At 40.1% G+C, this 115343-nt stretch carries 106 protein-coding genes (2 of these 106 cut by a window edge); 47 read left to right on the top strand and 59 right to left on the bottom strand.

Annotated elements, in window-relative coordinates; all coding sequences use genetic code 11:
- The 3 genes from JN11_RS06305 to JN11_RS06315 form a co-directional block, all read left to right on the top strand.
- Window positions 1-1108, top strand: partial view of a glycosyltransferase family 4 protein gene (locus JN11_RS06305; RefSeq protein WP_144910806.1) — the 3' portion only. The gene continues 92 nt to the left of window position 1, outside the view; only the last 1108 of its 1200 coding nucleotides appear in the window; its start codon lies off the left edge, out of view; it ends in the stop codon at window positions 1106-1108.
- 153 nt (window positions 1109-1261) lie between these two features.
- Window positions 1262-2341 (top strand): glycine cleavage system aminomethyltransferase GcvT, encoded by a 1080-nt coding sequence (gene gcvT / locus JN11_RS06310; protein WP_144910809.1) that lies wholly within the window; start codon window positions 1262-1264, stop codon window positions 2339-2341.
- An 89-nt stretch (window positions 2342-2430) separates the two neighbouring features.
- Window positions 2431-3147, top strand: a complete 717-nt coding sequence (locus JN11_RS06315; RefSeq protein WP_144910812.1) for a 2-phosphosulfolactate phosphatase — start codon at window positions 2431-2433, stop codon at window positions 3145-3147.
- Between the two features lie 93 nt (window positions 3148-3240).
- Here the strand turns inward: JN11_RS06315 and JN11_RS06320 are convergent, their stop codons facing one another.
- Window positions 3241-3567: a nucleotide pyrophosphohydrolase gene (locus JN11_RS06320; protein ID WP_144910815.1), complete on the bottom strand. Its 327-nt coding sequence runs from the start codon at window positions 3565-3567 to the stop codon at window positions 3241-3243.
- A gap of 6 nt (window positions 3568-3573) precedes the next feature.
- The gene (gene dtd, locus JN11_RS06325; RefSeq protein ID WP_144910817.1) at window positions 3574-4032 is read right to left on the bottom strand and encodes a D-aminoacyl-tRNA deacylase; all 459 of its coding nucleotides are present in this window, start codon (window positions 4030-4032) and stop codon (window positions 3574-3576) included.
- Window positions 4033-4219: 187 nt separating this feature from the next.
- Here dtd and JN11_RS06330 point away from each other — a divergent pair, with 187 nt between their 5' ends.
- Entirely contained in the window at window positions 4220-5455 is a 1236-nt protein-coding gene (locus JN11_RS06330; RefSeq protein WP_144910819.1) for a cystathionine gamma-synthase family protein, read from the top strand.
- Between the two features lie 99 nt (window positions 5456-5554).
- Here the strand turns inward: JN11_RS06330 and rsgA are convergent, their stop codons facing one another.
- Both rsgA and JN11_RS06340 read right to left on the bottom strand, forming a co-directional pair.
- Entirely contained in the window at window positions 5555-6475 is a 921-nt protein-coding gene (gene rsgA / locus JN11_RS06335; RefSeq protein ID WP_144910821.1) for a ribosome small subunit-dependent GTPase A, read from the bottom strand.
- Window positions 6476-6514: 39 nt separating this feature from the next.
- Window positions 6515-7102 (bottom strand): DUF4468 domain-containing protein, encoded by a 588-nt coding sequence (locus JN11_RS06340; protein WP_144910823.1) that lies wholly within the window; start codon window positions 7100-7102, stop codon window positions 6515-6517.
- Window positions 7103-7355: 253 nt separating this feature from the next.
- Here JN11_RS06340 and thrA point away from each other — a divergent pair, with 253 nt between their 5' ends.
- The 4 genes from thrA (at window position 7356) to JN11_RS06360 (ending at window position 12879) form a co-directional block, all read left to right on the top strand.
- Window positions 7356-9803 carry a bifunctional aspartate kinase/homoserine dehydrogenase I gene (gene thrA / locus JN11_RS06345; RefSeq protein WP_144910825.1) on the top strand — a complete coding sequence of 816 codons (2448 nt, stop codon included), beginning with the start codon at window positions 7356-7358 and terminating at the stop codon, window positions 9801-9803.
- A 43-nt stretch (window positions 9804-9846) separates the two neighbouring features.
- On the top strand, window positions 9847-10836 hold the full coding sequence (locus tag JN11_RS06350) for a homoserine kinase (protein WP_144910827.1): 990 nt from the start codon (window positions 9847-9849) through the stop codon (window positions 10834-10836).
- A 65-nt stretch (window positions 10837-10901) separates the two neighbouring features.
- A complete protein-coding gene (gene thrC / locus JN11_RS06355) occupies window positions 10902-12212 on the top strand; it encodes a threonine synthase (protein ID WP_144910829.1) in 1311 nt (436 codons plus the stop codon).
- Between the two features lie 61 nt (window positions 12213-12273).
- Window positions 12274-12879, top strand: a complete 606-nt coding sequence (locus tag JN11_RS06360; protein ID WP_144910831.1) for an HAD family hydrolase — start codon at window positions 12274-12276, stop codon at window positions 12877-12879.
- Window positions 12880-12886: 7 nt separating this feature from the next.
- Here the strand turns inward: JN11_RS06360 and JN11_RS06365 are convergent, their stop codons facing one another.
- Window positions 12887-13882 (bottom strand): fumarylacetoacetate hydrolase family protein, encoded by a 996-nt coding sequence (locus JN11_RS06365; protein WP_144910833.1) that lies wholly within the window; start codon window positions 13880-13882, stop codon window positions 12887-12889.
- A 428-nt stretch (window positions 13883-14310) separates the two neighbouring features.
- Between JN11_RS06365 and JN11_RS06370 the strand changes: the two genes are divergently transcribed.
- The 3 genes from JN11_RS06370 (at window position 14311) to JN11_RS06380 (ending at window position 18739) form a co-directional block, all read left to right on the top strand.
- Window positions 14311-15465 (top strand): homogentisate 1,2-dioxygenase, encoded by a 1155-nt coding sequence (locus JN11_RS06370; protein WP_144910835.1) that lies wholly within the window; start codon window positions 14311-14313, stop codon window positions 15463-15465.
- A gap of 48 nt (window positions 15466-15513) precedes the next feature.
- On the top strand, window positions 15514-16638 hold the full coding sequence (gene hppD, locus JN11_RS06375; protein WP_144910837.1) for a 4-hydroxyphenylpyruvate dioxygenase: 1125 nt from the start codon (window positions 15514-15516) through the stop codon (window positions 16636-16638).
- A gap of 619 nt (window positions 16639-17257) precedes the next feature.
- Window positions 17258-18739 (top strand): PAS domain-containing sensor histidine kinase, encoded by a 1482-nt coding sequence (locus tag JN11_RS06380; RefSeq protein ID WP_144910839.1) that lies wholly within the window; start codon window positions 17258-17260, stop codon window positions 18737-18739.
- A gap of 66 nt (window positions 18740-18805) precedes the next feature.
- Here JN11_RS06380 and JN11_RS06385 read toward each other — a convergent pair whose 3' ends face one another.
- On the bottom strand, window positions 18806-19786 hold the full coding sequence (locus JN11_RS06385; RefSeq protein ID WP_144910841.1) for a type I phosphomannose isomerase catalytic subunit: 981 nt from the start codon (window positions 19784-19786) through the stop codon (window positions 18806-18808).
- Between the two features lie 141 nt (window positions 19787-19927).
- Here JN11_RS06385 and JN11_RS06390 point away from each other — a divergent pair, with 141 nt between their 5' ends.
- Together JN11_RS06390 and JN11_RS06395 are read left to right on the top strand one after the other, a co-directional pair.
- Complete coding sequence (locus JN11_RS06390) at window positions 19928-20971, top strand: tetratricopeptide repeat protein (RefSeq protein WP_144910843.1); 1044 nt, start codon at window positions 19928-19930, stop codon at window positions 20969-20971.
- A 15-nt stretch (window positions 20972-20986) separates the two neighbouring features.
- Window positions 20987-21520 carry a DUF3267 domain-containing protein gene (locus JN11_RS06395; RefSeq protein ID WP_144910845.1) on the top strand — a complete coding sequence of 178 codons (534 nt, stop codon included), beginning with the start codon at window positions 20987-20989 and terminating at the stop codon, window positions 21518-21520.
- Between the two features lie 75 nt (window positions 21521-21595).
- Here the strand turns inward: JN11_RS06395 and JN11_RS06400 are convergent, their stop codons facing one another.
- Window positions 21596-22825 (bottom strand): NADP-dependent isocitrate dehydrogenase, encoded by a 1230-nt coding sequence (locus tag JN11_RS06400; protein WP_144910847.1) that lies wholly within the window; start codon window positions 22823-22825, stop codon window positions 21596-21598.
- 243 nt (window positions 22826-23068) lie between these two features.
- On the opposite strand from JN11_RS06400, the gene JN11_RS06405 reads away from it, so the two are divergent.
- From JN11_RS06405 to pruA, 3 genes are all read left to right on the top strand, one after another.
- A complete protein-coding gene (locus JN11_RS06405) occupies window positions 23069-23782 on the top strand; it encodes a hypothetical protein (protein WP_144910849.1) in 714 nt (237 codons plus the stop codon).
- Between the two features lie 82 nt (window positions 23783-23864).
- Window positions 23865-24287: a hypothetical protein gene (locus JN11_RS06410; protein WP_144910851.1), complete on the top strand. Its 423-nt coding sequence runs from the start codon at window positions 23865-23867 to the stop codon at window positions 24285-24287.
- Between the two features lie 156 nt (window positions 24288-24443).
- Entirely contained in the window at window positions 24444-26078 is a 1635-nt protein-coding gene (gene pruA / locus JN11_RS06415) for an L-glutamate gamma-semialdehyde dehydrogenase (RefSeq protein WP_144910853.1), read from the top strand.
- Between the two features lie 76 nt (window positions 26079-26154).
- Here pruA and JN11_RS06420 read toward each other — a convergent pair whose 3' ends face one another.
- From JN11_RS06420 to JN11_RS06490, 15 genes are all read right to left on the bottom strand, one after another.
- Window positions 26155-26817 (bottom strand): carbonic anhydrase, encoded by a 663-nt coding sequence (locus tag JN11_RS06420; RefSeq protein ID WP_144910854.1) that lies wholly within the window; start codon window positions 26815-26817, stop codon window positions 26155-26157.
- Window positions 26818-26921: 104 nt separating this feature from the next.
- Window positions 26922-28031: a glycoside hydrolase family 26 protein gene (locus tag JN11_RS06425; protein WP_144910856.1), complete on the bottom strand. Its 1110-nt coding sequence runs from the start codon at window positions 28029-28031 to the stop codon at window positions 26922-26924.
- 20 nt (window positions 28032-28051) lie between these two features.
- The gene (locus JN11_RS06430) at window positions 28052-29272 is read right to left on the bottom strand and encodes a glycoside hydrolase family 27 protein (RefSeq protein ID WP_144910858.1); all 1221 of its coding nucleotides are present in this window, start codon (window positions 29270-29272) and stop codon (window positions 28052-28054) included.
- Window positions 29273-29281: 9 nt separating this feature from the next.
- Complete coding sequence (locus tag JN11_RS06435) at window positions 29282-30805, bottom strand: rhamnogalacturonidase (RefSeq protein ID WP_144910860.1); 1524 nt, start codon at window positions 30803-30805, stop codon at window positions 29282-29284.
- A 25-nt stretch (window positions 30806-30830) separates the two neighbouring features.
- Complete coding sequence (locus JN11_RS06440; protein ID WP_144910862.1) at window positions 30831-31352, bottom strand: hypothetical protein; 522 nt, start codon at window positions 31350-31352, stop codon at window positions 30831-30833.
- Between the two features lie 46 nt (window positions 31353-31398).
- Window positions 31399-33144, bottom strand: a complete 1746-nt coding sequence (locus JN11_RS06445; protein ID WP_144910864.1) for an alpha-L-arabinofuranosidase — start codon at window positions 33142-33144, stop codon at window positions 31399-31401.
- Window positions 33141-34349, bottom strand: a complete 1209-nt coding sequence (locus JN11_RS06450; RefSeq protein WP_246138953.1) for an AGE family epimerase/isomerase — start codon at window positions 34347-34349, stop codon at window positions 33141-33143. The genes JN11_RS06445 and JN11_RS06450 overlap by 4 nt, the downstream gene beginning before the upstream one ends.
- 105 nt (window positions 34350-34454) lie before the next feature.
- Window positions 34455-35633 carry a glycoside hydrolase family 130 protein gene (locus JN11_RS06455; protein ID WP_144910866.1) on the bottom strand — a complete coding sequence of 393 codons (1179 nt, stop codon included), beginning with the start codon at window positions 35631-35633 and terminating at the stop codon, window positions 34455-34457.
- Between the two features lie 90 nt (window positions 35634-35723).
- Window positions 35724-37556: a sodium:solute symporter family protein gene (locus JN11_RS06460; RefSeq protein ID WP_144910868.1), complete on the bottom strand. Its 1833-nt coding sequence runs from the start codon at window positions 37554-37556 to the stop codon at window positions 35724-35726.
- A 174-nt stretch (window positions 37557-37730) separates the two neighbouring features.
- Entirely contained in the window at window positions 37731-38606 is an 876-nt protein-coding gene (locus JN11_RS06465; protein WP_144910870.1) for an AraC family transcriptional regulator, read from the bottom strand.
- Window positions 38607-38682: 76 nt separating this feature from the next.
- Window positions 38683-39207, bottom strand: a complete 525-nt coding sequence (locus JN11_RS06470; protein ID WP_144910872.1) for a carbohydrate binding domain-containing protein — start codon at window positions 39205-39207, stop codon at window positions 38683-38685.
- A 131-nt stretch (window positions 39208-39338) separates the two neighbouring features.
- On the bottom strand, window positions 39339-40619 hold the full coding sequence (locus JN11_RS06475; RefSeq protein WP_144910874.1) for a hypothetical protein: 1281 nt from the start codon (window positions 40617-40619) through the stop codon (window positions 39339-39341).
- An 11-nt stretch (window positions 40620-40630) separates the two neighbouring features.
- Window positions 40631-42262, bottom strand: coding sequence for a RagB/SusD family nutrient uptake outer membrane protein (locus JN11_RS06480; RefSeq protein ID WP_144910876.1), 1632 nt, complete (start codon window positions 42260-42262; stop codon window positions 40631-40633).
- Window positions 42263-42280: 18 nt separating this feature from the next.
- The gene (locus JN11_RS06485; RefSeq protein WP_144910878.1) at window positions 42281-45472 is read right to left on the bottom strand and encodes a SusC/RagA family TonB-linked outer membrane protein; all 3192 of its coding nucleotides are present in this window, start codon (window positions 45470-45472) and stop codon (window positions 42281-42283) included.
- Between the two features lie 659 nt (window positions 45473-46131).
- On the bottom strand, window positions 46132-50298 hold the full coding sequence (locus tag JN11_RS06490) for a hybrid sensor histidine kinase/response regulator (RefSeq protein WP_246138954.1): 4167 nt from the start codon (window positions 50296-50298) through the stop codon (window positions 46132-46134).
- 488 nt (window positions 50299-50786) lie between these two features.
- Here JN11_RS06490 and JN11_RS06495 point away from each other — a divergent pair, with 488 nt between their 5' ends.
- From JN11_RS06495 to JN11_RS06505, 3 genes are read left to right on the top strand one after another with little or no spacing between them, the layout of a single operon-like run.
- The gene (locus JN11_RS06495) at window positions 50787-51596 is read left to right on the top strand and encodes an MlaE family ABC transporter permease (RefSeq protein ID WP_144910880.1); all 810 of its coding nucleotides are present in this window, start codon (window positions 50787-50789) and stop codon (window positions 51594-51596) included.
- Between the two features lie 16 nt (window positions 51597-51612).
- The gene (locus tag JN11_RS06500; protein ID WP_144910882.1) at window positions 51613-52386 is read left to right on the top strand and encodes an ABC transporter ATP-binding protein; all 774 of its coding nucleotides are present in this window, start codon (window positions 51613-51615) and stop codon (window positions 52384-52386) included.
- An 18-nt stretch (window positions 52387-52404) separates the two neighbouring features.
- Window positions 52405-53400 (top strand): MlaD family protein, encoded by a 996-nt coding sequence (locus tag JN11_RS06505; protein ID WP_144910884.1) that lies wholly within the window; start codon window positions 52405-52407, stop codon window positions 53398-53400.
- Window positions 53401-53472: 72 nt separating this feature from the next.
- On the opposite strand, the gene JN11_RS06510 is transcribed toward JN11_RS06505, so the two are convergent.
- The 3 genes from JN11_RS06510 to JN11_RS06520 all read right to left on the bottom strand — a co-directional run bounded on the left by JN11_RS06510 (window position 53473) and on the right by JN11_RS06520 (window position 56843).
- A complete protein-coding gene (locus JN11_RS06510) occupies window positions 53473-54222 on the bottom strand; it encodes a hypothetical protein (protein WP_144910886.1) in 750 nt (249 codons plus the stop codon).
- Between the two features lie 149 nt (window positions 54223-54371).
- On the bottom strand, window positions 54372-56285 hold the full coding sequence (locus JN11_RS06515) for an SPFH domain-containing protein (RefSeq protein WP_144910888.1): 1914 nt from the start codon (window positions 56283-56285) through the stop codon (window positions 54372-54374).
- 204 nt (window positions 56286-56489) lie between these two features.
- On the bottom strand, window positions 56490-56843 hold the full coding sequence (locus JN11_RS06520) for a response regulator (protein WP_144910890.1): 354 nt from the start codon (window positions 56841-56843) through the stop codon (window positions 56490-56492).
- A gap of 258 nt (window positions 56844-57101) precedes the next feature.
- On the opposite strand from JN11_RS06520, the gene JN11_RS24380 reads away from it, so the two are divergent.
- Window positions 57102-57269, top strand: a complete 168-nt coding sequence (locus tag JN11_RS24380; protein WP_170227699.1) for a hypothetical protein — start codon at window positions 57102-57104, stop codon at window positions 57267-57269.
- On the opposite strand, the gene JN11_RS06525 is transcribed toward JN11_RS24380, so the two are convergent.
- Window positions 57270-57497: a hypothetical protein gene (locus tag JN11_RS06525; protein WP_144910892.1), complete on the bottom strand. Its 228-nt coding sequence runs from the start codon at window positions 57495-57497 to the stop codon at window positions 57270-57272.
- Window positions 57498-57537: 40 nt separating this feature from the next.
- On the bottom strand, window positions 57538-58164 hold the full coding sequence (locus tag JN11_RS06530; RefSeq protein WP_144910894.1) for a chloramphenicol acetyltransferase: 627 nt from the start codon (window positions 58162-58164) through the stop codon (window positions 57538-57540).
- 123 nt (window positions 58165-58287) lie between these two features.
- On the opposite strand from JN11_RS06530, the gene JN11_RS06535 reads away from it, so the two are divergent.
- On the top strand, window positions 58288-58686 hold the full coding sequence (locus JN11_RS06535) for a hypothetical protein (protein WP_144910896.1): 399 nt from the start codon (window positions 58288-58290) through the stop codon (window positions 58684-58686).
- A gap of 1 nt (window position 58687) precedes the next feature.
- On the opposite strand, the gene JN11_RS06540 is transcribed toward JN11_RS06535, so the two are convergent.
- Window positions 58688-59914: a multidrug effflux MFS transporter gene (locus JN11_RS06540; protein WP_144911339.1), complete on the bottom strand. Its 1227-nt coding sequence runs from the start codon at window positions 59912-59914 to the stop codon at window positions 58688-58690.
- A 235-nt stretch (window positions 59915-60149) separates the two neighbouring features.
- On the opposite strand from JN11_RS06540, the gene JN11_RS06550 reads away from it, so the two are divergent.
- Window positions 60150-61466 carry a gluconate:H+ symporter gene (locus JN11_RS06550; RefSeq protein WP_144910898.1) on the top strand — a complete coding sequence of 439 codons (1317 nt, stop codon included), beginning with the start codon at window positions 60150-60152 and terminating at the stop codon, window positions 61464-61466.
- Here JN11_RS06550 and JN11_RS06555 read toward each other — a convergent pair.
- On the bottom strand, window positions 61463-62011 hold the full coding sequence (locus JN11_RS06555; RefSeq protein ID WP_144910900.1) for a hypothetical protein: 549 nt from the start codon (window positions 62009-62011) through the stop codon (window positions 61463-61465). The genes JN11_RS06550 and JN11_RS06555 overlap by 4 nt on opposite strands.
- Window positions 62012-62166: 155 nt before the next feature.
- Entirely contained in the window at window positions 62167-62565 is a 399-nt protein-coding gene (locus JN11_RS06560) for a GNAT family N-acetyltransferase (RefSeq protein WP_144910902.1), read from the bottom strand.
- An 84-nt stretch (window positions 62566-62649) separates the two neighbouring features.
- Here JN11_RS06560 and JN11_RS06565 point away from each other — a divergent pair, with 84 nt between their 5' ends.
- Window positions 62650-64125 carry an aminotransferase-like domain-containing protein gene (locus JN11_RS06565; RefSeq protein WP_144910903.1) on the top strand — a complete coding sequence of 492 codons (1476 nt, stop codon included), beginning with the start codon at window positions 62650-62652 and terminating at the stop codon, window positions 64123-64125.
- 62 nt (window positions 64126-64187) lie between these two features.
- Here the strand turns inward: JN11_RS06565 and JN11_RS06570 are convergent, their stop codons facing one another.
- Window positions 64188-64694 carry a DinB family protein gene (locus tag JN11_RS06570; RefSeq protein ID WP_144910905.1) on the bottom strand — a complete coding sequence of 169 codons (507 nt, stop codon included), beginning with the start codon at window positions 64692-64694 and terminating at the stop codon, window positions 64188-64190.
- Window positions 64695-65014: 320 nt separating this feature from the next.
- Between JN11_RS06570 and JN11_RS06575 the strand changes: the two genes are divergently transcribed.
- The 4 genes from JN11_RS06575 (at window position 65015) to JN11_RS24630 (ending at window position 69471) form a co-directional block, all read left to right on the top strand.
- On the top strand, window positions 65015-66652 hold the full coding sequence (locus JN11_RS06575; RefSeq protein ID WP_246138955.1) for a glycoside hydrolase family 31 protein: 1638 nt from the start codon (window positions 65015-65017) through the stop codon (window positions 66650-66652).
- Window positions 66653-66730: 78 nt separating this feature from the next.
- Entirely contained in the window at window positions 66731-67777 is a 1047-nt protein-coding gene (locus tag JN11_RS06580) for a LacI family DNA-binding transcriptional regulator (protein WP_144910907.1), read from the top strand.
- 140 nt (window positions 67778-67917) lie between these two features.
- The gene (locus JN11_RS06585; protein WP_211360682.1) at window positions 67918-69231 is read left to right on the top strand and encodes a right-handed parallel beta-helix repeat-containing protein; all 1314 of its coding nucleotides are present in this window, start codon (window positions 67918-67920) and stop codon (window positions 69229-69231) included.
- A gap of 6 nt (window positions 69232-69237) precedes the next feature.
- Window positions 69238-69471: a hypothetical protein gene (locus tag JN11_RS24630; RefSeq protein WP_211360684.1), complete on the top strand. Its 234-nt coding sequence runs from the start codon at window positions 69238-69240 to the stop codon at window positions 69469-69471.
- A gap of 67 nt (window positions 69472-69538) precedes the next feature.
- Here the strand turns inward: JN11_RS24630 and JN11_RS06590 are convergent, their stop codons facing one another.
- The 3 genes from JN11_RS06590 to JN11_RS06600 form a co-directional block, all read right to left on the bottom strand.
- The gene (locus JN11_RS06590; protein ID WP_144910909.1) at window positions 69539-70456 is read right to left on the bottom strand and encodes an NADP-dependent oxidoreductase; all 918 of its coding nucleotides are present in this window, start codon (window positions 70454-70456) and stop codon (window positions 69539-69541) included.
- A 303-nt stretch (window positions 70457-70759) separates the two neighbouring features.
- On the bottom strand, window positions 70760-71095 hold the full coding sequence (locus JN11_RS06595; protein WP_144910911.1) for a HepT-like ribonuclease domain-containing protein: 336 nt from the start codon (window positions 71093-71095) through the stop codon (window positions 70760-70762).
- Window positions 71088-71378 carry a nucleotidyltransferase family protein gene (locus tag JN11_RS06600; RefSeq protein ID WP_144910913.1) on the bottom strand — a complete coding sequence of 97 codons (291 nt, stop codon included), beginning with the start codon at window positions 71376-71378 and terminating at the stop codon, window positions 71088-71090. Before JN11_RS06600 ends, JN11_RS06595 begins: the two co-directional genes overlap by 8 nt.
- 258 nt (window positions 71379-71636) lie before the next feature.
- On the opposite strand from JN11_RS06600, the gene JN11_RS06605 reads away from it, so the two are divergent.
- Entirely contained in the window at window positions 71637-73283 is a 1647-nt protein-coding gene (locus JN11_RS06605) for a site-specific DNA-methyltransferase (RefSeq protein WP_144910915.1), read from the top strand.
- Window positions 73284-73289: 6 nt separating this feature from the next.
- Window positions 73290-75908, top strand: coding sequence for a DEAD/DEAH box helicase (locus tag JN11_RS06610; RefSeq protein WP_144910917.1), 2619 nt, complete (start codon window positions 73290-73292; stop codon window positions 75906-75908).
- Between the two features lie 103 nt (window positions 75909-76011).
- Here JN11_RS06610 and JN11_RS06615 read toward each other — a convergent pair whose 3' ends face one another.
- A complete protein-coding gene (locus tag JN11_RS06615) occupies window positions 76012-76287 on the bottom strand; it encodes a hypothetical protein (protein ID WP_144910919.1) in 276 nt (91 codons plus the stop codon).
- Between the two features lie 319 nt (window positions 76288-76606).
- Here JN11_RS06615 and JN11_RS24385 point away from each other — a divergent pair, with 319 nt between their 5' ends.
- From JN11_RS24385 to JN11_RS06640, 4 genes are all read left to right on the top strand, one after another.
- The gene (locus JN11_RS24385; protein ID WP_170227700.1) at window positions 76607-76882 is read left to right on the top strand and encodes a hypothetical protein; all 276 of its coding nucleotides are present in this window, start codon (window positions 76607-76609) and stop codon (window positions 76880-76882) included.
- Window positions 76883-77161: 279 nt separating this feature from the next.
- Window positions 77162-77548, top strand: a complete 387-nt coding sequence (locus JN11_RS06630) for a hypothetical protein (RefSeq protein ID WP_144910925.1) — start codon at window positions 77162-77164, stop codon at window positions 77546-77548.
- Window positions 77549-77763: 215 nt separating this feature from the next.
- Window positions 77764-79050, top strand: coding sequence for a retropepsin-like aspartic protease (locus JN11_RS06635; protein ID WP_144910927.1), 1287 nt, complete (start codon window positions 77764-77766; stop codon window positions 79048-79050).
- 244 nt (window positions 79051-79294) lie between these two features.
- Window positions 79295-79804 (top strand): hypothetical protein, encoded by a 510-nt coding sequence (locus tag JN11_RS06640; RefSeq protein WP_144910929.1) that lies wholly within the window; start codon window positions 79295-79297, stop codon window positions 79802-79804.
- Between the two features lie 64 nt (window positions 79805-79868).
- Here the strand turns inward: JN11_RS06640 and JN11_RS06645 are convergent, their stop codons facing one another.
- Window positions 79869-80432, bottom strand: coding sequence for a dihydrofolate reductase family protein (locus JN11_RS06645; RefSeq protein ID WP_144910931.1), 564 nt, complete (start codon window positions 80430-80432; stop codon window positions 79869-79871).
- Window positions 80433-80629: 197 nt separating this feature from the next.
- Between JN11_RS06645 and JN11_RS06650 the strand changes: the two genes are divergently transcribed.
- A complete protein-coding gene (locus JN11_RS06650) occupies window positions 80630-81244 on the top strand; it encodes a protein rhiA (protein WP_144910932.1) in 615 nt (204 codons plus the stop codon).
- Window positions 81245-81452: 208 nt separating this feature from the next.
- On the opposite strand, the gene JN11_RS06655 is transcribed toward JN11_RS06650, so the two are convergent.
- On the bottom strand, window positions 81453-81863 hold the full coding sequence (locus JN11_RS06655) for a DUF1348 family protein (protein WP_144910934.1): 411 nt from the start codon (window positions 81861-81863) through the stop codon (window positions 81453-81455).
- A gap of 309 nt (window positions 81864-82172) precedes the next feature.
- Here JN11_RS06655 and JN11_RS06660 point away from each other — a divergent pair, with 309 nt between their 5' ends.
- The gene (locus tag JN11_RS06660; protein WP_144910936.1) at window positions 82173-83048 is read left to right on the top strand and encodes a helix-turn-helix domain-containing protein; all 876 of its coding nucleotides are present in this window, start codon (window positions 82173-82175) and stop codon (window positions 83046-83048) included.
- Window positions 83049-83186: 138 nt separating this feature from the next.
- Here JN11_RS06660 and JN11_RS06665 read toward each other — a convergent pair whose 3' ends face one another.
- A complete protein-coding gene (locus tag JN11_RS06665; RefSeq protein ID WP_144910938.1) occupies window positions 83187-84089 on the bottom strand; it encodes an ester cyclase in 903 nt (300 codons plus the stop codon).
- Between the two features lie 59 nt (window positions 84090-84148).
- Window positions 84149-84922: a helix-turn-helix transcriptional regulator gene (locus tag JN11_RS06670; RefSeq protein WP_144910940.1), complete on the bottom strand. Its 774-nt coding sequence runs from the start codon at window positions 84920-84922 to the stop codon at window positions 84149-84151.
- Window positions 84923-85183: 261 nt separating this feature from the next.
- Between JN11_RS06670 and JN11_RS06675 the strand changes: the two genes are divergently transcribed.
- Entirely contained in the window at window positions 85184-85429 is a 246-nt protein-coding gene (locus tag JN11_RS06675) for a hypothetical protein (protein ID WP_144910942.1), read from the top strand.
- 67 nt (window positions 85430-85496) lie between these two features.
- On the opposite strand, the gene JN11_RS06680 is transcribed toward JN11_RS06675, so the two are convergent.
- Both JN11_RS06680 and JN11_RS06685 read right to left on the bottom strand, forming a co-directional pair.
- Window positions 85497-85952, bottom strand: coding sequence for an organic hydroperoxide resistance protein (locus tag JN11_RS06680; RefSeq protein WP_144910943.1), 456 nt, complete (start codon window positions 85950-85952; stop codon window positions 85497-85499).
- Between the two features lie 17 nt (window positions 85953-85969).
- Window positions 85970-86404, bottom strand: coding sequence for a MarR family winged helix-turn-helix transcriptional regulator (locus JN11_RS06685; RefSeq protein WP_144910945.1), 435 nt, complete (start codon window positions 86402-86404; stop codon window positions 85970-85972).
- A 264-nt stretch (window positions 86405-86668) separates the two neighbouring features.
- On the opposite strand from JN11_RS06685, the gene JN11_RS06690 reads away from it, so the two are divergent.
- Window positions 86669-87964 (top strand): sensor histidine kinase, encoded by a 1296-nt coding sequence (locus JN11_RS06690; RefSeq protein ID WP_144910947.1) that lies wholly within the window; start codon window positions 86669-86671, stop codon window positions 87962-87964.
- A 149-nt stretch (window positions 87965-88113) separates the two neighbouring features.
- Here JN11_RS06690 and JN11_RS06695 read toward each other — a convergent pair whose 3' ends face one another.
- Both JN11_RS06695 and JN11_RS06700 read right to left on the bottom strand, forming a co-directional pair.
- Window positions 88114-88587, bottom strand: a complete 474-nt coding sequence (locus JN11_RS06695; RefSeq protein ID WP_144910949.1) for a group II truncated hemoglobin — start codon at window positions 88585-88587, stop codon at window positions 88114-88116.
- A 10-nt stretch (window positions 88588-88597) separates the two neighbouring features.
- Window positions 88598-89002 carry an antibiotic biosynthesis monooxygenase family protein gene (locus tag JN11_RS06700; protein ID WP_211360686.1) on the bottom strand — a complete coding sequence of 135 codons (405 nt, stop codon included), beginning with the start codon at window positions 89000-89002 and terminating at the stop codon, window positions 88598-88600.
- Window positions 89003-89106: 104 nt separating this feature from the next.
- Between JN11_RS06700 and JN11_RS06705 the strand changes: the two genes are divergently transcribed.
- Window positions 89107-89472 carry a winged helix-turn-helix transcriptional regulator gene (locus JN11_RS06705; protein ID WP_144910950.1) on the top strand — a complete coding sequence of 122 codons (366 nt, stop codon included), beginning with the start codon at window positions 89107-89109 and terminating at the stop codon, window positions 89470-89472.
- A gap of 309 nt (window positions 89473-89781) precedes the next feature.
- On the opposite strand, the gene JN11_RS06710 is transcribed toward JN11_RS06705, so the two are convergent.
- The 3 genes from JN11_RS06710 to JN11_RS06720 all read right to left on the bottom strand — a co-directional run bounded on the left by JN11_RS06710 (window position 89782) and on the right by JN11_RS06720 (window position 91555).
- Window positions 89782-90363 (bottom strand): YdeI/OmpD-associated family protein, encoded by a 582-nt coding sequence (locus JN11_RS06710; protein WP_144910952.1) that lies wholly within the window; start codon window positions 90361-90363, stop codon window positions 89782-89784.
- A gap of 8 nt (window positions 90364-90371) precedes the next feature.
- Window positions 90372-90788 (bottom strand): DUF1761 domain-containing protein, encoded by a 417-nt coding sequence (locus JN11_RS06715; protein WP_144910954.1) that lies wholly within the window; start codon window positions 90786-90788, stop codon window positions 90372-90374.
- Window positions 90789-90859: 71 nt separating this feature from the next.
- Entirely contained in the window at window positions 90860-91555 is a 696-nt protein-coding gene (locus JN11_RS06720; RefSeq protein WP_246138956.1) for a helix-turn-helix transcriptional regulator, read from the bottom strand.
- 447 nt (window positions 91556-92002) lie between these two features.
- On the opposite strand from JN11_RS06720, the gene JN11_RS06725 reads away from it, so the two are divergent.
- Window positions 92003-93523 (top strand): S41 family peptidase, encoded by a 1521-nt coding sequence (locus tag JN11_RS06725; RefSeq protein ID WP_170227701.1) that lies wholly within the window; start codon window positions 92003-92005, stop codon window positions 93521-93523.
- A 132-nt stretch (window positions 93524-93655) separates the two neighbouring features.
- On the opposite strand, the gene JN11_RS06730 is transcribed toward JN11_RS06725, so the two are convergent.
- Window positions 93656-95266, bottom strand: a complete 1611-nt coding sequence (locus JN11_RS06730) for an oleate hydratase (RefSeq protein WP_317131267.1) — start codon at window positions 95264-95266, stop codon at window positions 93656-93658.
- A 370-nt stretch (window positions 95267-95636) separates the two neighbouring features.
- Window positions 95637-97040 carry an NAD-dependent succinate-semialdehyde dehydrogenase gene (locus JN11_RS06735; protein ID WP_144910959.1) on the bottom strand — a complete coding sequence of 468 codons (1404 nt, stop codon included), beginning with the start codon at window positions 97038-97040 and terminating at the stop codon, window positions 95637-95639.
- A gap of 171 nt (window positions 97041-97211) precedes the next feature.
- Between JN11_RS06735 and JN11_RS06740 the strand changes: the two genes are divergently transcribed.
- On the top strand, window positions 97212-98705 hold the full coding sequence (locus tag JN11_RS06740) for an aminotransferase-like domain-containing protein (protein ID WP_144910961.1): 1494 nt from the start codon (window positions 97212-97214) through the stop codon (window positions 98703-98705).
- Between the two features lies 1 nt (window position 98706).
- Here JN11_RS06740 and JN11_RS24390 read toward each other — a convergent pair whose 3' ends face one another.
- Entirely contained in the window at window positions 98707-98874 is a 168-nt protein-coding gene (locus JN11_RS24390; protein WP_170227702.1) for a hypothetical protein, read from the bottom strand.
- Between the two features lie 303 nt (window positions 98875-99177).
- Between JN11_RS24390 and JN11_RS24395 the strand changes: the two genes are divergently transcribed.
- Both JN11_RS24395 and JN11_RS06750 read left to right on the top strand, forming a co-directional pair.
- A complete protein-coding gene (locus JN11_RS24395) occupies window positions 99178-100044 on the top strand; it encodes a Rid family detoxifying hydrolase (RefSeq protein WP_170227703.1) in 867 nt (288 codons plus the stop codon).
- Window positions 100045-100249: 205 nt separating this feature from the next.
- On the top strand, window positions 100250-101371 hold the full coding sequence (locus tag JN11_RS06750; RefSeq protein ID WP_170227704.1) for a serine hydrolase domain-containing protein: 1122 nt from the start codon (window positions 100250-100252) through the stop codon (window positions 101369-101371).
- A gap of 185 nt (window positions 101372-101556) precedes the next feature.
- On the opposite strand, the gene JN11_RS06755 is transcribed toward JN11_RS06750, so the two are convergent.
- The 10 genes from JN11_RS06755 to porK all read right to left on the bottom strand — a co-directional run bounded on the left by JN11_RS06755 (window position 101557) and on the right by porK (window position 111205).
- The gene (locus JN11_RS06755; RefSeq protein ID WP_144910965.1) at window positions 101557-102864 is read right to left on the bottom strand and encodes a DUF3570 domain-containing protein; all 1308 of its coding nucleotides are present in this window, start codon (window positions 102862-102864) and stop codon (window positions 101557-101559) included.
- A gap of 22 nt (window positions 102865-102886) precedes the next feature.
- Window positions 102887-103108 carry a DUF4266 domain-containing protein gene (locus JN11_RS06760; protein WP_144910966.1) on the bottom strand — a complete coding sequence of 74 codons (222 nt, stop codon included), beginning with the start codon at window positions 103106-103108 and terminating at the stop codon, window positions 102887-102889.
- A 182-nt stretch (window positions 103109-103290) separates the two neighbouring features.
- Window positions 103291-104007, bottom strand: a complete 717-nt coding sequence (locus tag JN11_RS06765) for a pirin family protein (RefSeq protein WP_144910968.1) — start codon at window positions 104005-104007, stop codon at window positions 103291-103293.
- A complete protein-coding gene (locus JN11_RS06770) occupies window positions 103991-104521 on the bottom strand; it encodes a hypothetical protein (protein WP_144910970.1) in 531 nt (176 codons plus the stop codon). Before JN11_RS06770 ends, JN11_RS06765 begins: the two co-directional genes overlap by 17 nt.
- 10 nt (window positions 104522-104531) lie before the next feature.
- Entirely contained in the window at window positions 104532-105272 is a 741-nt protein-coding gene (locus JN11_RS06775; RefSeq protein ID WP_144910972.1) for a dioxygenase family protein, read from the bottom strand.
- Window positions 105273-105963: 691 nt separating this feature from the next.
- The gene (gene porM / locus JN11_RS06780; protein WP_144910975.1) at window positions 105964-107499 is read right to left on the bottom strand and encodes a type IX secretion system motor protein PorM/GldM; all 1536 of its coding nucleotides are present in this window, start codon (window positions 107497-107499) and stop codon (window positions 105964-105966) included.
- A gap of 47 nt (window positions 107500-107546) precedes the next feature.
- Window positions 107547-108350 (bottom strand): type IX secretion system motor protein PorL/GldL, encoded by an 804-nt coding sequence (porL, locus tag JN11_RS06785; protein ID WP_144910977.1) that lies wholly within the window; start codon window positions 108348-108350, stop codon window positions 107547-107549.
- A 26-nt stretch (window positions 108351-108376) separates the two neighbouring features.
- A complete protein-coding gene (locus JN11_RS06790; RefSeq protein WP_144910979.1) occupies window positions 108377-108994 on the bottom strand; it encodes a hypothetical protein in 618 nt (205 codons plus the stop codon).
- 8 nt (window positions 108995-109002) lie between these two features.
- Complete coding sequence (gene porN / locus JN11_RS06795; protein ID WP_144910981.1) at window positions 109003-109914, bottom strand: type IX secretion system ring subunit PorN/GldN; 912 nt, start codon at window positions 109912-109914, stop codon at window positions 109003-109005.
- A gap of 7 nt (window positions 109915-109921) precedes the next feature.
- The gene (porK, locus tag JN11_RS06800) at window positions 109922-111205 is read right to left on the bottom strand and encodes a T9SS ring complex lipoprotein PorK/GldK (protein WP_144910983.1); all 1284 of its coding nucleotides are present in this window, start codon (window positions 111203-111205) and stop codon (window positions 109922-109924) included.
- 484 nt (window positions 111206-111689) lie between these two features.
- On the opposite strand from porK, the gene JN11_RS06805 reads away from it, so the two are divergent.
- From JN11_RS06805 to JN11_RS06825, 5 genes are all read left to right on the top strand, one after another.
- Window positions 111690-112844 (top strand): sensor histidine kinase, encoded by a 1155-nt coding sequence (locus tag JN11_RS06805; protein ID WP_144910985.1) that lies wholly within the window; start codon window positions 111690-111692, stop codon window positions 112842-112844.
- Between the two features lie 16 nt (window positions 112845-112860).
- Window positions 112861-113559 (top strand): LytR/AlgR family response regulator transcription factor, encoded by a 699-nt coding sequence (locus JN11_RS06810; RefSeq protein ID WP_144910987.1) that lies wholly within the window; start codon window positions 112861-112863, stop codon window positions 113557-113559.
- Window positions 113560-113667: 108 nt separating this feature from the next.
- Window positions 113668-114045: a response regulator gene (locus JN11_RS06815; RefSeq protein WP_144910989.1), complete on the top strand. Its 378-nt coding sequence runs from the start codon at window positions 113668-113670 to the stop codon at window positions 114043-114045.
- Between the two features lie 49 nt (window positions 114046-114094).
- Entirely contained in the window at window positions 114095-114355 is a 261-nt protein-coding gene (locus JN11_RS06820; protein WP_144910991.1) for a PqqD family protein, read from the top strand.
- On the top strand, window positions 114342-115343 hold the 5' portion of the coding sequence (locus JN11_RS06825; protein WP_144910993.1) for an ATP-grasp domain-containing protein. The gene runs 54 nt beyond the window's last position; the window shows 1002 of its 1056 coding nt (coding positions 1-1002); its start codon is at window positions 114342-114344; the stop codon falls past the right edge of the window. Before JN11_RS06820 ends, JN11_RS06825 begins: the two co-directional genes overlap by 14 nt.

Consider the following 115343-nt stretch of genomic DNA (forward strand, 5'->3'; position numbering starts at 1 on the left):
TTTGGGACACGAAGTTTCGTTGGTGGCATTAAACGCAAAGAAATATCATCATGAAAATAATGATGATGATAACGACCTGTTGTCCAAAATAAACTACCGGGCCTACGATATCAATATCAATGTATCAGTTTTTGAAGTGGCGGCCAACCTGTTCAGCAAAACATCATTCAATATTGATAAATATTACGATGCTGATTTTGAACGCCTGCTGGTGAGGGAGCTCAAAATTACCCAATATGATATTATTCAGTTCGAAGGGCTTTTTGTATCACTTTATCTTTCTGCTATCCGCAAAAACTCAAAAGCAAAACTCATTTACAGGCTCCATAATATTGAGAGCCAGATATGGCACCGGCTGTCACAGCAAAAATCTGATCCGTTTAAAAAATCATATCTTAAAATGCATGCTAAGCGGATAAAAAACTATGAGCTGCAACAGTTAAATAATTTTGATGCTATTGCCGTGTTTACCGAGCAGGATAAAAGTACCCTAATGGAGTATGGCACCAAAATTCCGATTGAGATATTGCCGGTTGGCATAAACCTGGATCATTATCAGCCTGATTTTGAGAAAACAGAGTTCCCCAGTCTTTTCTTTTTAGGATCATTAGATTGGTTGCCTAATCGTGAAGGTATTGAATGGTTTCTGGAAAACTTTAAGCAGGATTTAATCGATGGTGAACTTCGTGTACGCTTTTATGTAGCCGGGAACGATATTCCAGAACGCTTTGATGATTACGATGTGATGGGCAAGATATTTATACAAGGCGAGGTGGACGATGCGCTTGAGTTTGTGAACAGCAAAGCCATAATGATTGTTCCGCTGCTATCAAGCGGTGGTATGCGGGTTAAAATTGTGGAAGGTATGGCTATGCAGAAGTGCATTATTTCAACCTCGTTAGGTGCCGAGGGTATTAATTATAAAAACAGTGAAAACATATTGATAGCCAACAATGTGGATGAGTTTTACGAAGCCATAAAACTTTGCATTGCTGATGAAGATTATTGCAAAAGAGTTGGTCTCAATGCCCGGAAACTAATTGAGGAGCAGCACGATGTGAATAAGGTTACAGAAAAACTGGTTGCATTTTATCAAACGCTTGTTTGATTTACGATTTCAGATTTACGAATTACGATTGGTTATTGAAAATATATTGACTTACGATTAATTGAATTGAGGTTTTCCATACATCGTAAATCTAAAATCGTAATTCGTAAATCAGCAAATGATTTTATTACTTTTGCGGCCTAATAATTTGTAATGAAGAATACTGCTTTAACCGAAGTTCATATTAAAGAAGGTGCCAAAATGGTTCCTTTTGCTGGTTATAATATGCCTGTTCAATATGCAGGGATCAATGCCGAACACGAAACCGTGCGCAATGGTGTGGGTGTGTTTGATGTGAGCCACATGGGCGAATTTATTTTAAAAGGCGAAAAAGCCCTTGATTTGATTCAGCAGGTTACCAGTAACGATGCATCCAAATTATACGACGGTAAAGTACAATACTCATGCCTGCCTAATAAAGATGGTGGTATAGTTGACGATTTGTTGGTTTATCGTATAGACGAAAAAACTTATATGCTGGTGGTTAATGCCTCCAACATTGAAAAAGACTGGAACTGGATTTCTGGCTTTAATACTTTCGGTGTTGATATGAAAGATATTTCAGATCGCACTTCTTTATTGGCTATTCAAGGTCCGAAAGCGGCTGAAGCATTGCAAAGCCTTACCGAAATTGACCTGGCATCAATGGAATATTACTCCTTTAAAAAAGGAAAGTTTGCCGGGGTGGATAACGTTGTGGTATCTGCTACAGGATATACAGGTGCAGGTGGCTTTGAGATTTACTTTGAAAACCAATATGCCGAACAAATATGGGAAGCTATTTTTAAAGCTGGTGCTCCTTTCGGTATAAAACCAATAGGCTTAGGTGCCCGTGATACCTTGCGTTTGGAAATGGGCTTTTGTTTGTACGGAAATGATATTGACGATACCACTTCACCACTGGAAGCAGGTTTGGGCTGGGTAACTAAGTTCAGCAAAGAATTTACCAACTCTGCTGCCCTGCAACAACAAAAACAGGATGGTGTAAAACGCAAGCTGGTAGGTTTTGAAATGATTGACAGAGGTATCCCCCGCCACGATTATCCAATTGTTGATGCCGATGGCAATGTAATAGGTAAGGTAACTTCGGGCACCCAATCACCATCATTGCAAAAAGCAATTGGCATGGGTTATGTAAAAACCGAATTCGCCAAAGAGAGCACTGAAATATTCATCAGCATCCGCGATAATAAAATTAAAGCAAAAGTGGTAAAACCACCGTTTAATAAATAGTTTATTGGTTCACCGGTTCATTAGTTTATTGGTATCTGCAATTTGATTAATGACCATGCGCACCAATTAACTAATGAACAACTGAACTAATGAACCAACTCAACGTTTGTCTATCACCATCGTTAATTCCGCTTTATAATGTGGAGGATTATGTAGTGGTAATTATAGATATTTTCAGGGCCACTTCATCCATTTGCTACGGTATTGAAAACGGTGCCGAAGCCATAATTCCGGTATCGGAAGTGGAAGAATGTGCCGCTTACCGCGAAAAGGGACTTGACTATTTACTTGCTGCCGAACGCGATGGCAAGGTGGTTGACGGGTTTGACTTTGGTAATTCGCCGTTTTCCTATACTAAAGAAAAGGTGGCCGGTAAAACGGTTGTATTAACTACAACTAATGGCACCCATGCTCTACACTTATCACGCAGTGCAAAAAAGATTGTTATCGGTTCATTTTTAAACCTTACTGCGCTGTGCAACTGGTTAAAAACGCAAAACGACAATATCTTACTGGTTTGCGCTGGCTGGAAAAATAATTTTAATTTAGAGGACACTTTATTTGCCGGCGCCGTAGTTGACCAGCTTAAAGATTTTGAATTTAAGCTGGATGATGCCGCCATTGCCGCAAATGACCTTTTCCAAATAGGGAAACACGATATTGATCAATATCTCAAAAAAACATCGCACGGCGAACGCCTTAAAAAACTGGGCATTGAAAAAGACATTGAATTTTGTTTGCAGGTTGATTTAACAACTGCTATCCCGGTATTAACGGGCGAAAAATTAGTGAAGCTTATTTCATAAAAGCTACTGTACCAGGTGTGCCACGTGTACCTGGTGGCACAGACACACCTGATAAAAGATAACCGTTCACGCGTTAATTTTTGAACACCTGTATTACTTCAGCTTTTCATTATTTTTATGCCTGTCAGCATCGCGGATACTTTTCTTTTGCATGTTCTTTTCCAGTGCATCAGTCAAATCAATACCCGTTTGGTTGGCTAAACATATCAGCACAAAAAGCACATCGGCCATTTCATCCGCCAGGTTCACTTCCGTATCTGATTTTTTGAACGATTGCTCGCCATACTGCCGCGCCATTATGCGGGCCACCTCCCCTACTTCTTCCATTAAAATGGCAGTGTTGGTCAGTTCATTAAAATATCTTATACCAGTCGTGGTAATCCATTTATCAACCAGTTGCTGAGCTTCCTTAATTTTCATAAAGTTTTAATGATTATCCCTGTCTTTTGTATCCATTATAATTGTCACCGGTCCGTCGTTCGTCAAGGCAATCTTCATATCGGCACCAAAAATACCGGTTTCAGTCTTTTTACCGGTTAAACTTTCCAAAGCACCTATCATTTGCTCGTATAGCGGGATCGCCTTATCCGGCTTAGCCGCCCGAAGAAATGATGGCCTGTTTCCTTTTTTGGTTTGGGCAAACAGGGTGAATTGTGAGATCAGCAAAATGCCCCCATCAATATCAGCAAGCGCTTTATTCATTAGCCCATTTTCATCACCAAACACGCGCATTCCAGTTATTTTTTGCGCCAGCCATTGCACATCCTCTGTAGTATCGGCATCTTCAATACCCAAAAGAACCAAGAAGCCAGATTCTATTGCTCCAGTTATTTTACCTTCAACCGTACAGTTTGCTGCCAAAACACGTTGTATTACTGCCCTCATACGTGTATATTATATTAAAAATTCAGGGAACAATATACATTCAGATTTAGAAGTTTCCACCACTTTGAAAATCTTTTTGAACAACAAAAGTCATATTACCTACAGATTTGATATACTAAATTAAATCTGGTTTAAAATTCCGCTCAAAAACAATTAGTTTCGCAAACTATTTGTTTTAAATATCAACATGACTACTAAAAGAGGCTTCACAACTACCCTGCTACATTCTGACCGCTTAGGTAAACCAGAGCACGGCGCATTACATCAACCAATCCATACAGCGGTTACTTGGGGTTATGATGATGTACAGGACCTGGTTGATATTTTCCAGAACAAGAAAAAAGGCTACGCTTATTCCCGCCAGGGAAATCCAACCGTTTCGGCTTTGGAAAGTAAGGTAACGCAAATGGAAAATGGAATATCGACCATTGCCTTTTCTACCGGGATGGCAGCAATTTCGGCCACCATATTGGCATTAATTAAGCATGGCGATCATATATTGGCCAGTTCATACCTGTTTGGCAATACCCGCAGTGTATTCCAATCTTTTATGGATATGGGGCTGGATATTACTTTTGTAGATGCTACCTCAATAGATAATGTAAAAAACGAAATAAAACCCAGCACCAAACTAATTTTTGTTGAAACGATTGCCAACCCTGCTACACAAATAGTAGAGCTGGAAAAAATAGGCGACCTGTGCCAGGAAAAAGGCATCATTTACATGGTAGACAACACCATGACTTCGCCATATTTATTTAACCCGGTAAATGTAAAGGCAACTTTGGTAATTAACTCGCTTACTAAATACATAGGCGGTCATGGTAATGCTTTAGGCGGCAGTGTTACTGATACCGGCTTATTCAACTGGACGAACTTCCCTAATATTTTTGAAGGATTTAAAACACAGGTAAAACCCGAAGTTTTGGGCATGACACAGATACGCAAAAAAGGGTTACGCGATGCAGGTGGTACTTTATCTCCTGAGGCTGCTCATTCTTTATCAGTAGGATCAGAAACCCTGGCACTACGTATGGAAAGAGCTTGTAATAATGCTTTTGCACTGGCTACTTTCTTTAATAGCCACCCAATGATTAAAAAAGTATATTACCCTGGATTAGAATCGCATCCGCAACATGCAATGGCTGGTAAACTCTTCCTGAAATATGGTGGATTGATGAGTATTGAGCTGGATGAAAGCATTGATCTTTTTGCCTTTTTAAATAAACTAAAACTGGTAGTAAAATCGAGCAACCTGGGCGATACCCGCACACTTGCTATCCCTGTAGCACATACCATCTTCAATGAACTCGGTGCCGAGAAAAGAGCGGAAATGGGTATTTCTGATTCGATGATCCGTTTATCAATTGGCATTGAGGATATTGACGATTTGCTGCAGGATTTTAAAGTAGCGCTAGGATAGTGAGTAGTAGTGATTGGAGAGTGGTGATTAGAGATTAGTACTTGTAGTCACTAAAAAATTAACACCTAATCTCCAATCACTAACCTTCTAATTAACTAATTACGCCCTCGTATCATTCCCATTATAAATGCTCAGATAGCTTTCATAGCGGGATAGTTCTATTTCGCCATCTTCCAGCGCAGCTAAAACAGCACAGCCCGGTTCGTTAATGTGACGGCAGTTATGGAAACGGCAATCGTGCATGCGTTCGCGCATTTCGGGGAAGAAATGACTTAGCTCCTGTTTTTCTATGTCAATTACGCCCAATTCGCGGATGCCGGGAGTATCAATAATAAATCCACCGTGTGGCAATTCAAACATTTCGGCAAAGGTAGTGGTGTGCATCCCCTTATCGCTCCAGTCAGATACCTGGTGAGTACGCAGATCCAGATCGGGCAATAAAACATTAATCAAGCTCGACTTGCCCACCCCCGAATGGCCCGAAAATAGGGTCACTTTATCTTTTATCAGTTCCTGCACCTGTTCAATATTGGTACCCTCAAGCGCCGAAACTTCATAACAGGGATAACCAACCTTTTCATAAATGGCTTTATAGTCGGCCAAAACTTCCAGGCCTTCGTCACTGAACAAATCGAGCTTATTAAAAATTAACCTGGCAGGAATATCGTAAGCTTCGGCAGTTACCAAAAAACGGTCAATAAATCCTAAGGACGTACGCGGCGATGCTAATGTAACCACCAGTATAGCTTGATCAAGGTTGGCCGCTATAATTTGCCCTTGTTTTGATAGGTTGATGGATTTACGGATGATGTAGTTTCTGCGTTGATGCAGATTGGTAATCACACCTGTTTCCTGATCAGGCTCCATCTCAAAATCAACCACATCGCCCACAGCTAAAGGATTGGTAGTGGTAATTCCTTTGATACGGAACTTCCCTTTTATACGGCAATCGGTTTTCTGCCCATCGGGAGATTGTACCTGGTACCAGCTGCCTGTTGATTTAATGATTAGTCCCTGCATATTAAACAAGCATCAAAAGTAATCAAATTACACAGCTTATTAATTTGTCATTGCCGTATTTAGCGATGCGATACATGCCTGTATGGCATCATCAGTACATTTTAAATACTCCCTTACCTTTTTTCTACCATAGTTAATTGAAGGTCCAAAGCCCATGTGCTTTTGTTTGTACAAACCAATTAAGTAATCGGGACTGTTTTGATAAACAATCACTCTTCTAAAAAACTGATTTTTCGGCATAAAGTAGGTGTCGAATATTTTGTAAGTGTAGTTCCCATCATTACAGTTAATTTTAAGGGTAATGATTAAATAAAAATCATATTTAACTAAAGCTAACGAAGTTGTAGCAATACGAAACTCAAGAACTCCCTGACTTAAAACACTGCTCGACACATCCTTATCTTTTGACAATGTATCAACCTGATGATATTTAAAATAACCTGCGAACCATTTTTTTGCTGTACTATCCAATGTTGCTTTATTTCTACCTTTTACACTAATACTATCAGAATAAGTTAGTTTACCGTTAACTACAGGCAAACTGTTCACTAAAGAATCCTTATCCTTTTGTGCCGATGCAGCAATCGACACTAACAAAAACATTAAACAGAGAAGCCATTTATTCATATGGGATGAAAGTATATAAAAACCGCTGAATATTTTATTTTTATACAAAATCAAAATATCTCTTGCTTATTAAAAAATATTCTACTTACTTTACAGACATAATATATGACAATTAACCAAACATCAACAACAACTATTACCACCACCGGGATAAAACACGGAGGAAGATAGTCGTATGGTGTAAAACATAACAAAACCAAACAAACGCCTTCCTCCACAAAGAGGAAGGCGTTTTTGTTTTATTTAAACAATAATGAAAATTTTAAAATTTGGCGGTACATCCGTAGGATCAGTTCAAAGCATCCAAACCTTACTTAACATCCTGAAAGAAGAAGTTAAAAACGGCGAAAAGCCAATCGTAGTGCTTTCTGCTATGAGCGGCGTAACCAATCTTTTAATTTCTATGGCCGAAGGTGCTGCCGATGGCAGGGATTTTACGGAGAACCTTGCCGAATTGGAAAAACGCCATTTTGATGTGGTAAAAAGTCTGTTATCGGTTCAAAATCAAAATCCGGCCTTTACCCGCTTGAAAATATATTTCAACCAACTGGAAGAATTGCTGCAAGGCATACTTACCCTGCGCGAACTCACTCCAAAAACCCGCGACCAGGTACTAAGTTTTGGCGAGCGTTGCTCTACTTTAATGATCAGCAAGATAGCAGCTCAATACTTCCCGGAAGCATTGAATGTAGATGCTGCTGATTTGATTAAAACCGACAGCTCATTTGGGCAGGCAAAGGTAGACATGAACCTTACCGACCTGCTGATTGGTGCTTTTTACAGGGAAAATAAAGATAAAGTACTTTTTGTAACCGGCTTTATTGCAGCGAATGAAGCAGGACAAGTTACTACCCTGGGCCGCGGTGGTAGTGATTATACCGCCGCCATATTAGGTGCAGCATTAAACGCGCAAGAAATACAGATCTGGACTGATGTTAACGGTATGATGACTGCCGATCCTCGGATGGTAAAAAAGGCATTTTCACTACCTGAGCTTACTTATACCGAAGCCATGGAGCTTTCGTATTTCGGCGCTAAGGTAATCTATCCGCCAACCATGATCCCGGCATTTTTAAAGAAGATTCCTATCGTTATAAAAAACACTTTTGAACCGGAATTTGAAGGCACCGTAATCAGACATGACTGCCAACCATCCAATTTACCTATAAAAGGTATTTCATCTATCAACAACATCAGCATCCTAAATTTGGAAGGTAGCGGCATGGTAGGTAAATCAGGTTTTAGCGGCAGACTATTTTCCTTACTGGCACGCGAGCAGATCAACATCATCCTCATCACCCAGTCATCATCGGAGCACAGCATCACTTTTGCCGTTCAGCCCTATGATGCCGACAAAGCCAAACAACTTATTGAACAGGAGTTTGAGCTGGAACTGCTAGCCAATAAGCTAGAGCCACTGGTGATTGAACAAAACCTGGCCATTATAGCTATAGTTGGCGAAAACATGAAACAAACGCCTGGTGTATCCGGTAAATTGTTTCACGCGCTGGGCCGCAATGGTGTAAATGTGAGGGCAATTGCGCAGGGTTCGTCAGAATACAATATCTCAGTAATTATATCAGGTAATGATCTCGCTAAAGCACTAAATGCAGTGCACGACGGATTTTTTGTTGAGCTTACCAAAACACTCCATGCCTTTTGTTTAGGTACCGGCAATATTGGTCAAACGCTTTTTAAACAACTTAATGCCCACAGTGCCTATTTGCAGGAGCATAACGGCATACAGGTGAAAATTGCAGGCATCAGCAATACCCGCAAAATGACTTTTAATGCCGATGGTATTTCATTAGATAGCTGGAAGGATGACCTGGAAGCTTCCAATGAAGCTGCAGACCTAAAAGCTTTTGTAGCTAAAATGAAAAGCATGAACCTGCCTAACTGTGTATTTATTGACAACACTGCCAGTCCCAAACCGGTTGAAGTTTATGAAGAGGTTTTTAAATCGAATATATCGGTTATTACCTGCAATAAAATCGGCAACTCGGCATCGTATGAGCAGTACAAAACATTTCATGATACTGCACACCGTCATGGCGTTGATTTCTTTTACGAAACCAATGTTGGTGCCGGTCTTCCCATCATCCGTACTTTAAAAGATTTGATGAACAGCGGCGACAGGATTGCTAAAATTGAAGCAATATTATCGGGCACTATATCTTTTATCTTTAATAATTTTAAGGGTGATGCCAATTTCCATGATGTGGTTAAAGAAGCTCAGGAAAAGGGTTATACCGAACCTGATCCGCGCGATGATTTAAGCGGAAAAGATTTTATGCGCAAAATATTGATATTGGCCCGCGATGCCGGTTACGCCATGGAAGCCGAAGATGTATTTATTGAAAGCATGTTGCCAAAAGCTTGCCTGGAGGCACAAACAGTTGAGGACTTTTATGCAGCCCTAAAAACGGAAGATGCACACTTTGGCAACCTGAAAGCCAAAGCGGCCGCCGAAAATAAAGTATTGCGTTACATCGGCAAGTTAGAGGATGGTAAAGCGGCTATCACCCTGCAAATGGTGGATGAAAGCCATCCGTTTTTTACCCTCTCGGGAAGTGATAATATTATATCATTTACTACCGACAGGTATAAAGAACGTCCGCTGGTTGTAAAAGGCCCGGGTGCGGGTGCCGAGGTTACCGCCGCCGGTGTATTTGCTGATTTAATAAATGTGGGAGCTTAACCCCCCTAACCCCCTGAAGGGGGAACAAAAAGTTTAATATCAAATGGAAAATAAAATAGAAAATTTAACAGACTCCGTTTTAGCGCCCCCTTCAGGGGGTGTGGGGGGTAGCATCCATGTTTTTGCCCCCGCAACTGTTGCGAACGTTGTTTGTGGTTTTGACGTGTTGGGCTTCGCCGTAAATGAACCAGGCGACGAAGTAATTATGCGTGTAACCGGTAAACCGGGTATCACCATCAGCAAAATTACTGGCGACAATGGTCGCCTGCCGCTTGATGCAGCTAAAAATACGGTTAGCGTAAGTGTTCAGCATTATTTAAAAAGTATTAACCGTACTGACATCGGTTTGGATATCGAACTGCATAAAAAAATGCCTATTGGCAGTGGCCTGGGTTCAAGCTCAGCCAGTACGGTAGCCGGTTTATTTGCCATAAAAACTTTATTGGGTGATGATACCGACCCGGCTACCCTATTGCCCTTTGCCATGAAAGGCGAAGAAATGGCTTGCGGACATGGGCATGCTGACAACGTGGCTCCTGCACTAATGGGTGGTTTCGTACTGATCCGCAGTTATGAACCGCTGGATGTAATCCGCCTGCCACACCCAAAAGACTTGTATTGTGCCATTGTTTTTCCTGATGTGGATGTACCTACCCGCGAAGCCAGGCAGATCATCCGTAAAAACATACAGATGAAGGACGCCGTTACCCAGTGGGGTAATATCGCCGGACTGGTTAGTGGTTTGTTTATGAATGATATTAACCTGATTGGCCGCAGCATGAAAGATATTTTGGTTGAGCCGGTACGCTCTATGCTGATCCCTGATTTTTACCAGATGCGTGAAATGGCTATGGAGTTGGGTGCAGTAAGTTTTGGTATCTCCGGGTCGGGGCCATCTGTTTTTGCTTTTACCAGGGACGAAGAAACCGCCAAACGTATCACCCACAAGCTGCAACAGCATTTAACCGGCATCAGCATAGGGTCAAATGCATATGTATCAACTATTAATGATAAAGGGCCGAGGGTTTTATAATGCGGAAATGTGCAGACGTGCAAATCAAATAAATCGTAATTCGTAAATCTAAAATCGTAAATCAATTGCAACTATACAGTACTAAAAACCCATCGACTAGGGTATCATTCAAAGAAGCTGTTTTTAACAGCATGCCGCAGGATAAAGGTTTATACATGCCGGTTGTTATTCCCCGGTTAGATGATAAATTTTTGAACCATCTGGATGAATATACTTTGCCTGAAATTGCATTTAATGTAGCCAAGGCACTCATTGGGGAAGATATTCCTGATAATGACCTGAAAGCTATTATTAAGGATGCCATTAACTTTTTGGCACCTGTTGTAAAGCTGGAAGAAAACGTATTTGTACTGGAGCTTTGGCATGGCCCCTCGCTTGCCTTTAAAGACTTTGGCGCCCGCTTTATGAGTCGGGTTATGAGCTATTTCCTCGAAAAAGGCGAAAAACAGCTAGACGTTTTGGTAGCCACCAGCGGCGACACCGGTGGTGCGGTAGCGCTTGGCTTTTTAGGTGTGCCCAACACCCGCGTAACTATTTTATATCCGAAAGACAAAGTTAGCGATGTACAGGAATTGCAGCTAACTACCAACGGCCATAACATTCGCGCGGTTGAAATAGATGGCACCTTTGACGATTGCCAGGCACTGGTTAAACAAGCCTTTACAGATGCAGAACTGAATGAAAAATTCAGGCTTACATCCGCCAATTCGATCAATATTGCACGCTTAATACCGCAAACCTTTTATTACTTTAATGCTTATGCTCAGCTGTTAAAACAGGGGATAGACAAAGTAATTTTCAGCGTACCAAGTGGCAATTTTGGCAATATCGGTGCAGGTCTGTTGGCCTGGAAAATGGGACTTCCTGTGGAGCACTTTATTGCAGCTACCAATTTAAACGATACTGTGCCCGAATTCCTGGAAACGGGTGTCTATCAGCCCAAACCCTCCGTAGCTACCTTAAGCAACGCCATGGACGTGGGCGACCCAAGTAACTGGGTTCGTATTGCTGATTTGTTTAAGGACGATATAAACGATTTAAAAAACCTGGTAACCGGTTATAGTTATAATGATGAGCAAACGCTCGAAGCTATTAAATTCATTAATGATGATTATAACTATGTAGCCTGTCCACATACGGCCATAGCCTGGCAAGCTTTGAGGGACTGGCAACAGGATAATTATAAAGCTGATACCGCCGGTGTATTTTTATCAACTGCCCACCCCTGCAAGTTTCCGGATGTTTTCCCGGAAAGTATTGCAGCAAAAGTGGATGTGCCTGAACAAGTTGAAGATTTGTTTAAGAAAGAGAAAAAATCCACCGTTTTAGGTAAAGATTTTGAAGGGTTTAAGCAATATTTGCTGGAGAATAAATAATGCTTTTACTAGCCGTCATGCCGAACTTGTTTCGGCATGACACCTTTTATCTTTTTTAATTATGATCAACACCATCATCTTCGACCTCGGCGCAGTTTTAATCGACTGGAACCCGCATTACATGTACCGTACCATATTCAATGACGAAGAAGAAATGAAAAACTTTCTGGCAACTGTTACAACTTCTGACTGGAATGAGGAACAGGATGCGGGGCGCACTTTAGCAGAGGGTACAGAAATACTGGTTCAACAGTTTCCTGAACATGAAGCCAATATCCGTGCGTTTTATACCCGTTGGGATGAAATGCTGGGTGATGCCTTTTGGGATACCGTTGAGATATTAAAAGAACTAAAAGATAGCGGCAAATACAGATTGTATGCCCTCACCAATTGGTCGGCAGAGACTTTTCCGAAAGCACTGGCCAAATTTGAGTTTCTAAGCTGGTTTGAAGGAATCGTAGTATCAGGTGCCGAGAAAATGCGCAAGCCTACACCTGAATTTTACCAAATATTACTCGACAGACACGAAGTAAATGCCGAAGAATCGCTATTTATTGATGACAATTACCGCAACATTTTAGCCGCAGAAAAACTGGGGATCAAATCAATACATTTTACAAATGCCGAAGCTTTGAGGGCAGAATTAAAAGCAATAAAAATTCTCTGATAAAAGATTACTTTTTCAGTTTCAGAATCGAAAAATCGCTATCGGCTTTCTCAATAACATTTCCCAAAACACCCAATCCGGTTACTTCCATTTCGACCAAATCACCGGGCTGCAGCCACTGGGTTTTATAATTGGGATCGTTTAATAAGCCGGTGCCATTCAGTTCCAAAAAACATCCGGTTCCAACTGTACCCGAACCTATTACATCGCCGGGCAATACATCACAGCCGTAGGCACAACGTTCAATAATTTCAGCAAAGGTCCATTCCATATCAGCCATATTCCCTTTTGATACCTGCTTGCCATTTACAGCGCATATCATTTCCAAATTGTACGCGTTGCCGGTATGCCCCGCTTTAGGGCTTATCTTATAAGGTTCCAATTCATCAGGTGTCACCAACCAGGGGCCTATCACCGTACAAAAGTCCTTGCCTTTTGCCGGGCCAAGGTTCAGCAGCATTTCTTCCATTTGCAAAGTGCGGGCACTCATATCGTTCATAATCATAAAACCGGCAATCAAACTGTCCGCTTCGGCAGCTTTGATATTGCGCGCTTTTTTATTCAGTACAATGGCAATCTCCAGCTCAAAATCAAGTTTTTCAAAATGATCGGGCATACACTCAATATCTCCAATACCCTGTATGGCGTTATGATTGGTAAAATAAAATATTGGGTACTGATCAAACTCGGGTATCATGGCTGCTCCGCGATTTCGCCTCGCAGTTTCTACATGCTGCCTGAAAGCATATGCATCCCGGCACGAAGTTGGGTGCGGTACAGGCGCCATCATCTCAAAAAATAACTCTTCCTTAGCCTCTAATTTCCCCGAAGAAATATCCTTATTAACCCGCTGGGCGCGTTCCATCAACTCATCGCCACCCCATAAAAACTCATTCATATTATCGGGGATCAACTTGTCGCATGAATTGAGGTTATAAATGTGGCCATTTATAAAAACGCCCAAATGTTCTATATCTTCGGTTTTATAGGATACTAATTTCATTGGCTTATCGGTTGGTTATTCAAAGCTAATGAATTAGTTTATTAAGTTGATTGGGTGAGTGGTTGATTTAGTTTAAAGCACTAAACTTTTTTAGTTTGGTTAACTACTCACTTAATCAACCTAATCAACTATTCTCCAATTCAACTTAATCAACCTAATAAACCACTCACCCACCCCTTGCATCTTAACTATTAATGCTATAGCTTTGTAATACCAAATTATGAGCATACAAATGCATTTTCTTTTTTCCCTGGGTCTCACTTCAATGAGTGATGCTTCATCTTTCAGGGATGCTGTGCTCGCTAAAATCGTATTGGCGCAATACTAATTTAGTTTAGGCAGCGGTTGCATTCTTAAACATTGCAGCCAAACTTCTTTCAAACTATTACAACGCTTTAAACGTTTCTTAATTAACCAATTAACAAGCCATGCCTGTTTATCATACATTAGGAGCTATTCCGCCTAAGCGGCATACGCAGTTCCGTAAGCCCGATGGTACTTTATATGCCGAAGAGCTGGTATCAACCGAAGGTTTTTCGAGCCTTTATTCACTAGTATATCATGCTTATCCTCCAACCCTGGTAAAAGAATTGGGTGAGCCTTATTCGGTTGAGCCAAAGATTGCCCGTGAAAAGCATCTGAAGCATACCAGCCTTATAGGTTTTAAAATTGAACCGGAAGATGATTACCTGAAAAGCCGAAAACCGGTACTGGTTAACAGCGATCTGCATATTTCACTGGCTGCCCCGCGCAAATCCATGACCGACTATTTCTATAAAAATAGCCAGGCGGACGAGGTGGTGTTTATACATCAGGGAAGCGGGACACTTAAAACAGGCTATGGCAATATCAAATTTGTATATGGCGATTACCTGGTTATCCCGCGAGGCACTATTTATCAAATGGAATTTGATACCCCCGATAACCGTTTGTTTATTGTGGAGAGCTTTAGCCCTATCCGCATCCCTAAGCGTTATACCAATGCATACGGGCAGATCACGGAACAATCGCCCTATTGCGAACGGGATATTAAAAGGCCTACCGATTTGGAAACCCACGATGAAAAAGGCGATTTTAAGATTCTGATCAAAAAGCAGGGATTAATCTATCCATACATCTATGGTACCCATCCTTTTGATTTTATTGGCTGGGATGGCTTCCATTATCCCTGGGCATTTTCTATTCATGATTTTGAGCCGATAACCGGCCGCTTGCATCAGCCGCCGCCGGTGCATCAAACATTTGAGGGACATAATTTTGTGATCTGCTCATTTGTACCGCGCAAGTTTGATTATCATCCCTTGTCTATTCCCGCTCCTTATAATCATAGCAATGTAGATAGTGATGAACTACTGTATTATGTTGATGGCGACTTTATGAGCCGTAAAAGCGTTGTAAAAGGACAAATTACCCTGCATCCAGGCGGCATTCCGCATGGCCCGCATCCCGGCGCGGTTGAAAAATCAATCGGCAAAGAATCAACAGATGAACTGGCCGTAATGATTGATCCTTTCCGTCCGCTGATGCTTACAGAGGATGCCATTAAAATTGAAGACGAAAACTATTACAAAAGCTGGATGTAATAGCACATTCCAGTTTTTAACATCAAAACATCACAAGAAAAAACTAAAATGGAAACATTAACCATAGATAAACCAACCCAAACAGCAGATTTTTTACCGCTGAACGGCACTGATTATGTTGAGTTTTATGTAGGCAATGCCAAGCAGGCGGCCTATTATTATAAAACAGCCTTTGGCTTTCAGGATATGGCCTATGCGGGCCCGGAAACCGGCATACGCGACAAGGCATCATACGTATTACAACAGGGCAAAATACGACTGATGTTAACAACCCCATTAACATCTGGTCACCCAATTGCTGAGCATATTAAGAAACATGGCGATGGCGTAAAAATTCTGGCACTTTCTGTAAATGATGCTTATGATGCTTTTAAACAAACTACCCAGCGTGGTGCACAGCCTTATATGGAGCCACAAACATTAACTGACGGGCAAGGTGAAGTACGTATGAGCGGCATAAAACTGTATGGGGAAACGGTTCACCTTTTTGTGGAACGAAAAAACTATAGCGGATCGTTTTTACCTGGTTACAAACCGATGGAATCGCACTATCACCCAACAGATACCGGTCTGCAGTATATTGATCATTGTGTTGGCAATGTAGGGTGGCACAAAATGAACCAATGGGTAAACTTTTACGAGGATATTATGGGCTTCAGAAACATCCTCACTTTCGACGATAAAATGATCTCTACCGAATACTCTGCCCTGATGAGTAAAGTAATGAGTAACGGCAATGGTTTTGTTAAATTTCCTATAAATGAACCGGCGGAAGGGAAAAAGAAATCACAAATTGAAGAATATCTTGAATTTTACGAAGGCGAAGGTGTACAGCATTTGGCATTAGCTACCCATGATATTGTTAAAACAGTAACCGAACTGCAAAAGCGAGGCATTGAATTTTTAACAGTCCCAACAACCTATTATGATGATTTGATTGACCGCGTTGGCCATATTGATGAAGACCTCGGACCGCTGAAAAAGTTGGGTATATTGGTTGACCGTGATGATGAAGGCTACTTGCTGCAAATTTTCACCAAACCCGTTGAAGACAGGCCGACTTTGTTTTTTGAAATTATTCAACGTAAAGGTGCTAAATCTTTTGGCGCCGGTAATTTCAAGGCACTATTCGAAGCCATTGAAAGAGAACAGGAATCAAGAGGAAATTTGTAATATTTCTGACGTTTTTGTCAGCATTGATTTTACTTAATACTTAATTTAACCGGGCTAAGGCCCGGTTTTTTTATGTGCTTTTTCCGGGCACTTATTGTATCAAAACACTATTATATCAATCTAAAAAGGCTACAGTTCAACAATAAATACCCTTAAATTACCGGGTATTTCAATCCTCAAATTGTGGAGACATTAAAAATAACCCCATATATTAAAACTCCAAAAAGTCCCGTTATTACTAATTGTGTGATTTTTTATTTTTCGGCTCATGATAAACATGGGGTATTTAGCCCATTTTATAGGTATTTTTTTCAATAAATTTTACAGTAAACTGTTTGATTATATATTATTTGCAATTTAAAAAGCCATATTTGCACCATCTGGACCAAAGCATTTATGAAACTAAACAAACCGTGCTTTTTTTTATCGGATAAATTAAATTTTTTAATTTAATTTAATTATTGATGATGTTTTAAAAAAATTTCGATTCAATGGGAACTATTTTCAACATAATCCGTATTAAACCACCCCAAAGTGTTTCGATTTTATATTTTTGGCATAGATTTTTCTATACCACCGGGAAGCTTTTGGTTAAACTAACTATGAATCAATTCTTAACATGAGTATTGTCGGCGGGAATAACTTTTATTCTGATGACGCATCCCATCTTGCTCAAATAATTGATCATATAAATGCGGGTATTTGGGAGTTTAACATCAACACAAGAGATGTTAAATGGTCTGCTGGTTTTTATACCATACTGGGTTATATGCCCGGAGAAATAGAGTGTTCCTATAATTTCTTTTTAGACCACCTGCTTTACCACCACGATAAACCAGTATTTTTAGATTCTATACACGCACGCGGCGCCGAACAAACCAATATTGTTCAAATAAGGCTATTAACCAAATCACAAGGTTACCAATGGTTTGAAAGCACTACTCAAAAATGGGAAAATGGCGATGGGCCGAAATTTACAGGCTCGCTCATTAATGTAAACCAGGCCAAGCTACTGCGATTACATTCGGCACAAAACAATTTACTGTTTAATGAAACCGGTGCCATTGCCCGTATCAGCGGCTTTGAAATTGATGTGCCATTGATGACTTTGTGGCTATCAAAAGAAGCTTTTGATATTTACGAGCTCAATGATAAAGTAAAACTAAGCATAGAAGAAGCCATAAGCTTTTTTGAGCCTCAATATCGTGCACTACTTGCTGATGCTATTGATAAGGCAATTAAGTACTGCAAACCTTATGACCTTGAATTGCTGTTCAGATCGGCAAAAAACAATGTAATATGGGTTAAAGCAAAGGGAATCCCTATTATTGATGATTACGGTAAATGCATTAAGCTAAGAGGCATTTTACAGGATATTGATGGCATTAAAAGGAAAAGTTTGGCATTGCAGGCTTCTATTAACCTGCTAAACGAACAAAATAAACGTTTGCAAAATTTTGCCTACATCGTATCGCACAACCTGCGTTCGCATACCGGGAATTTGCAGTTTATGGTAAACCTCCATGAGGAAAGCGAATCTGTTGATGACCGTGCAGAAGTATTTTCGCACATTAAATCAATAAGTAACAGCTTAAGCACTACTATTGAACACCTTAACGAAATTGTTAAGATTCAGACCGATGTGGAGCAGGAAAGAAAGACAGTATCATTCGAAGAGGCATTTAAGAATGTAATGCTGGCGCTGCAAAGCAATATTGAAAATACCGACGCTAAAATTGAATACGATTTCAGCAAGTGCCCGGTTATAAATTACATACCGGCATACCTGGAAAGTATAATGCAAAACTTGCTGACCAACTCCTTAAAGTACCGTCATATGGACAGGCAAGTCATTATCACTTGCCGTACCATTAAAGATCATGATCATATTTATATGACCTTTGAAGATAACGGTATCGGGATTGATATGGCCAGGTATGGCGATAAAGTATTTGGCATGTATAAAACCTTCCATCAAAACTCTGATGCAAAAGGTATAGGTCTATTTATTACCCGTAACCAGATAGAAGCCCTTGGAGGCTTTATAAAAGTGGATAGTACTGTTAATATAGGTACTAAGTTTACAATCAGGTTAGTTTAGTTTGCAGTTTTCAGCTGGCTTTAGAAAAATAACAGAGCTGCGAACTAAAAACTGCAAACTGTTCAGCTACTCAATATAACTTTCTAAAATTTTAAATCCTTTAGTAGTTTCCAGTTCAACTTTGTTAATGCTTTTTGGTAACAGGATACAATCACCCATTTTTACCGGGTAAGCATCATTATTGTGTTTAACGGTAAACTCACCTTCCACACATACATAAATCACAAATGAATCCAGTGATGAATAGTCTTTTGTTGTGCCGTGAGTAAAATCAAGCAGGTTAGTGGTAAAGTACGGGCAGCTTACAAGGTGTACTGCTTTATCTTTTTCGGGCTGATATTGGGTTTTATATTCCGAGTAATGTTTATAGTCAATTGCAGCTAAAGCTTCTTCGGTGTGCAGCTCGCGTTTATTGCCTTTGTCATCAACCCTATCAAAATCGTAAATACGATAGGTAATATCTGAGGTTTGCTGAATTTCAGCTATTAATAAGCCCTTACCTATAGTGTGCACCCTTCCGGCAGGTAAAAAGAATACATCACCTGCCTTCACATCTTCCTTATTCAGTACATCAGTTAAATGACCGCTGTTGAATTTATTTAAATATTCCTGTTGCGTTAATTCTTTATTGAAACCGGCAATCAGCGTTGACCCTGGATCGGCCTCAATTACATACCACATTTCAGTTTTACCGAATGAATTATGGCGTTTTTTAGCCAGTTCATCATCAGGATGTACCTGTATAGAAAGATCTTCATTAGCATCAATAAACTTTATCAGCAATGGAAAAATATTACCAAAATGATCATATACTTTTTTGCCTACCAATTCATCCTGGTATTTCTCCAGCAAGTCAGCCAGCGATTCACCTGCAAGTGCACCATCAGCCACTACAGAAACATCTGATTTTACACCTGATATTTCCCATGTTTCGCCGCAGTTGGGTAATGAGCCAAAATCTTTATGCAGGTAGGTTTTAATTTTTTGTCCACCCCAAATTTTGTCTTTGTAAATGGTTTTGAATTTTAATGGATATAGTGATGACATGTTGCGAATATTTGAGCCGCTAAGTTATCAGTAAAAAAATTAATGATAAAACACAAAACCATAATTAGAAGAAAGTTTCATAAATAATTAAAAAACAAAGCAAAAATTAGTATTTTTCCGATACCTAATTAATATTTTACTGTGGATAATAACCTAATCACTGAAACAGAAAACACCTCTGAACAAATAGCCTGTATTAAATGCGGAAGCCCTCAAATATTAGCCGGATATCCAAATAAACTCTGTGCTGATTGTCGTCAACAACTTATAAAATTTCCAATCCCTTTATGGGTTAAACTATTTGGAGCTGGAATAGCCCTTGTAATGATCATTTCATTCATCTGGCTTCCCGGGAATTTAAGCGCAGCTATTGCACTATCTCGGGCAGAAAAAGCAGAAAAAAGCCACGATTATATTACTGCACAAAATGAGTTAAAAAAAGCGCAAAACAATGCTCCACATGCTATAGAAATCCTTTCGCATTTAACAATTGCTGCATTTCATAATGGAGATTTCAAGACTGTTTTAGAAGCATCTGATAAGCTTCAAGGCAAAGAAATTGAAGATACTGCCTTGTACAATGAGTTAAACAATGTAATAACCCAAACAAATGAATATTTCCCGTCAGATACTTTCAAAACATCATTCAAAAAATATAAAAACTTGGTAATCCCAGATTCTGCCTATCGCACCTATATAAAAAAGAATCCGATGGATATTTATACAATCGTAGCTCTTGCTTCTTCTTATTCGGACAATAATGACAAGTATCAAAATGCTGACACGCTTTTATCAAAAGCAATAGCCATTGATCGTAGTTACATACCTGCACTTTATTTAAAGACAATGATAAAGCGTGAGCTCAATCAACCCGACTCATCAATCTATTATTGTGACCAGGTCCTTTTAATTAATCATCAATCCACTTATGCCCTATCTTCAAAAGCACGCACCTTTTTAAAAGTTGGTAAAAATAAAGAGGGTTTGTTATTGGCAAAACAATGTTATCAACTTGATGCTGATATGCCATATAACCTGGCGACACTTGCATTAGCTTATCATTTTAACAAGGATTTTAAACAACGTGATGCTATATTAGATTCCGTTAAAAAAGATTCAACAAATGCACCTTACATAACTTATGTAAAGGACATTATTTCCAATAAAATTAAATTCCAAAACTAAATCTTATTATAAAATATGTTTTTCATCCCCGGAGTTTTAATGTCAATATTGACCTTTCCTGGCGTAATAGTTCATGAACTTGCTCATCAGCTTTTCTGCAGATGGTTTAATGTCCCGGTTTTTAAAGTTGTTTATTTAAAAACGGGCAATCCTGCCGGCTATGTTCTACATGAAACTGTATCAAACAAATGGCACGCCATGCTAATTAGCGTAGGCCCCTTTTTCGTAAATACTATAATTGGTGCATTTATTGCATTCCCGGCCTCGATACCGGTATTTCAATTTGACAATGCTACCCCAGTCGATTATTTGCTTATTTATTTGGGTGTATCAATTGCGATGCATGCTTTCCCAAGCGTTGGTGATGGCAAAGCCATATGGCAAACTATTAAAGAATCTGATACGCCGTTAATAGTAAAAATAATCGGATACCCAATTATAGGGCTCATTTATCTGGGTTCATTGGGTAGCTTTTTTTGGTTGGATCTTGCCTATGGAATCGCTGTAGCAGTTGGTGTACCCAAATTAGTTGTTGGCTTTGTAGCGTAATCTCATCCATTACAATAACGCAAAAAGTCCGCATAGAAACTATACGGACTTTTAATATTTTGAAGCGTTATTGGATTATTTACCCAATTTAGCTTTCAGATTTTCATCAATAGCAGCTAAAAATTCTTCGGTGTATAAGTAATCTTTGCCGTGCTCAACTTTTGGTTTAATAGTGATGGCCAAATCTTTGGTCATTTTACCACTTTCAACAGTTTCAATACAAACTTGCTCTAAAGTTTTGCAGAAGTCAATCAGTTCTTTGTTGTTATCTAACAAACCACGGAACTCCAAACCACGTGTCCATGCAAAAATAGATGCAATTGGGTTAGTTGATGTTGGTTTGCCAGCCTGATGCTCGCGGTAGTGACGGGTTACAGTACCGTGGGCAGCTTCAGCTTCCATAACGGTTCCGTCTGGTGTAACCAGAGTTGAGGTCATTAGACCTAATGAACCAAAGCCCTGCGCTACCGTATCTGATTGTACATCGCCATCATAATTTTTACAAGCCCATACAAAGTTACCATGCCATTTTAAAGCAGAAGCCACCATGTCGTCAATTAAACGGTGCTCATAAGTAATACCGGCAGCGTCAAATTTCTGTTTGTACTCGTTTCTATAAATCTCTTCAAAAATATCTTTAAAACGACCATCATATTTCTTAAGGATAGTGTTTTTGGTTGATAAGTATAAAGGCCAGCCTTTCATCAGTGCCTGGTTAAAGCATGAGTGTGCAAAACCTCTGATAGATTCATCAGTATTGTACATAGCTAAAGCTACACCATCACCTTTAAAGTTAAATACTTCAAATGATTGTTCGGCACCACCATCTTCCGGAGTGAAAGTAATAGTCAGTTTACCTTTTCCTTTGGTTACAAAATCAGTAGCACGGTATTGATCGCCAAAAGCATGACGGCCAATACAGATAGGCGCTGTCCAGTTAGGTACCAAACGCGGTACGTTAGCCATAACAATTGGTTCACGGAAAACAGTACCATCCAAAATATTACGGATTGTACCATTTGGCGATTTCCACATTTGTTTAAGGCCAAATTCTTTTACACGTTCTTCATCAGGAGTAATGGTAGCACATTTAATACCCACACCATATTGTTTAATGGCATTTGCAGCATCTATAGTTACCTGGTCATTTGTTTCATCACGATACTCTAAACCAAGATCATAATACTTAATATCAAGATCCAAATAAGGGATTATAAGCTTATCCTTGATAAATTTCCAGATAATACGGGTCATTTCATCGCCATCCAGTTCAACTACCGGATTTAATACTTTAATTTTTGACATCTTTTGATATTATTGGTTTTTTTTAATGGCACCAAATATATAAAATTGATTGATGAGTAATGAGTAAATGAATTGTCAGTTTTAAATGTTTTTTCAGGATGCCGCGTAACGCTAACAAAATCACTAGCAGAGCCTAACATAATATCTTCATCTTTACCTTTCTTTTATTTGTATTAAATGCTATTTTTATAAAAAAACAAACTCAGTATTTCTCCCCTGATACTGAGCACAGATTGATAAATTATGACTAAAAAACCTACCAAAGCCTTATTGCTTTCAGCGTTCATTCTTCTAATTACATTTTCGGCAAAAGCTCAAATCGGATACAATTATTCCCAATATGATATAGGTACATCAGTAAGTTTTAACACTCTTAAAGGCGATGCACAAACTACCAAAACTACTGAAGCCATTAATTTCAACATAGGTTATAACCCATCTCCATTTACAAATTTTGTTTTTGAGGTGCAGTTAGGCAAACTAACCGAAGGCGACTCATTAAAAACAACCACCGGCAGGTACTCCAATAATGATTTTTATGCTTTCGTTTTCAGGGGTCAGCTTCAGTTTGGAGAATTTTTGAATTACGACAGAAGTACTTTCAATAATGTTTTTAAAAATCTATACGTCTCCGCAGGGGTAGGTTATATCCACAATCACATTACAAAAATTAACAGGTATTCTTACCAGATACCCGATTTTTATACCGGTGGTTACAATTCCAGTAGTACCCCGTTTATTCCGTTAAGAATTGGATACGAGTTTAAGCTATATAACAGTTATGACGAGCCAAGCGTGAAGATTGACCTTGCTTATGAATACAATTACTCTTTTGGCGACCTTGATGGATTTACCACCTCACCGGCACACAATGATACTTATTCACAAATTTCACTGGGTGTTAAGTTTGCCATTGGCGGAGGGATAACTTCTCACAGTAAAAAAATCCCTTATTAAGCATCCCGATCACAAAAATTCGTGACGCGTATCTGTAATTTGGCAGGGTTTTTAGGTTATATTTGATATAAAAATAAATCCTATGAACAAAGATACATTTTACCCTGGTTTTGATGATGAAAACGAAGACAGGGACAGGACATTGAAAGATGAACTGGGCGAAACCATTGATAAAGAGGATCTGAATTATAATGCTGACGATGACAGCTTTGAGTATGATGTAAAAAGTGATGATCCGGATTATGTACATCCCGACCCTTACAATACTTCTGCAAAAAGCGGCGAAGACATGAATTCAACGTACGATGAAGCGAACCCGTACGATGCGCCGGATGAATATATTCCGAATGAATCATTAGAAACCGATGTAGACAAATTAGGAATGCATATTGACCACGGCGAAATAGTTGAACTGGATACTACAGACCGCGTACTAAGCCATACACCTGAAGATGACCGGGATGACCTGGACGAAGAAGGTTACCCAAAGAACGATAGAAAATAATTATACACTATAAAATGCCTCCTAAAAGGGGCATTTTTTGTTATTAAGCTATTGGTTTGGCCTAAATGGTCACTGCCGGGTAATCTGCGTATTTGCACATCAAAAATCTGCGCGTCAATTCCTATCTTTGCCCGGTAACTGAAACTTACAAACTATATGCTTAAAGGATTTTTTAATGTTCCTGTGCCGCAAAACGAGCCTGTTTTAAACTACGGCCCGCGCAGCGTGGAACGCGCAGCACTTAAAGCTGCTTTAGAGAGCGCACGCGCTCAACAAATTGACATACCCATGTACATTGGCGGCAAGGAAGTACGTACCGGCAAAAAGCTGGAAATACGCCCCCCGCACGATCATAAACATTTACTGGCAACCTACCACGATGGCGATAAGAGCCACGTAACCGCTGCTATTGATGCAGCCCTGGCTACCAAAGCCGATTGGGAAAGCCTGCCATGGGAACAACGTGCCGCCATATTTTTAAAAGCTGCCGAATTAGTAGCAGGTCCGTACCGTGCCGAAATTAATGCAGCTACCATGCTGGGTCAGTCAAAAAATGCTTACCAGGCCGAAATTGATGCAGCTTGTGAGTTTATTGACTTTTTGCGCTTCAATGTGCATTACATGACCGAGATCTACGCACAGCAGCCACAATCGAGCAAAGGCATATGGAACAGGGTTGAACATCGTCCGTTGGAGGGCTTTGTTTTTGCCATTACGCCATTCAACTTTACAGCTATTGCCGGTAACCTGCCTGCATCAGCAGCAATGATGGGTAACGTGGTAGTTTGGAAACCGGCTCCTACGCAAATTTATGCCGCCAACGTGGTAATGAAAATATTTATTGAGGCTGGCTTACCTGCCGGTGTAATCAATATGATTTATGGAGATGGCCCGCTTGCCGGCGAAATTATATTCAGTCACCCTGACTTTGCAGGCATCCACTTTACAGGATCAACCGCGGTGTTCCAAACCATCTGGAAAACTATCGGCACCAATATCCACAAATACAAAACCTACCCACGCATTGTTGGCGAAACAGGTGGTAAAGACTTTGTACTGGCACATTCAAGTGCCGATGCTGATGTAGTAGCTACGGCATTGGTCCGTGGTGCTTTTGAATACCAGGGCCAAAAATGCTCTGCAGCATCAAGGGCATATATCCCGGCTTCATTATGGCCATCCGTTAAAGAAAAAGTACAACGCGACCTTACCTCTATAAAAATGGGTCCGGTTGAAGACTTTGAGAACTTTGTGAACGCTGTAATTGACGAACGCTCGTTTGATAAGCTGGCTAAATATATCGATGCTGCCAAGGCTGATAAAACAGTGGAAATTATTGCCGGTGGCAGTTACGATAAATCACAAGGCTGGTTCATTGAGCCTACCGTGTTAAAAGTAACCGACCCGCATTATGTTACCATGTGCGATGAATTATTCGGCCCGGTGCTTTCGGTATATGTTTATGACGATAATAAGTTTGATGAGATTATGGAAATTATCGACACCACATCTATCTACGCATTAACCGGATCAATCATATCACAAGACAGGTATGCTATTGATAAAGCTACTTACCGTTTACGCAACGCAGCCGGAAACTTTTATGTTAATGATAAACCAACCGGAGCAGTAGTAGGTCAGCAGCCATTTGGCGGTGCCAGAGGATCAGGCACCAATGATAAAGCAGGTTCGATGATCAATTTATTACGCTGGGTATCTCCTCGTACCATTAAAGAAACATTCGATCCGCCAAAGGATTACCGTTATCCGTTTTTGAATAAAGAAGTATAGTTTTTGTTCATAGTTGATGGTTCATAGTTCATGGTTATTAAGTTTAAGCCATGATCTATGAACCATGATCTATCAACTATTTAAACTTAAATACATTATCCATCTGCCCGTTATCGTAGGTACTCACCTTCATATCGGTAATGATGCCTGTGCTAAGGCTATAAACCCAGCCATGAATTCCCAGGGGCTGCCCGTTGTGCCAGGCATTTTGTACAATGGAGGTTTTGCACAAATTGTATACGTTTTCAATCACGTTATATTCCACCAGACGGTCGCAACGCTCATCAAAATCAGCAACCTGATCAAGCTCTTTAGCGTGCAAGCGGTAAACATCTTTAATGTGGCGCAGCCAGTTATCAATTAAACCAAACTGGTTGTTACCTATTGCCGCAGCTATACCGCCGCAGCCATAATGCCCTGTTACAATTACATGTTTTACTTTTAAAACGTTTACGGCATAATCCAATACCGATAGCATGTTCATGTCCGAATGGATTACCATATTGGCAATGTTACGGTGAACAAAGATCTCGCCCGGGGCAGTATTTGTAATCTGGTTTGCCGGAACACGGCTATCAGCACAGCCTATCCACAACACGGGCGGAGATTGCCCTTTAGCCAGATTAGTAAAATACTCCGGGTCAATAGCTAAAGTGTTTTTTACAAACTGTTTGTTGCCTTCAAGCAGCTCTTTATATAATTCGGCATCTTGAATATTTTTGTCAATTTTAGCGCACATAGGGTTAGTATTAATCGTTCGGCAAAAATATAAAGATATGTTTTAAAGATGAAAGAACCCGTCGTTAAAAACTAACCTATTACAGTTTTGGCTAAGAATCCACCCTATTCTACCGGCCTACCATATATCCCCAGCGGAGTTAACCGATTTTGAAAAATGGTGTGGTAACTATTTGCAAAATCCTTAAAATCCTTCTCACTCATTTGGCCCGGGTAAGGTGCAAAATATTGCGAGGTATCGGCATTGCGCCAGGTAAGTACGTATGATGTTTTATTTTTGGCCAGCACGGGTAATAAAACTTTTGTCCACCAGTCGGCTTGCGGAATGAGATTATACCCCACTTCTGCCAGGCAGGATGGTTTATGGTGATTTGCTGCAATTACATTTAAAAGCGCCAGACGGCTATCAAGTTTGCTTTGAAAATAAGCTACATTATTACGGCAGTAGTTATCAAAACCCATAAAATCGACATAATTATCCCCAGGATACCGCTCCATAAACTGGGCCTCGGTATCAAAATCAGCTACGGAATAAACAATGAGCAGGTTATGCAGCTTTTTGGTATTACGCAGGTAATCAACCGTAAAGCGCCAAAGGGCTTTAAATTCCTCGGGTGAGCTGGTGTTTTTGCACCACCAGAACCAGGTACCGGTTAGTTCATGAAACGGACGAAAAAGAATGGGAATCGGTTCACCATCTTTTCCTTTCAGCTCTTTTAAATAATTCGCCGCACGATCCAGCCATTGCACGTAAACTTCATGCGCAGAGCCGCCGGGCAAAATTGCGGCGATGGTACGTTCTGTAGTATCCCAGGCGCTTTTACCATCAGCAGGATTATCCATGTGCCAGCAAAAAGTGTTGATGCCTCCACGGGCATAAGCTTCTTGTACCCGTTTTTTCTGCAATTCAAAAGGGATGCGGTTAATGTCTTGGGTACTGTCATGTTCAATTTTGGCCAGATCCCAGCCATAAACAGCCGGATATGAACCTGTAGTGCTTTTCACATCCGAGCTATCATCCGTAAACTTCCACTGCACGCCATAACCCGTATCATCATGGTGCCCAAACATTACCCCGGCATCAACAAGCCTCTGCATGGAATAATAAAGTGCTTTTGTTTCTTTAGTAGCCCTGCTATCACTCGGATTGGATAGTTGCGCATGAACGCTAAAACTTATAAAAAGTGCAATTATGGTGAGATATAATTTATTCATCTTTTAAGCCGATTCTCTATTTATTTCGTCAATCTTAATACCACCACATCATCTGATGGTATGGTTTGTTCAAAGTTTTTTGCAGTAGTGCCGATTTCCTTTTTCGTCCACAAATCGCGCAGCTTATAAGTATCTGCGTTAAAATTATAATTCACCTTATTTATTGGGTCGCTTATAACATGTCCCTTCCAGTTGTAATTTATGGTTTGAGGATGGTCTGAACGGTTTAAGAAACAAACAGCCACTTCGTTATTTGATAAGGGCTTTACCCAAATTTCAATCCCGTCAAAAGAATAATATCTGAAAGCTTCAATTCCAAGCGCATCCTGATCTACCGATATCAAATCTTTATTGGTTAATATCGATTTGGTTTGATCTGTCATTTTACGCAGATCATTACCAGCCATTAAAGGAGCAGCCAGCATACACCATAAAGAAAAATGAGCTTTATCTTCATTATACTTCATCCCGTTACCCACTTCCAGCATATCAGGGTCATTCCAATGGCCCGGGCCTGCATATTGGCGAATACTGTCCTGCTTATCTAAAATACTCAATACGCTTAAAGCCGTCCAACTACCCTTGCTCAGGTTCTTTTCAAAGCCGACATAAATATCACCGGTACTGCGCCAAAGCTGACCAACATCCTTTGCCCAGCGCCATGGCTGATGATTTCCCCATTCGCACAGGCTAAACACCATTGGCCTGCCAGCTGCACGAATGGCCATACTCATGGTAGTATAAGCTTCTTTAGCATTAATACCATCTGTATTGCACCAATCAAACTTTAAATAATCAACACCCCATGAGGCATATAAACGGGCATCCTGATATTCGTAACCGCGTGTGCCGGGATAACCTGCACACGTTTTTGTACCCGCGCAATTATAGATACCAAACTTCAGTCCCTTTGAATGTACATAATCGGCAAACTCCTTCATCCCGTTGGGGAATTTTTTAGGATCAGCCACCAGGTTACCATCCTTATCCCGATCCATACTCATCCAGCCATCGTCCAATACAAAATAGGTATACCCAGCGTCTTTCATGCCCGATGATACATAAGTATCCACCATGCCTTTTAGCAAAGGCTCGTCAATATTGGTTTGAAAAGTATTCCAGCTATTCCAGCCCATTGGTGGGGTTTGGGCCAGTTCTTCAAATTTCTGAGCATAAGATACATTGGCAGCGAAGCCAATTAACACAGCTAAAACAGCACTTTTTATAATTTTTTTTCTCATAATTCAGTTTTATTGCTTGTTACTCAATTTCCCATCCGGCAAATTCAATGATTGAAAAACAGTGATATTCTCCGTATTTTTCATGCTGATGGGCGGTATGCTGCCTGATGTTTGTGCTTTTACAAACCGTAAATTGGCATCCTTAACATCATCAAAAACGAAAGCCGGGCGCTGATCGTCGTTTAAAAAATTCAGTTCAATATTTTCCAATGTGAGGCTCTCAACATGCCGCACAAAAAATCCATAAGCCGGTAAGGTGCCAAAACTACTTGGTTCTGGGTAGCCTTTTTCTAATTCGGGTACATCGAGCTTAGCTTGTTGATCAGTCCCGGTTCCTTTAAAATAAAGTTTAATATCTTTTAGGGTGATGTCTTTTATAGGATGATTGGGTATGCCACTAATCAGCACGCCTTGCCACGGCTCAACGTTATAAGCAATAATATTGCTGATAATAACCCGACGCAGCTCGCCTACAGGCACCTCTGCAGGTCCACGCATTCTGGATCCAATTCTTAAAAATATGGGAGCATTTACAATGTCGCGCATGGTAATATTGGTGATGGTTACATCTTCTAATAAAGCACCATCCACTGTTTCGAGGGCAAGGCCCCGGCAATAATTAAATGTGCAATTTGATATGGTGATATTTTTAAATCCCCCGTTTGATTCTGTACCAAATTTTATGCGCCCAACCGGGCCATCCTTCCAGTGCAAACTAACGGTTCTTTTGTAGGTACCACCTAAAAAAGAACCCTCATCAAAACCACTTACGGCACAATTGGTAATAGTCACATTTTCGGTAGCGCGGGCAAAACCCAAACCAAAAGTACTTTTCAAACAAATGCCATCGTCATAAGGTGAGTTAACGCTGCAATTGGAAACATGCACATTACGGCAGCAATCAATATCCATACCATCGCGGTTGGTATCCAATATTACATTGTCGATAGTTAAATTATCAACACCAGTAACTAAAATGGCGAACCAACCACCATGCAACACAGAAATATCCCTTATGTTCACGTTACGGCACAGGTATAAGGCTATTGCTTTGTTGGCCGATTGCTTATCTTTCACATAGTCTTTATACAAGCCCTTACCCCAAATTTGCCCTTGTCCCAATATGGAAACATCGTGCAGGTTTTCGCCCCAGATGAGGCTGTTGTGCCAATGGCTATGCCCCGAATCCTGGTATATGGTATTTACGCTGGCTTCTTCCTCGTCATACCCGTTTGCGGCACTTACCGGAGCCGCAATAATGGTAGCGCCCTGATCAATAAACAAAGAAATATTACTTTTAAGGTGGATAGAACCTGATAAATAATTGCCCGCCGGAAGATAAACCGTACCACCACCTGCAGCCGAAGCAGCATCAATAGCTTTGTTTATAGCCTTACTATCCAGGTTTATACCATCGCCTGCGGCACCGTAATCTTTAACGTTGAAATTAGTGATTCGCGCAGCGTAGGAGATTCTAACCGACATCAGCAGAACCATGATTATTAACTGAATAGTGTGGCGTATGGGTTTCATTTTTTATGAGATTACTGTCCATAATTTATTTTCTTTCTCTTATAAGATCACCTTTAATTCCGATATCCGCAAGAACCGTTTCCAGATACATCTTCAATCTATATCTAAAAAATAGAACCCCAAGATAAGCAACACTCAGAACGAGGGACCACGATATTATTAAAAGACCATATTTATATACTCCATGCATCATCAATAACTGCAAAGCACTAAAGGGTATTAAAACGCCTATTGCAAGCCAAAGTCCAATCTTATAAGGTTTTATTTCAGCATTAACTTGCATTTTTTCATTGTTAATTTGATTAAAATGAACTATAATGAAACCGTTATCAGGATTCGGCATAAAACTCACCAAAGCAGGTTTTCTTTTAATTATTATTCTATAATCATCAATTCGCATGTTTTTATAATCAACATCCTCAAAAGAAAACCAGCTTTTATCTTTCTGTGCTTTGTCAATTCGTTCTTTTAAAGTATTTACAATGCTTTCTTTGGAATTAAGCGTTTCTAACGAATATTTACCATTTAGTTTATTTGTCCAGGCCATTTAATAAATATAGAAACTTTATCCCGCTCATTCAGAACCGTATTATCTACTGTTTATCGGCAACTAAAAACACCGCTCCATAAGCTGGTACAACCACATTTATACCTCCTGAAATGCTTGCACTTAAAGGTGCCATGGTAGCAAAACCCGCCGGACCGCCAGAGATACCATTTGCCGGACCACTACCATTTACCTGTACCTGGCGCGAAAAAGGGACAGCATCTGTTCCTCCATTTAACACATAGTAATAATAATTGCTGCCCGCCAAAAAGTTTTTAAAGGTTACGGCTACAGTATGATCGGTACTTCCCTGGTTAACCAGGATAACACCAGCTTCGCCCGATGTATAAGACGATCCGTAACTTACGATATCTGAATTTCCGCTTACTGATGATGCTACCACCCTATCCCCAACATATTTCTGAAAGAAATACATATAATAAAACGCGGGGCGTGCATTCCATTTTGCAACGCCTCCAGGCTCATCGCCGATATTAAACATCCCCTGATCGTCGCCACCACCCCATCCATTAGCCAAATCCCAACGGCTGGCCATGCTGATCTTATTTTTCAGGATCTCCCCTAAGTTCATTGTTGCATGTAAACCAGCAATGTTCGAAACATCCTGATTTGAACCTACTGCCTGTATATTCCACTCGTCCATGGCAACAGGTTTGGCACTCACTCCGGCAGTTTGCACAGAGGTATTTATCCAGCTCATCATAGCACTGGTAGTTTGCGGCGTTGCTAAAATTATGGCTGCTGTAGAGTTTTGTGCATAAGGTGTGTAGTAATTGTGTACTACATAAAAATCGGGTGTATTGCCTGCCGCCGCCAATACATTAGCGTTCCAATTGCTTACCCCGGCGTTATTGCTCACATCGCTGCTTGAGGTAAGCACAATGCCAATTTTAATATTAGTGTTGCCCACTTCTGCAGCGGCAGCGCGCATGGAATCGGCAAATACTTTAAAGTGCGTACCGTATAAAGTACCGGTGATGATGGCTGGTTGGCCATCCTGATTTTTAGTTACATCAATGCGGTACCCTGCTTCCCAGTTGCCATAACATTCATTACCAACTTCCCAATATTGTGTACGGCCCTTATCATAACGCACCCAGTTAGCAGCTAAATGCGCGGCTGTTTGGTCGGGGTGCGCACTGGTTCCGTAACGAGCATAACCGTAGTTTACTGTTATTAAACCGGTACTGCTGGTTTGCGCCAGTACTTTATAATAATTATCAACCGTAACGGTGAAGGTTTGGGTATTGTTGCCAAACCAATAATTGGCTGCAGACGCGGTGCCTGTATTATCCAGTAAGGTTGCGGGAGCATCAGCCGGAGCTGTTACGTTTACGCCATCAGCATTCCAGAAGTATACGTCAGATAAACTGCCGCCCGGTGCCCTTAATATATTGGGCGAAAGTGCCGTAATGTTGTTCATTAAAACAGGCTCGGTAACATACTGGCCCATATACGGATTGGTGTTGTTGCCATAAATCAGTTTGGATACTTTGGTAGTAATCTGGCTCAGATCAACTGTTACATTAACTGCGCCAATTGCCGATGGTTTACTTACGCCAATACTTGTAGCAGGATCTGTCCATGTTTTTGCTGTCCAGTTATCGAGGAAAAAGCCCTGGGTAGATGCTACCGCAGGATCTGTACCTTTTACAATGGGCCCTGTTGTGGTATTACCACTAGAATTGTTGCTGGCAGATGTCTTTTTACACGCCTGAAACATAGACACAGATGTCAAGATAATAGTTATTGCTATTTTAATGCTTTTCATATCATAATTCTTTTAATAATTTCAATACAAGCCCGGCTATTGTGATAAGGGCATTTCCATAAGCCCACCTTATCCTCACCCAGCATAATTTCTCCGTTTTCATTAACTCCCCAAAACCACTCGCCTTTGGGCTTATCCAATATTTTGCTTTTTACAAACTCCCAATTGCTAATGGCCAGATTTAAATATTTTTCATTGCCTGATATTTGCCAGGTGTTGAAAAAGCCAACCATCGCCTCTGCCTGTACCCACCAGTGTTTCTCTTTTACCAGATGGTCATTTGCAGGTTCATACTCGTACCATAAACCATTGTCGGTATCCAAACCTTCTATTGTTGCTTCTGCAATATCCATACTGATTTTCTTTATAGCTTCAACCATCGCCTTATCTTCAATCACTTCAGCAGCTTCCAACAGCAGCCAGGTAGCTTCAATATCATGTCCATACGAGACCAGGCCAGATTTGGAATGCCAATCCTCATCAAAAAATAAAGCCAGATGATGGGTTTGATGATTGATAAAATGATCGAAAAAATTGTTAAGCAGTATAGAAATATGCTCACGTAACGATTCATCCGGCCAGATACGGTATAGGTTGGTATAGCCTTCCAGAACGTGCAAATGCGTATTCATGGTTTTTTTCTCGTTCTCGTCCTTCTCGCTCAAGCGCAGATCATCAATAGGTGTCCAGTTCTTGGTAAAAGCCTCAAAGTAGCCCGTTTGTGCGGGATCATAAGCTTTATTAACCAGTAAATAAAAAAGATCGATGGCTTTTTGCTTTGCCTCTTCGCTACCGGATGCCATGTGAAATTCGCTCAGGGCATAAATGGTAAAAGCAATGGCATAAACCTGTTTTTTAGTATCCAAAGGGTTACCCTTATAATCAACCGACCAATAAATGCCACCATGTTCATCATCCATAAAATAGTCGGCAATATATTGATAAGCCCTTTCGGCCAGTGCCATAAACAATGGATCGGGTTTATGATTATAAGCAGCAGAAAAGGTCCACAAAATACGGGCGTTAAGTACCGAGCCTTTTGGTGCATCAGGTGTTACTCTATTGTCGTTATCTATCTGGCCATAAAAGCCACCATTATCTGTATCGGGAGCATAAGCTGCCCAATAGCTTAAAATCCGGCTCAATTCCTGGTTCAATTCGCACTTAAAGTTGCTTAGCTGTATATTAACATCCTGACTAGTCACTAGCTATACTATTTTTAATTTTATAATGTCACTTTAACAGTTTTTGTTTTTAATACGAATACATCACCGCTGAGCAATAACATAAACTATTTAAACCAAAACCGTTTATTTTAATTGGCTTTTGTTGCCATCAATTATCCTGTAAATTGATTTTACAGATAAAGCCGAGCGCAAACCGTCAGCTGGTGTATTCATTACATAATCAACCAGTTTGTTGACGGTGCTGGTGGCCACATGCATTCGGGTATCTGACGATGCGTAATAAATATAAACCGTACCATCATCATCTTTGATCCATCCGTTGCAAAAAACCACGTTTGATACATCCCCAACCCGTTCAGCACCTTCGGGGGCCAAAAAATATCCGGCAGGTTTGTATAAAACTTTAGTCAAATCGTGCAGATCGGTCATAAACAGGTATAATACGTAGCGTAAACCTGCGGCAGTATTGCGCACGCCATGAGCCAGGTGCAGCCAACCTTTGTCTGTTTTTATTGGTGTTGGACCCTGTCCGTTCTTAGCCTCATAAACAGTATGGTAATTTTTATTGTCGATAATGGTTTCCAGATCAACTACTGCTTTCTCCATTGATTCGGTAAAGCCAAAGCCTATGCCGCCACCTTTTCCTGCGCTTATAAAGCCATCCTGCGGACGGGTGTACAATGCATATAAACCATTTACAAATTCGGGATGCAGTACCACGTTTCTTTGCTGGGGCGATTTGGTAACCAGATCAGGCAGTCGCTCCCATTTAATCAAATCTTTTGTGCGGGCTATACCACAGGCAGCTACCGCCATGCTCTGGTCATATGCCGGAGCTTCCGGGTCACGCCTTTCGGTGCAGAATAATCCGTAGATCCAACCATCCTCATGGGCTGTTAACCGCATATCATAAACATTGGTATCAGGTTCGTCTGTTTCCGGCATGTCAATAGGGTATTCCCAAAAAGTGAAATTGCTAATGCCATCAGCGCTTTCGGCCACTGCAAAAAACGACTTACGATCGGTGCCTTCTACCCTAACTACCATTACATATTTATCATTAAACTTTATGGCACCTGCATTAAAAGCAGCATTGATGCCAAAACGTTCCATCAGATACGGGTTGGTAGAAGGATTAACATCGTACCGCCAAAAAAGTGGTGTATGCGCTGCGGTTAATACCGGATTTTTATAACGGTCGAAAACGCCGTTGCCTAAACCCGCTATTTCATTGGGTTTATTAATCAGCTGATAATATGCTTCTTCTAATTGCTTTAAACGTTTTTCAAATTCGTTCTTCATTATATAAGTAGTTTGTAGTTTATTCGGTTGGATTATTTGATTGAGTTTAAACCAATCAACCATTCTCTTTATAAACCTATTCACCTTTCATTAATAATCTTTTAATTTATTCCACCATGTTTTTTTAAGGATCACCATTAAAACCGCTAAAATGCCTACGGTGTACAACAGCGGCATTTTTTGCCGTAATACCAGGTACATGGGCAAAATGGTTAAGCAACATTGCGCCATGGTTCCTATTACCACATTAAACATGTTGATCTTAAAGTTTTTATTAGGTTGAAAGGATGGGTCATCGGCCAAAACAGCCTCCTTAACCGGCCCCCAAAAACCCCAGGGACGAACATTGGCGTAAAATGATTTCAATACCTCCATATCGGTTTGCGGCGATGCATAAGAACCTATAACCGAACCTGCAAGCGATAAGGCAAACAGCACCGGGATCCAGTTTAACAATTCGCCAGGCGGGATTAGCCACGAGAATATCATTGAGGTAACTATTCCGCTGAGCATTCCCCAGAAAAAGCCATTCGCGTTAAAGCGCCACCAATGCCATTTTAATACGTTAGATATTACATAACCGCCATACAATGCGGATACGATCCACTGTAGTGCCAGGTTTATATCTTTAATAGAGAAACCAACCACTACGCCTGCGGCAACAACAACAATCCCGACAAGGTAATTCATGAGGATAATTTTTCTGTTGGCCGCCTTCGGATTTATGTATTTTAAATAGATATCATTTACGATATATGCTTGCGCGGCATTCATGGTACCACTAAAAGTGCTCATAAAGGCACCCAACAAACCAGCAAGCAGCAGGCCCACTAAGCCAACAGGTAAAAAGTTATTGATAACCGCCGGTAGTATCCGCTCAAAATCAATGGCCCCCGTATCATCTTTTAAATTCATCTGGTGGAAATACAATAAGCCCAGTATAGTAAGACTGATAATAAGTGTATAGCGAATGGGCAGCAGGATAATATTTACAAAGCCGCTCATTTTACTTGCTTCCTCGGGCGACCGTGTTGAAAGAATTTTCTGCATGTCATAATTCGGCGCGGGGCCAGCCAGGGCTGCAAAAAAACCTTTGAAGGTCATCATCATAAAAAACAAGCCAAACAGCGAATAACCGTCACTTTTGATCTTGGCATTTACTTCGGTAATAATATTTGACCAATTGAGGTTAAGCCGTGTACCGAAAAACGGGCTGAACCATCCGTTAGGTACATTTAATGGATGACCCTTCATATGGTTTACCGCAATAGTGCCTATCCAGATGCAGGCCACCGTCATGATGCCATATTTAATCATATCACCTGTTACAATGCTGTGCATTCCACCCAAAATGGAGTAAAACATAGCAAAGAGGGTAAAGATGATGCCATAAACGTGTGGCACATATTGAGGGGCTACATTAAAAGGGATGTACGCTTTAATCAAATCCCAGGGTACAAAAATTTCAATAAACTTACCCAGGCCTATAAAGCCATAACCCATAAAGGCCAAGCAGCTTAGCAAAGCAAAAACGATCACGATAATGTGTGAACCAGCAACGCCCGGACCGCTTTTCCCGAAACGGGTAGCCAGCCATTCGGCGCCTGTTGTGGCGTTTGAGCGGCGCAGCCATCGGGAGAGATACATCATTAAAAACACCTGGTTAAATACCGGCCAAAGCCAGGGTATCCAGATGCTTTTCATACCATAAACAAAACACAGGCTTACCATCCACATGGTGCCGCTGATATCAAACATATCAGATGCATCGCTTAAACCAAGCTTATACCAGGGCAACGATTTACCCCCAAGCATGTAGCTTTCCTTATTTACACGTGCTTTTTTACGGTACCACAAGCCAATAAATATGGTGCTTAACAGGTATAAAACTATTATGGCAATATCTACCGGATGTAGCCGCATGTTAATTTATTTGAAATTTGAAGACTTGTTATTTTGAAAATTTATTTCCAAATGGTTTCTAATGGTATTGGCTAAAGTAGATTTATTAGTAACAAATATGTAATACTATTTTATCATATAGTTTTGCTTGCTTCACAATATAAGGTGCTTATTCAACACTCAGTTCCATTTAATTTAGATAAAAACCCGGTTACCGGTATAGGTTTCCCTGAATTCTTTAGGGATACAAAGCTTCTTCCGTTTAAAAATTCTGTTAAAATTGGAGATATTATTAAAACCACATTTATAAGCAATTTCAGCCACGGTAGTAGTTGAGTCAATCAACATCCGCGATGCATGACCAAGCCTTATTTCATTCAAACTATCAATAAATGTTTTACCTGTACGTTTTTTTATAAACCTGCTGAATGACGCTTCGGGCATATTGGCTATACGGGCTACTTCGGCCAGGGTTACCTGCTTATTGTAGTTATTGTTCATATGCTCAAACACCTTTTCTATACGACGGCTGTTATAGTAAAACTTCTCGTTGGTAAAACTCGGATCAGAAAGCGTTTTCATATTCCGCGATGTAGAAAGATCGTGCAGAATGGATAACAACTCCAAAACCGAATCAAAACCACTCTTTTTATCCAGCGCTATGATGCGGTCCTTTAAAGCCAGAATGGTTTCCGGCGCAAAAGTTATCCCTCTTTGCGAACGCTCCAGCATACTTTTTAAAAAACTTAATTGATTTCTTTTCAGCAGCTTATCATCAAAAAGATCTTTATGAAACTGAATCGTAATTTCCGTAATGGATTCACTCTGGCATTGATTAGTAAACCAGGCATGATACAGGTTTGGACCTATTAAGGCTAGTTCCAGATCTTCAATAACTTCAATATGCCCCCCAACTACACGTTTGGCTCCCTTGGCATTCAATATCAGGTTTAGTTCATACTCATCATGATAATGAAGCGGAAAATCAAACTTCTTTTTTACCCGTGTAAAAATTGTAAAGCAATCGCTTGGTGTGAGTGGGGTAATTTCGCGCATTACATTACTTGTCATTCTTAATTATTTTTGGTTTATAAAAATTTCAATATACTGATACTAATTTAACAATTCAATAATATTTTATTCAGGATCAATTGATTGCCTTTGCACTTACGTCATCAACCAGTAACGTTCCTGATGCATTTCCTAAAGCAAACAGAATTTTAAAACTATAAGCTTTTTCCGGAATCTGAATTATTTTATTGGCCTGTGTCCAGTCCTGGTCGCCAGTTAACCTTATAATATTTATTCCCTCACCTAATTCTTTATCTCTGGCATCCAAAAAAACAACCGTAAAAACAGCCCCATCCCAATCATCTTTTCCTTTCACCACATTATTGGTTTTCACCCATGCACTAAATTCAATAGATTGTACTTTTTTAGGGATATGGACAATTTGATCAATACCTATCCATTTATCAGTCCCTGTTGCAATTACAGCACAAGCATTTTTACCGCTTTTAAAAGCCCATGGAGTTTGTTTTGCGCCATTATTATTCCACCCGTATAAGTCATCGTCTTCAAACCCACCGTTAGTTACCAGGTTTTTTTGGGCATTGGCTTTATACATCAGCATAAAAAAACATACAAAGAGAATAGCGATAAATCTTTTCATAATTTTTAACAGATAATTAAAAAGCCACCACCGGTTTTGCATAAACCTCAAACTGGTGGTGGCTGTATAAACAAATCAATTATTCAATAAAAGGTCCATTGTTCATATGGCTTTTAAAGACATTTCTTTAGTTATTTAATAAATGCCATTTCATCAAAATACATATCTTCATCCACATCACCAGTTTGGCCCATTAAGAAGAACCCTAACTGCTGAGCTGTTGTACCGTTGGCCCAGAAATTAAGCAGATTTGCATTTGTTGAAGATGGAGCACCCAATGGAATTTTGAAGAATGTCCAAACTTTTGCCGGAACAGTAACCAATTGTGCTGCATAAGCGTTTGCATTTTGCACCTGCCCATAACCGCCCACCATTTGATCACCTACCAATACAAGTGTATGCGTAACTGTACCACCTTTGATCCAGAAGGTTAAATATTTATAGGTAGGATCATAAGGGAATTTACCAGGCGTATTCCAATCAGCCATACCTTCAACCTGCCAACCACCTGCCGGATAATGCAACTGGAATGATCCAGAGCCAGCATGTGAAACACTGGTTACAGTACCCGAAGGGTAAGACCATGAATTGTTAAACCAACCATTTTGCAGCTGACCATTAACAAAAATCTGGTAACTGTTATCAAGGTCATTAAATACTACAGTAGAAGCTGTTTGAGCTGCCGCATTTGACCCTGAAGTATAGGTAAATAATAACGCTGACTCTGTTGCCGCAGAAACTGCCGGCATTTTCATTACCAGTGTACTGTCGTTTTCTGAAACAATAGTTATAGGATCGCTTGTGGTTTTTAGTTTGATTGCTGAAACCGAAGCAAAGCCTTTACCTGTTAGGGTAATTTGTTGATTTGCAACATAACTGTAATCAGTAGTTCCAGTTATTGTTGGAGGCGGTGGCAATACTGTAAATTTATAGGTAACTGCTCCATAAAGCGTAGTTATTATTATAGTATTGGCCTGTGGCTGCACATAAGGCACAGTGGTAGGGATACTAAATACAATCGATTTATCGGAATTAAGTGCCCTATTGAAATAAATAGACACACCGTTAATAACAATTTTAGTTGTACTGCCCAGGTTGGTACCATACAATACATAGTAATTACCAAGATTACCGGTAGTGGTTACCGAATCAAAAGCAGTTACCTGTGGATTGTAATTTGGCGTTGTTGTTGTTGTAGGCACACCACTGCTGTTATAAACCGTAGTGGTTGTAGTTAACGCAGAGTCGACTACTGATTTACTTACCGTATGTATGCTGGTAACGGTAGGAGCGCCTTTGCCACCTGTTACACCACTAATACCACCGTTATCTTCCTTCTTACAGGATGCGAAACCTAATACCAGCAACGCCGCCAGCATTAAGTGACTTTTTATAGAAAAAATCTTTTTCATATGTCTCTTAATTAAAATTTATATGCAACAGGTGCCTTAACTAAATTTGGATCAGCCGCTGATTCTGTTACCGGAACCGGGAAATAGAAGTTTGCAGCTGTAGGAGTAAGTTTACTTGAATAAATGGTCGGGGCTGTAGTAGTCCCGAATGTGCCGCTATAAGTACCTCTTTCCTGGTTACTGATAATAGTAGTAGCCACAGGATGTTGTGTTGGACTAACTGCCGAACCTGCAGTTTGATAACCATCAATACGACATAAATCAAACCAGTAATCTTGCTCAAGTGCAAACTCTAAACGTCTTTCATTTAGCAATTGCTGATAGGTAAATGACGTTACGGCAGGTACACCAACCCTGGTTCTAACCATATTAAAATACATCAATGCGGTTGCATCTGTTGTTGAGGTAGATAAAGGAATACCGGTACCAGCTGTAACACCTGCACCCTGACCCAAAATTGCTTCTGCTTCAATCAGCAAAACGTCGGCATAACGGATAATATAAGTATTATTGCCACTTGCCTGTGCAGCACTTTTACCGCCATTATCAGCAGGTGTACCTACTACATATTTTTTTGCGGCTGCATTAGTACTTTGCGCACTTCCTGTTGCCGGGAAAGTATAGCCTCCGGTGGCAGCATCCAAATCAGCATAAAAGCTATTTGGTATCATAATGGTTGCATGCCTGCGGATGGTGTCGCCACCTTCAGCCACAAAAGCATTTTGCAAGTCGATGGTTGGACCAAAAACCGCGTATCCGTCACCAGTACCTGTAATGGTACTATTGTACGCCCAAGATGCCTGTATAGAGTTACCATAATCGTATCCTCCATTATAAATCCACTGCATAGCCAAAATACTTTCTTTATTATTATTAAAGGCTGTTTGAAAAAGATTCTCGTAGGTTGGCAATAGTGAAAATTCGCCGCTGTTAATTACCTTTTCAGCTTCTTTACGTGCATTGGCATAATCCTGCATATATAAATAAACTTTTGCAAGCATAGCAGATGCTGAACCGCTGTCGCCGTGGCCGGTACTTGCAACATTCGCAGAACAATTGGCTTCTGCAAATTGCAAATCCAGTATTATTTGATGATAAACATCAGATATAGGATTTGTAGGTACCGTTTGAAAATCATTTAAATCATTTAACGGATTAGTAACAATTGGTACATTCCCAAAAACCCGAACCAGGTAGAAATAAGCTACGCCACGCATTAAGTGAGCCTCGCCTAATGCGTTATTAACAGTAGCTTGCGGAACACCAGAAATAGTTGCAGGCATGTTATTTATTAAACCATTACACTGAGCAATAACCGTAAAAGGGGAATCCCATGCGGCAAGAATTTCAGGATTGGTATTCGGAACCGACCAGTTTTCAAAAGCATTTACATCTGATGAATAAGAAATCCCGTTACCACCTGATAATTCGGTAATAGCCCACCCTGATTTATTGTTCCAGCCAAACCATGGCGATCCGTATAATCCGTTTGTGCTAGCCTGTACCTGTGCTGTGGTTTGGTAATAGTTACCTACAGTAACTTGAGACTCTGGTGGACGATTAAAAAAGTCTTTTTTGCAACCGGAAGTGATAACACTTGCAATTGCCGCCAAACCTGTTATATATTTTATATGTCTTTTCATATCAAAATTCCTTTTTAATTAAAATTGTGCGTTAACTCCCAAAGTAAAAATGCGCGGTGAAGGATATCTTCCTAAATCGATATTACTTAACAGAGGGTTTTGATTAAATGAACCCACTTCCGGGTCAAGACCAGGATACTTGCTGATTACAAATAAATTTTGGCCACTTACGTAAACTTTTAAATTGGTCATTGCAATAGATTTTGCCCATTGTGAAGGTAAAGTGTACCCAAAACGAACATTTTGTAGCCTTAAAAAGGAAGCACTTTCCAAAAACCGGTCAGACATTACCAGGTTAGGGTTAGCTATACCTGCACGTGGAGCCGGAATATTTGAAGTTGGATTACTCGGGGTCCAGTAGTTTGCAGTTGAAGCCAGCTGATTTTGATATAAACCTGATAAACCTGCTGTTTCATATTCAAGCGCATCTAAAATTTTGCCGCCATATGAACCGTAGAAGAATATGCTTAAATCAAATTGTTTGTAAGTGAAATTATTGGTTATACCATAAGTAAAATCAGGCTGAGGGCTACCAAGTGGCACTTGGTCATTAACATCAACTTTACCATCGTGGTTTGTATCCTGGTACTGTAAATCGCCTAACCAAATGGTATTTCCCTGACCATTGCTAACCACTTGAGCGGTAGTCCCAGTAACATTTTGGGGGTGCGTAGCCAGATAAGACAATTGCGCTTGTGTTTTAACAACGCCCTCTACTTTATAGCCATAAAACTCGCCTTCAGAATAACCTACAATTGTTTTAGTGGGTGTTAAGCTGATATAACTTTCGTTAAGTGACTCAACAATTGCGGGTGCACCATTAAGCGAAGTAACCTTATTACTGTAATGTGAGAAAGTTAAGTTTGTACTCCAGTTAAAATCTTTACCAACAATGTTGCGGCTGTTAATTGAAAACTCAAATCCCTTATTTTCAATCTGACCTGCATTGATATATGGAGCCTGAATACCTGCAGGATTGTCGCCATATTCGTTTGGCCCCCCTAAAAGGAAGTTAGGTAGTGGTTTTTGGAACAGGAAGTTGCTTGAAGTTTTATCAAAATAATCAAAGCTTGCATCAATACGGCTAAACAAAGTGAAATCAACACCTAAGTCTTTCTGAATAGCTTTTTCCCATGTAACATTCGGATTTGCGGCATTATTTATAATAAATCCAGTACCAAAAGCAGTTGCTACCCCTTTAAGCGATGCACCGTAAACATATGGTAACCCAACATTTGAATTACCTGTTGTACCATAACTTGCCCTGATCTTAATATTATCAGCTACTTGTTTTATGCTCGCCATAAAAGGCTCTTCAGATAACCTCCATGACAAAGCAGCCCCAGGGAAATAACCTGTTTGATGTCCTGGCGCAAAGTTTGAAGTACGATCACTGCGGATATTTGCAGTAATGCTGTATTTATTATCATAGGTATAAATTGCACGGCCTAAGTATGATTCCATTACCTGTGTTGCTTCATTTTCCGCAACACTTGCTCCAACCGCGTTGGCTAAAGCAATACTTTGCACGTTGTTACCTGCAACAAAGCCTGTACCTGATAAGGGAACATAATCATAACCAGATTCCCATACTTCACGGCCTGCTAAAGCTGTTAAATTACTTTTACCCCAGGTATGTCCATAATTTAAAGTTTCCTTCCAGCTCCAGTAAGTACTGTTCCCAATTAAACGACTCAAAGTAGCCGTTTCATTTTGATATGCCGGTGTACTGCCTGTTGCCCCGTAAGAATAAGTTGGGTCAAAAGTTTGTGCATTTGACCAGTTGAAATCACCACCAACTTCCGATCTTAAATTAAGATCCTTATAAAACTTTATTTCAGCATACATGTTTCCGTTAATTTCATTCCTGTTTAAAGTATTGGTAATGCTTAACGCTTGCTGAACAGGGTTAGGGCCGCCTTCAACAGTTCCACCTACTACAGCCGGTCCTGCGAAAGTACCATCGGCGTTGTAAACGGCCTGGTCAGGTGCTGCTAATAAGGCATTGTAAATAATACCGGTGTTGCTTCCTAAACCAACGTTTTGATCGCTGCGGGTAGCACCTAAATTTGAACCAACCTTAAGCCAGTTTTTTGCCTGTGAATTTACCGACATCCTAATAGTATACCTTTTATAGTTATACCCTAATATGGTACCATCCTGGTTAAGGTAACCAGCAGAAAGATAATAGTCAGATTTATCATTGCCACCTGATACCGAAAGGTTATGGCTTTGCTCAAGTGCAGTACGGAATACAGCATTTTGCCAGTTAGTCCCAGGTCCTAAAATACTTGGATTTGCAAACTCAGCACGAGGTTGCTCACCAAATGCAGTTGCCAATCTGTTTTCCAAAGTGGCATATTGCTGCAGATTATCCATTTGTAAAAATTTGCCCTGCTGTTGCAAACCAACAAAACCATCATAATTAACATGGGCTGTGCCACTTTTACCCCGTTTGGTAGTTATAATAACTACACCATTTGCACCGCGGCTACCATAAATTGCAGTTGCAGAAGCGTCTTTTAATATATCGATAGATTCAATATCGCTTGGATTTAGTGAAGATAGCGGACTTACACTTGTCTCCATCTGGCTTGAACCAGGGCTGGTTAATTGCACCCCGGGAGCATTTCCTGATATTTCTACTCCATCAATTACATAAAGCGGCTCTGATCCGGTAAATGACGTAACACCCCGAATGTGAACAGAGGTTGCACTTCCAGGCTGTCCAGAGTTTGAAGTAACCGTTACACCTGCCGCTTGTCCTTGAAGTAACTGGTCAACACTTACTTGAGGTATGTCTTGTATAGTTTTAGCACTAATAGAAGAAATAGCACCGTTAACATCCTGACGTTTTTGAGTTCCATAACCAATGGAAACCACATCAACAGTTGTGAGTGTTGTTGAAGATAATTTGAGGCCTACGTTAATTATTGTTTTTGCCCCAATGCTAACTTCCTGAGTTTCCATGCCGATAAACGAAAACACCAATATTTTGCCACTTGAAGGCACTGTAATGCTATAGTTACCATTTACATCGGTAATTGCACCAACTGTGGTACCTTTAACAGCAACTGAAACGCCAGGGAGCGTTACGCCCTTGTCATCAGTAACTGTACCTTTGATTGCCGTTCCCGGTGTTTGTGCCATTACCGTAAAGCACATTACCAGGGATATAAACAGCAATGCCATTCGTAGAATTTTTCCCATAATGATTTGTTAGTTTAGTAATTAATTTATATTGATTTTGGTTTTTGCTTATAATTGGTATAAGGGCCTTGTTTCATAAAACAAATGCATTGCAGGTTAAATACAGCACCATAATTTGAGCTGCACATTTACTCCAGGATACGATATTGAACTATCCGGTTAACATCCAATAAAATTTGTATACGAATTCTTTAGGCTTATTTTAAACAAGTGTAGGTGAAGCACATGTTTACTTATTCATTATACTGGTGGTAAAATTATATGGATATTAAAGCCTGGTTGTGGATAAATAGGGGCACAAATGTCAACACGAAATAAGTAATTGATTATCAAATAATTATTTAAAATACAGGCATTAAAAAACAAGTAAAAACTTTAAAACATTGACAAATGTGCACCTGTTTAATGAATAAAAACTTATTAAAGTGCAATTTTAGTATTATAGTGAATGGGCAATAAAGGGAATTATTGGCAATCGATTGCCAATAATTATTACTAAGCGGCTTAGGGTTAAGCTTATTATAATATCATAAAGAGTTGGATCTGAGAAACCGGCTTTACAACACGTGCCGGCACTGCTGAGGTTTTAAACCCCATCAAACCCTAAACCCTTCGGAGGGGCTTTTACAGTTTACCGGAAATTCGCGGGCTCAAAAAGGCTAGTCTTCCTCTTCTCCGCCAACGCTTTCCAGGTATTTAGAAGGGATGGTATTAAACTCAGATTTAAAGGTTTTAACAAAGTATTTCTGGCTCTTGAAGCCTACTTTATGGCAAATTTGAGATATGGTTAAATGCCCTGTTTCCAGCAATTGTGCGGCCCTTTTTAAACGCATGGAGCGCACAAGTTCGTTAGGGGTTTTACCTGTCATGGCCAGTATTTTTTTATAAAGTGTATACCGGCTCACAAATACTTCGCTGCTTAGCTCTTCTACAGAAAAATTAGGATTAGAGATATTGTTATCAATCAATAGTAAAACCTTTTTAATAAATGCCTCATCCGGCGATTCGATGTGCATTTCGGTAGGCACGGCTTCCACCTGTTTCTGGTAGGTTTTACGCATGCTCTCCTGCTGACTCAATATATTTTTAATTTTTGATTGCAGTATCTCGAAGTTAAAAGGCTTGGTCATATAATCACTAGCACCGGTTTCCAAACCTTTCAATTGCTGGTCTTCCCCAATCAAAGCGGTTAATAATATTACCGGGATGTGAGATGTACGTTTATCGCCTTTAATTTTCATACACAAATCAATGCCATTCATTTCGGGCATACTGATATCGCTCACTACTAAGTTAGGGTGCTGGGCAAGTGCCTTTTGCCATCCTTTTTTGCCGTTCTCGGCTTCAATTATATTAAAGGATGCTTTCAGGTTGTCTTTAATGTAAAACCTGAAATCCTCATTATCCTCAACCAGCAAAATAGTAGGCTTTTTGAGATCCTTGCTTTCTTTTTGGGCGCCATTTTTAGGTTGTTCATCCACCGGTGAAAAGCCGGCAGAATGGTCTAACTGTAAAAGAGTATCTGTAAATATGTTTTTATCTACTTTAGCTAAAGGTAAAAGCACGGTAAAGCAACTGCCCTCATTAAATTCACTTTCAACAAAAATCTCCCCATTGTGCAGTTTAACAAACTCCCTGGTAATGGAAAGCCCTATACCGCTACCCTGATTAAGCATAGAACCCGGTAAATCATTCTGAAAGAACGGATCAAATATCCGCTCGCGTTTATCTACGGCAATACCTATACCCGTATCAATTACCCTTATTTCCAATTGCGGTTCACCAGTTTGCTGGTTATCAACCTGGTTAAGCAATACACTTACCTGGCCGCCTTCATGTGTAAATTTATAGGCATTTGAAAGCAGGTTAAACATTATCCGTTCAATCTTATCATAATCAAAACTGGTATAATATTCATCTATTTCCGAATCAAAAATAAAGTGTATATGTTTTTGCTCAGCAACATCAGTAAAGGCATAAGAAAGCTCCTTTATAAAAGCGATAATATCACCGTTTTTTTCATGCAATTTTAATTCCTGGTATTCCATTTTCCTAAAATCAAGCAATTGATTTACCAGGTTAAGTAACCGTTTTGCATTACGATTTACCAATTGTAATTGTCTTTGAATATCGGGTTCATTAATTTGTTTTAGCAACTTGTCAACAGGTGCCATAATTAATGATAAGGGAGTCCGGAACTCATGGCTAACATTGGTAAAGAACTTAATTTTCATCAAATCCAACTCGTGCATGCGTTGAGCTTCTTCACGTTCTTTTTCGATAGAAAACTGTGTGCGTAGTTTTTCTATGCCTCTTCTTCTGAAATAAAACAATCCCCCTACTATCAATACAACATATACCAGATATGCCCAGGTAGTTTTCCAAAAAGGTGGCAGTATATTTATATGAAGCGTTAATTCTTTGTTATTCCACTGGTCGTTATTGGTTGCCCTTACCTTAAACACATAGTTTCCCGGATCCAAATTCGTATAGGTTGCTTTTCTTATTTTATTATCAGCGTTTATCCAATTTTTATCAAATCCCTCCATCATGTACTGATATTTAACCTTATCGGGATTAAAATAGTTAAGTGATGCAAACTCTATAGAAAATACATTGTCGCTATATTTTAAGCTTAATGAGTTTAATGTTGTAATGGACTTTTGTAATATAACACGGCCATTAGTTTTTTCGCCAACAGCCAGACTTTGATTAAATACCTCAAAATCGGTAAATACCAGTTGGGGCACATTTTTATTACTGCGGATATTAGCAGGTTTGAAAATATTAAAACCATTGCCTCCGCCAAATATCAACTCGCCTTCACGGGTTTTAAATGATGAGTTTTCGGTAAACTCCCGCCCTTGTAAGCCTTCAGTTTCATTATAGTTAATGAATTTAAATTTAAGCCCATCCGGATTACGGCTAACCACCAGGTTTGATAATCCATTGGGCGTACTTACCCATATATTGTTTTTATCATACTGTTGTATATCTATAACGGTATTATCAGGCAAGCCGTCCTGCTTGTTTATATTGGTAAACTTGCCGGTTTTATAATCAAAAATACTCAGGCCCTCACGGGTGCTTACCCATATCAGCCCTTCTCTATCCTCCATTATATTATTGGTATTATTATTAATGAGGCTGTTAGGATTTTTCGCATCGTGTATATAATGAATAAATTGATGCGTTGCCTTTATTAAAACATCAACCCCGTAAGAAGTTACCACCCACAGATTTTTACGCCTGTCTTCAAGCACACGGCTTACATAATTGGAATGAATAGCATTTTCTCTCTGATTGTACACATAATGAGAAAAAATTTGGGTTTTGCTATCCATAATATTAAAGCCTACAGATAACGTTCCTACTATTAAATGATGATCTGAATCTTCGGTTATAGCGCAGATTCTGTCTTCAGAAATGCTTCCGGGTACAGCTTCGTTATGCTTGTAATGAGTGAAGGTTTTGCCATCAAAACAATCCAACCCGCCAAAATAGGTGCCTATCCATAATTTCTGTGCATGATCAATATACATGCAAACTATTACGTTATTGGTAAGGCTGTTAATATTATTAGGATCGTGCAGATAGGTTTTAAAAGTCCCGTTTTTACGATCGAAATAAGTGAGGCCACCACCATTGGTTCCAATCCATAAATTGCCCAGCTTATCTTCAGCAAAATTATTAATATCACTAAAGCTTAAACTTTTAGGGTCAGATACCGGGTCGGATAAATGGTGGGTATAGAGCGGGAATTTAATAATACTTTCGTGATAGTAGCCAACACCTTTTTTATATGATCCAACCCATATAATCCCCGTATTGTCTTTATACATCAGGGTAATACTGTTTTGCCCAATGGTTTTGGCATCGTCTTCCCGGTTCAGCAGGTATTGGATTTTAAAGTCCTGCTTGTTTAGCATATTCACCCCGCCATGGTCAGTCGCTATCCATACCCTATCTTTATCATCCTGTATTACGCTCGAAACAACATCAGTATTTAAATGCGACTGATCGTTCCCTTTATCGATATGCTTAAAAATTCCTTTTTTAAAATTCACATAGTAAACCCCGGCAGAATAAGTAGGGACAAATGCCCATATATCATCCTGTTTATCCATATATAATTTATAGGACGCGTTTATTTCATCAGGCAACTTATTAAATATGCGGGCGCGATAAGTAATGTGCAAATTGGATGGATCCATACGTTCCAGTATCCCGTTGCGGTAAGTGAGCCATATATTGCCTTTTGAATCCTGAACCAAGTCAGAAACAGTATTTGAACAGATGGAAGTGGTATCAGTAGCGGAATGCGTAATGTGAATGGTTTTATTGGTTTGAGGATTATATTTATAAACCCCCGATGACGAACGCAAAAACCAAAAATTACCTGAATGATCTTTTTTTATAGCTGTAATGTATCCATAAGAAATGGAAATTGACTTTAGATATCCGGCAATATCATGACTAAATTTATCCGTTTCGGGGTTATAAATATTAAATCCGTTACGGGTTTCAACCCATAATTTATTTTCAGGGCCTTCGGTGATACTCACAATGTAGTCATCATCAAGTGATGTACTATCGCTTACGGAGTGCTTAAATATCTTAAATTTATATCCGTCATACCTGTTTAAACCAGACAAGGTACCAAACCACATAAAACCCTTGCTGTCTTTTAATATGCTGGTTACCTCGTTATGAGACAATCCGTTATTGATATCCAGGTGCGAAAATTGAAACTGATTATTTTGGGCTTTTAAAAAAAAGCTGGTAAACAGCATTAAAAAGCACATTATCAAAATTTTACATTTCATGGATGTATTTTTTAGCACAGGAATCAATTATTTAGATCAATATAACTTAGGTTTGCACCGTAAAAGCAGTGCTGTAAGCTCAAATTTAACTGAATTCATACTTTATTATTTATAAAGATGATAGAATTTACTATGATTTTGTTGTTACAAAAAGCGTTGTAAATAATAAGAGCAGATTGTTTTCTGCAAGAAGTCAGCTTATAATTGGCAAACAGTCAAAAGTAACTGCAAATGGAAAGCAAGATATAATATTATTTTTACATTTAATGATTGATAATTAACCATTGTTATTTAACAACATACTTAATTAAATCATAATCAACAAATTACATTTTACGCTAGTGATACTATTATTACAGATTAATTAAAATCATTAAAAGGTTTGCGTTCAACATTTATCATCGTAAGGGATATCCAGGTACTCAAACAAACAACTTATTAATTTTTTTGTAGTTAGCACATGTTATATTAATATTTAAAAAAGATTAATGGATTCAGTAAGCGACCAAACAACACCTGAATATAAAAAACAGTCGACCTTTAAAAAAAAGCTCTACAATTTTTTTGCCGAGGTTTACAAAATTCACTTGTTCATAGTCCGCTTTTTTAAAGAAGCATTTATGCCTCCTTTTGAATTTAAAGAGGTAATAAGGCAATGCTATGAAGTAGGCGTCAGATCGTTCACCCTGATTACCGTAACCGGTTTTATTGTGGGGCTGATATTTACCAAGCAATCGCGCCCATCACTGATCACATTTGGCGCAACGTCCTGGTTACCATCACTGGTTTCAATAGCCATAATGAGGGCACTTGCACCACTGGTAACAGCATTGATTGCTTCGGGCAAAGTAGGATCAAGTATCGGTGCCGAGCTGGGCTCCATGCGGGTAACCGAACAAATTGATGCTATGGAAGTATCGGGCACCAAACCTTTCAAATTTTTGGTTTGCACACGTGTGCTGGCTACTACCATTACTATTCCTATTTTGGCTACTTATACCGGCTTTATTGGTTTACTGGGCGGTTATTTAAATGTTGCCATGAACGAGGGAACCAGCTATACCACCTTTATGCAACAGGTTTTTCAACCATTGGTATACCTTGATTTTACAGCATCCTTAATTAAATCCATCGTATTTGGTTTCACCATAGGGATAGTGGGCTGCTACCAGGGCTATTATTCAAATAAAGGAACCGAAGGTGTGGGTAAAGCGGCAAACGGAGCTGTAGTTACTGCCATGTTTTTGGTGTTTATAGAAGAAATTATTATTGTTCAGATAGCCAGCAACTTTCGCTAACAGTGGTATAAACATTATGGAAAAAGCAAAAGTTGAAATAGATTATAATAATGAAGTAATAAGGATCAGAGGATTGAAAAAATCCTTCGAGGACTTTGCCGTGCTCCGGGGTATTGATCTGGATCTGTATCAGGGCGAAAACCTGGTGGTATTGGGTCGTTCGGGCACCGGAAAATCTGTACTAATCAAGCTGATATCAGGACTATTAAAACCTGATCATGGCACTATTGAGGTATTAGGGCAGGAAGTAAACAACATCAGCGATAAAAACTTACAGGAATTGCGGATAAGAATAGGGTTTTCTTTTCAGAACAGTGCCCTGTATGATAGTATGACAGTGCGTAAGAACCTGGAATTCCCTTTGGTTCGTAACCGTAAAGGTATATCGCGCAAAGAAATTGATATCGCTGTTGAAACGGTGCTTGAAGCCGTTGGCCTTTCGCAGACCATTAACCAAATGCCGTCTGAACTTTCGGGCGGACAGCGCAAGAGGATTGGCATTGCCCGTACTTTGATATTAAATCCGGAAATAATGCTTTATGATGAGCCTACAGCAGGCCTTGATCCTATTACCTGTATTGAGATCAATGATTTGATTAATGAGGTACAGCAACGATACAAAACATCATCCATTATTATAACGCACGATTTAACCTGTGCAAAATCAACCGGCGACCGTATAGCCATGTTACTCGATGGCCAATTTCAGCGTGAAGGCACTTTTGAGGAGGTTTTCGATACAAATGACCCAAGGGTTAAACCATTTTTTGATTACAACTTTATAAAATAGACATTTACAATATACATTATGGCTTCAGGAGATAATAAAAGGGCAATTACAGTGGGCATATTTTTATCGCTCGGACTTGTAATTTTTATTCTGGGGGTTTTTACCCTTGGCGGCCAGCAAAAAAGCTTTGAAAAAAACATACATATCAGCGCCGTTTTTGATGACGTTTCCGGATTAAAAAAGGGAAATGACGTGTGGTTTTCTGGTGTGAAGGTGGGTACCATCAGCAGTATTAAATTTGTGGGGATATCACAGGTTGATGTAAAAATGCGGATTGACGAAAGTACGCAGCAATATATTCACCGCAACTCAGGAGTAAAGATCAGTTCTGATGGATTTATTGGTAACAAGATCATCGTTATAGATGGTGGCAGCCCGCAAGCGCCTGTAGTGCAGGAAGGGGATGTTTTACAAGCTGAAAAGTTAACCTCTACCGACGATATTATTAAAACGCTTCAACAAAACAACCAAAATCTATTGGCCATAACCACTGATTTTAAGTTGTTAAGCCACAAAATTTTGCAGGGAAAAGGCACCGTTGGCACTTTGCTTGCCGATAGCCTGATGGGCGAACAATTACGCAAATCAATGACTAACTTACAGGCAGCAACCTCCAGCGCAGCACACCTGGCTGTTGAATTAGACAGATTCAGTAATAAAATGAATACCAAGGGCGGCTTTGCAGATAAATTATTAACTGATACAGCAACCTTTAACCGTATTAAGGGAGCGGTTACTCAACTACAGGTTGCAGCAAACAATGCATCAGTACTTACCGAAAACTTAAATAAGGCCAGCAATAAATTAAACAGTACCGATAATGCGATAGGTGTGTTACTGAACGATCCGAAAGGTGCAGTACAGGTGCAAACTACTTTAAACAATCTTCAGCAAAGTTCAGTAAAGCTCAATGAGGATCTGGAAGCGGCTCAGCATAACTTTTTGCTTAAAGGCTTCTTCAAGTCAAAAGAAAAAGCGAAACAGGATAGTATTAAAGCTGCAAACAAGAAGTAGTTTTTCTGGATCTGGAATAAAGAGTTTACGGAATAAGATATAATCAACGTTATATCTTATTCCGTTTTTATTTTACTGCTGAAATAGCTGCCCGGCTTTACGTTCATCATCAGAAAGTTTGAGCCATTTCTGATAACAATCATTTAAATAGGAAAGCAGGTTAAAATCTTTATTGTTATACGTTTTAACATCGGGTATGTACAGCAAAATAAAGTTGTCCATATCCTTACCTTTTAAAGGCACATACTTGCTAATATTATCCGCCGAAAAAGTTTTTATGATTTCCTCATTTACCTCGCGATCCTCTTCTTTTTGGGCAGCCTTCTTTTTATCCTTGTCATCTTTAGTAAAATAATGCAACCTCAGGATTACGCCCCCATTGTAATTACCATCCTTATCCCGCTGGGGCACCGCTGTTTGTCCATGAAATAGTGGATCGAAATAGGCCATATTTTTATCTGCCACTCCGGTGCGGCCACTACTATCCCTAATGGTAACATCCTTCAGCATGGTGCTTTGCAGCTGTAAAAATATCTCCTTATCATGCATGTCGGTAAGCAATAAGGTGTCGGGAGCGTAACTGAATTTTTTAAATACCAGTAAATCACCAACCTTAGCCGCAATACTAAAGCGGCCATCATCACCCGTAATATTTTTCAGCTTGTTGCTCAAATTTTCAACAATTACGCCGTGTAATACAATACGGGTTTTGTTTTCCAGTACGCGGCCGTTAAAAACAGTTTGGGCATGCAAGGTAACAGCGCAGCAAATACAACAAAAAAGAATCAATAAACTCCGGAGCATTTGTAAATATAATTTCAAACTTCAAAAATGCGAATAGTTATAACATTATTTAACATTTATGTTGGAGATTGATTTTGCTAAAGAGGAAATAAGTAACCAAAAGAAAAAGCCTTCAAGAGCTTTGAGACTCCTGAAGGCTAACGTTAGGATTAACTATTTATCAATAATTACTCTTCTTTTTTACCACCTTTATTCTTTGCGCCTGATTCCGGATTAACTGCATCTTCATTAGCTTTCTGTAGCTTTTTCAGCATTTCATTACCTATCAGGGCATCAATCATTCCGTTACCACCACCATCTTTACCACTAACCAAAATATCAGGCACTAATTTTATACCATGACTGGCCAGCGCTTCGGCAACACGTACAATGGCGTATTGTTCGGTACCCATGGCCTGGGTTTTTTGTTTGGTAACTTCGGCTTCTGATAAACCTATGGCCTTAATTTTGGCAGCTTCTGCAGCACCGTTTAATTCGGTAGCATTTGCATCAGCTTTGGCATTCACTATTTTGGCTTCAGCATCAGCTTTGGCTATCGTAATTCTCACTTCAGCATCAGCGGTAGCGTTAATAGTTTTGGCTTCGGCCTCACCTTTTGATGCGGCAACTTTTGAGGCAGCCATCTGCGTATTTATCTCTACCTGGCGGGTTGATTTTACCACTTCGGGTTGCATATCGGCACCGGCTTTTGCGCTTTCAAACTCTTTACGCTCAATTTGTGCGTTACGCTGTATTTCATAGGTAACTTTTTCCTGCTCAGCTATCTTACGGTCAGTAAGCGTTTTCATTAGCGCTGCAGGAGGTACAATATCACCTATCAGGGTATCAACACCAACCACATTATAATCATCAAGAACCTTGCTGATATGCTGTTTGGCATCATCCTGCCTTTGAATACGGTTGGCCAAAAACTCTATCACATCACTCTTTTGTGCCGAGTTACGGAAATAGTTGGCAATAGTAGGCTCCAATACCTGCGAAACCAGGTTTTTCATATTACCGAAACGGGCAATTACCTTTGGAGCTTCGTTTCTGGGGATGTGTATAATTTGTGACACATCCAGGTTAAAGGTAAAACCATCAGATGAACGCACAGTAATGGTACATAGGTTCTTATCCAGCTCGTGTGCTTCAGTACGGCTATCAGCCCAGTTCAATACAATGTTGGTGGTAGGCACTACCTCAACAGCATGGGTATAAATATTAACCGGATGCTTACCAGGATCAAGCGGTTGCTCCCAAACACCTTTTTCGTTGCGTTTAACTATGTTACCATGTTTAAAGCTATCACCGCTGGTATCCTTACCTTCAGGACCAACAAATGAGTTAACTACACCCACGTAACCAATTGGGATATAAACCATATCTACCTGCTCCACAATAACAAACCATGGGTTTAAATAGTAGGTACCTGCAAGTATTACATCTTCCTGCAAGCCTTTCATACCACCGGCATTAATAAATGCCATAGGATCCTGGTAGTTTTTATGGCCGGCAACTGATACCCCGGCAATCTCGCCTTTTTCAAGCGGCTCACCATCAAGGGTGGTAACAATACCCACCTTATTTTCATGGATCTGTGTAATAGGTACCATTTCAATTTCAAACAAAAAGTTGTTGATACGGTAGCTACCAGGCGTTAAAAATGCAGCCTGCGGGCCCTTTTGGCCATTATTATCCAAAAAGGCAATAGCATCCTGAAACTTATCGCACTCAACCGGTTTACCCAGTACACGGCCGGTATCCATAGGTGCACCGTCTTTGGCCTTTACCAGGCCCAGTTTGCCTTGCTCAATAACGGTAAAAGGCGCCATATTAATGGAATACTGCCATGGCCACATACCCCAGTATAAACCTGGTGCAAGGGCTTTGGCTTGCATACCAGCTTCGCCATTTATGGCGATGATACGGCCATCGGGCAGTCTTTTAGCACCTCTGAGCACATATTTTTTAACAACAAGACCAATTCGGTCGTCCGGCACGATAACCATACCGAAGAAAACGCGCAAAACAGATTTGTACAGCAATAAAATTACCACCACAGGCAATGCCCATAGCAGGTAAGGAACTAGTGAATTCATTTTTTTTAGATTGAAAATTTTTATGATTAAAAAATCCGGAGCCCTGAAGGTGCGGGCCTTTACGACAACTTACAGCTTTAATCCGTAGTACCTTGGCTGTATAGTATAAATTAGATGACAAGGCAATTATTTTGTTACAGAAAATCGTGATAAGTTTTCTCAAATATGCATTACTCATATTTGATTTGCAACAAAGAAATAGAATTATATAATAAAAGTATTGATCAATCCCGTCAGGTCTCCAATATCAAATGGTTTGGCCAGGTAGGTATCTGCCAAACTTTTTTTTGCTATTACCTCAATATTTAGATGTGTTGAAAGCATAATTACAGGGATATGCTTAATAGCAGGGTCAGATTTTATTTTAAGACACAAATTATCACCAAGCTTCATGTTTAAAAAATGATCGAGCAAAATAATATGGGGTGATAATTCATAAATTTCATGGGTTGTTAATATAGTGCGGGAGTTAACATTTTTAAGGCCAATATCATTAACGATATACCCCAATATATCTAATGTGTCTTTATCATCTTCAATGATTAAAGCTGTTTTCAATGCGAATAAATTTTAGGTGGCTTAAAATATAAAAAAGCAATACCGGTTATTATAATATTGTTTTTCCCTACAATAATAGTTAAAAGCAATTAAATATTAATTATAAATCAAAATAAATCCATTAAAAATTTAATTTTTATTTATAATTATATCTTGCCATGACATTTCGCAGACGCAAATCTTCAATATTTTAAATATCAGTTAAGTATTTGTAAACATTTTCGGTTTATAAAGAGTTACTTAATAAATAGCTTAGTTATGAAAAAAATACAAACCAAAGAAGGTTCAACTGTTGAAAAACATTCACAGGCCCAGGATAGCAGAAAGCATAATGAACTTAAAACAGATTATCCGCTAAGTGAAAAAGATGAAATTAAACAGGCTGAAGAGAAGATGAGAAAATCGTCAAAAAAAGAAAAGAAATGATCAGGCTCCGGTGCTTTTTTGTTTCTCTTCTTTTTTAACTCTTATCCATGCGGTAATATAAATACGGGCATAATATAACAGGCATATAATAACCAAACCTACCAGTATCCCATCAAATACTGGTTTTAAACTGATATAGTTTGAAGACAGGAATTGTTTTACCGAAAATTTTGCCAGCATTACAACAATATACACCAACAGAAATATTTGAATAACTTTTAGTTTCATAACAGACTTGCTCTTTGAAGTAAATTTAAGCATTATTTTCTTAAATCTCTTTATTCAATAATTCCTGGAAACAATTAATATACTGACCTACATGCAAGCCGTCAACCAAAGCGTGGTGAACGTGGATAGAAACAGGCATGGTTCTTTTATCAACGTTAACGGTCATTTTACCAAAAGAGATCCTCGGACAACTATCCTTTACCGAAAACATACGTGCATGTGAAATGGATGTAAAATCGATCCAGGGTAGGGATGAATACCGGATCAAATCTTCATTGGGGGATCTTACCAGGTCTGTTCTGCTTTGTATCCGCTCAACTTCTTTGTTGGCAGTATCTATAAATACATCAAGCACCGGGTTATAATCCATATAACCATAGCCAAAGGTTCCGTTAGCACGCGCTATGGTAGTACCTGCATTAATCTGGTCATAAATAAATACCTCATCGCTATGAATACGGTATTTAAATGGCTCGATAATTTGCGCAGCCTCTAAAGAACGATACAAGCTATACAGAAAAAAAGAAACGCCATTCTCTTTGGCAACACGATAAGCAATGGTACAATCAACATTTACACAAACACCGTAAAAAGGCTCATCAAATTTGCTGAAGAATTCAAAATGATCCTTACGGCTCCAGGTTTGTATATCAAGCTTACGTTTCATGGAGCGAAAATAAAGATTTTTTGAACCACATGCAGAGATGCAATATTTTGCATTTAGATTTATCCCAAATCACCACTTAAAACTTCTTATTTTGGGCTTTGATTTCGAACCAGCAATTCCGTCATGAATAAACAGCTTATTTATTTGCCTGCCTTAATATTTCTTTTACTAGCAGTATCCTGCAAATCATCCATTAGTCCGGCAGATCTATACGGTAAATGGAAATATGTTAAGGTAGAACATCCGGATGACCCAACCGACAGTGTGCGAAGCGCAGAGCTGGCCTACGATAAACCGTATATCCGTTTTTATGGCAATGATAGTTTGCAGATGATGTGGGGAGGAAAGTTATTATCACACGGCACCTTTACTATCGATGGCCATAATATCCGTTATAAAGAACAATTGCCCGATGGAACAACCAGGGCGTTCCCTTTTTGGGTAATTAAGCTGACAGATAGAGAAATTGTATTTGAAACTACCGTTGCCGATAAATCGAGAGTGACAGCGGTGAAAGAATAATTTAATGTATTAAAAAATTAGTTTCTTCATCACTTTCAACCGGTTCGGGTATTGCCCGTTTACCTATCATCAAAATTAAAAAAGCAATTATTGCTGCTGCTGCCATTAATCCTGCCATTGGGATGGCACTACGACTTTTAAACATACTAACCACAATAGAAACAAAAGTTCCTATTGCCATTTGAAATGCGCCAAGCAATGCGGCAGCCGTTCCGGCATTTTTGGTGAAGGGCGCCAGCGAAAGCGCCGAAGTATTAGGGTAAGTGATACCCACACAACACAAAAAGGCAAAAATCATTACGATGGTTCCATAAATATTTAACCAGTTATTTACAGAACAGGTTAAAAATATAATAGAAATAATCACCATTGATAATAAGGATACATTTACAATCTGCTCGCTTTTAAACCTGCGCGTCAGCATGCTATTTAACTGACTTGACCCAATAAAACCAACAGATAGCAGGGCAAATATCCATCCATACACTTTGCTGCTTACTCCGTATACATCCATAAAAACAAAAGGTGAAGCAGCCAGGTAAGAAAACAGGCCGGAAAACCCGACTGCTCCACAAATAGCATAGGTAAAAAACTGCGGATTTTTCATTACCGACCAAAAACTGGTAATAATCGGAACCGGTTTTAATGAATAGGTTGGATCGGGCCGATAGCTTTCGGGTAAAAAGAAAATTACTGCAAACAACATCAAAGCTGCAATACTGGCTAATATTAAGAATATCAATTGCCAGCCAAATGCAGCGGTAATATAGCCACCTACAGTTGGCGCCAACATAGGCGATACACCCAAAATAAGAATCAGTAATGCAAATACCCTGGCATTATCCTTTAGCGGAAAAATATCGCGCACCATAGCCATAGCAGCAACCGTAGCTGCACAACTGCCAATGGCCTGTACAAAACGCAAACCGATAAGCATTTCTATAGAACTTACAAAATAACAGCCAACAGAGGCTATAATGTAAAGCACCATTCCTACGTACAATGGATTTTTACGCCCAAACCTATCCAGTAAAGGACCATAAAGCAATTGACCTACTGATATCCCGATAAAAAACCCGGACAAGGAAAGTGAAACTTTTTCGGTAGTGGTATGCAATGATTTGGCAATAGTTGGAAAGCCCGGCAAATACATATCAATTGAAAAAGGTGCAAGAGCAGTTAACCCACCCAATATCAGTACCAAAAGAAAATAGCGTTGTTTCGTCATTGTGGGGTTAGTGTTCATACCTACGTACAATTCAATGTTGTTGCCTTCGGGTCAAGTATATGAACAAATTTCCCATAATCATAGGCTGTAATTTCATTAACTATCCTTACACCGTCATTTTTCAACTAGCTATTACTAAACTTTTTTTATGCAAACACAGAAAAATGAGCTTATTATTTTGTTTTTTTGAGGATAACAGGCAACATCCAATCTTTAACCCCTGATCTAATTACCTATGGCCCTTTTAATTATCCTTTTTTGCATTATCCTGCTGGTTTTACTGGTAAGCTGGGTTAAGCTTAATCCTTTTATTGCTTTTTTAATAGTATCCATAACCGCAGGCTTATTATTGGGGATACCTATTGGCAAAATCACATCATCGGTACAAAAAGGCATTGGCGATATATTGGGGCAATTGGTTATTATTATTGTTTTAGGGGCGATGCTGGGCAAACTGGTTGCCGTTAGCGGTGCAGCGCAAAAAATTGCTGAGGTTTTGGTGAACGTTTTCGGCGAAAAATACATCCAGTGGGCTTTAGTGGCAGCTGGCTTTATTATTGGGATCCCATTATTTTACGGAATTGGTTTCGTGCTGATGGTTCCGCTTATCTTCTCGGTGGTTTATAAATACAAGTTACCTGCGGTTTATATTGGCCTGCCCATGCTGGCATCATTATCGGTTACCCATGGTTTTTTGCCGCCGCACCCCTCGCCTACTGCGCTGATAGCCATGTTTCATGCCAGTATGCCCACTACTTTTATTTATGGCTTTATGATTGCTGTACCAGCCATCATTATTGCCGGACCTGTGTTTGCCTCATTCCTTAAGAAAATACCTTCCGAACCTTTAGAAACCTTCAGAGCCAAAGATATGCCTGAAGATAAATTACCGGGAGGCTTTAACAGTTTTTTTACCGCCCTACTGCCTGTTCTGCTGTTAATGCTCACTGCTGCATTTCCTTATCTGCATATTACTAATCCAACGGTACTAAAACTGGCTGCTTTTATTGGCGATCCTTCTATTGTTATGCTGATAGCTTTGCTGGTAGGCACTTATACGCTTGGAGTAAAACAAGGGAATACTTTAGGCAAACTGGCTGATGCTTATGGCGATGCCATAAAAGATATTGCCCTGATATTATTGATTATTGGCGGCTCGGGAGCGTTTAAAGAGGTATTAACCGTAAGCGGTGTAAGCGGACAAATAGCGGGTCAGTTACAACAAAGTTTGCATTTGCAACCTTTAATACTGGGCTGGTTAATTGCGGCTATTATCCGCGTAAGCCTTGGTTCGGCAACCGTAGCAGGCTTAACGGCTGCTGGGATCGTAGCACCTTTAGTATTGGCTGGCCATGTTAACCCTAACCTGATGGTATTATCAATTGGTGCAGGTAGCCTGGCACTTTCACATGTTAATGATTCTGGCTTCTGGCTGTTTAAAGAATACTTCAATTTATCCATTAAAGACACCTTTAAATCGTGGTCTGCAATGGAATCAATCGTTTCAGTTATCGGGCTGATTGGGGTATTGGTATTAAACCAGTTTGTTTAATGCTTTTTAGTACTATCCGTTTTACTTAGTACTTCTTTTTGGCATTCTGCAGCAACTTGCTGCATTTCATCATGTGGGATAGGTATCACCACACCTTTGGGATGTATTGCTTTCAGTTTTACAATTACGCAATCGCAAAATTTATTGCCGTTGTCCAAATCGTTCTTCTGCCAAACTTTTAAAATAGCATCCCGTAAGTCCTGCTCTACCGTTGGCGACCATGGTACCGTTTTGGGTAATGGGTTACCATTACTATCTTTTGAATGGGCAGTAGCATACTCCTGTCCTATTTTTACACTTACTTTATTCAGGCTATCGGGAGGTACTGATCCTAGTCCGCCGGGTAACTCTTCTTTTAACCGTTTTACGGTATAGCTAACCAGGTCCTTTCTTTTGTTATCATCTTTATACCTGGTTTTCATCAAATTATCCAGCTCGTTATAAATCTGTTGTTCGTACTTTGGTGTCCATACAGACTTTACCGGTGATTTACAGGCGCTGATGCTGATGATTAATACCAGCATCATTAACAATATCTTTTTCATCCCTTTAGCTCAAAATTATTCGCGCACAAACATAGGAAAAGCCTTCAGAATTAATTGAAGGCTTTTCCTTTACGATTGTATAAATTTTGTAACAGACTATAAATTCAATCTACCCTTTGCATCCTCATTACCGGTAGTATGCTGACGAGCGGGGCTTATTTTTCTCTTTTAATAATAAAGCCATTATCAACACTATCCATGCCAATTTTAGGATAATACTCCATTGCTGATGGAGCCGCAAGTAGCAGGAGCATGGTTTGTTCGCCAATGGTTTCTTTGGTTTTGTACACCAATTGCTTTCCTATTCCGGCTTTCTGATAATCTTTTTTAACAGCCAGATCTGACAGGTAGCAACAGTAACAAAAATCGGTTACTGAGCGGGCAATGCCAACCAATGTATCACCATCCCAGGCGGTTACCACCAGGTCCGAATTTTTAAACATTTTCCCAATTCTTTCCTTATCAGTTGTTGGCCGTACCAGGCCCGAGTTATCGTAAACTTCAACAATATCATCAACGGATGGTGTAAAATCTGTTTTGTAAGTAATTTCCATGATCTATTTTTTTCTTATCTCCACAAAAATATTCCATTTTAAGGACTACCTTAGGATCCAGAAACAAGAAACCATGTAGTCCAGATGTTACCTTTTGATACACTCATCCCCATTGATAAATCTTCCGGCCTGCCTGCTTACCAGCAGGTAACGCATCTTATTATTAAACATATCCGCAATGGGGTAATTAAACCGGGACTACTGCTACCCGGCACACGCGAAATGGCGGGAATACTGAAACTACATCGTAAAACCATTATTGCAGCATATGACGAATTAACTGCACAAGGCTGGACAAGCGTTATCCCCCGCAAAGGCTTTATTGTTTCTGAAGATCTGCCTGAAATAAAGCCCAAACAATGGGATAAGGATACAACGGGCTATGCTTTTAACAGCAAAATGCCTGGCCCGTTTTACCCGATTAATAAGATGGGGCTTCTGACGCCAGCCCCTGATACCAAACAACCCAACCTGATTGTTGATGACGGGCATCCTGATAGTCGCCTTGCTCCCATGGTTCAGTTGCACCGCGAATACCGCAGTCGTTTAAAACAACAACACGTGGTAAAACAGGTATCAGTTACGTTAAGCGCTGGTACACCAAAGCTACGGGAAGCAATGGTAACTTATATGGCTCAAACCCGTGGACTACAAATGCAAACTGAAAATATCCTGATAACACATGGTGCCCAAATGAGCATTTATTTGGCGGCAAGTCTGCTCTTAAAATCGGGTGATTACGTAATTGTAGGAGAACCGGGTTACTATGTGGCTAACCAGGTTTTTGAACATATGGGCGCCCGCATTATCCGCGTACCGGTTGATAAGCATGGTATTGACATCACAGCAGTTGAAGATGCATGCCAAAAATATCCGGTAAAAGCTTTGTATGTTATACCGCATCATCATCACCCTACAACAGTTACTTTAAGCCCCGAAAGAAGGATGCGTTTGTTGGAGATGGCCGAGCAATTTAACTTCAGCATTATTGAAGATGATTACGATTATGATTTTCATTATACCTCGTCGCCTTATTTGCCCTTAGCAGCGGGTAATCATCATAACAGGGTGGTTTATATCGGGTCATTTTCAAAGGCATTATCGGCCACCATCCGGATCGGCTTTATGATTGCGGCAACAGACTTTTTGAGGCAGGCCATTTATTTAAGACGTATCATTGACCTTCGGGGAGATCATGTGATGGAAGAATCATTGGCCGCACTGTTATCAAACGGCGATATCAGCAGGCACTTAAAAAAGGTTAACAAAATTTATTGCGAACGGCGCGATTATCTATGTACTTTACTCGATACCCATTTAAAAGATGTGGTACACTATACTAAACCAGACGGTGGCATGGCCATATGGCTAGTGTTTGATAAGCGTTATCCTTTGAGCGAAATATCTGTAAAAGCAGCCAAATACGGCCTGTTTATTAATAACGGTAAATTATTTGATTCGCCCGACGTTCATTACAATGCTTTACGTTTTGGTTTTGCTTCGCTGAATTTTGAGGAAATAAAGGAAGTGGTGGAGATAATTACAAAGACGGTTAATTGAAAATTATTCAGCATAAAAAGAGTCCTCTAATGGCGTTGAGGACTCTTTTTTATAGCATACCATTAAAACCTATTCCAAAAAGCAGGTGGCTCAACATCTAATGATCTGAGGTATACCGTGCCCTGTGCGCGATGGTGTATTTCATTATCAATAAAGTATAACACCATATCGATAGCCGCACCTTCCCATTGGCCAAAGGCTTTTACCTTCTCCTGGAAACGTTCTTCTTTAATTTCAGGGAACAAGCGATTTAATTCTACGGTTATCACATCCCAGGCCCATAAAATATCGGCCTTAGTTTTCATACCCGATTCCTCAAAAAGTGGTGCCAACTCTTCCGTATATATCCATTCGTTAGTGAGTATACCGTTTACCCCCTGGGCCGACATCCACATAATTTCGATAGCCAGCGCCGCAAACGAACGCATGCTGCCAATTGAATAGTTAAATAATTGATCTTCCGGAAATGATTCAATCGTTTTCCGTGTTAAACGGCGGTGCCCCTGCCAGTGATCCAAAAGCGCCGCTGATGAAATAATACCTGCTGATTGTTGTGTTAAATTTTCCATTGTTTTCTTTTAATAAATGATCTGAAACAAAGATGCACCGGGCCAGTGACAACAGTATGTCAGTAGAAAATGAAGAAAAAAAATATTTGATGTCGTCTTAATTAGATGTACCAGCACACGTATTTTTTGCAGGTTTTCACGGAATATAAAAAAAATATTACAAATGTGTTCGCACACGCATTATTTTAATTATATTCGCTTTACAAATGTATAACATACATTTAAAATACAAATATCTATTAATTTAACAGTGTTTCCGAACACATATTTATGGAATTTTAAATAGACATAACCTATTCCGGATTACATTCAGAAAAAAAATGAATTATCATATAATGACCATCAAAAAATTAGCAAAACAAATCGTTACCGCTTCGTTGATCATACTACCGTTCTTTTCGGAAGCTCAACAAATTGGGCAAGAACAACATTTTAAAATTTTAAAAGGCGAGCAATGGTATGGCGGAACGGTAGATGAAGGAAGCCAGGCGCCTTACCAGGCAGGGTATAATTTTGACCTTTTTAGAAATAATAATGATAATCAATCTGCGCCGCTTTTGCTTTCCTCTTCGGGTCGGTACATCTGGAGCAACCAACCTTTTAAATTTTCTATTTCGAAGGATGAGGTGATCATTTCAGACAATCTGGACAGTGTAACGATGCATACCTCCGGTAAAACCCTGGCGGATGCCTTCAATTCAGCCAGTCACGCGCAGTTCAAAGCCAGTGGACTAATGCCGGATAGCCTGCTGTTCGCTAGTCCGCAGTATAATACATGGATAGAGCTTGTGTATAACCAGAACCAAACGGATATTCTGAAATACGCTCATTCCATTATTGACAATGGCTTCCCTCCCGGTGTTTTAATGATTGACGATAACTGGGCCGACTATTATGGCAAATTCGCTTTCAGGAAAGACAGATTCCCCGATGCTAAACAAATGATTACAGAATTGCACCAGATGGGTTTTAAGGTGATGGTTTGGGTTAGTCCGTTCATATCTTCAGATACGCAGATTTTTCGCGAGTTAAACGATAACCGGTTGCTGATTATGGATAGCAAAGGCGACAAGGATCTGAAATGGCAGGATGCAAGCAAACCGGCCATTATTAGCTGGTGGAACGGTTATAGCTCATGCCTGGATTTTACCAATCCGGCGGCACAAACCTGGTATAGAGGGCAGCTGGATAGTATGATGTCGAACTATGGTGTTGACGGTTTTAAATTTGATGCCGGGGATATTGAATTCTATACCGGGGACATCCTCACCTACCAAAAAAAGAATGCCAATGAGCAGTGCGAACTATGGGGATCAATGGGTGCTTATTTTAAGCTTAACGAATACCGCGCCATGTGGAAAAGAGGCGGTCAGCCTCTTGCCGAACGGCTCCGGGATAAAAAACATAATTGGACAGATTTGAAAAAGCTCATTCCCAATATTACCGCAGCAGGCTTACTGGGTTATCAGTTCACTTGTCCTGATATGATTGGTGGTGGGGAGTATGGTTCCTTTATTGGCCTGGCCAAATATGATCAGGACCTGGTAGTGCGTTCTGCCGAATGCAGCGCCCTGATGCCGATGATGCAGTTTTCTGTTGCCCCATGGCGCATCCTGGATAAAGAACATCTGGCAGCAGTAAAAACTGCGGTGCAGATCCGAAAAAAGTACACACCTTATATCCTCCAAACGGTAAAAGAATCAGCCAAAAGCGGGGAACCTGTTATAAGGAATTTGGAATACGTTTTCCCTGGTCAGGATCTGTCAGCAATCAAAGATCAGTTTATGCTGGGTAACCGACTTATGGTAGCGCCCGTTCTGGATAAAACCACCACAAGGACCATAGTATTTCCAAAAGGCAAATGGAAAGGACAGGATGGAAAAATATTTAAGGGGCCGCTAAAAGCAACGATCAATGCAGCTATAGGAGAGCTCCCTGCTTTTGACAAAATAGATTAACAATAATAGCTTCTACAGGCAGATGGGATAGTGTGGCTAACGCAAAGTAAAATAACCGTTTAACATGATGATTTCAATATGGAACGAAAAATTACTACCATCAAAGAGATTGCAAAAATACTCAATGTATCTACCTCAACGGTATCCAGGGCGCTTAAAGGGCACCCTGGCATCAGCCCTGTAACTACCGACCGGGTACGCAAGGTTGCCGGGGAACAGGACTATATCCCTAATCAATCGGCTATATCCTTTAATAAAAAACGGTCATATACTTTAGGCCTCATCGTGCCTGAGTTTTCGGAACCATTTTTCTGCTCGGCATTTAATGCGATAGAAAACATTGCTACCGCCCATGATTACAATATCATTATCGGCCAATCCTATGATGATATGGAAACGGAAGCAAAGCTGGTAAAGAAATTTATGAATCATCGTGTAGATGGGTTGATTATCTCCATCGCCAAAAAGGGCAGCGACTATCAACAGTTGTCCATTCTCGAAAAACTTAATATTCCAGTGGTGTTTTTTGATTGCGTGCCGGATAGGAAAGACATCCATTTTGTAGCATCTGATTTCCAAACCAGTCTGTTAAAAGGAATGCAGGAGTTAATAACAGCCGGGCATCGTAAAATAGCACTGATAAACGGACCAACCATTCTTTCAGCCACCAGGCAGCGGCTGGTAGCCTATATAAAAGGACTTAGGGATCACAACATCGAAATAAACTCCAGTCTTATAGTAACTACCGATCTTTCCCGCGAAGGAAATTTGTCGGCACTAAATAAACTGATCCATCTGAGCAATCCTCCTACAGCTGTAATTGTTTTTAATGACTATGTTTTTCTGGATTGTTTAGATCTCTTAAATTCTAAAGGCTTAGAAGATCTTTTTAAGTTTATCAGCTTTGGGAATATGCCCGGTTGGGTACTTTACCATCACAAGCCATTTGGCTCCATAGAACAATTCCCGGCTGAGCAGGGGAAAATTGCAGCTAACATGCTTATGCAGCTCATGATTGGGAAAGAAGCAGAAGATGAGCCCCCTGCCAAAAACTTCCAAAAATATATCGATTCAGACATCGTCTTTTTCAGAGACAGCATAAAAGCAGATCAGGCCATTGTATAACATACGATTGCACAACCGTTTGCATACGATTAAGCAACCGTTTGCATAGCATAATTACCTAAGTTATAGCAAATTGCCGTCAACAAGAATTTTTAACTATGCGTAAATTGTTTCATAATCACATATAAAAACCAGTAACTATGAAGCAATTATTTTACGCGCTACTATTATTATCCGTTTGCGCCGGATGTTCAAAACAATCATCTCCCGGTCCTGAATCGAAGAGTTCGCTTACGGCAAGGAACCTTTCGGCAGCTGTAGTAACCAGTTATTATGTCAATACCTCCACAGGGAACGACTCCAATACAGGGCTTTCTGCAACAACCGCCCTTAAAACAATCCAGGCCGGGCTTAATAAAACAACTGAGGGTGCAGGCGCCACCATCTATGTAGCCGGCGGCACCTATTACGAACGGCTGAGCTGGCCACATTCAGGCGCATCAGGCTCGCCGATAACGCTTACCAATTACAACAGCGGCACCGTAGTTGTTGATGGCAGCACCACCAGTTCTTCGCTGGTGCCTATGTTAAATGTGGCCAGCAAGAGCTATATCCGCATTGACCACATCAACATTACTAATGATATCCAGGCTTATGCAAAGGGGATATACCTTTCCGGATCAGGAACCGATGTGCAGATAACTTATTGCAAAATATATAACGTTGGCTGGACCAGCAGTGCAACCGCTGTGCCATCATCTACCGACAACGCCAACCCATTGGATATAGTGGGAACCACTTCAAGCTCATACAACCAGATTTACATCGGAAGCAACCAGATTTACAACTGCTATACAGGCTATAGCGAAGGCCTTACCCTGGCTGGCAATGTAGAGACCTTCCTGATAGAGCTCAACATTGTTCATGATGTGCCTAATATCGGTATCGATATGACCGGGCATTATAGCTGGACAGGTGCACCCGCCTCAGTTAACTACGCCCGTTCGGGCAATGTGAAACATAACACGGTTTATAACTGTGTTTCGCCGGTGGCTACTAATGGTGGCATTTATGTTGACGGTGGGGCATACATTAATATTGAAGGCAATACCAGTTATGCTAACGCGATAGGTATTAGTGTAGGCTGCGAGAACAATAATTACAATGCCGACAATATTAACATCCGTGATAATTTTGTTTATAACAATGTGGATGCCGGGATCCTGATAGGCTCCAACCAGGCGAATGGAAAAGTTACCAATTCAACCGTTTCCAACAATACTTTATTTCAGAATGTTTCTGTTGGCGGATATGACGGCGAGATAGATTTCCAGAATACCGATCATTTAAACATCATCAACAACATCGTACAGTCAAGGAGTAATATTGCGGTAATTGCCTTGCTCAATTACACTTCCACTAACCTTACGATGGATTATAACAACTATTACACCAGCTCGGGCGTGGCTACCAATATCACGTTCGATTGGGGTGGCATCAATGGCAATGGCTAATACTCATTGGCTTCATTCCAAACGGCATTGGGTTTAGATGCGCATTCAACTTACGCATTGCCTGGGTTCACTTCCACTACCCTGCCTAGTCCAAATCTTCATTTAACTTCTTCGGCAACGGCATGTATCAACAAGGGTTTACCAACCTTTGTGGCCGCTTCGGGCGAGTTGGATATTGATGACCAGACAAGGGTTCAAAATTCAAGGGTCGACATTGGGGCCGACGAAACCTCGTACTAAGCACTATTAAAAAGCAAGGGGAGCTATCTGGTTTGGATAGCTCCCCTTTTTTATTTCTTTAACCTGCTTAAGGTATCAGCACAATTTTACCGCGGGTATGGCGCTTTTCCAGTTCGGCGTAGGCTTCCCTTACCTGGCTTAGGGGGAAAGTTTTAGCTATCGGGATGTCCAGCTTGCCCGAGGCTATCAGGGCTGCAAGTTCCGAAAGTACGGCGGCCGAGGCGGCTTTGGCGCTGCCCTCTGACTTTACGCCATGTTTGGCGACTGCCTCAAAATCGATGATGGTATTGATCTTGTCTTTGGGTATGCCCAGGCTTAGCGCCAGGTCCACATAACCATGACCGTAGGTATCCATAAAGGCATCTATTTTGCCGTTGCTTGCAGCCTTTATGCGGTCGGCCATGCCGTCGCCGTAGGTTATGGGGATTATGCCGTGACTTTTTAGCCACTCCTGGTTATCCGCACCCGCCAGGCCGATCACCGTTGCACCAAGCGCGTTTGCCAGTTGGGCAGCAATAGAACCCACGCCACCGGCGGCACCCGAAACTACCACCGTATCGCCTGCTTTTACATTTACAGCCTTTACTGATGCCCAGGCCGTAGTGCCTGCCACAAACAGAGCGCCGCCTACTTCCCACGACACATTGGCCGGGCGCAATATCATATTCTCTGCATCTACCAGCACATACTCGGCATGGCTGGCCCTGTTATTGCTGAACCCGATGATCTCATCGCCAACCTTAAAGCCTGAAACCTCTGGCCCAACAGCCTCGATCACACCGGCCAGGTCGCTGCCCTCGCCCGAAGGGAAGGTTGTAGGGAACTGTTTATCCAGCCTGCCCTCGCGGATGGAAGCCTCACCGGGGTTGATGCCCGCGGCTTTAACTTTTACCAGTGCCTGCCCCTTTGCCGCAACCGGCTTTGCCACCTCCTCTAGCTGAAGAACCTCCAAACCACCGTATTTTTCAAACTTTACTGCTTTCATGGTATTATCGTATTTGTTGTGAAATGTATCCTTATAACGCTTTAATGCTGCTGGTGTTTCGGTATTTAAAAATGTTGTTTTAAAATGATTGGTGGGCTGTCCCTCGGAAAGATGACACAGTTAGAGACACCCGGGCCAGCCGAAACACGCCAACAATGTAAATCAACCAGTTAAACCATACGAGTGGGCCAAGTTGGGACAAATGGGCCAAAAAATGTGAAATTTTTCACTTTTCGGGTTGAAAAATGGGACAGTGGATTGCTTAATTGCGTGTGGTTTTTCATCCCCTTTAAAGGATGGTTTTCAAAAAACAATTTGGCTCACCTTTAAAATCAAGGCGGGTAAAAAGTGGTTTTTTATTTCCCAAACAATTTCATAGTCAATCCCCATATAATCATGCACTATCCTGTTTCTGAAACCCCTTATGCGGTGCCAGTCTATTTGAGAGTGTGCTAGTTTGAAATCATCGGGTAAACGGCCGGAAGCTTCCCCAATTATCTCGAAGTTGCGAATAACAGCATCAAAGGTTTTGCTATCGGCACAAAATGCCTCAAAACTGAGGTCGCCAATGTAGTCGATTATTTTATGGGCACTTTCCAGGATATCACCAATTAACAATTCAGGTTCACGACTAGACATATGCTATCTCTGATTCTATCACCTTAAAGTACTTCTCTTTTATACCCTTTTTTGAAACAAGATCTACAGGTCTCTTGAGGCTGGCTTCCAGCAGATCGGCCAGGTCGATAAAGTCAATACCAATCGGCTTTGTGAAATCTACAATGATGTCAATATCACTATTGTCGTTAAAATCGTCCCTTACAACCGAACCAAATAAGCCAATAGAATTAACATGGAAACGCTCAACCAGTTCCGGCTTCATCTTCCTTAATTCATTCTTTATTTCATTCAGTTGGTTCATTAAGTAAAGATAGCTTTTTTATCTAAAAAGCGAATCATCACAATTGCATATACCATTATAGATAAAACAAGTTGGCTACGGGATTACTGGTATAATCATCCAAAGACATAATCTACGAACAACGAGTTAAATTTATGTAGAATTCCCCCTTGCATACCAATCTAGGGAAAGAGACGGCTGCAAACAGCATAAATCTCTATATTCTTATTTCAGATAACATTTGTGAGTTTTACTATCTTTAACACTTCAAAATAATCTATGCCTACACTACACTGGATTGGAAAAGACAAAGTAATAAACCATCATTTAGATGTACCCTATCGGGTTTTAGACCATCAATATGGTTTTGAAAATGGAGAGCAAAGCGAAAAGGAAACCAATAGCGGCAATAAAATTATTCATGGTGATAATTTAGAAGCATTAAAATCATTACTGCCAGAGTACGAAGGAAAAATTAAATGCATTTATATTGACCCGCCTTATAATACAGGTAACGAAGGATGGGTTTATAATGACAATGTTAATGATCCCAAAATTAAAAAATGGCTTCATGAAGTAGTTGGCAAAGAGGGCGAAGATTTAAGCAGGCATGACAAATGGTTGTGCATGATGTATCCCAGACTGAAGCTATTACATAAACTATTGAAGCAAGAAGGAGTTATTTTCATTTCAATTGATGACAATGAACAGGCAAACTTAAAACTGACTTTAGATGAGATATTTGGCGCAAAGAATTTAATAACCAATTTTACTTGGAAAACAGACGGAAATTTCGATAACCAAGCTAAAGTCAAGATTAACCACGAATATATTCTCGCTTATGCAAAGAATATAGATCTGTTAGAGCACCCTAATGTTATTGATCCTAATATCGGAAAAGAAAGCAAGTTATTTAAATCTGAAATTAGGAATACAATTGTTAAAAATGGCCCTAAAAATCCAATAAGCGAAATAATTTTACCAATAGGATTTCCTGCATCATTTGAAGAAGGAATTATAAAAGCACGAAGTGACTCATGGCCTCACTATTTATCAGATGCTGTAATAAAAGATTCTAAACTTCAGAATAGTATCATAGTTAAAAGTGGTTGGAGTTCAAAAGCTATTGCTGAAACATTTATTAATAACAATCTAAATCCTGTTAAGGATAGCAAAGGCCAAGACACGATTTTTCAGATAACCTCAACAGGAGCTATTGAGAATGTCAAGATTCGCTCAAACACAAGTCATGTTGTAAGTTCTTTGCAAAACATGGGAAACACTCAAAATATGAGTAGTGAGTTAAAGTCAATAGGGATCAACTTCGATTACCCAAAACCTGTTACCTTAATTCAATATCTACTTAGTTTGATAAATACCGACGGTGAAATCGTATTAGATTCATTCGCTGGATCAGGCACTACCGCTCATGCTGTTTTGAACCTAAATAATTTGAGTGGTAAAAGAAATTTCATTCTGATTGAAATGATGTCTTATGTAGAGACAATTACCATTGAAAGAATTAAAAATGTTATTAACGGATATGGTGAAAGATTAGGTGTAAAGGGAAATTTCGACTATTATAATTTAGGACAATCTTTATTTAATGAAAACAATGAGTTAAACGAAGGAATTTGTTTGAATAAATTGAGAAACTACATATATTTCACCGAAACCCATCACCCTTTAAACACTTCAACTATTATAGACAACGAATATTTTCTTGATATTTATAATCAGACCAGTTATTACTTCTACTATAAAGTCGATGAGTTAACCGCTTTGGATGATGTATTTTTAGGCACCATTAAAACCAAAGCAGAGCAATATATTATTTATGCAGATAACTGTCTGCTCAATGCTGATTTTATGAAAAAGCATAACATCATTTTTAAAAAGATACCACGCGATATAACTAAATTTTAAATCACAATGGAGCTAAAATCCTACCAGCAACAAGTTATAGATGATCTGGCTATCTTTTTAAACTATATTCAGGAAGAAAAGGATATAAGGGCAGCATTCGAAGAGTTTTGGCTTAAGCACCCACGTACTCCAATACGGCCATTTCCGGGTACAGCAATTGAACCTTACAAAAACAATGTACCCAAAGCACCAAATGTTTGTGTAAAAGTGCCAACAGCTGGTGGCAAAACCTTTATTGCCTGCAATGCTATTAAAACTATTTTTGATGCTTTTAGCGTAGCTAAAGACAAAGCCGTAGTTTGGTTGGTACCATCAATCACCATACTCGACCAAACATTAACCAATCTAAAAGATCCTACCCATCCCTACCGTCAAAAAATCAATTCGCACTTTGGTAACCGGGTGGAAGTTTTTGACAAACAGGCTTTATTGCAAGGGAGCGGGTTTAATATTTCAAGTGTTAAAGAGCAACTCAACATATTTGTCTTAAGCTTTGATAGTTTAAGGGCGCGTAATAAGGAAGACCGTAAAGTTTACCAGGACAATAGTAACTTACAATCGTTTGAAAGCATGCTTGGTGAAGACGAGGATATTTCATTAATGAACGTTATCCAAAAGCTTAATCCGGTGGTAATTGTTGATGAAAGTCATAATGCCGAAAGTGAGTTAAGCGTTGAGATGCTTAAAAACCTTAACCCAAGCTTTATTCTTGATTTAACAGCAACGCCGCGTAAAAACAGTAACATCATCAGTTTTGTAGATGCCATTGAGCTTAAACGCAACAACATGGTTAAACTTCCGGTCATCGTTTATAATCATCATGACAAAACGGAGGTAATCAATTCAGCCCTACAACTACAGAAAAAACTGGAGATACAAGCAAAAGAAGAGCAAAAAAAAGGAGGCCGGTATATCCGTCCTATAGTGTTATTCCAGGCACAGCCGAAAAATGCAGATGACAACACTACCTTCGAAAAGCTAAAAGCCAAACTGATTGAACTTAAAATCCCAGAAGAGCAGATCAAAATCAAAACGGCCAATATAAACGAAATCAAAAATGAAGATTTGATGTCGCCAACCTGTAAGGTTAAATACATTATTACTGTTAATGCGTTAAAAGAAGGTTGGGATTGCCCGTTTGCTTATATATTGGCTTCATTAGCCGACAAATCTTCACCGGTAGACGTAGAACAAATTTTAGGAAGGGTACTAAGGCAACCTTATGTACATCAGCATAGTTTTCCTTTACTTAACTTAAGCTACGTATTAACGGCATCCTCCAAATTTTTGGAAACGCTGGATAGTATAGTAAAAGGCTTAAATAAATCAGGTTTCAGCAGCAAAGATTATAAGTTAGCAGAAACCATTGATCAATCTAAATCTACCGCCTCAACGGTTGATCCATTAAGCCAACTATTACTAAATATAGCTCCACCAGCAGTAACCGCAGAAGATGAGGGCGATACATTGGCTGATATTGATATTTCACGAATTATTCCGGTTACTGATGAAGAAATAAATAACGATTCTGTAAAACAGATTGAAGAAACCGCGCTTGAACAAACTGCTTCCTTCAACCAAATGGTATCCGAAATTGAATCAAATCCTTTAGCTAACTTTATACCTACAGAAATTCAGGGCCTAGTTAATACTTACACCATGAAGGACATATTTAAGGAAGAAGCAAGTAAGTTGGAAATTCCTCAATTCTTTATCAAAAAGGCTATAGGTGAGATATTCGCCGCCGAAGAAATGCTATTGGAGAAAGAGGACCTGTTGGCTGGGTTCCCTTTAGGCAAAGCAGATACCAATATTAACTTTAACAATGTGGCATCAGAGCTATACAAAGTTGATTTGGATGAAACAAAAAAAGACTATACGCCATCCTTTGTAAGACTGGATGGTGAAGTGAGGGAAAGGGTGATGACGTACATACTCGACCCTGCACGTAAAGACAGTAGAATAAAAAACCTGACTAAACGGATAATTGACTTATTGGGCCGGATGGACCCTATACCACAAAGGGAAATTGAAAAGTTTGTAAGCAAAGTATTAGAAGACTTTACCGATGAGCAATTCTCTGATTTTGCAAGCCATGAGTACAGCTATAAAGACAAAATAAAGGAAAAAATAAGAACACTTTCAGATGCCTATGCCGAAAAGCAGTTTCACACATTTATTGATATAGACAGAACTTATGTGAAAAGCTCTTTCAAATTACCATTAGAAATATCGCCAGGTTTTACATCAAAAGATATTGGAAAATCCTTATATGATAAGGAAGGTGACATGAATGGCTTTGAGGAGCGGGTTATAAATGAGATCGCTAATTTAACCAACATATTATTCTGGACACGCAACATTGAACGTAAGGGTTTCAGGTTAAATGGCTTTGTTAACCACTATCCTGACTTTATAATTCAAACCAAAAGCGGTAAAACCATTATCCTTGAAACCAAGGGAGACGATAGGGATAATTCAGATAGCGAGGCCAAACTAAGGCTAGGCAATGCATGGGTACAAAAAGCAGGAAGTAACTACAAATACTTTATGGTATTTGATAAACGAGAGGTGGACGGTGCACATAGATTAGATGAATTTTTATTAAAAATTAAGGAGTTATAACCCATTAAATTATAACACCCTGGTCTAAGTTTCCAACTTAGACCTAAAATACGTTAAGCTTTCAGCTTATTCCAATCTGGTTCAAGTGGAGATGTTATGACCCTTATTTATTGGGGCCTACTGCAATATTGTGCGTTTGTTCTATAAATTCCTTAAGAACTTTCGTTTGATATTCAGTTAACTGATTTTGATACTTAATGAGAGCTGTTTGTTCTTCCTGATTTCGCACAATTACATCAACCTTCCAATACCATAAGACTAAAACTCTGGTAACCAGAAATACAGCAAATAAGAAGAGGATAATAAATACAGCCGAGATTAAGTACCCGACTATTTCACTGCTGGCAGCCTGTAACAAAACAAAAGATAATTTTTCCATAATAAGTAATAAGGTTTAGATTAAAACTACAGACTTATATTCAGATAAACAAACTAATAAATACCCACTATCCAAAGTTTAAAAACCTCGAATAATTATATAACATTGTACATTAGTGCTATCAATGAAATCTTATCGTCTACTTTTAATTATCGGCCTTATCTTTACCTATAGCGTATCTATAGCTCAGCGGCCTTCATTTAGCAATTACAAGGTTCCATTATATAAAGGGCACAGGGCAAAACTCAGGCTAAAAGGTAATAAGCTGGCAGAGATGTATAGAACTATCATTAAATCCACCTATTACAATAGTAAATCTATGAAGATTTGGCATGGAGCTACCGGATTAAACTTTGCGGGCCACTATTGCTTTGTATATTGGGGCTGTGGATCAAATTGTCAGGATTCAGCTGTTGTAGATTTGATAACCGGTATAGTATATCCGGGCATTACTGCTTCATTAGGATATAACATTAAACGCAATAGCAAATTGATTATAGTTAATCCAGATGGCGATAGTACGGACTGTGCATTTTGCAAATCTGAATACTGGCTGTGGAATAATATTAAGAAAAAGTTTATCAAGCTGTCCTGATTTACCAAACCAGGCAAAACAGAACGTTTTTAAATTCCTTCACTTTTTATATCTTGCTGCAGAATGGCAGCAGAAATTAAATATAATCAAATCTGGACAGATGGCGTATGCGTGTACGTATCGGCCAAAGTAAGTAATCCAATATTCGGCAAAGTTTTACTTTTAATTGCCGATTCGATGATTATATCGGTAGCAATTCTTGCTGTAAAAATCCGGATACCGGGATTGTTTTTGTTTTCAATGCTACGCTTACATTTATCAGTCCTACTTTAAATTACGATGCCAACTCACCATTACAAACGGATTACTGCTATTGTTGCATTGCTGCTCACAGTAGCTTGCAATTCAATAGTTAAAAATGAGAAGTTTGATAAATCTAAATGGACAGCCAAAGATGACTGGGATTATCCCGAAAGAGATGCTGTGCTAAACGATTTGATTTCACATCATCAATTAAAAGGCTTAACCTATCAACAACTGATTGATTCACTGGGCGAACCGGCAAACTATGGAAATAAGGACGATAGCGTTTATTATGACATTATCACTAATTATGGCTATTTGGATCCCAAGTCGGGCAAATACCTTGTTTTACCGTTTAATAAAGATTCGGTTGTAACAGGTTTCAAAGTGGTTGAATGGCATAACAGGCATGTAAATGAATAAAGAAAACGGCGAAAGAAGCTTGTCCCCCCTGGTCTAAGTTTCTAAATTAGACCAGGGGGGACAAGCATAGTAATTCGAACAGCAGGCCGCGTCAATGCAATCGTATCAGGTGGAGGCATTTCAAACTAAATTCATAATAAATTTAAAAAAACACCCCGCGGATAGCAAGGAATCTGTATTTTACAATCATGTTTTAAGATCTTTAAATTGGATTTATGAAAGTTACTTTATCAATTTTATTTGTCCTGGCAACATTAACTGCCTGTAACAATAAGCCTTCATTGAGTGCTGCCGCCAATAAAAAACTTCAGACCCTGCTGGATAATAAGGAATATTTTAAACTGGAAACCCAGATAAAATTATATCATGATAGGTTAGGCGATGAAAAAAAGCTATATTATGCATCATATATTGATAATGTATTTAACCGCAATATTGATTGTATTAATGATGTGGACAGCCTTTTAAAAAACTTCCCCAATCAATTACCCGATTCTGTTAAGGCTAATATGAGACGTTTGCAAAGCGATAGTTATTTCAAAACCTATCAATATGCCAAAGCTGCACAAACGGATAGCAGCACGCTAAAACTGTATTCGAAGGTATTGCCTAAAGATTATACCGAAGATCTGAAAAAGCAGATTTTACTTCGCGGTGCTTTAAAAAATGTGTCGCCCCAACAAACTATCATAAAAAACAATACCTCCATACCCTGGTCGCGCAATAAGCTTGGCCTGATCGAGATTCCTGTAAAATGCAGCACCACTATTTACAATGCAGTGTTCGATACCAGGGCCAATATATCAGCCATAACAAAAACCTATGCTAAAAAACTGGGTTTGCACATGTTAAATGTTTCTTTTGATGAAAGCAGCGGTGAAACCGGCTTCAAGTTTAAAACCAGTGAGGGTATTGCCGACAGTCTTTATATTGGCAGCATATTGGTAAAGAATGTAGTGTTTGAGGTAATGCCAGACTCCGTATTGTATTTTACTGCTTTTAAGTTTCAACTGAACATGATCATAGGCTACCCGGTTATTGAACAATTCGGCGAAGTGCATATTTATAAGGATGGCAAAATGACCATCCCGCTAATCCCCGCCAAAAGCGACCTGCATAATTTTGCGCTTGACGGACTTGACCCGATTATCGCTCTAAAAAAAGGCAACGATACTCTTGATTTTCAATTCGATACCGGCGCCAGCTCGTCATTGTTTTACGTGTCCTATCTCAACAAATATAAAACGGAGGTTATAGAATCCGGCAAAAAGAAAATACTGGGATTCTACGGAGCAGGCGGTTCACAAAAAAAGGAAGCGTATGTTCTACCCAAAATCAACTTAACATTGGGTAACAAAACTGTAACTGTGAGTGATGTTGATGTGCTCCAGCAAAAAATAATTCCTAATGAAAAATTCTATGGCAACATAGGCCAGGATTTTATTAAAAACTTTAATGAGATTATCTACAACTTTAAATATATGTACATCAATGGCAATTGATCCGGCCATCATCTGATTACTATTCTGGTTTTTGTACCACTCTGGTCTAAGTCTCCAACTTAGATCTTAGCAGATTCGCCCCAGATTGGAGATTTTTTTTAAACATCGCAAATCTCCATTCAAATTTTTTATTTTCATGGCAACAACTATAAAATGATGCCATTAATAAACCTATTCTCCTTTTATCAGTCCTAAAAACATACGGGGCAACAAATAACGGCGCTGCATATTAAACCGACTTATTATGATACTTAAACGAATCCTCTTCATCATGCTGCTTACAGGTTTTAGCTTTATGGGCATGGCACAAACGCTGGCTCATGTAAACCTTATGGTTTCAAGCAAACGCGCTGCTGTAACTTCAGTTGATGTGGTAAACAACAATATTGTTTATTGTATTGATATGGGCGGCCATGTTGTGCAAAACTCCGGCGCTGATAACAATTTAAGTATTTCTTATTATACCCAATTCGACGGCTTCGACAACATCGGAAAATTAAAATCCATTGGGAACATTCCCATTTCTTATTATACCCAGTTCGACGGACCTGATAATATCGGAAAATTGAAATCCATCGGCAATATTGCTATCTCTTATTACACACAGTTTGACGGACCAGATAATATCGGGAAATTGAAATCCATCGGCGGTACTACCATCACTTACTTTGATCGGTTTGACCTTAGTCAGCCTGCAGGCACAATAAAGTCAATTGATGGAAATACGCCATGTTTAAATATAATCAGCATTTAATTGGGGTTAGCCGCTGTCCCATAGTTTTAAAAATTCGAAATGCTGAGGCAATTTGAATACTATTCTATTTCCTTATCTCATAACACAACTCCACCATTCCGCTTTTGTAGGCGGTTACGTTTTTGAGGTGCAGGGTTTGTTCCTGTCCTATCTGGTCATAAAACAATAGCCCATCACCCAAAATAACAGGCAAAATGGACTGTCTTATTTCGTCGGCCAACTTTAAACGGATAAAATCTTTAGCCAGCTGTGCACCCCCAACAAGCCAAACATTGTTGTAATTGGGTTTTAGTCGTTCGTTTACCAATTTGTGCAGATCGCCCGAGTAAGTTTCAACGTTTGGTCTTTCAACCGGCAGATCCCGGCGCGTTAATACAATGGTCGGCACATCGCCGTAAACCCAACCGTATGATTTTGAAAGCTCCAGCGCATGTTCATATGTCCGCGAACCCATGATGTAACAGTCTATCTTTTTCAGAAATTCTTTCGCATCCTGTTCCGTAATCTCCACTCCTTTTTCATAGTGGTCGGCTGTCTCAAACCACGAAACGCTGTTATCCTTTTTAGCAATATAGCCATCAACACTTGAAACCATATGTATGGTTATTTTAAATGGGTCCGTTGTCATTTATAGCTTGTGATATTATTCACACTAAAATACTTAAATCTTCTTTGTGATGGTAACCCTATAAAAAGAGTTGATAAATTTAGTACTCAGGCATCCCGTACTTTTTATACTTTTTATATATTTGATCCGTAAACCGGCGCAACAAACATTGCCTTGTTTATTAAAACAAATAATTTTTATTACCTAAATCTTAAATCATGGCAACTTACACTATCCATTTCTTCAACAATTCCACAGTGGCGGGAAGCTTTTCTGTGTTTCAGAAAATGCCGGATCAGGCAGGCCCCAATGTTTTTTCACTGGCGTGGCTGGCTAAATTTACCAACCCCAACACCAGGCTGTCCTTTTCGTGGACTCTGGATCATTGCTTTACCTGGGCCGAAACCGGCCAGTTAGTGCCGGGCATAACCTTTGAAGCCTCCGAAGTTTTACCCGCAACGCTCAATGAGAATAATACCGTAACACTTACAAAAAGCGACGGTGCCCATCAATTCATTAATCAAACAAGCGAAGGCCAGCCAGGCTCACTTACTATTACTGCCGATAATACTATTCCCCCTAACCAGACCAGCGTGGGTGTGGGTATGTCGGGCTCAGGCACGTTTGCTGTGCAGGCAGCACCTAATATGAATTTTGTTTTCACCCCACATCCACAATATTGGGTAGCATTCGGAAATTTTCATCAGGGCCAGGCTTTGCAGACTTCTGAAATTACTAATACAGCACAGGTTGTGTTCCCCCCCAATATTTATGCTATGAATGTTACCCTTAACAGGGATAATACCTGGACGATAACTCAGGTTAATGATTAAGCATACCATATTACTTTAAATCCTTGTTGGTTTACCTCCAACAAGGATTTAATATTAAACTTGCATAAAATCGTCAATTCTTTAGCTTTATAATGGCATAGCGAATTATTGATTACCTGATGCTTCTTTCACTCTCCTTTATCGGCTTGTCATCAATACTGGCAAAATGTTCTATAATAACTTTGCTCCCCAAGCTTCCTTAATGGTTTTAAAGAGATTTTTCTCCTTCGCTAATCATTTTGTCGCTAATGCAGCCAAAACGTTTGCTGATAAGGCCTTTTTCGTCAAATTGCAGTTGCTCGTTGCCATAGCTATGAAACCATTGTCCTTTATCGTCCTGCCATTCTTCCTGAAAACGAATTGCATTCCTGTTTTCTTTGGCGCCCCAAACTTCCTTTTTAACTTTATAGTTTTTTTGCGCATTAAATTTGTGTGCCAGGTAGTTTTTTACAGCTTCTCTGCCATTTAAAAAAGTTGTTCTGTCGCCCCATTCAACATCTTCAGTGTATAATTTTGCCACTTGCTCAGCATCATGAGTGTTCCATATATCTTCATTGATCTGTAGTTTTGCGGCTGCTGTCTCCCCACTAAAAGGAGGTATTAACTCTTCATTTTTCATTGCTTTTAATTTACCTAATAATTATTCTGTTAAACTTTTGTCTTTAATGACAATACAAAGGTGCGCACCTGCCAACTGCTATAACATGGACAGATTATGCAGTAACATGGACAAATTATAAACTCACCATAAATCCAATTAAAAACCCTCGCATGCTTAGTTCAAATCGGGTATTTAACTGTAAAAAGGGCTTTTGGCAAGTATTTTTTAAAAGGACTATATTTGAAAACTGAAACTTGCGGCAGATTTCTTAAGTGAATTCAGCTGCAAAAATGCTATCAGCAATTCCCAATAAAGTATTGTAATACTATGAGCCATTCAGCATTTGAGTTAGTTAATCCCGAAAGCAATGCCATTGTGTTTAAAGTGGAATCTTTCGATAATAACAATGGGTTAAAAAAATTCAACAGGTACAATTACTTTTCTGTGATCTTAATTCTGGAAGGAAAGGGAAAAGTATTGGCTGATACCTCTGAGTATTTGTATGATAAAAATTCATTGTTATGTTTCTCGCTCTACCAGCCATTCAAAATTGAATGTGATCAAATATTCAAAGCAACAATGATCAATTTTCACCCCGATTTTTTTTGCCTGCATAAACACCGCAATGAAGTTTCGTGTAATGGAGTGCTATTTAACAATGTATATGATGCGCCGGTAATTAGCTTAACCGGGGAAGAATCGGGGTCGATGGAAACCATATTCAATGGCATGCAGTCGGAAATGGCAAGGCCAGGAAAACCATTACCAGAAGTATTGTTATCCTATTTGAAAATATTATTAATTAATGCTTCGCGACTAAAAATTGAAAAACTAAATGCGCAAAATTTACCGGTGGCATCAAAAGATCCTGATATCCTTAACCAGTTGAAAGATGCCATTGAAGAAAACTTCAGATCAATGCACCGTCCGGGCGATTATGCAAATTTATTAAACATAACCGCTCCGGCTTTAAACAGGATCAGTAAAACGCATTTCAATAAAACACTTACCAATCTTATTGCCGAACGGCTGATAACCGAAGGTAAGCGCCAACTATATTTAACTTCAAAATCTGTTAAACTAATAGCGTACGAACTTGGGTTTAATGATGAATTTTATTTTAGCAGGTACTTTAAAAGTAATGTGGGCATATCTCCCCAATTTTTCCGCGATACCGTTGGTTTTGATAAAGCAAACGAATAAATGGCTGGTTTTTAAGGCCACCATAAGAAGTTTAAAAACTTTGGACAATTATCCCCTTAGACATTGTATCAGGAACGACAAAAAAGGAGAAATATAAAATTCACTACATTTCGTTAAGGTGTTGTATGGAGCGTCATTTTAACGCTCCGTATATACGCCCCTATCCATGGTAACACCCCATTCCCTTAATTTTTGCGTCAAATTAATGTGCTGGCTCTGGTAATCTTCCTGTACAGCCTTCTTCGCTTTTTCCAGGGCTTCAGCATTTTCCCATTCAGCAACCGTAATAACAGTCAAAGTTCCGTACCCGTCGGTATTTTCATAGTGGGTATTTTTTACAAGACCCGGTTGTTTGGCCAGGAAAGCAGTATTGTAATTTAACCGTTCCATAAGCTTTGGGATGGCATCTTTAGGCACCGTAATTTTGTCAATCAGAACAACAGCGTCCTTAGTTACTTTTTTGCTGTTTACGCGTGACAGATCGTGTGGCAAAATATCAAGCGCCTGTAAAAAGCCCAGGCGGTCAGTTTGAACGCTGCTTTGCACTATTTTACCATCTTTGAATGTAAAAACGCCCATACCTGTACCGGTAACACTTTTGCCGGTAGGTGCAAATACCTGGTATTGCCCCGTATTAGTGCCTTGTACTTCCCAGTTTGCAAAAACCTTATCGCCTTCGGCAATCAATTCTTTTATGTGCCATTGCAAATCAGGAAATGCCTTGATCAGCCCGCTAAAGGTTTTTTCCATTCCTTCTGGGCCTTTATCCCCGTTCTGTGAGGTGTAATTTGCCGATACAAGCTCGGCAAGCAAGCCCATTTTTCTATTATTAAGTGCTTCCTCAAAAAGTCTTCTTATTACTTCTTTATTATTTTCCATGCTGGTTAATTTAAATGGTTGTTTTTGGGTGGTATTTAACAGGAGGGTTAACGACTTGCCGGCATTTATATACCCCTTATCTGGCACTAGAGCGCTGGTGAGCGTCAGTGTAACCAGGCAAAGCATAACAAGGCCGAAGAGCGTTTTTGATGGGTTTTTCATTGCTTTTTTCTACAAAACTAAAGCCGCCGCAGGACCTGGAATTGTAAAAAATCATTGAATTACCAATATCGCTGCAATTGGAAAAAGTCTTTGGGCGACTGACCTGTAAACAATCTGAAGTCTTTTATAAAATGAGCCTGGTCAAAGTAACCGGCCTCAAGGGATGTTTCAGTGAGCGAATGATGGGTAGGATATTTGCTGATAAGGTTGCGCAAACGAACAATGCCGGCGTAACGTTTTGGCGTAATGCCTATAACAGCGCGAAAACGTTTTTCGAACGGATCAAGACTTACCGGCAGGGATTTAACTAAATCCCTCACTATAATCACACCATTTTGTTGCTTAATTGCACTTACGGCACTTTGGATAAGCATATCGGGCTTATGGTTGATGAGCTTTTTTACCAGGAACGCTTCCACCAGCTGCACCCTTGTTTTATTATGCCCAGCTTCTGCCAGCTGTTCCGATAAAATGTTCAGTTCAGTTAAAGGAAAAAGATGCTCTGTACTTATACTCTCACAAAATAATTCATGTGCGGGCATTTTTGAAAAGGCTTTAATACCCCCTTCATTAAGAAGTACAAGTAAATTAATGGTTTGTTGACTATAATAAAATTCACGAACTGAATTTCGCAGTCCCGCCACGGCATTAAATGGAAGAGGGCATTTTTCTGTTCCATTTGCTTTGAACACCCCACCACCGATACGAAAAGAAAGCACAATGGATGTATCAGGAATTGTAGTGGTTTTAGTGGCCTCATCGGCTTCAATAATTAAATACTCCCTTATATAAGGTTTCAATATAACCGAAGGAGGGAATCTATGAATATCCATGGCATTAATAAACCAAAAAGCTTAATCCAATATACAACAAATCAGAGGTCGTCAATTATTAATTGGCAGCGATTGCTGATTTTTGACCTTGATTTTACAAAATGGCTAAACTTTTATTGAGCCGTTGGATCAACCTGCTTTACGAAGCCTTTTAATTATTCAGGAGAAGCTAATACAGACTACTAACCATCTCATAAACACTAAAATTTCAATATCTTTGAGTTTACCTAAATAATTAACATCTCCACTAAAACCATCATAATGGCACACGATACCTATTGTAAATTGACAATAAACCAACATGCTTTCTCGGCCAAATGCGATATTGTGATTGACTTAGGGCAGCAAAATATTTCAACAGAATATGCCGATGTTTTAAAAGACTATATCTCTGAAATTGACGCCCTAAATTATATGTCAATGCAAGGTTGGGAACTGGTAAATAGCTATGCCAATCAAACGCTGTATGAAACAAGGCATATACTGAAAAAGAAAGCTACCTTATAGCCTGATGCTTAACCTATTTTAGGTCGAGCTTTGTAAACCCGACCTAAAATAAGTTATTGTTATTTAATTAATTAGCAGCTGCAAATGCTTCTGCACTTAATATGGTAGTAGTAAGCGATACTTCCACATTCCCCCTTGTTGCGTTAGAATATGGACAAACCTGGTGTGCCTTTGCAACCAGTGCATCGGCTGTTGCCTGGTCAACATCGGGTACGTTGGCCTCTAAGGTAACTACCAGGGCAAAACCGCCTGCGTTATTGGAGCCGATACCTACATGTGCCCTTACTGCGGTAGTGCCGGTTGTTGCTTTTTCGTTTTTAATAACGTGATTTAGCGCGCTGTCAAAACAAGCTGAGTAACCGGCGGCAAATAATTGTTCGGGATTGGTATAAGCGCCGCCTGCACCGCCTAACTCTTTTGGCATTCTTACTTCCAGATCAAGTACTTTATCTGATGATACTACATGACCGTTTCTGCCGCCTGTAGCGGTTGCGTTTGCTGTATAAATTGCTTTTACTGACATGATATTTGTTATTTATGTTATTTGTTAATTTGTTTAGTTCTTTCAAGGATAATTTTGATACTGTCGCGCAGTGCCACCATTTCTTCAATGCTTAGGCCAAGGCTGCATTTAAAAGATTCAGGAACAGCCTTTGCTTTTTCTCTCAAAGCGGTTCCGCCTGCGGTAAGGTTTATCATTACCACACGTTCATCTTCATTGCTTCTGTTGCGGTTGATCAGTTTTTTGCTCTCCAGCTTTTTGAGCAGAGGAGTTAAGGTTCCCGAATCAAGCAATAACTTTTCGCCTATCTCTTTTACCGATAGCTGCTGGTGTTCCCATAATACCAACATCACCAGGTATTGCGGATAAGTGAGATCAATGCCCTCTAAAATGGGCTTATAATGCGCCGTTAACACCCTGCTCAGGGCATATACCGGGAAACATGCCTGATCTTCCAACTTTAAAAAATCCATTTGCTTTTGATTGATGAAACAAATATAGATTGTATAAAATTAAATTGTATACAATTTAATTTTACTTGACATTCAGATTGCATTTATAGTGGCTTCTGATAAGTATTTCAAAACATATTTTTAAAAAACTTGATATAATTAACACATATTCTGTTAGTTATATCATAATTAACAAATCAGTATATCAGCCCTATAATAGTTTAAAGCAGTATTAAAAATCCGTTTATTTGCATACTGAAAATATAATTTATGTAATTTAGACAAATGGCCAAGTCACTATTTGCTTTTGCGTATGCAACCTCACAACAGGTTAAAGTCCGCTGGCAGGTGCTGACGGGTAGTCCGTCTGAGTTTTCCTTACAGGCGCGCTTCTTTCATTCCACCAGCCTTTGCATCATTTTACTGGCAACCTGCTATGTGCCGTATGACCTTTTTGCGGGCTTGTTTGTGGCAGCGCTTTCCAGTTTCCTGATGGCCGTATTTTTCTTTTATGGATTTTTTCGTTCCCGGTTTCATCATCGCCCGCACAGCAACCTACTCTTTGGCATTGTAGGGCTGCTGGTGTTTTCTGTTAATTTTTTTTCCAATGCCGGCATTGAGGGCTCTACTGACCTTATCTGGCCGGTTTATTTGCTATTGCTGCTCACCATCTGCCCGTACCGCCAATATTTGGCATGGATAGTGGTTTATTTAGTAGTGTTTGCCTTTATTCACCTGGTAGCATATTTATATCCCGGCCTGGTAAGCTATCCCTTCCGGACCGGCAAAAACCAGCTCATCGACCGGATAACTGCGTTTCCCATTCCGGTAATTACCATCAGTATTATTATCGGATTGTTCAGAAAAAGCTATGACCGGGAAAGGGAGGCGGTAAGGCAACGCGACGTGGAAAAAAGCAGGCTACTCTCCATTCTTTCTCATGATTTACGCGCTCCTTTTATACAAATTCAACAATACCTGGAAATAATTGGCGATACTGAACTCTCTGCAACCGACCGGGCGGCAATGGAAAAGATATTGCGCCGCACTAACGATCAGACGCTGGAAATGCTCACGGGCTTGCTTTACTGGTCGCGTTCTCAACTGGAGGGAGGTGCTGTGCACCTGGCGCAACTGCCATTATCAGAAACACTTGCCAATACCATGGCGATTGCAGAGTCGCTAACTACACAAAAAAGCATTGTGCTGGAGAGCTGTATCGATCCGTCCATCCGTGTAATAGGGGATGCTGACATGCTACAGTTAGTTGTTCGCAATCTGTTGCAAAACGCCGTTAAATTTACGGCAGCAGGCGGCAGTATCCGCGTGGAAGCCGCGCCGGATGGCCGTATAGTAAGGTTGAGCGTGAGCGACACTGGCATTGGTATGTCTCCGGAAAAACTGGCGACACTATTCTCCGGTAATACAGCGTCATCACATGGTACTGCCGGAGAAAAAGGCGTGGGATTGGGCCTGTTGCTTTGCCGCGAATTTGTGGCACTACAGAATGGCCAGATCATAGTGAAAAGTGAACCCGGTAAAGGTTCAAAGTTTACGGTTGAATTGCCGTTGGGCTCATAGTGTCAGGCAAGCAAAAGTTCTTCTGAAATTAATCGAAAAATTTATTATCCCACGACTTTTAAACCAAGTCACAAGTATTGTTTACTCACTTATTTAACGCTACAAACTAGCACCACGTTGTGACAACTCCAACAATGGCTCAGTTAAATTTATGGTATGAACGGGCCCTTTGTTTCCCCCCACCCCCATTTGGGCATGGGGACATCCACATCCTCGTTATTTTCTGTTTCCCGCGAATTCAGCACAGCTATCCGGGTACCCCATTCTATATAAGCCACAAAGGCCGAGCGAAATTCAGGGTCCTCAGGGAGCTCAAGTTCATCTGCGCTTTCTATAAGCAATTGCACCCAACGTTTTCTATGCTGCTCAGTTAAATGCCGGCCCAAATGTTTCTGGATCATTTTAAAATGGGAACCTTCTGAGCTACTGTATATTTGGGGGCCTCCGAAAACTTCGGCAATAAAGTGAGCAACATGTAATTGATGTTCAGGCGACATGTGTTTAAATACAGGGGCTAATAGTTCATCTGATAGTACCTTCCTATAAAAAACAACCATTAACTTTTCAAACACAGGCATGCCACCGGCCCAATCGTATAGTGTGGGTATATTTTTTTCTGCCATTACCTTTTTATTATTTTCTTGTCCATTGGTTATCGGTAATTTTATAATGTTTCATTTCTTCCATGTTATTATAAAATGGCTTTACCAAATTAAAAAAAGCCATAAAACCCTTATCGTTCCTAAAACCTGTTAAATGGTCTTGTTCAGAAGTCCAATAGATGATAACTATGTAATGGTTCGGGTCCTCACTCCCGTGAATTACCTGATATCCCAAACAATATGGAGAAGCCTGCAAGTATTGACCTGCCTGGGTATAAGCCTTTTCAAAATTGTCCCTTTCCGGTTCCGGTATGTCATACCGGATAATTTCCGTTGAATAGTTTTTACCTTCCATTTTGGATGATTTGGTTTGAGCAAACGAGTTTGTTACAAAGTACGCAATAAAAATAAATGCAAGAGCCAGCCGTTTTTCCATATTTTTAAATGATTATTTGAGTGAGCGAATAAAGTTACTGTGTTGTATTACCTGAATCAATAACTTACTAAAAAGTAGGGCTGATTGGTTAAAAAAAAGAGAGCATGATACAATTGAATAACAAAATCTATACCTGCCCTGTGGATGTTACCCTGGGCTTTATCGGTGGCAAATGGAAATTACTTATCCTTTCGCACCTTAATATTTTTGAAAAGAAAAGCTATGCGGAGATACGCAATAACCTGCCTGGAATATCGGAGAAAATGTTGAGTCAGCAATTAAAGGAATTGGAACGCGATAGCCTGATCGATAAAAATATATTATCATTAAAACCCTACAGGGTAGAATATTTCTTATCCGGCGACGGTAAATCTCTTAGCCCCCTGTATGAATTTATCAGCAGTTGGGGAATCAAACATTTAAAGAAACATGGCATTGATTATTTGCAGGACCAACATTTGTATAAATAAGATTGCGATTATTCTTTGCTGATGATACCATTTGTCTCTGGCTGCCGCCGTTTGTAGTTTCCGACTATCAGAAACGAAAAAAAGTCCTTCTGAAATTAATCGAAAGATAATTATTCAAAAGTGTAGCCGCAGACTACAAGCATAGTAATTTGTAGAGGGAGTATACGAATAGCTGGTCATTTTAAAATTGACCAAACATGTTTTCTGGTTTATTTCTTTGGCTTATATATATTCAATCGTTAATTCCTTATAACCCTCTTTTTGGAGTCTTCCGCTTTCCTCTCCTTGAAAGTCTGTAATTTTTCTGCCTTATCTAAATTGTTTGGGCTTCAATTTTTGCACAGCAAGCTCCGCGATCTCGGTTATTCTTTTATGCCTGGTATCCGATTGTTTAGCAAGCACAAGCCATTGCAACATGGCTTTTCTTACAGATCTACTTAAACTCAAAAAGTATTCTCCCGATCCTGGATTAGCTTCAAATGCTATTTCAAGGTCTTTTGGAATGATCAATTCTTCAACATCATCCAAAATTGTCCATGATCCATTTTTTTTGGCAGTTTCGATACTTACATAACCAGCCGGTGATACCAAACCCTGTTCAATAAGCAACTGAACTTTTATTTTATTGATCTTAGACCATGTGCTGACAGACTTACGTTTGCTGAAAAATTGCATGAACGTGTCAGCATCAATCGTTTTTTTGATGCTGTCTATCCAGCCAAAGCAAAGCGCTTCTTCAACTGCCTCACTCCAGGTGATCGTGGGTCGATCGGACTCTTTTTTGCCATAAACAAGCCAGACAGCCTGTTTTGAGCTATGATTTTCGATTAACCATAGCCTCCAGGCTTGCCGGCTTGTAGGGAAAAAAATATCTATTTCCTTTGATTGCATCAACTTGGCTATTTCATAGCTACTAAAATGATACTTACGGTGATTATTCCGGTCAGGTGATAGGCACCACTAATAATTCCATAAAGAATAGGTTTCGGAATATTTGGGTTGATGGCAATATTAATAGTATTTGCAACAAGATACCCGATACCGACAACTACCGCAAATTCAAAGGCGCCGCCAATAGACGAGATTTGTAACGCGTAAATTAATACTGCACTGGCAATAGTAATCACGAGCGAGCAAATCGCCGGGCCAATGATAAAAATAGGTGCTGGTTTCGCCGGCATATTGTTTTCTTTTCCCAGCGAAATGGCATACAACTTTTTAAAAAACAGTGTGAACCATAGCGCTCCAAGTAAAAAATACACAACAAATGCAAGTAGAACGCTAATCCAGTTTAAGCTTGATAATTGACTGATCATAATTTATATTTTTATATCCTGCAAAGCTAAGACCCGGTTGTGACAGCCCTATGTCAGGGGTATAAAAGAAATTAATGGTATTTGTCAAAATATTCCTGTAGGGTCATTTCATGGGCAGCAAACTTTTCAGTAAGTATCTCCAGCTTTTTAATTCTGTCTAAACGAAAAAATCGAAAATTGTTACGCGATCTGCAAAAAGCTACCAATAGCCAATTCTCTGTTGTACTTACTAAGGCAAAGGGCTCGATTGATCTGGTAGTCGTTTGTTTTGCCTCATTTGTGTAATCAATTTTGGTTAGATAAAAATTGGTTAGTGCAAATTGGAGATCAGATAGGTTATTACTATTCTTCTCGCTATTGATGTTTTGGTTAAACCGTGTGCGTTCCGAAAGCAGGTTGGCTTTATCTTTAACTTTATGCCCCAATACCGCTTTGACCTTTTCAATCGCTTCCGAATAATCTTTAACAAAAGAGGCATCTTTGTTTTTTAGAACTAATTGTTCTGCAAGAATCAAGGCGTTGGCTTGTTTTTCAGTAAACATAACCGGCGGAATCCGGTAACCCTCCATTAAAGTGTAGCCTTTCCCTTCCTCTGTTAAAATAGGCACACCAGCGTGTTGTAATGTTTTAATATCCCTATAAATTGTTCTGACACTTACCGCAAATTTGTTCGCCAATTCCAATGCCGTCAACAATCGCTTCGTCTGCAATTGTGTCAAAATTGCAATAAGTCTGGAAAGTCGTTTGGTGTCATTGTCGTTCATCATTGAAGTTTTCGGATTGATTTTTATGTTGGATAAAAAAGGCTCTTGCTTAAAACAAGAGCGCTAATAGAAAATCAACTATTAAAGCCCTATCTAGTTTAGTTATATTCCTTTTATTGCAATTAGTGTTTAAACTAAACAAGTTCTCAATATAAAATATAAATTGCTTAATTCTACTTTAAAAAAGACTAATTAGGTTATTTATACACGCTGTAGACTACCCGAAATAAAAACTCTTCTGAAATTAATCTAAAGATGATTATTTAAAAATGTAATCCCAGACTACAAGCAGAGTAATTCATTGACGGAGTATACCAACTGCGGGCTTTATTTTTTGTTGTTGCAAATTTGTGCAAAAACAAAATGATATATTTATCCAAATCAACTTTTGTTTCAATCAAAAACAACTAAAGATTACAATTGCTATTGTAAATGTTACCACCTGTCACAATGAAAGTACATACCATCAAACACCTGCTTTTTATACCTATAGTGGTGTTATTGAATTCTTGCGCACAACCATCAGCTAAAAATGGAGATGCTGTCCAAAAAGATAGCCTTACCAAAGGCGCTGCTTTATTGCCTGTTAAAAAAATGCAGGATGACCTTTCCATTCTCTGGGCGGCCATTAAAGAAATGCATCCAGCCTACGGCATGTATAGTCCTACAGATAGTTTGAATAAAGTATATCAAACAGTAAATGCATCCCTTGATCGGCCCTTATCCGAAAACGATTATATCACCCACATTTATCCGTTGCTTTGCAGCCTTGGCTGCGGGCACACTCAATTACATCACTCCGCCGGGTATAAGCCATCGGGTATAAAAACACCTCATTTGCCGTTCGAGGTATTGGTGAGCAAGCACCGGGTATGGATAACCACGCATAAAACCGCCCTGTTAAATACTGGCGACGAAATTTTAAGCGTGAACAATATCCCAGCAGGAACCTTAGTAAATAATGGTTATAATTTATACGCGGGCGATGGCTATAACGAAACTTTTAAAGAACTGTTTTTGAGCGAGTATGATGGCTTTGAGGATGTGTTTAACAGCTTTTACCACTGGCAACCGCCTTACAAAATAGCGCTGCGCACTAAACAGGGAGATTTAAAAACGATAAGCCTTGATACCGCTACTACAAAACTGCAGCCCACACCTAAAGCACCTGATCCGTATGCTAATTGGATTGAAGCAAAAGGTACTGATTATTTACCGCTAAGGTTTTTGAAAAATTCATCAACTGCCTGGTTTCAGGTTAAAAGCTATCAATATAATGACACCAATATTTATAAAGTGGCATTTAAGCAGATCCATGATAAAGGGGTTAAAAACCTGATCATAGATCTGCGCCATAATACAGGCGGCGATATCCGGATTGCATCGAAAGTACTTTCCTACCTGGCCGACAAGCCTTACCATATTTTGGGGGATATCTGGGCGCGCATTCCCAATCCATCGGTTAATCATTTCGAAAAATATTTTGATACCGCCCGTACCGCCAGCTTTATTGCAGGCTTTAACCCGGGCAAAAAAGAAGGCGCCCATTATCATATAGATGTTAAGCCCACTTTCGGCAATTTGCTGGGCACACTTCCACTAAACAAAACAGATCATTATGCAGGCAATTTATATGTGCTTATTGATGGTGCTACCTTTTCTGCAGGTGCACATACAGCTATCTCCATTAAAACGCAATGCAAAAAAGCCATATTTATTGGTCGCGAAACACTTGGCGGGGCCGAAGGTTGCAGTGGTGGTACCATTCAGCATTTAACGCTGCCTAATACGGGTGTAGTGGTTGATTTCCCATGGATGCGTTTTGTATCTGTCGCTGAAAATTCCCCATTGGGTCATGGTATTATGCCTGATTATACGGTGGAGTATAGTCCCGAAGATGTAGTAAACAAACGGGATTTGGATTTAGAGAAAGCGTTAAGTTTGATAAAACAGGTAAAAGCTGAAAGATAAATATTTAGAGCTAAACAAATAAGAAGATCCGCCATTGCTGCGGATCTTCTCACTTAAACTAAATCTCACTTGATTATTGAAAATAGTATCCTGATCAAAACCGGCTATTTACATTTTATAAATATAGCTTTCTTATTTTCTATGTAACATTTTCAATGCTGCAAAAAGTATCGAAGGGTCATATTGCCCTTTGAAAAATGGCGAAACTTTCTTATCCAGGTTTAATAAGCCAAATACTGCTGTCTGAGCAGTACGCACAGAATATTCTACGGTAAATACCACATCATCATCTATTTCTGCATATTGTCCTATAAAGGCTAAATTCCTTGTACCGGAAGGAATAACTTTGGGACGATCAGTACCTGTCCTCGGCATAAATTGGCTGGTAATGTAAGGCATCATCACGGGAATAGTAATTGACGTTGCTAATAAATGATTTATATGCTCAGTAAAACGTAAATGCGATAAAACTTCCGTTAGGATTTCATCACCCGTACACTCGGACATCTTCTTTTTTACAAAATTCCCAACCTTATCAGGAAAAAGACCATATCCCCACCATACCCATACATCCTTAGGCTGTTCATAATAATGTGGTTGATGATTTAAGACTACTGTTAAGAGCCAATTGGAATCTTTTATTGTTATCAGCCCACCTTTACCTGCTTCACTTCCGGAAAATTCTTCCAGCAAATTGAAGAAAACAGGATTATTAGCAGTAACAGTAAATGACTCCCATTTCGTTTTTGAAATATCACTACAGAAAGGTGCAGGGTTTCCGAAATCAATAGTTTTTGCCGCTAACTTTTGCCATAGTTTCCATGTGCTTCCGAGTTTGTGTGTCTCTAAAACAGGGGCAGTATTTTTAGATCCTGTGGTTGAATTGGCAGTCATGGTACCATTGGTTACAAACAAAAGATCATTTGGGGTCAATATTATTTCTAAATTGGCGCCGTTCTTAGTGTAAATTAATTTTTCTGCTATCTTCTCTTTATTAGTTATTTTTACGGAAATATCTTTTACTTCAGAGCCCATTTCCAGTTTCACGCCCTTTTCCTTTAACCATTTAACAACCGGCCGCACAATAGAATCAAATTGGTTATACTGAGTCCTGTAAATCCCGCCCATTGTATCAATAGTGCTAAACAAATGTGTAAAACGCAGGCAATAACGTTTGAATTCTATGGCACTATGCCAAGGCTCGAATGCAAATGTTGTACACCAAATAAACCAAAAATTACTTTCAAAAAAATGAGGGTAAAAACAATCGGTTATGGTTTTATTTTCAAGTAATTTTTCTGGGGTAACACAAAGTTTAACCAGGTCCAGCCTGTCTTTTTCCTGAAACCCCAGGTTCGCCACGTCTACAATTTCCCCGCCGGCTACCAATCGCGCCTTATCGTTCCAGAAAAATTCCTGGTGAAATTCCATTAACTCCTCTTTTGCAGATTTATCCGGGTTACTTATGGAAGGAATAAAAGAAAGCAGATCGTATGTACAATTAAATTTTTCTTCAAACATTCGGCCGCCGCGCATAGAATACCCGTCTTTTGGATTCCCTCCGGCATCCAGGCTCCCGCCAAATTTTTCGGATTCATCGAAAATAATAATGTTTTCACCCTTTAAACCGCCGTCACGGATAAGGTAACAAGCAGCAGATAAGGAAGCAATGCCGCTTCCCACTAAATAGGCCTTAACTTCATTCTTGTTTTCAGACATTTTCGTAGATTTTAGATTTATAATAAATTCACTATAATAAGAAAGTAACTGTTACATATAACGATGTTGCTATTCCACCGGCACCTCTTATTGTTTCCTTAAGTTTATTGATAACGAACAACAAGTCACACCCCACATTGTTCGAAGTGGTGATTCAGATGGATGTAAATCAACCTACTCCATTCCTCCCAGCTTAGTTTTCCGAAGTAAGTATGAACCAACCAATATCCATTTGTTTTATTCTCGTAAGCTGATTTTAAGGTGTTAGCTAGCCGCCCGCTGTCTAATTTTTAAACTTCGTAGACAAGATCTACCAACAGCGGGTTTAGCGCTAAACAAATAAGAAGACCCACCATTACGGCGGATCTTCTCCCTTAAACTAAGTCTGGTTTGATTAATAAGCGCTGTCAGCCGTGGTCACCCGGATCAGTTTGGCATTCACGAATTCGTAAATCGCTGCCGGTGATTGTTCCCTGCCATAGCCAGAATGTTTGGTACCACCAAAAGGCAGCTCAGGGGCAATACCGGTTACATGGTTATTATACACCATTCCGGTTTCAATTTGCCTGGCTACATTAACGGCCCGTTCATTATTGGAACTGAACACACTACCACCCAAACCGAAATCAGAGTCATTAGCCAAATCAATGGCTGCCTGCTCGTTCTTTACCTTGTAAAACATAAATACTGGGCCAAAAATCTCTTCCTGGTAAGCGGCAGTTCCAGGTTGGATGTCGCTTAAGATGGTCGGTTCCATAAAAGCACCCGGACGTTCAATGCGGTGCCCCCCAGTTATTACGGTTGCACCTTGTTCCACTGCTTTTTGAACCTGCTTAATCACGTCCTCTACGGCTTTTTCGCTGCTTAAAGGCGCCAGGTCGGTTTGTTCTTCCATTGGGTCGCCTACCTTTAAAGCAGCGAACTTAGCTTTTACTTTTGCCAGAAATACATCAGCAATGCCTTCTTCTACAATCACTCTTTTAGGCGATACGCAAACTTGCCCGGCATTCCAGATGCGGCCGCGTACTGCCGCTTCTGCCGCTTGCTCCACGTCGGCGTCATCCAGCACAATAAAGGCGTCACTGCCACCCAACTCTAAAGCAGATTTCTTAATGTATTTCCCGGCAGCTGCTGCAATAGAAGAACCTGCAGGTTCACTGCCGGTAAGAGTTACTGCTTTGATCCTTTTATCGGCTACCAGCACATCAATTTTGCTTCCGGGAATAAATAAATTTTGGTAAACACCGGCAGGGAAACCAGCTTCTATGAAAATATCCTCCATAATCTGCGCACATTGCGGTACATTGGATGCATGTTTAAGCAGCATGGTATTACCTGCCATAAGGTGCGGTGCTGCGGACCGTGTTATTTGGTAAAAGGGAAAATTCCAGGGTTGAATACTGAGTAAAACACCAATTGGCTCATAACTCAAAAAGGCTGAACCTTGCGGAGTTTGCAATGGATGATCGGCCAAAAACTTTTCGCCGTTTTCGGCATAATAATCGAAAATGGCGACACAAAGCTCCACTTCTGCGCGGCTCTCTTTCAGGAGTTTTCCCATTTCCAGCGTAGCCAATGTTTCCAGTTGTGGCTTCCGGACACGCATCAGATGGGCCACTCTGTGTAAGAGCTGCGCCCGCTCAGTTTTTGGCGTTTTTTTCCAGGCTTGAAAAGCTTTATCGGCAAGAGCGATCTTTGACTCAATCTGCTCATCGCTCATTACTTCGAAACTTTTAACAAGTTTATTATTAAAAGGGTTCACCGTTTTTATCGGTGATGTCTTAGTTACTGTTTCCATTTTCTTAAAATCTAAAGATTAGTCAAAGTTAAATACCCGCTCGCCGGTAGAAATGACACAAGGCAGCTACAGCAGTGAGCTTCCTCACTTTTTCCTTTATTGTATGGCAAAGATGACTATTAAACAGATGTAAATTTTGTATTTTCAACTATAACAGTTTACCTTTATTTTATGAAAGAACCTGCTTACATTGCTTTTGCAAATAAAATCGCCGCAATGATTGTCGGCGGAATTTATAAGCCAGACGATAAATTACCATCAATACGAAGTTTGCATAAAGAAAACGGCTTAAGCATAGGCACTGTATTGCAGGCCTTCAACTATTTGATGGATAAAGGGCTGGTCGTATCCAGAGAAAAATCCGGTTATTTTGTTAATGATAACCAGGGTAAAAGACTGCCCTTACCCAAGGCCCTGCCTGTGTCATTATCCGAAAGAAGTGTACATATTGATCAATTGCTTCAAAAACTGCGCACAGACGGTAACAGCAGGGATTTTGTATCATTTGCTAATGCCCTTCCTGATCACAGACTGTTGCCTTTCAACAGTATAAAGCGGGCCATACAGCAAAACTCGAGAGATATTAGTGGCAACTACCTAAAGTTGGAAAGTCGTACCGGTAATCAGCAGTTGCGTCAGGAGATCGCCAAAAGATCATTTTATTGGAAAGGAGCTACCCATGCGGATGAAATTATCATTACCAATGGGGCAACGGAAGCTATATTGTGCTGTCTTAAGGCGGTTACTAAACCGGGAGACACCGTGTTGGTACAAGACCCTTGCTATTATGGAATTATGCAGGTTCTGGAATGCCTCGAGCTTAAAATTGCCACGATACCTTCGCACCCCGAAACAGGTATAGTAGTAAGTGACGTTAAAGAAGCATGCAAAAAACTGGCTATTAAAGCCTGTGTGTTTGTTAGTAATTTTAACAATCCTGATGGGGCATGTATCAGCACGGAAGGCAAAAAACAGATTGCTGAATTCGCTGCAACGTATCAGATACCCGTGATAGAAGACGATCTGTACGGCGAACTATTCTTTAAAGGGAGTCGGCCGGATACCATCAAAGCGTATGATACCGATGGATGGGTGATGTATTGCAATTCTTTTACCAAGACACTTGTTCCGGGGTTCCGCATCGGCTGGTGTGCTGCCGGGCGCTTCACTTATGAGGTGGCCCGGATCAAATCAATGCACAATGGCTCAACCGCTAACTTCAGCCAGTTGGTAGTTTTGCAACTGCTCAACTCCGGTTCTTATGAAAGACATTTACAGAAATTCAGATTAGAATTGCATAAGAACCTGATCCGTACCACCAACCTGATAGAGCAACACTTTCCGGAAGGAACCAAGGTAACCCGGCCCAATGGCGGCCTGGTTATCTGGGTAGAACTACCGGAGAATATTAATACTGTCAATTTTCAGGAAAAAGCATTTCAATATGAAGTATCGTACGCGCCGGGAGAGATATTTTCATCCAAAGGTGATTATCAGCATTACCTCCGCATCAGTTATTGCAACCTTTGGGAAAATAAGGTGCAAAAGGCACTGATCAGGTTAGGGCAACTGTTTACTAAACTTCAGGAAAACAATGATAATTTAACACATTGTTTTCCTGCTAATTTTACTAACCTACACCTTGATGATGTTAATGCGCAGTAAGCTAAAGGAACTGACGAATTAATAATCCGATTATTTCAGGCGCATCCTCCAGGCTGTAATGACCAGCTTTTTCCAGTTCGTATATTAATCCGTTTGGAAATGCGGTTTTAAAGAGCGGAAGAAAGTAACGGGATTGCAGCGTTTTATCTGCCAGGCCCCATATAGCCATTGCTGGCAGCTTGCTGATCTGTACTTTAACAGCTTCTGTAGGTTCCTCAAACTGGTGCTTTCCGGCAGCCAGTCCCTTTGCCCAGCCAATAGCTCCAAGACATGCTTCTGCACTGGTAAAGGGCGAGCGGTATGCCTCTATCCAGGTATCGGTTATGAGTTCATTCCGCTCAAAGCCATTTAACTATGGGAAACTGAAATGCTTCCGCAATTACAATCTGTTACTATTAAATATTCAAAATCTGTATCTGTTATATATACAAGTATTTGATCAAGTTTGTAAAGTTAATTTAAACTCAATATCATGAAAAATTACACTTTTACTATCCTGCTTTTATGGATAATATCTATCAACAGCAACGCACAAAATACAGCTATGCATACAACAACATCAGCAGAAAAGACGGTCAGGGACTTCTTGGAAACTGTCCGCTCCGGAAAATCGCCGGAAAGAGTTTCCGAATTTATGGCAGATTCGGTAAAGGCGCACCAGCTTAACTCCGAGCACCCTGAAATCATTAACAGAACGCCGGCAAATTACGCGCAACATGTTAATGAGTTTATACAGGCCTATGGGCACTATCAGTTTGAGGTAACAGAATTAATTGCCAGCAATGACAAGGTTTATGCCCGCTGGAAGCAAACCGGGAATCAGATTCAGGATGTGGAGGAATTTAAGGCTACAGGCTTGCCGGTAACAGAGATTGGAAGTGCCGTTTACCGGGTGGAAGATGGAAAGATTGTTGAATACTGGATACAGGTTGACCGTAAGGGCACAGAAATCCAACAACAAAATAATAGTAATATTAAATCAGGAACCAGCAAAGGGGACCTGCCTTTTCCGGATGCCTATATTTTTGGCGATGCGCTTTATATATCCGGCCAGATAGGCTTAGACCAAACAGGGGAACTGATAAAAGGAGGGTTTGAAGCAGAAGCGTCAAAGGTGATGGAAAATCTTGGCAATGTGTTGCGCAAAAATAAACTGCATTATAAAAATCTGATTAACGTAACCGTTTATCTTACCACAATGGACAACTACGTTGCATTCAACAATATTTACCGCAAATATTTTGACAAGAAATTTCCTGCAAGAGTTTGTGTAGCGGTTAAGGAACTGCCACGCCAGGCGCAAATTGAGATTGCTGCGGTTGCCGGGTTTAATTACTAATCTTTAATTCTATAAGATCATGAAAGCAATTTCATATTAACCTTGCTGTCCGAAGTATTAAAACTTCGGACAGCAAGGTTTTAATACTGCCCCCAGAACAGATTGCGCTAATCTTTATTAACCGGTATGTAACAATAATGTTGAGATAGCCGAAATGGTTACACAAGCTGTATTTTTATTAGAAAAAGCAGACAACCCTTTTCTTATGAAAATCAGACTGTTACCCATACTAGCTTTCGTTACTTTTCTTTTTCCCTTTAATTTTTGTTTTGCTCAACTAAACTCTCAAGCCAAACCAGTAATTGATGAATTTGAGAAGGAGTTATCTGCGGGCATAAGCCATGAAAACCTTCACGTTGGTATATCAGTAGCCATCTTAAAGGATGGCAAACTTATATGGCTGCATGCTTATGGTTTCGCTAAGCGCGAAGGTGAAACACCTGCCGATACCAACACTATTTACCGGATTGGCTCAATCACTAAAACCTTTACTGCAGTGCTCCTGATGCAATTAGTGCAGGAAGGAAAAATTGAGCTTGATGACCCTGTTGAGCATTATTTACCGGAGATAAAAAAGCTGAATGGCTATGCAGATGCGGGAACAATCACTTTCAGGCAATTAGCCTCACATACATCCGGGTTAAAACGGGAACCGGATATGAACAATGCAGATGTTGGCCCCTTATCGCAATGGGAGAAAAAACTGATTAGTTGCATCCCGTATACTTCGTTTAATTCAAAGCCGGGTGAAGCATTCTTATACTCAAATATTGGCTATGCCTTGCTTGGGTTGGCCCTTTCGCGGGTTACCGGTGTACCTTATATAACGATGGTGCAACAAAGAATATTTACACCGTTAAACATGAACGATACCTTTTTTGCCCTGCCTGATGATAAGAGGAGCAGGCTGGCGGAAGGAATAGACAATAATAATAAGGGTACGGTTAATACAAGTCTTCCTTTAAAGGAAATTGAAGGGCGCGGTTACCGGGTTCCCAATGGAGGCATTTTTTCAACACCCCGGGATCTATCAAAGTTTGTTGCTTCATTGATGGGTACGCCGCAACTACTCTCTTCAAAAAGCATGGACCAAATGCAAGTGGTACCTCCCGGTGGCAAAAATTACGGCATGGGGCTTGCACTATACCATAAAGATGGCGTGAACATCATCGGACATAATGGTTCGGTGCCCGGTTACACGGCTCAATTCGCAATTGAAAAGCAGAGTGGCTATGCGGTAATTATTATGCGAAATTACAATTCCGGCCTTATCGACCTGGAGCGAACCGCTTACAATTTGCTTAAATTATTAAAGAATGCTGAATGAAGCTATGTCAGACAAGACAAAGACCATATCGTCCGTATTCCTTATAGCACAAAAGGAATACGGACTTTTAGCATATGTCAGTTAATACAATACCTGTTTTATATTAACTAAGTGAGCCGATATTTTTAATACAATTAAATAATTTGCACTTTTCGGTCAGTATTAATAATTGTAATAACGCAAATCTATTTAAACCCAAAACCAACTGACACCACATCTGATACCAGGCCTGTAGTCTGAGAATAATGTCCATATCTTAATTCAAGATCATGCAGACTTTGCCACCCCAAAACACCTCTTGGCGGTGCTATCCTGATTCCGGCTCCAAAGAAACTGCTCTGAAATTGCGCATACTCATAATTACTGGTATAGTAAGTATCAGTAGGGGCGTGTTCCTCATAAGGTGCGAAATATTTAGAGGCAGACTGTGTATAATATCTGTAAAATGGCGAAATAGAAAAAAACGGTGAAATTTTATAAACAATCTCCAGATTGGCCGTGTTGGAATGACTGCCCCAATTATCTATGTAATAACGATAGTATGACTTAAGAATAATATTATCGCCAAGGAAGTAATTGGCTCTTAATCCTAACGGCAGTTTAAAGCGGGAGGATGGTAAATGTTCAATGGTGTCTTTACCATTGGTAAAATATACCCGGTGGAATGGTAAACTCAGGTAACCGTGTTGCGTAACTACATCAGCCAGTAACATAACCTGTAGTCTGGAATTGATGATCTGCGAATAGGAGAATGCAGCAGTATATGTATTTCTTGGGCTGGTAGCAAGGCCCGCTGCTGAAGTGGTACCTCCGCTGCTGCTCAAAACAACATTCCCGCTGGCGGTTGTAATATAAGTTGACCCAGCTGGTGCAGTAGTTAACGTCGTAACAAATTCAGACGGATAGATGAGGGTAACATGGTCAAAGTAACCTTGTAACTTAGCACTGAACTCTCCGTTCTTATCATCGGTTTTAATAGAAAAATGCATATCCGCACCTAACGATTTATAATTATATTCTCCCGAATAGTAAGTACCTAAGCCAAAAGTATTTCCGGATTTCGCATTTTCAACTGTCCAGTCAAGAGAAGGATAAATCCTTGTTCCATCTTTTTTCCCCAATCCAGTTGTAGTTACATAGGCAGATGAGGCAGAGGTATGATGATCGATACCGAGCCCAAAGGATAAGGTATTCTTATTCCGGTTATTTCCCAGCCATGCCAGTTTCAAATCCAAACCATTGGAAACATCCGTTACCTGTTCTGTACCGATGCCTCCCGTAACAGCAGAATGGTCACCATTCTGTGAATAATAACTGGATATCAGGTTAATTTCGTCAACATGAAGCTTTCTTGAATTGTAATTGGAGCTATCGGATTTAACGGGCACCGCTAAACTAAAGCTGTGTTTGCTGCTATCAGGGGCTGTTTGCGCATATGCATTCAAACGGCATAACAGGGCAAATCCGAAGAGGGATAAATAGACTTTTTTCATGTATTTTAATCGATAAGGTTAATTAATTGCAACCACAGCCACCACCCGTTTTGCCGGCATTAGCACCAGACGCCGCTTCCCGATAAGATTGAAAATTCATTTCGTTCCGCTCAACTTTCCGGTTTGCTAATGTCATTTCGGAATCATTGATCCGGTTCTTTTGGTATGCTTTCAAGTTCACACAAGAAGTAACACTTGCCATCAGCAGCAGGAGACTTCCCAGTTTTAAGGATTGTTTCATCATTTTAATGGGGGGTTTTTAAGACATATAATTTATTGTCATCATCAATAAATACAGCTTCAATATCTTTCATTTATTGATATGGACCGGGCCTGCGTAAATACCCACGATCGTCCATAAAAGGATCAATAATTTCATAGTTTTAATATATTAGTGAAAGCTAAATCAGTTATTACAAACAAGCGTTAATGGTTGGCTAATACACCACTGTGGTTATTTACCTTACCTATTTCCAGCAGCATGATCACTGCATTATTGGATAGAGCCTCCAATTCAGCCTCGTTTATCTCCCATAATACAAGCCCGTCCCTGGCGTGCATTAACCGGTACTGAACTTCAAATTCACCATCAATAACAAAAGCAAACAAAGAATTTCCAGGATTGGATACCGGAAGTACTGCTTCGGCACGCCCGTCAAACTGGCCCAGGTAACCAATGGCATTTTCCAGCTTAAAAATCTCTATTAATTGGTTCTTATTCCGGAGCAGGTCAAAAGCAACTTCCTGTTGGTTGTTGGATTTCTTCGTTTTAACCCACAGATGTAAAAAATTCACCATTTCTTCTTCGTACAGATTATTGATCTGGAAACGGGAACCTACCGGCAGATCTAATAGTTGTACATTACCAGGTTCAATCAGTTTTATATCGCCCGAATTATCCATGTATTCTATCGCACCCACTACCGGGATGAGGATAACGGCCGAATGTTCTTCTACACACATGCAGATACTTTTTCCACTGGCCAGTGTATCGTCATTCAAAACATACAGATCACTGAAAGGCACTTTATGTTCATGCTGGTAGCTCCCGAAATTGAACGTATTGTAACTGCGGTACCAGTCCAGTTGATTCAGTCCGCGTTCATCCGCTAAAAACAATTTCCCTTTAGATTGCGGTATCATAAACCTCCTCCTGCTTTAAACTATGAATGCTTAAAAATGGCTGCATGGTAAACATTTCTGTTAAAATGCCATCATCACCTGCTGGTACAGTTTCTTTAAAGGTAACCAGCAGCAGGTTTCCTACCGTATCGATCCAGGTGATGGGCTCACTTATAAATTCTACAGTAATACGATGTCTGGATTTATAACGAACGTCTGAGTCAATAACTTCAAACCTGTAATTTTTAAACGGCAGAAAAGCTTTACCCTGGTTATTCAGAATATCGGGAACATAACCATTCAATTGTTTCAAGTAATTGATCACTGATGCGCTCACTAAAAAGTGCAGCTTATCCGCATTAGGTACATGGTGCTTGAGTTCTGCAAAAGTGAAATACTTTTTGTCAGGGTTGTAATTTTGTGACTGGATCAGGTATTCCTGATATGTGGCTTCAAATACATATTTTTCCCATACATTCTGCGAATCTGCATCGATCACCTTGCGGTACGACAAACGAATTATCCCTTTCGACATGGCATTGATATTAAGCAGGTACACCGATGTTTATGGTCAAAACGTATCCCGCAGAAACACTACCTGTAACGGTTGACAATTCATTCGCCAGGGAATCACTGAAAACCATATCAGCGGTATTGGCGGTATCCTGTTCTCCGCGTGCCGAATAAGGGGAAGCTGTTGTATAAACTGTATTACAAACATCCGTAGGAAGGGCGATCTGAGTAATCAATAAAGAAGTACCGGCTGAGTTATACACGTGCACGTGTATATGCGGCGCCCTTGGCGAATACCAACCCGGAAAAATACTGGTGAAGGTAACCAAACCGTTTGAGTCTGTTGTTTGCCTGCCCCTTAAAAAATGTGATGCGGTATAATCAACAGAAGCATAAGAACCGCCTGGTGTATCTATATATTCTGAATAGTAGCCTAAAGCGGTGCAATGCCAGATATCAACCAATGCACCAGTCAATGCTGCACAGCTATTATTCGTATTGGTAAATGTAAGTTTGATAGTCAAGGGCACTCCTGATTGCCCGTCTACGATATTGCTTCTGACATAGCCTGATGGTGTAATTGTTGGATAAGGTCCCGCAGTTTCTGATGAAGTTACCGTACAAGAGCCGCTTGACGAGCTGCTGCTTGATGAACTGCTGCTGGTAGTAGTTGAAGTTTTAGTCGATTCCTTCTTACAGGAATTAGCAAAAGGTGCAACAACAGCTAAGCCCAACGCGGCTAATCCGCCTGTTAAAAATTTTTTTCTTTCCATGATATTGCTCCTACTTTAGATGTGTTAATTATTTCCTAAAAGTATCCAACCCTAAGGTCTAGCTATAAAATGTATCGTTTAATCATTGATATGAATCGATAAGCGAATAAAAAAACACAGAGAGCCCTTTTTACGCAATTGTTTTAAGGTCGCGCCAGTGCTGTACCAATCGGCTGTCACTGACGCTTGCCCGTCATTACAGGCTATTAAATTCACCTCTATTGAAATTTCAGGAAATGTGATATCTGCAACGAAGACATTAAGATTTGACGCGGAATCAATGGTCACATTCCGCCGAAATCATTTGGTCAATATGAATGGAATCCATCTTATAAGGAAACAGTCAGATTAATTGCACTCTTTTTTTGTATTTTTTTTCGATTAGCTGTCAGCACCATCGCCCGGCAACAACAATCAGTGGCAAAAAGGTTACTTTTTTAACACATAATACTTATTCAGACATCTGTGACAGATATACCTGCTTATTGGCAACCACGGTAAGGTAAGTTTTACAAATTTCCCTCTGTGTACCCGATAGTTCATAGGGATCTTACATTTCGGGCAAGCGGGGACGATCTTTGCTCGACCGCCCCTGCTATGTTCATTGGCTTGATTGATGCTTATACTCATCTTTGTATGATTTTAAGGGGGTACTTAAAAAATTCTAATGATCAAACGCTTCGCCCTATCTTTAATCTGCAGTAAGCGCCACCGGTGCCAGCTGGCGTGGCGAACCATCGGGCCCTACGGCAATGATATTGTCAAAAATAATGTGCGAACCGGGCTTTATAGTATTCAATGCGTTCCGCATTTCATCGTTCAGGGTATTGCCATTGGTAACCTGCACGGTTGCACTTTCGCGCGGGTTAGCAATGATCATATTAAATTTGGTGATCCGGAACTTTGCGTCAAAATCAAAATTCTCCAGCGTGGCGTAAATCGCTTCCTGGGCTTTTAAAGCAACCGTTGCCACCATACCACCTGAGCGCCCCGAGAACCTGGCAATGGGATCGGGTATCCTTTTTGCCCGGAATTTGGTGCTGCTTAACACCTGGCTTTTGCCGGGCGATACCTCTGCGGAAACTGTTACCATAACTATCCCGGGGTTGGTCACTTTAACTACGTATTTCCCGCCTGAGCCATTAAGCGAGCCTGATGACATGCTGACCCTTATATTTTTGGATGGGATGCCTGGCACAGATACCGATACCGGGTTATCCACGCCTATATAAAACACATTCATCTTATCCGGCGATACCACTGCGGATGGACGGGCCACCATGTACTGCTGTTCGGGCGTGGTGTACATTTTAACCGTGCCATCGGTTTGTTTTACCGCTATAGTTCCCTTCCAGTTAAAAATACCTTCCTTGCTGGTGTTTACATTGTATTCGCCCCTGCCATCGGTCACACTTATCGGTGAGCCCCCAACCTCAATTTGCGGATTCGCTTTTGAATCATAGGCCGTCAAAAACACCTGCGCTTTATAGGGCTGCCCCTGTATCAGGTAGGATGTTGGCGCTACAGCTACAGCTTCAAATTTATCCAGGTTCACTACCGCCTGGTCCATCTTGCCCAGTATCTTTTTTACCACTTCCGATTCGGCATTTTTAGTATCCGCCTGAATTTTTGAAAGGATGGTAAAAGTGGCCGTTAACGGCACGCCTTCGCCAAAATTCAACTCTTCCCAGGTACGTATACTTCCTGAATGGTTTACGGGATCATCGGCACTCAAGGTAAATGAAACCTGTTTGCCGTCTTCGCTGCCCAAAAGCTGCTTTAGCTTTTCCCGGGTATCATTTATTTTTTCCTTCAGCATGAAGGCCCGCTTTTTATTGATCATCACGTTATATCCAATGTCCAAATTATCACGTTCCTTCAGATCGCCGGTACTTTGATCGTAACCATCGCCCTGTTCTGTCAGTTCCTTTTTTATGCCGATGATATAATCGTTCAGATCCTGGGTTATTCTTTCGGCCTCTTTGGCTTTTCCGTAAATTGGTTTTGCTCTTTCGGGCGATTCTTTGAGCCGGGTTTGCTCAAAGGTTTTAAACAATTGCTGTATTGATGTACCTACGTTATTTGCCGAAGCGGTAAGACTATCGTTTATCGTTTTAAACGCGTCTAAAATTGTTTCCGATACATTCAGGGCCAGCATTGCCAATAAAACCAGGTACATTATATTAATCATCTTTTGCCTGGTTGTTTCTTTTCCTGCAGCAGCCATAACTTTTAATTTTAATTGTTAATAATCAGTTGATTTTACTCCGGAGTTTACATCCGGGGCTGGTTCATGGCCGAAAGCATATTGGCATAAAATACGTTCAGCGATGAGATATTTTTTGCCAGTTTGTTTACTTCATCCTTAAACAGGCGGCTGTCATCAGCAGATTCATTCAGGTTTTTAAGCGTGGTGCTCAATCCCTGGTAAAACTGGTTAATCTGCCTCAGGTTACTATCTGCTCCATTTAATTCCGCCTCATAAAGGGAATTTAGTTGCGATAAATTGAAAGTAAGTTTTGATACTTGCTGATGATAAGCGTTCGCATCATTACTGCTATTGGCAATTGCCGCCAGCCCGGCCGAGGCGCGCTCAAAGGCGATACCAAGCAGGTCGAATTTTGATGCTGCATGCTGCAATTTGTTTGAAAAGTCATCGGTAGCCAGCGAAACATCGGCTATGTTGTTAATGCTTTCCAGTTTATGGGTAAACCTTTTTAAACCTTCGCCAAGTCCATTTATCGCCTCAGGTGTAACATCGGCATTCTTTAACAGGCTATCCAATGCAGCAGTTTGTCCGGTGGCTACCTGCCCTGTTCGGGTACCGGGTACCGGTAAAGCGCCATTATAATCAATCGCCAGTTCAGGATATACTTTTTCCCATTCCGGATCTTGTACCGGTGGAAAAAATCCAAGGGTAAAAAATAACAATGCTTCTACCGTTAGGCCAAGCCCTATCATATTGGTGCCCATTACGCCACCCCAGTGATTTATTTTAAACATGGCGCCAAGAATTACCACGCTTGCTCCCCAGGAGATAGCGATATGCAGCCAATTGATTTTTTTAGTCTTTTTCATTTTTTTAAAGTTTAATTGTTAACAGATTAGAATTTAATGTAGATAGTTGCCCCTGCGTTCAGACCGGGTAAAAGCCCGCGTATGCCTGTACTTACCTTATCGGCTTTGTTTTCATAAGTTGACGTTGCAGCACTGGTTGGGATAAACCAACCGAAATCAGTACGCAGGCCAATATGATCAGAGATGGAGATGTTACCCAGCCCAGTACCGATGTATGGCCTGAATTTGGACATGTAGATATAGTAATTGGGCACTTGGTCTATGCCCTGCCTGTATAGGCTATTTGTAAAATAATAGCTTACCCCGGTTGATACAAACCATTTACTGGCAAACCAATCGGTTCTTCCATATAGTGGCTGCCAGTCGATGATGGCATAAACAGATGTACGGTCTAACTGCGTTGTTCTGTTGTTATATTGAAAACTCAGATCAGCAGTGGTATTAAATCCAACCCGGACATTAAAAAACCGTGCAAAACTTTTTGTACCTTGTATCCCAAAACCCTGGGTGCCTAGTTGTAACCCAACTGAAGTCTCAGGAAACGCGCTGTATTCAGGCAATACTTGTGCTTTAGATTCCTTGCCTATAAGGGTAAGTAATGCTACAATCAGCAGCATTTTTACAAATTCTTTGATTAAATTCATTTGCTTTTTCATTGTGTAGCCTCCTTTTTAGTGTCATTAACCCGAGCTATCTTTTTATCGTCGATACCCTTAGGATTTTTCCAGATATTCTTTCTTAACTCATTTAATTTTTGTTCAATCTTCAATGCTTCCGGGCTGCCAGGATCAAGTTGCTCTGTTTGTGATCCGGATGGAGAAAACTCCTTTACCAGGCTCGCCGTGAACTTATGCTGCATAAAAACATCGTCGAGGGTTATATTGAAGATGCCTTTATCAGGATCGCTTACATCCTCCTGTACCAGAGCATACCGCAGCTGCGGAAAATAAAGCCAGAATGCCGGCGTGCTCGACATGTTTGCCGGCAAACCTGCCGAACTGCCGATAGCCATCATCGGTGCCAGCCCTATGATCCTGACATCAACCCGGCCCCGCTGCTTGTCGAAATACACATCTTCTTCTATCCTGAATTTGGTGATCACATCAGGGTTAAACTCATTGAGCACCATTTTTGAAGAAACCTGATTGCCGTCCTTATCAAACTTTGGCACCAGTACCGAATCGGCAAACCGCTCTTTCGCCTGCTTTGCGTTCAGTTTCTTTTTATAGTCATTGCTCGTATAAGGAGTGAGTTTCCCTTTTGCAATGCCTTTTAAAATACTTTCCATTAGCGAATGGCCCGGTATAGTTAAAATGGCATTAACGGTATCTGTAAGATCGATGATGCGCCATACCTTTGCATAGAGCCTCACGTTTGCCGGATTTATTTTAGGGTACGGAAAGGGCCTGGCCTGACTCAGATCGGCCGCCTTGATGTTTTCATCATATGCCGGCAAAGTGTCTGTCAAGGTGCTGTCGGGTAAAGCGGTTTGGGCAAAGCTTTTATTAAAACATAGTGCCAGCACAAACAGCATTGCTATTATTATTTTTTCTTCCTTTTTCATAATCTTATTATTTAGCGTATTTCCTTGTTTTTACCTGTTCACCGGTTAACTCAAAAGCAGCCATTATACATCTGAAACCGATATAAGAATGTGCGGCATCCTGGTCGTCAAAGTTCCTGGTGTCGGTATTCAGCATCTCGCCATTATCTTTCCACGAGCCGCCACGTACCACTTTGCGTTTCATTAACGGGGGGTCCTTTTCATTGGCATCATAAAGCAAAGCCGGGTTAAGGTCATTAACCAATTGCGATGAAGACGGGCTGTAAGCATCAAGCGTCCACTCAGATACGTTACCGGCCATATTATACAAGCCAAAAGCATTGGGTGTATAGGAGGTTACCGGTAAGGTAAATGTTGATCCGTCGCTAGAGTAGCTCCCCTCACCTTGTTTAAAGTTTAATGATAGCTGCGTCTTACCTGTTTTATCAACCGTAGTCATAACTGTATGAATTACGGTGTCCGAAGGATCTGTTTTAGCTTCGGCTGCGTATTGCCATTGTGCTTCGGTAGGCAGGCTAAAACTCAGCTTAAAATTTCGCAGGTTGGGGTTATTTTTAATCAATACCTTTAGCTGCGTACCCCTCCAGTCGGCATAGGCACGGGCCTGTTTCCAGCTAACACCCACAACGGGGTTGTATTCGTATATCTTATTGGTGAAGTAGTTGGCGTCCATCACCGTCATCTGCGCGTTCGGAAAATCAGCCGACCAAACCGACTCATGCGGGTAAATAGCTACAGTATCCATAACAAACTCGCTATTTTTTATACCATCCATACGCACATAATAAAATCTGTATTTAAGGAGGGCCGGATCTGGCATGCGTGTACCGTTGATCATCGTCATCATTGGCGCCAGTTTATCTTTTATTTCCGGGGGAGCCTTTTTCCAGAGCGGGCTGATCTTTTCAACCTTGCTCCAGTCTATCATCCTCAGTTCTTTATGAGCCGCACCCACCGTAGCGCCAGTGGACGGAAGAAAGAAAGAATCATCGTGCAGGTAATCGGTTATGGCTACCGAATCGGCAACCCAGTTTACAAATGCCTGATACTGCTTATTATTAACTTCGGTTTTATCAATAAAAAAAGCGCTTACACTTACTTTTCGCTGCTCGGCTTTATCATCGTTGAGCATTTTGTAGTAAAAAGTACCCGAAGGGATGTATACCATTCCCACCGGTGGGATAAGGGACTTTGCAGCAACGGCCCGGGTTTTTGGTGTATTATATAAATTACGCTGGCAGGCGCTGAACATCAGCAGCAGCACACCTGTTATTTGAGCATATTTTCTCATTCGACATATAGATTAAGGGTGAAACAATAAGTCAGAATGATATCATATGCATCTTTTATTTGGGGTTAAACAATAATCAAATGTGCCTGTAGCGTTTTACTAAACCATCAAAATATCGATTAAACAAAAGATTTTGCCGACAAAAAGATTAATGAAAATCTGATGAAATCCGTTCGTCTATACAAAAGCCCCATTCACCGATAAATCGTTGGTACGATGCTTATTTACACTGATTTTTGTGCCGCAAACCCTGCAATTGTGTTGAAGAGTGGATTGATGGGGAATGTAAGTTTTTCATAGGTGGGCGCCTGTAGAAATGCAGGCGCTTTTTTATAACAAGCAAAAAACACACATAAAATATATCGGGCTAAAACGATAGCCACCTTATTTATTACTGTTTGATTTTGATATTTTAATATAAAAAGCAGGATGAAACAAAAATTACATAAAGCAAAAGCTATTTTTGATATTCATAAAACATAAAATGTTTCGTTCAAGAGCAACCACTTTTTTTATTCATTCAGCCGGCTGGCTCATCTTTCTGGGCTTCCCACTTCTATTCATGAATAAAACTCAGGAACACCTTACCAACAGTTTTTTTGTACTGCTATCGCCATTCTACTGGTTGTTTTGTTTAACCTATATATTTATGTTTTATTTAAATGCATGGTACCTGGTGCCGCAATTTGTATTTAAAAAGAAATATTTTTTATATGGCATCATCGTACTGACACTTTCAGGATGTGTATATTATTTACAACCTTTCGATAACCTGTTGGACCATAACCTGCTAAAAAACTCAAAACCAAATACCGCAGTGGCCGGTGCAGACAGTGCAGCAATTAATTCAAAAAACCTTCCCTTCGGGCCCTTGCCACACCAGGACCTGCGGATGGAAGACCCCCGCTTCAAGCCCTCCAACCATATTATATTCATTCATCAATCCGGCAATATTGATATGGTGGGCTTATTTATATTTATTATTGTAATGGGCCTCAGCATAGCGGTAGCCACAGTGCAAAAATGGCAGCTTACAGAAAAGGTTGTGGTTAAAGCGCAGGCAGAAAAGGCGCATGCAGAATTGTCTTTTTTAAAGGCGCAGATCAACCCGCATTTCCTGTTCAATACTTTGAATAATATTTATGCGCTATCGATAACCAACAGCGAGAAAACTTCTCAGAGCATTATGAAGCTATCAAACATTATGCGTTACGTGACAGACGAAGTTACGGAGGACCATGTCTCGCTACAGAGCGAGATCGATTGTATAAACGATTATATAGATTTGCAAAAATTGCGCATCGGTAAAAAAATCAAGATCAATTTTATACTGGCTGGCGATATTAAAAATCAAAGGATAGCTCCACTGGTGCTGATGACGTTTATTGAAAATGTGTTTAAATACGGCATTAGCAAACACCATAACGCAACCATTACCATTAAACTCATAATTGAAGAAACCAAACTCATTTTCTTTTGCCAGAACATTATTTTTGAAAAAGGCACAAATAGCAACCGTAAAGGGATAGGGATAGCCAATACCAAACAACGCCTGGAACATATGTACCCGGGTAAACATTTGCTGGAGATCAACAAAGACAACGGTTTGTTCACCGTTAAGTTAGAAATAGTTTATTAAAATTAAAATATTTATTATGCAGTTAAAATGTATAGCTATTGATGATGAACCTTTAGCGATCGAGATAATAAAAAGGCACATTTCGGAATTCCCGGACCTCAAATTGATTCAAACGTTTGAGGATGCCATTTCAGGGGCTGAGTTTTTAAAAAATCAAAAGGTCGATCTGATCTTTATTGATATTGATATGCCCGATATTACTGGTATCGACCTGGTACGCTCCCTTTCGGATAAGCCGATGGTTGTTTTTACTACCGCTTATAAAAAATTTGCTTTTGAAGGCTTTGAGCTCGAAGCCATTGATTATTTATTAAAACCAATCAGCATTGAGCGATTTTCGGCCGCAGTGCAAAAAGTGCTGGACTATGCAAAATATAAAAATGCCGAAAGCAGGGAAGAAACAGACGCCTCGATATATGTACATTCCGAATACCGGATGATAAAAATAGACCTGAAAGAAATTCAATACATTGAAAGCATGCAGGATTACGTAAAAATATACTTGAGCAATATCGAAAAACCAGTACTAACGTTGATGTCAATGAAAGGTATTCTCGAAAAGTTACCCCCCAGCGATTTTGTGAGGATACACCGTAGTTTTGCTGTAGCAAAAAAACAGGTATTATCCATTCATAACCGTAAAGTAAAACTTAAAACTGCTGAGCTACCTGTTGGGAACAACTATGCCGATTTTATAAAAGAGTGGTCAAAATAAACATATATATTTCATTTCATCGGTAAATTAGTCCGGTTCGCCGACACTTCCTTTTCATTTGGCACTTATAACAGCACTTTTATATAAAGTATTTAAAGCCACAAGATTATGGAACTATTAGCCAGACAAAAAAGAATACTAATACTCGACAATAGCGGCAGGATGACATCTATTGTTAATGAAATAATGGAATATGGCGATTTTGCCATTCATACCATTTATGACCCCAACGCGGTGTATGACAGAGCCATCGAGATATTCCCCGACCTGATCATCCTCGACTATTTATTATTGAGCAGTGATTGTGAGGTGGTTTGCAGGGATATCAAGGAAGATAAACATTTAAAGGAGATCCCGGTGATCGTTGTAACCGCATACAAGAATAAAAAAGTACGGGCAGACTCGTATAAGTGCGACGCAATATTTTTAAAGCCGGTTGACATGCAATTGTTCGCCCCGCGTATTGATTACTTAATGGCATCCTGATATATCGAAAAACATTACATTTATAACCTGAATTTGAGCAGGTAAAAGGATGAAACTAAAGAAAAATATTGCTACCAGTGAGAGCGGTTTTATATTTAATCCCGCTACAGGCGATTCTTTTTCAGGAAATGCCATGGCATCAAGCATATTGCTTGCCATGAAGAATGGCGAAGCTGAAGTCACCATCAAACAAAATATATTACAAAAATACGAGGTTAGTCCTGAACAACTTGACCGCGATTGGGATGACTGGATAGTACAGTTAAAAGAAGCTAATTTGCTGGAAACAGGGAGCTATGACGGCAAATAAATATACGAACCTGTGTATCGGCGTAACCGGACTCAACGCAAATGACAATCCGGGGCCCGGCGTGGCTGTGATTAGGGCGCTGAAGGAGGGATTGGGTGCCGGCGTTAAAATCATCGGGTTATCCTATGAGTCTTTGGAACCAGGTATTTATATGCATTACCTGGTTGATAAAACCTACCAGGTACCCTACCCTACAGCAGGCACCGAAAACCTGATTGAGCGTATCCGTCATATTCACGAAAAGGAGGGGTTGGACATGATCATCCCTAACTTTGATGCAGAGTTGTATAATTTCATCAAGATAGCGCCGCAATTAAAAAAAATGGGGATACATACTCTTTTGCCGTCAATTGACCAGCTTTTGATGAGGGATAAGGTAAACCTGGCGGCATTTGGACGGCAAAACAATTTTCATGTTCCTGGAGATTACAAATTATCAACCGAAGCAGATTTAAAAGCAGCTGCGGGTGAATTGAGTTTCCCGCTCGTAATTAAAGGAAAATTTTACGGGGCCACTGTAGCTTATACTTTAAATGCTGCATTAAACGCGTTTCACCAATTAGGAGCAGCCTGGGGATACCCTGTTATAGCCCAGCAATACATTAAAGGAACAGAAATTAACATAGCCGCATTAGGCGATGGCAAAGGGAACAATATCAGTATTGTGCCCATGCGCAAATTATATATTACGGATAAAGGCAAAGCCTGGGCAGGTGTTACTATTGAGGACCCGGCGCTGATAAAACTGGCAAATAGCTTTGCAAAAGCTACTCATTGGAACGGACCCTACGAAATGGAAATTATGAGGGATGGCGAAGATCATCTCTTCATTCTCGAAATTAACCCCAGGTTTCCGGCATGGATCTACCTTGCCGCAGCTGCCGGGCAAAACCAACCCGTTTCCTTGGTAAAAATGGCTATGGGCGAAGATATTATCCCTTTTAATGAGTACGAGGCAGGTAAATTATTTATCAGGCACTCGTGGGAC

Source organism: Mucilaginibacter frigoritolerans (assembly GCF_007830615.1).
Taxonomy (GTDB): Bacteria; Bacteroidota; Bacteroidia; order Sphingobacteriales; family Sphingobacteriaceae; genus Mucilaginibacter; species Mucilaginibacter frigoritolerans.

What these genes read in the sequence shown, in the direction of transcription:
- gcvT (WP_144910809.1), top strand. Translation starts at nt 1,262, where the DNA reads ATGAAGAATACTGCTTTAACCGAAGTTCATATTAAAGAAGGTGCCAAA.
- JN11_RS06315 (WP_144910812.1), top strand. Translation starts at nt 2,431, where the DNA reads ATGAACCAACTCAACGTTTGTCTATCACCATCGTTAATTCCGCTTTAT.
- JN11_RS06320 (WP_144910815.1), bottom strand. Translation starts at nt 3,567, where the DNA reads ATGAAAATTAAGGAAGCTCAGCAACTGGTTGATAAATGGATTACCACG.
- dtd (WP_144910817.1), bottom strand. Translation starts at nt 4,032, where the DNA reads ATGAGGGCAGTAATACAACGTGTTTTGGCAGCAAACTGTACGGTTGAA.
- JN11_RS06330 (WP_144910819.1), top strand. Translation starts at nt 4,220, where the DNA reads ATGACTACTAAAAGAGGCTTCACAACTACCCTGCTACATTCTGACCGC.
- rsgA (WP_144910821.1), bottom strand. Translation starts at nt 6,475, where the DNA reads ATGCAGGGACTAATCATTAAATCAACAGGCAGCTGGTACCAGGTACAA.
- JN11_RS06340 (WP_144910823.1), bottom strand. Translation starts at nt 7,102, where the DNA reads ATGAATAAATGGCTTCTCTGTTTAATGTTTTTGTTAGTGTCGATTGCT.
- thrA (WP_144910825.1), top strand. Translation starts at nt 7,356, where the DNA reads ATGAAAATTTTAAAATTTGGCGGTACATCCGTAGGATCAGTTCAAAGC.
- JN11_RS06350 (WP_144910827.1), top strand. Translation starts at nt 9,847, where the DNA reads ATGGAAAATAAAATAGAAAATTTAACAGACTCCGTTTTAGCGCCCCCT.
- JN11_RS06360 (WP_144910831.1), top strand. Translation starts at nt 12,274, where the DNA reads ATGATCAACACCATCATCTTCGACCTCGGCGCAGTTTTAATCGACTGG.
- JN11_RS06365 (WP_144910833.1), bottom strand. Translation starts at nt 13,882, where the DNA reads ATGAAATTAGTATCCTATAAAACCGAAGATATAGAACATTTGGGCGTT.
- JN11_RS06370 (WP_144910835.1), top strand. Translation starts at nt 14,311, where the DNA reads ATGCCTGTTTATCATACATTAGGAGCTATTCCGCCTAAGCGGCATACG.
- hppD (WP_144910837.1), top strand. Translation starts at nt 15,514, where the DNA reads ATGGAAACATTAACCATAGATAAACCAACCCAAACAGCAGATTTTTTA.
- JN11_RS06380 (WP_144910839.1), top strand. Translation starts at nt 17,258, where the DNA reads ATGAGTATTGTCGGCGGGAATAACTTTTATTCTGATGACGCATCCCAT.
- JN11_RS06385 (WP_144910841.1), bottom strand. Translation starts at nt 19,786, where the DNA reads ATGTCATCACTATATCCATTAAAATTCAAAACCATTTACAAAGACAAA.
- JN11_RS06395 (WP_144910845.1), top strand. Translation starts at nt 20,987, where the DNA reads ATGTTTTTCATCCCCGGAGTTTTAATGTCAATATTGACCTTTCCTGGC.
- JN11_RS06400 (WP_144910847.1), bottom strand. Translation starts at nt 22,825, where the DNA reads ATGTCAAAAATTAAAGTATTAAATCCGGTAGTTGAACTGGATGGCGAT.
- JN11_RS06405 (WP_144910849.1), top strand. Translation starts at nt 23,069, where the DNA reads ATGACTAAAAAACCTACCAAAGCCTTATTGCTTTCAGCGTTCATTCTT.
- JN11_RS06410 (WP_144910851.1), top strand. Translation starts at nt 23,865, where the DNA reads ATGAACAAAGATACATTTTACCCTGGTTTTGATGATGAAAACGAAGAC.
- pruA (WP_144910853.1), top strand. Translation starts at nt 24,444, where the DNA reads ATGCTTAAAGGATTTTTTAATGTTCCTGTGCCGCAAAACGAGCCTGTT.
- JN11_RS06420 (WP_144910854.1), bottom strand. Translation starts at nt 26,817, where the DNA reads ATGTGCGCTAAAATTGACAAAAATATTCAAGATGCCGAATTATATAAA.
- JN11_RS06425 (WP_144910856.1), bottom strand. Translation starts at nt 28,031, where the DNA reads ATGAATAAATTATATCTCACCATAATTGCACTTTTTATAAGTTTTAGC.
- JN11_RS06430 (WP_144910858.1), bottom strand. Translation starts at nt 29,272, where the DNA reads ATGAGAAAAAAAATTATAAAAAGTGCTGTTTTAGCTGTGTTAATTGGC.
- JN11_RS06435 (WP_144910860.1), bottom strand. Translation starts at nt 30,805, where the DNA reads ATGAAACCCATACGCCACACTATTCAGTTAATAATCATGGTTCTGCTG.
- JN11_RS06440 (WP_144910862.1), bottom strand. Translation starts at nt 31,352, where the DNA reads ATGGCCTGGACAAATAAACTAAATGGTAAATATTCGTTAGAAACGCTT.
- JN11_RS06445 (WP_144910864.1), bottom strand. Translation starts at nt 33,144, where the DNA reads ATGAAAAGCATTAAAATAGCAATAACTATTATCTTGACATCTGTGTCT.
- JN11_RS06455 (WP_144910866.1), bottom strand. Translation starts at nt 35,633, where the DNA reads ATGAAGAACGAATTTGAAAAACGTTTAAAGCAATTAGAAGAAGCATAT.
- JN11_RS06460 (WP_144910868.1), bottom strand. Translation starts at nt 37,556, where the DNA reads ATGCGGCTACATCCGGTAGATATTGCCATAATAGTTTTATACCTGTTA.
- JN11_RS06465 (WP_144910870.1), bottom strand. Translation starts at nt 38,606, where the DNA reads ATGACAAGTAATGTAATGCGCGAAATTACCCCACTCACACCAAGCGAT.
- JN11_RS06470 (WP_144910872.1), bottom strand. Translation starts at nt 39,207, where the DNA reads ATGAAAAGATTTATCGCTATTCTCTTTGTATGTTTTTTTATGCTGATG.
- JN11_RS06475 (WP_144910874.1), bottom strand. Translation starts at nt 40,619, where the DNA reads ATGAAAAAGATTTTTTCTATAAAAAGTCACTTAATGCTGGCGGCGTTG.
- JN11_RS06480 (WP_144910876.1), bottom strand. Translation starts at nt 42,262, where the DNA reads ATGAAAAGACATATAAAATATATAACAGGTTTGGCGGCAATTGCAAGT.
- JN11_RS06485 (WP_144910878.1), bottom strand. Translation starts at nt 45,472, where the DNA reads ATGGGAAAAATTCTACGAATGGCATTGCTGTTTATATCCCTGGTAATG.
- JN11_RS06490 (WP_246138954.1), bottom strand. Translation starts at nt 50,298, where the DNA reads ATGAAATGTAAAATTTTGATAATGTGCTTTTTAATGCTGTTTACCAGC.
- JN11_RS06495 (WP_144910880.1), top strand. Translation starts at nt 50,787, where the DNA reads ATGGATTCAGTAAGCGACCAAACAACACCTGAATATAAAAAACAGTCG.
- JN11_RS06500 (WP_144910882.1), top strand. Translation starts at nt 51,613, where the DNA reads ATGGAAAAAGCAAAAGTTGAAATAGATTATAATAATGAAGTAATAAGG.
- JN11_RS06505 (WP_144910884.1), top strand. Translation starts at nt 52,405, where the DNA reads ATGGCTTCAGGAGATAATAAAAGGGCAATTACAGTGGGCATATTTTTA.
- JN11_RS06515 (WP_144910888.1), bottom strand. Translation starts at nt 56,285, where the DNA reads ATGAATTCACTAGTTCCTTACCTGCTATGGGCATTGCCTGTGGTGGTA.
- JN11_RS24380 (WP_170227699.1), top strand. Translation starts at nt 57,102, where the DNA reads ATGAAAAAAATACAAACCAAAGAAGGTTCAACTGTTGAAAAACATTCA.
- JN11_RS06525 (WP_144910892.1), bottom strand. Translation starts at nt 57,497, where the DNA reads ATGAAACTAAAAGTTATTCAAATATTTCTGTTGGTGTATATTGTTGTA.
- JN11_RS06530 (WP_144910894.1), bottom strand. Translation starts at nt 58,164, where the DNA reads ATGAAACGTAAGCTTGATATACAAACCTGGAGCCGTAAGGATCATTTT.
- JN11_RS06535 (WP_144910896.1), top strand. Translation starts at nt 58,288, where the DNA reads ATGAATAAACAGCTTATTTATTTGCCTGCCTTAATATTTCTTTTACTA.
- JN11_RS06540 (WP_144911339.1), bottom strand. Translation starts at nt 59,914, where the DNA reads ATGACGAAACAACGCTATTTTCTTTTGGTACTGATATTGGGTGGGTTA.
- JN11_RS06550 (WP_144910898.1), top strand. Translation starts at nt 60,150, where the DNA reads ATGGCCCTTTTAATTATCCTTTTTTGCATTATCCTGCTGGTTTTACTG.
- JN11_RS06555 (WP_144910900.1), bottom strand. Translation starts at nt 62,011, where the DNA reads ATGAAAAAGATATTGTTAATGATGCTGGTATTAATCATCAGCATCAGC.
- JN11_RS06560 (WP_144910902.1), bottom strand. Translation starts at nt 62,565, where the DNA reads ATGGAAATTACTTACAAAACAGATTTTACACCATCCGTTGATGATATT.
- JN11_RS06565 (WP_144910903.1), top strand. Translation starts at nt 62,650, where the DNA reads ATGTTACCTTTTGATACACTCATCCCCATTGATAAATCTTCCGGCCTG.
- JN11_RS06570 (WP_144910905.1), bottom strand. Translation starts at nt 64,694, where the DNA reads ATGGAAAATTTAACACAACAATCAGCAGGTATTATTTCATCAGCGGCG.
- JN11_RS06575 (WP_246138955.1), top strand. Translation starts at nt 65,015, where the DNA reads ATGAATTATCATATAATGACCATCAAAAAATTAGCAAAACAAATCGTT.
- JN11_RS06580 (WP_144910907.1), top strand. Translation starts at nt 66,731, where the DNA reads ATGGAACGAAAAATTACTACCATCAAAGAGATTGCAAAAATACTCAAT.
- JN11_RS06585 (WP_211360682.1), top strand. Translation starts at nt 67,918, where the DNA reads ATGAAGCAATTATTTTACGCGCTACTATTATTATCCGTTTGCGCCGGA.
- JN11_RS06590 (WP_144910909.1), bottom strand. Translation starts at nt 70,456, where the DNA reads ATGAAAGCAGTAAAGTTTGAAAAATACGGTGGTTTGGAGGTTCTTCAG.
- JN11_RS06595 (WP_144910911.1), bottom strand. Translation starts at nt 71,095, where the DNA reads ATGTCTAGTCGTGAACCTGAATTGTTAATTGGTGATATCCTGGAAAGT.
- JN11_RS06600 (WP_144910913.1), bottom strand. Translation starts at nt 71,378, where the DNA reads ATGAACCAACTGAATGAAATAAAGAATGAATTAAGGAAGATGAAGCCG.
- JN11_RS06605 (WP_144910915.1), top strand. Translation starts at nt 71,637, where the DNA reads ATGCCTACACTACACTGGATTGGAAAAGACAAAGTAATAAACCATCAT.
- JN11_RS06610 (WP_144910917.1), top strand. Translation starts at nt 73,290, where the DNA reads ATGGAGCTAAAATCCTACCAGCAACAAGTTATAGATGATCTGGCTATC.
- JN11_RS06615 (WP_144910919.1), bottom strand. Translation starts at nt 76,287, where the DNA reads ATGGAAAAATTATCTTTTGTTTTGTTACAGGCTGCCAGCAGTGAAATA.
- JN11_RS24385 (WP_170227700.1), top strand. Translation starts at nt 76,607, where the DNA reads ATGAAGATTTGGCATGGAGCTACCGGATTAAACTTTGCGGGCCACTAT.
- JN11_RS06630 (WP_144910925.1), top strand. Translation starts at nt 77,162, where the DNA reads ATGCCAACTCACCATTACAAACGGATTACTGCTATTGTTGCATTGCTG.
- JN11_RS06635 (WP_144910927.1), top strand. Translation starts at nt 77,764, where the DNA reads ATGAAAGTTACTTTATCAATTTTATTTGTCCTGGCAACATTAACTGCC.
- JN11_RS06640 (WP_144910929.1), top strand. Translation starts at nt 79,295, where the DNA reads ATGATACTTAAACGAATCCTCTTCATCATGCTGCTTACAGGTTTTAGC.
- JN11_RS06645 (WP_144910931.1), bottom strand. Translation starts at nt 80,432, where the DNA reads ATGACAACGGACCCATTTAAAATAACCATACATATGGTTTCAAGTGTT.
- JN11_RS06650 (WP_144910932.1), top strand. Translation starts at nt 80,630, where the DNA reads ATGGCAACTTACACTATCCATTTCTTCAACAATTCCACAGTGGCGGGA.
- JN11_RS06655 (WP_144910934.1), bottom strand. Translation starts at nt 81,863, where the DNA reads ATGAAAAATGAAGAGTTAATACCTCCTTTTAGTGGGGAGACAGCAGCC.
- JN11_RS06660 (WP_144910936.1), top strand. Translation starts at nt 82,173, where the DNA reads ATGAGCCATTCAGCATTTGAGTTAGTTAATCCCGAAAGCAATGCCATT.
- JN11_RS06665 (WP_144910938.1), bottom strand. Translation starts at nt 84,089, where the DNA reads ATGAAAAACCCATCAAAAACGCTCTTCGGCCTTGTTATGCTTTGCCTG.
- JN11_RS06670 (WP_144910940.1), bottom strand. Translation starts at nt 84,922, where the DNA reads ATGGATATTCATAGATTCCCTCCTTCGGTTATATTGAAACCTTATATA.
- JN11_RS06675 (WP_144910942.1), top strand. Translation starts at nt 85,184, where the DNA reads ATGGCACACGATACCTATTGTAAATTGACAATAAACCAACATGCTTTC.
- JN11_RS06680 (WP_144910943.1), bottom strand. Translation starts at nt 85,952, where the DNA reads ATGTCAGTAAAAGCAATTTATACAGCAAACGCAACCGCTACAGGCGGC.
- JN11_RS06685 (WP_144910945.1), bottom strand. Translation starts at nt 86,404, where the DNA reads ATGGATTTTTTAAAGTTGGAAGATCAGGCATGTTTCCCGGTATATGCC.
- JN11_RS06690 (WP_144910947.1), top strand. Translation starts at nt 86,669, where the DNA reads ATGGCCAAGTCACTATTTGCTTTTGCGTATGCAACCTCACAACAGGTT.
- JN11_RS06695 (WP_144910949.1), bottom strand. Translation starts at nt 88,587, where the DNA reads ATGGCAGAAAAAAATATACCCACACTATACGATTGGGCCGGTGGCATG.
- JN11_RS06700 (WP_211360686.1), bottom strand. Translation starts at nt 89,002, where the DNA reads ATGGAAAAACGGCTGGCTCTTGCATTTATTTTTATTGCGTACTTTGTA.
- JN11_RS06705 (WP_144910950.1), top strand. Translation starts at nt 89,107, where the DNA reads ATGATACAATTGAATAACAAAATCTATACCTGCCCTGTGGATGTTACC.
- JN11_RS06710 (WP_144910952.1), bottom strand. Translation starts at nt 90,363, where the DNA reads ATGCAATCAAAGGAAATAGATATTTTTTTCCCTACAAGCCGGCAAGCC.
- JN11_RS06715 (WP_144910954.1), bottom strand. Translation starts at nt 90,788, where the DNA reads ATGATCAGTCAATTATCAAGCTTAAACTGGATTAGCGTTCTACTTGCA.
- JN11_RS06720 (WP_246138956.1), bottom strand. Translation starts at nt 91,555, where the DNA reads ATGATGAACGACAATGACACCAAACGACTTTCCAGACTTATTGCAATT.
- JN11_RS06725 (WP_170227701.1), top strand. Translation starts at nt 92,003, where the DNA reads ATGAAAGTACATACCATCAAACACCTGCTTTTTATACCTATAGTGGTG.
- JN11_RS06735 (WP_144910959.1), bottom strand. Translation starts at nt 97,040, where the DNA reads ATGGAAACAGTAACTAAGACATCACCGATAAAAACGGTGAACCCTTTT.
- JN11_RS06740 (WP_144910961.1), top strand. Translation starts at nt 97,212, where the DNA reads ATGAAAGAACCTGCTTACATTGCTTTTGCAAATAAAATCGCCGCAATG.
- JN11_RS24390 (WP_170227702.1), bottom strand. Translation starts at nt 98,874, where the DNA reads ATGGCTATATGGGGCCTGGCAGATAAAACGCTGCAATCCCGTTACTTT.
- JN11_RS24395 (WP_170227703.1), top strand. Translation starts at nt 99,178, where the DNA reads ATGAAAAATTACACTTTTACTATCCTGCTTTTATGGATAATATCTATC.
- JN11_RS06750 (WP_170227704.1), top strand. Translation starts at nt 100,250, where the DNA reads ATGAAAATCAGACTGTTACCCATACTAGCTTTCGTTACTTTTCTTTTT.
- JN11_RS06755 (WP_144910965.1), bottom strand. Translation starts at nt 102,864, where the DNA reads ATGAAAAAAGTCTATTTATCCCTCTTCGGATTTGCCCTGTTATGCCGT.
- JN11_RS06760 (WP_144910966.1), bottom strand. Translation starts at nt 103,108, where the DNA reads ATGATGAAACAATCCTTAAAACTGGGAAGTCTCCTGCTGCTGATGGCA.
- JN11_RS06765 (WP_144910968.1), bottom strand. Translation starts at nt 104,007, where the DNA reads ATGATACCGCAATCTAAAGGGAAATTGTTTTTAGCGGATGAACGCGGA.
- JN11_RS06770 (WP_144910970.1), bottom strand. Translation starts at nt 104,521, where the DNA reads ATGTCGAAAGGGATAATTCGTTTGTCGTACCGCAAGGTGATCGATGCA.
- JN11_RS06775 (WP_144910972.1), bottom strand. Translation starts at nt 105,272, where the DNA reads ATGGAAAGAAAAAAATTTTTAACAGGCGGATTAGCCGCGTTGGGCTTA.
- porM (WP_144910975.1), bottom strand. Translation starts at nt 107,499, where the DNA reads ATGGCTGCTGCAGGAAAAGAAACAACCAGGCAAAAGATGATTAATATA.
- porL (WP_144910977.1), bottom strand. Translation starts at nt 108,350, where the DNA reads ATGAAAAAGACTAAAAAAATCAATTGGCTGCATATCGCTATCTCCTGG.
- JN11_RS06790 (WP_144910979.1), bottom strand. Translation starts at nt 108,994, where the DNA reads ATGAATTTAATCAAAGAATTTGTAAAAATGCTGCTGATTGTAGCATTA.
- porN (WP_144910981.1), bottom strand. Translation starts at nt 109,914, where the DNA reads ATGAAAAAGGAAGAAAAAATAATAATAGCAATGCTGTTTGTGCTGGCA.
- porK (WP_144910983.1), bottom strand. Translation starts at nt 111,205, where the DNA reads ATGAGAAAATATGCTCAAATAACAGGTGTGCTGCTGCTGATGTTCAGC.
- JN11_RS06805 (WP_144910985.1), top strand. Translation starts at nt 111,690, where the DNA reads ATGTTTCGTTCAAGAGCAACCACTTTTTTTATTCATTCAGCCGGCTGG.
- JN11_RS06810 (WP_144910987.1), top strand. Translation starts at nt 112,861, where the DNA reads ATGCAGTTAAAATGTATAGCTATTGATGATGAACCTTTAGCGATCGAG.
- JN11_RS06815 (WP_144910989.1), top strand. Translation starts at nt 113,668, where the DNA reads ATGGAACTATTAGCCAGACAAAAAAGAATACTAATACTCGACAATAGC.
- JN11_RS06820 (WP_144910991.1), top strand. Translation starts at nt 114,095, where the DNA reads ATGAAACTAAAGAAAAATATTGCTACCAGTGAGAGCGGTTTTATATTT.